This window comes from Curvibacter sp. GW821-FHT09D12 (genome assembly GCF_059416245.1).
The window spans coordinates 56,824-143,721 of the sequence record NZ_JBWKOU010000016.1; the positions used below are offsets into that span (position 1 = coordinate 56,824).

Here is an 86,898-nt window from a genome sequence, read left to right on the forward strand (position 1 = left end):
ACCGTTTCTCTTGCCTGCTTGAATCCGTCTTCGATAGCTCTTTCAATGGCAGTCTTGAGGACATCTTCCGCCAACTCAACATAATCTGCACGGCAGGCGACAGGATGTTCAGAAGCCACGGCCACATTCACCTCGTAGACAGGCTTGATGGCTCCGTCCACTCCTTCTATCAGGAATGAAACACACGCGTAATACCAGACAGCGCCCTCAATATCGCTTTTAGCTGCTGCGCGTGCAAGCGTGTCCAGAGCGCGCCCCGAAGTTGGTTTATTTTCATTCATACGCAAACCCAATTTCAAATCAAATACTTTGTGATCTACAGCCGTTGACAGTAGTCGGCGCCAATTGCACTGGCCGACCAAGTTTCAGGATTTGGCGCCAGAAGCGGCCATTCCACCGAGGATCTGTGCGGTGTGAGCGCGCATCTGGGCCAAGAAGGCCCGGAAGTCAGCCTCGTCAGGAAACCGGGTCTTGAACAAGGCGACAAACTCGTCGCGGCTCATCCCGGTAGCAGCCCCGGACATCGAGGCGACCATGAGGTCAGCCATTTCCTCGTACACACGACTCATTGCGCCTTCTCCTCTGAAAACTGCCCATGCGCCAGCATCTGCGCCTGTCCCTGCAAGGCCTTCACGTGAGCGCTGCTGAGGCCCCCCAGAGGCTGCGCGCCATCAACCAAGCCCTTGGCCACGAGATGTGCCCAAAGCAAAGCCTCACGCTCCTGCGGCAAACCGCATTCAGCGGCGAATTCCGCCTGGCGCCCGGACATGTACTGAATCGCGGTCACCGCAGACCACCTTTGGCCGAGACCCGCTTTCAACGCGGCCAGGGCTACAACCAGATCCGCTCCGCCCAAGGCCCCAGGATCCTCTGCCAGGGTGGCCAGCACCACGCGGGCACAGAGGCGGGCCTTGGGCAACTCCAAAGGGGCTGCAGCCCTCTGCTGGTCGATCTTGTGCCGTAGGGCTGCACTCACCATCTCTGTTCTCCCATTGCAAGCCGTGCGAGGGTCAAGCTGACACCATGGTCAGCAAGCCCACGTCCACCTGAATTCCGAAATGCTCACGCATGAGGTGACAGAAGAGCACCCAGTCAGCGTGGTTGGGTGGCTCATGGGTGCAGTGCAAGCATTGGGATGCGCCCTGCAGCTGCTCCGTCACCGTCCGATGCACGTCGAGGCCGAACCGCTTTGAAAAGCGCCCCACGGTGCTTCCATCGGCGCTGTGGACCCACACCGTTTGTCCGTCCTGGCTCACCTGAACTTGATCAGGATGCTGATCCATGGTGGGCCTCCTTTGACTCATCAAGGCTCTCCAGTCCAACCCCCAATGACTGGGGGTCAATCACCATGGCTGCGGAAGCCTCAATGTCGTTCTGAGTGATGACGCCATACACCAAGCCCAGCCGAGCGATCACCGGCAGGCGCCCAGCCTTGCTCATGACGCCCACGGCGCCAGCACAGGTCATGCGTTCCGAATCCAATGTCTTGTGACACACGAATGTCTGAGTGTCATCAGCCAGAAGGCCTGTGACGATGTTCAGGAGTCGGCCCTCGCGCAACTCGACGCCGGCACCGTCATTGCGGAACGGGCAGTTGGAACAGGGGCGCTTGGTAATAGGCATTCAGAATTCCTGATTCACAACCAATCACAAACCGAAACTATTCAATTGAAAATAAAAATCAATACCCACCAACATAAAATTAACTCATCAATGCGCCATCAATGGTGCTGCCAAACATCTTGGTCTCATATATTAACACATGATCTTGCGAATAGTAATAATGCCTCAAGAGATCAACATACTCTCCATCCCCAGAAAATCTATATGGAGAAATCACATACTTCTGCAAAGACAACGAAAGCGGCAACAAATGAAGATGGCGACTTATATCACGAAACACGTAAAGAACCGAGCAAAATATCATTGATTTGAATCGATCAGTAAATTTATCACTCATCAAGACATGCTTCACAACCCGTCCTATAGCCTCTGAAGCTTCGAAGCAGATGTAAATATTAGAAGACCCCACTGCCCTCCCCCTTGAGACCATATCACCAGGCTCAGTCAAAGCCTCGGCATCCCGGATCCAATCGCCGGTTATGGAGGTGATCTCATAGAGCAGATATGCCAGGGGCGTTGGAAACTCGTAAAACTCATCTCCGGGTCGAACTGCACGAGCGCGATCCACAAGGCGCTCAGCAAAATGCGGCATGTAATGAAGCCACAAATGGTCATTCGCTCGCTGGTGCAGACCTTCCAAGACCATTATCCGGAAAAAATAAATACCAACATAGACCGGATCGTGCTTCTTGCCGGCATCAACAAAAGTCAGCAATCTTCCATTGAGCTTTTTTTCGAGCAAATCATCCTCATCGATTCGCTTCAATACCGCCTCACCAACAGACCTGTAAACCCTAAGATTCCCTGCTACGGCAACATCAGCACAATAAAAACGAACGAGCCTATTTCCCTCTGGCAACCTCAGCCGCTGACCTTGACCTCCAGCAAAGTTATCATTATTCATCACCTCACCGTAAAAAATACTCGAATCATTGGCGAGGAGTTCTTCGAAAAAATTATCCTGAAATGCATCAAAAACCTGAATTGCCCGGTCCATGATTCGCAAACAAAGGTAGGGTTGCGAAATAGCCAACCGGGCTGTCAGCTTTCTTGAGGATAACAATCGATGCGCCACAATTCTTGCACGACGCTTGGCACGTTCAGAAGGACCAATCACATCCGCAAGCCAGTCACGTATCGCGAACAATCTCCGCGAATACCAACTCACTGGTTCATTCTTACCAAAAATGATCCGCCCATCATCTTCAAACGTGATGTGAAAATCACCATGAGAAGACCGAATTGCAGCAGCCAACCTGGAACGAACACCATCAGAGAGCGCCAAATTCAGCGCCGACTCAAGGTGTCGCTGAAGTAAATCAGCAAGGTCATCGTATTTCCCAGCATGCAAAAGCGAAGTCGTCAACTCATCAAAAACACCAATATTCCACTTCGTAATTTTTGAACTGCTATTTCTGCCATACACAAACAATGCCAAAACAAGGCACAGCAAATACAAAGTCGCATTCTTTTCTAAAGGCCACCAGACAGGCGTTATAGGAAAACTGCCAAAACACAAAAGCACCGGTTCAAAAACCACAAGATGGATTACCACCAGCATGACTGCAATGAAAATCCACTCGAACCACCCCAAACTCAATCTAAAGCCAAGTTTGGAATTGACAGGGATGACGGCCCAGACCGCAGCCAACAATCCCAGCATCGTCAGGAGAGAACTGGTATCTACGGGAACTGGTGAATTCATAGGAATCAGAAATTTGAAGCGACTGGCTAGAGTCTGAACGCTAGAGGGCAAAAAATCATCGTGCCTTCTTTCACTGAGTCAAAGATACCGCAGAGGTCAACACTCGTCGAAGCTATCGATACTGAACTTTCTGGGCCTGCGTGATCGGCACCGCAACAGGGTGCTGCAGGCCCCAGTGATTCGAGAGCCCACTCCCCAGGCGGAATCAGTTGACTGCCAATTCAGCATTTACCACATACCACCGCTCCACCCCCTCAGTGGGCTGTGGTGAATCGGGCAGGTCTCTGGCGTTCACGAGTCGAGCCTCCGGCCCAAACTCCTTCAGCGTGAGCGCCTCTCGGAACTCCCGCGCAGCTGCAGCGTGCACCGACGTTTCGTACGAGCTGCTCATGGAGCACCCCTCTGGGATACTGAGTCCACCAAAGCTCGGCATGGGGGTGCCCACCGTGGCCACATCAAAGCACCAATTCAGCTTGGGAGCGCCATCACCACGGATGCGAATGACCAGGGTCTCCATTGGGTCCAGGCCCTCGATCTGGCGGATCCCGAGCAGCTGATCAACGTCGAGCCGACCATCTGCCCCCAGCAGCGCTGGGGCGGTCAGGATCTTCGCGGAGCCCTCCAGTTTCTGCACCCCCAGCTCGTACCAATCAGCCAGCAAGGCGCTCACAGGGGGATCCACCACCCTCACCGCGTGATCCAGCTTTGCTGGCTTCACAAAGTTGCCCAACTCGGTCGAGAAAGCGTCGATCGGGCACTGCAGGATGCGCCAGTCGTTGCGAGCGTCCGGGGCCTGATTCCATCGCTTTTGAAACTGACGTTCGTTCGAAAACCAGCAGCGCATCGACTCGACCACCTGCTTTGCCCCCTTCAAATCCGGCGCCAGCGCTGCCAGAAATCGATACGGCCTGCGGGTACCCGCCACGCAATCACCGCTTGATGGACCAGTTCAGGACGCATTTCAGGGGTCGAGATGTGCCCCTCCTCCAGCGAGCGCAGCAGCGCCGCTCGTGCCGGCGCCTCCTGGGCCCGCTCCATCTCCACCAGCGCCAGCGCCTTCTTGAAAAACCGGATGTAGCTCAGATGCCCGCGCCGAGAGCCCCGGTGCTGGATGTACCAGCGCAAGTCCTCAGGTTCCACAGCATCGAGCACGAGGTAACCCATCTCGTCGTCACGACTGTCCCAGTAGCAGCGCTTGTAGGCGGTAAGGCGGACTTTCGCATTGAACAGGCGTTCACTGCGGTAACTGTCGAGCCGCACGGGTGCATCGACACAGAGCCCATCACCATCCTTGTAGGCCACAACGCATTGCATGGGTTCGAGGGGCTTGGCCCGGATATCGAAGCCCCGGCCATGCCGGGTGTATTCCTTCTTGGCCACCCCGGGCGACGTATCAGGATTGAACAGATCCAGCCACTTGCAGAGCACGCGCGAGCCCGAGCGCAAGTAGGCATTTTGCTGCTTGATCCAGTCCTCCACCGCAGGACGCTTGGTGTCGGTGTCCAACATCCAGGCCTCGTCGTCATCGTGGATGAACTGGCACCAGCGTTGCTGGAAGTCCAGACTCACAAATGCCAGCGTCTTGGGGCCATCGTAGAAGTCACCGAACAGCCCCAACCGGTGGTCCAGGCCTGCCGCAAGGATCAAGAAACGCTTGTAGTGCAGCGCCTGGCGCTGCTGAGCATTGAGCGCATCGGTGTACGCCACATCCTCAAAGCGGATTTTTGAGCCGTCCAGACCGCGAAACACGGCCTCGGTGTCGTCGTGGGTGGGGAACAGGCGATCGGCCCCTAGGTGGCTCTCTACGGGCGAGAACACCTGGTGGATGTTCTGGCCGTTGCGCACCAGCAAAAACACCTGCTTGTTCATCGCATTGCGCATCATGTTGACCATCGGCTCCCCGTAGTCGATGTAGCGCCGAGTCGTGGCCATCACCAGCACGCAACGCTGGGTGGGAAAGAGCTGGTCTACCAGGGCCGGGTGCTGGCGCAGGGCCTCGAAGAACTTGTCCACCTTCGAGAAATCGAACGTCCGATCCAGATCCGTGAAGACCGCCAATTCCTCATCCATGATGAGCTTGCGCATCATGAAGGTCAGCCGCTCCTCACGAGGCGCCCCCTCCCCTTCCATGATCGTGTTCACCTCCACATGGGTGCCGATGTACAGGTCCAATGATCCGATGCCATCCTGCAGCTGGGAGACATGGGTGCGCACCTCCTCGGTCAGCGCCAGCGCTGCGGCCCCCTTTTCCTCGAAGTAGGGAACCATCTTGGCCAACTCGCCGGAGATCTCGGACGTTTTGCCCTGGATCCATTGGGCCTGCCGCGTGGCGATCGCCAGCTCGTGCGATGCTGCTGACTTGAGCGCGGAGATCTTCTGCACCGTGATGCCAGAGTCGATCGCATCGGCAAGGCTTCCCATCGCAAGAGCTGCCGTCTGCTCATCCATGGCATCGGCCCCGATCACTGGCAATGTGCGATCCTGGGGCTCCACAACACCCTCCTGGCCTTCACCGGCTTCGGCCTTGACGCAGGCCTCGGCGTGAATCTCCTTTTGGACAAGCAACCGGAGCGCCTGCGGATCTGCCTGGGTTTCGATCAGTTCACTCTGCAGGCGAGCGATGTTGGCCTGGATCTGCTGGATCTCAGTCGCACGCACGGCATCCGCATCAGGCTCAAAGGAAAACCGCGACAGGAAGTCGTTGAGCAAAAACCGGTGCTCTTTGAAGTTGTGCCAGGTGCTTTTCTGGGCCCCCTCTTCATCCACCCACTTGACGCTGCGGGAGCGCCCGTAGCAACTCGGGTGGGACCGCAAAACGATCGTGTGTGCGGCATCGTCAACATAGCGAATCGACTCGATCAAGAGCACGGCCTGAGCCTCGATGCCCTCGTGGGGCACGGCCTCTTGGGCTCGCCAGTATTGGCCCGCCTGCAGGGATTGGAAGCGAGCGATTTGCTGGATCCGGGAATCGTGGTCCTCCTCGTGCTGGAGGGTTTGGAGATCCATGTGCAGGGCGCGATCCGGTGAGTTCAAGCGGTTCTCCAAGGTCAGTCAATCAAGGAAGCTGTCAGCAGCACCCGGGGCAGTCGAAGCCAAGACCTCGAATGAGCATGCGAGCCGTTCGGTGAGTTCTGTGCTTTCTGTCCGTTGGGCCCGTTCGACGGCCTCAGCCCGTGCCTTGCGAGGCTGAAGGTAGAAAACGTTGCTGGTGCGCACGATGCTGGGCCGAGCGATGTCTGAGCGGTCCAAGTGCTGGCGCAGGGCCGCATGAGGCCCCGGCATCAGCGCCCAGTCACCCTTGGGCGCCAGCATCGAGCGCACCGGACGCCATTGGCTGGGCCCCCCTGCCAAGTCCAAGGCCATCAAGAGGGCCGAGCCGTCGCGCGCCGCCAAGACCCGGTACCGCTTGTGCGTGACGCGATGGCGCCAGATCTGCCCACGCTCCACCTGGGGCGCATCTTGTTCTTGAATGTGAGAGGTTTTCATGGTCTTAGCTCCTTCTTGGTGGCATTCAGGCAGAGGGGTTGCAAAGTTGCGCAATCATGTGGTTCCACAGTTCGTTGAACTGGTCACGCTGGGCGCCCAGGGGATAGGGCGAGAGGGACGGCTCCGCTTGAGCGCTGGGCAGCGTCCCATGCACAAGCCAGGGGCTGATTTCCCCGGCCTGCCATAGGCGGTCCTCGACATAGGATTCGAAGCTGCGCGCCCAAAGCTCAACGCCCTTGGTCCAGTAGCGCTTTCGCGCCCCCTTCAAGCGCTCAATGGCAACGGCCTGATCCCGATAGGTGTTCTGCTCCATAGAAAAGAGCGCATGGCACAGCGCGATCGCTGCCGTCAGCGCATCCTTTCGAGAGGTCAGGCCCACCTCGGCCAGGAATTCGACCTCCGAGAAAAACGCCGTGGCGCCCGCGCCCCATTTGAAGGAATCGGCGAAGGTGCGGCACGCAAGGTGGCAGTCGTAGGCATGAGCCCATTCATGCGCCAGCGACCCGGCCCCACTTTCCCTTGTCAGGTTGATCACCCGCAGCGTGGGCTCGAAGTGCGCCGCGTGGTTGCTCTTGCCCCTGGCGCCGATGGCCAGCGCCAGCCGGGGCTCATCCCCGCCACCAAGCCCGATCCATGACGGTTTGAAGCCAAGAACCCTCGCCAGGTCATGCAGGGCGCCAAACGCCTCATTGAGCCAGCGCTGCTTTTCCGGCTCGGACAGCGACTCACCGAACTGAACACCCCTCAGCCGGAATGTGTTGATCAGCTCTTCTGGGGAGATGTCTCGCCCCTGCAGGTAGTCGGGCCCAATGCGCCCACCCAGATCCACAGCAGCTCGACGGGTGACCTTGCGACGCGTTTCCTTGGCGTTGGCATCCTGCTCAATGAAGGCCGCAATGGCCTCCTGGGCCCTGATCAACGCCTCTGCACGGGTCAGCTTCTCATGCCCATCGACCACGCGCGGGCGGGGCTGGGTGCAGACCACCATCCAGTCGAGGTCATCGGGCTTTGAGGAGCGCTTGGTCGCGATGACGCCGATACCGGACTTCATCACCGCGCCGTTGTCAGGCCAGCCCAGTTCGACCATGGAGTCCTTCAGCCACGCCATCTTTGGGCTGGCGCGAAAGGGTGGATACAACTTGCGCCCACCAAATCGTCCGACAGCGGCGATGGGCAAGACCTGTGACAGTGAAGATCTCTTGTCAGCACCAAGCAGGCCCATGGCGCGATCCCACATCTCTGGTAGCCGTTCAGTCCGGTGCGCGCCCTCTACAACCTGGCGGGCGATTGCAACGCCCTGCTCGTACAGCGCGGGCCAGTCCTGGGACTTGACCCCATAGAACTCTTGCTGGTGTGGGTTCGTGCTCAGGCTCCAGTAAGCGGTGGCCATGGCGCCCAACGTGGCCGGTGAAAATCGATTTTCACGCGCCAGCTGCGACCAGTCGGGCTCGGGCCAGAGTTGCGACAGCCAGGACTCTGCCGAGTTGGCATTGCCGGCACCCGCACGCGAAGACGAACCACCTCGTGCGCGGAGGTGCTTTTGGGCCCCCGGAATGAAGTCGCCCGTGTCGGAGATCTTGTCCATGGTCTGCCCCTACTCTCAAGCCGCGATCAGGCGCGGCACCTGCCACAGCAGCAATGCCACCAGCACATTGGCCGACACAGCGATCGCCAATTGCAATGAATCGTGGAGGGCATCGCTGTGCTCTCCAGCGCCAGCCATGCGCAGGAAGCGCTCCAAGCACGCGCCAGGCCACCCGCCCCCCAAATCCAGCGCCAGCAAGTACCACCGGCTCACACGCGAGCGAACCGCTGCAGAGCGCTGCCGTGCGATGAAGTGCGCACAAAAAGAGAGCATGCTGGCGCAGATGACGGCCTTGACCGCCAGGACTGGAACCACCCCAGCCAACCAGGCACAGCCCAGGGCTGTCAGACCAGAAGCACAGAGCAGCAATGGCCAAGCAGTTTTCATCGGTCGCCTCACTGCTGCAAATGGCGAAACATGATGCGGGCCCGGGAGGGCTCACCCTCGGGGTACTCCACGCTCACCAAGTCCTGAGGGGAGAGGCTGACTCCCCAGCGCTTCATCATCCGGTCCACAAAGCAGCTGAGCTGCAGGCCGTTTTCAACGAGCGTCACTTCCACGCTGCCGTCGTCGGCTACGGAGACAACCCGCGCCTTGTGCCGTTCAATGTCAGTTGCCATCGCGCGTCACTCCCCAGAGGTCGGTTGTTGCAAAGGGGTGGCGGCATCCCCGGCTTTTGTGCGCTTTTCCTTGAGCGCGAGCCTGCGGGTGGCGTTCTTGACGTGACGCCCCTTGACCTCCTCGGCGGCTGGCAAGCCATTGATGTCGAACCGGCGCCCGCCTTCAATCAGCTTGGCCAGGTAGTCGGGGTGCTGGCAGTAGCCCTCCAGAAACAACCGGATCTTGCGTTTGGAGAGCTGAGAACCATTGGCGCAGGCCTCCTTATGGAGATCCGCGGTGATCCCAACTTTCAGGGGAACGTGCAAGCCTGGGCCGAACAGATGCGGCCAGCGATCCTCCATCTCGGCCTGGACCGCTTCTCGGTCGAACGGCGGGGCATGGAGCGTGGATTGATCGAGGGACGGTGCTTGGGGTGCGTCTGCCATGATGGATTGAGGGTAGTGAAGGGTGGTTGAATGGTTCATTGCGCTTGGGCGCCGTCGCAGGCCTTTGATTTCCAGCACTGCTGGCGCCACTCCCAAGGCGCGATAGGTGCTTGCCCCTGGCCCAGGCCTGCCCAGAGACCCACGGCCTGAGACTTGGCCTGCTTCTCGTAGACATAGGTCTGGGGGTTGCGCACGTACCGAGCGTTGGCGTGGTTGGCCCAGGCCATGCCTCGGCGCACCTGCTCGGCGTTCAGATCCTGACCATTGACGAACACCGTGCACACCAGACGGTCATAGCGATCTCGCTCGTAGCACGTTGCGCTCGCCTGGGCGCCACGCGCCATCTCAGTGAGGGACTTGCGAGACTGATCGCTGAAGGGCTGTCCAGGCCTGCCCTGGCCGTGAGACACCTCAGGCGCATCGATGTCGCTGAGCCGGATCGACGCCTTGGACTTGTCCGCCTGCAGGAGGATCAGGGTATCGCCGTCATCGACATAGACGACCTTGCCCTCAATGGTCCAGGGCTGGGCCGCGCCAGCACCGCTCGCCCCCATGAACACAGACAGGACCAGCGCGAGAGCCCCTGCTACCGGGACTTTGGAAGAAGCTGTTTTCGTTTTCATAAGTTGTTGTCCTACTGCAATTGAAGAAATACAGACGAATTGAATTAATTGCAATTATCCATCAAACAATTGCAATTCACAAAGCAATTGATATACAATTGCAACATCAACTGGAGAAATCATGCGAATTTTTATTGCTGCCCTCATCGCCACTGCTACCTTGGTTTCTGGCTGCGCCAGTCGCCGTTACATGAGCGATGAAGAAGCCTCACAGGTCTATGTCGGCTCCCCATTTGTTGTTGAACACTGGGAGGGCACGTTGGTCAAGGCAGACACCATTGATCCCAACGCCAAGATCACCACCACCGATGCGGTCGGCACCGGCCTGGTTGCCAACAGTGGCGGTGTACTGAAGGGGGTCGGCGCGGCCATGAACGTCGCATCTTTCCTCGCCTCCTCGCCCGGCGATGAGACATACGTTCTGCATCTGAACGACAACGGCAAAGAAGTGCAAACCAAGGCCATCGGCCCCATCAAGCCTCGCAAGTTCGAGGTGGGCCACAAGTACCGTGTCTTCATCCTGAAAAATGGCGAGTTCCTCTTTTTGGATTTGACCAAGCTCCCCACCTGGGACGAGAAGACCCGGGCCCGCACAGTCAGTTCAGCAGCGCAGTAAGACGCAAGGCATGGGGCAGGCCGGTATCGAATCGACCAGCCCCGTGCTACGACTTTGCGCTGATGTGCTCGGCGGGCAGTCGGCTTGAGCCACCCAAGCTCAAAGATTGAGCCTGGAATTTGCGGTTTCGGAATCACGTGAATTGGCCGTGCAATTGAGGAGGTGTTGAACGCTTCTGATGCACCAAATTTTCGTTCTTGCACCTTCCTGAATTGCTTTGAATGGCAATCGAAAACGTAGCCATTCAAAGAAACAGGGCTAACCACTGGAGGATTCAAAATGATCCCTGGCATTGAACTCAAAGCGCTGCGCAAATCGCTGTTCTTCGGCACGCGCGAAGCCGCCTCCTTGATCGGAGTGACCAATGAAAGCCAGTGGCTGAAATGGGAGTCCGGTGCACAGGAGATGCCAGAGGCCATCGCGCAGGCGTTCTGCTATGTCCTTGACTGGCGAAACGAGATGCTTGAGAAGGCTCGCAAGCTGCTCAGAGACAACCCAGATCTCGTCCTTCACATGCCCTGGTATGACTCGCTGGACGACTGGATCTCCTGTGCGGACCACAACCCTCAACTGTGGCGGCCTGACCAATCCATTTGCTCCACCCTGCTGGTCGAATTCCCCAAGAGCGTCTATGTGGTGCGCTTCAACCTCCCCCAGTACGCTATTTGGCTGGGATCGCAGCAGGATGACCGCAACAAGCGGGTGCTCTGGGCCAGCATGCAGCTGGACAAGGCCCCGACGAATCAAAACCTCAAAAGTGAGTGAGCTGGCGCACCCCACCCAGGTGGGCCGTCATCTGCCTCTGCGTCTCCCGCAGTCACCGCCCTGCAAGGGTCAAGGCGGGCACCAGCCAGCTCGATCCATTCACAGCTGCTGCTGATGTGCTCAGGCCCACCTCAAGCTTGCTGAGCATCCTCGAAGTGCACCGCCCCGCCCACGCAGGCGCCAGCCCCTCCCCTGCCCCCTTCTTGTCATCCTCTGCCCACCTATGTCTCGTAGATCCAAACCGTCTCGCTGGCGCGTTCTCATTGGCGTCTTTGACCTCATCGCCCTGCTGCCCTGGTGGCTCTCCATCGCAGCCGCGATCGTTGGCTTTGGATGGCTGCGACACATGGCTCAATCCCAGGTGGCATCGCCCCATCCTGGCCTTCAGGAACTCCTTCTAGGGGCACTCGTTCAGGGTGGCCAATACGCTGTCGCCGTGCTCTTCCTGGCTGCGGGTGGCATTTCCTACATGGCACGTGCACATCGCAAGCAGCTGCTGATCAATACCCGGACTCGGGATCGGCTCGCTGCGATCAGCTGGCAGGACTTCGAGCTGCTTGTGGGCGAGGCCTACCGCCGAAAAGGCTTCGCCGTGCAGGAGCTGGGCGGCGAGGGACCCGATGGAGGCATTGACCTGGTGCTGCGCCGCGATGGGGAGAAGGTTTTCGTGCAATGCAAGCACTGGAAGGCAACCAGTGTGGGCGTCGATGTCGTGCGTCAGATCTTTGGTGTGATGGCCGCTCACGGGGCCACAGGATGCGTTGTCGTGACATCGGGGTCATACACCTCGGCCGCACTGAATTTCGCGCGCGGTCGCAACGTTGACCTGATCGATGGCCCCAAGCTCTTGAAGATGATGGAGCAGTCCGATCCAGCAACTGCTGGGGGGCATTCCACGCCACCCTCTGAGGAGCACCACGCTGAGCCAGGCCTCACCGAGACCTTTCACCGTTCGACACCCCAGCTCACCCCTAGGTGTCCGCTGTGCCAGAGCGCCATGGCCAAGCGCACTGCGCGCAAGGGTCCAAATGCTGGCCAAGAGTTCTGGGGGTGCACCAGGTACCCTGATTGCCGTGGGACTCGCTGAGTCCACATCAAACCGATCCTGAAAGCAAAAACGCAGGCTGGATTTCCAGGCCTGCGTTTGGGAGTTTGGCAGTTGAGGAAGCTGGCGCAGCTGTTCAGTCGTCGGTACCAGGAATAGATTGTTGCGACTTGCGCTGCTTAGCGACCGTCGCAGCCTCTTCCTTGGAACGCCGTGCTTCATCAGCGCTCGCCCAGGACCGGTACAGATCCAGAATCACACTGGCATCGACCTCGATCTTGCGGCCTTTGAGTTGGCGAGGATCCAGCTTCTCAAGCTCTGCCAGTTCGCGGCGCTTCTTCGCGTCGAAGGTGCTCACCACGCTGTTCACCGAGCTGTAGATCCCGCCAATGATCTTGCGAGGCGGAAACCACTCACGTACGGCCGAAGGCGTGATTTTGGTTTTGCCAGCTTTCTGGGCTTCATCCAACTTGGCGCGAAGGTACTCCCCGGCACCCTCTCCATACTGGCGAATGACCTCAATGGCCAGCGTAGCCCCCACCGAGTCGTCGTTGACCATCCTTTGCACGTCACTGCTCGCCTCGGCCAGCACCAGCATGTCGCGGATATGAACTGGGGATTTGTTGCGTTCAGCTGCAATCTCTTCTTCCGTCATCCCCATGCGAATCAGCTTCAAGTAATTGCGCGCGACCCCAACTGCAGTGAGCTTCAGACCATCCTGGCTGCTCAATTGAACCATCACCCGGTCGCGATCATTGCCCCGGAAGGGTACGCACACCAGATGAGGAAGGGTTGCGCCACGCGAGATGGCCAACAGTGCTCCACGTCGGCGTTGATGCCCCTCAACGATGATCAGATCGCCTGTCAGGGCATCGATTCGAATGACCAGCGGGGGCACGAATGCGCCTGATGCGTAGGCATGGGCAAAGTCCTCGATCTTCTGGATCACCCTCGGGTCAGAATAGTCCCGCTCATTGAACCCAGGTTCCTCCTTCAATTGCTCAGGAGGGACTTTGTAAATGTCATCCTTCTTCACCCCTGTCTCTTTCGAGTTGGCTGCGAGGCTTTTGAATGAATGGGCCATCTGCTTCTCCAAGATGCGTATAAAAACTTGCAATTCGCATGTTATAGGAATTGCTTAAAAAATCAATTGTGAATTGAAAAAATCAAATAGCAAAGTTACGCAATTCAGAATTGCATTTCTCACCGTGGCGCGATTGCCCATTGCACCCATGCCACCTTGACCCCGCATAACGCGTGTCGCTCGCTAGAGACATCCCAGTGTATTGCTAGTGATATCAAGTATTTCAGGGATGGCTGATCTCATTCAGTGGCCCACTTGTGTACCGCTAGTCGCCTTCCAGTGACATGACATCATCCGGGGGAAGTGTCAGGACTTGCTACCGGGAATTGCTTTGATCAGTCGCTCGTTTTGAGCCGTCAGAACCTCGACCTGGCCTTTCAGAACGCCCACCTGCTCAATCAGTGGATCACGTCTGGCGGCATCTTCTGTAGCCGAATTCTTGAGCGCTTCGTTCTCAATCCTCAAAGCGGAGTTTGCTTCCTTGAGTGATTCTTCGGACATCAATGCCCGGGTGAGTGCCGCCTCTACCTCGCTCAGCTTTTGCTGGGCTGCAAGCAGGCTGGACTTCAGGTCTGTCATCGAAGCCTCTTGGTCCTTGATAACACCTTGCTGGCGCTCCACCGTCTCTTCTAGGCGATCAGCGAGCGACTGCAGTTCCTCAGATTCTTTTCTGGCCTGCTCTGTCTGCTTGGTCATGCTCTCCCGCTCAAGATTCAGTCGTGCGTCCGCACTGGCGCAGGCCCGGATCCAGACATCGTTCAGCGCATTCGTGACGACCTGGTGAAGATCTTCCGGTGGCGGTGCTGTCTGAAGCTTCTTCGCTGCTTGGAGTTCGTTCCACTCGCGCAGCAATGGCGTCAACGTCGTGTAGCTACCTCCTGTTTCCAACCTGATCTTCTCGACGGTTGGCTTCTCGCCACGTTTGGCCATCTCATCAGCCGCTGCAAAAACGCTGTCTCGCTTGGACATGGTGTGTGCCCCATCTGTAATGGATGTAGTAATGGTCTGTAATGTAGTGTATTACTGCCAAAAATTACAGTGGACATGATCTATGGACGAAGTTTTCCAAGCCTGTGGATAACAAAAAGTCGGCATCGACTGTTTTCTGAAAGATTGTTAAATCTATGGATACAGAGGCGTCATCTTTGACAGGTGTTATGAGGCCTGCGCACGAGTTATCCACCGCTCCCGCACTCGCCCGCAATGGATCGAGTCGAGGAACTTCTCTGTCAGTTGGGCCACAGCGCGTCGGCCGTCTTTGAGGACCACCAGCAGCCCACCTTCAATGGCGTACCTGGTGGTGCCATCTGCATTGGTAAAAGTTCGGCCTTCCAAAATTTGCGCCTTTTCTCTCAAGAACTCGCTGGTTTGAGAACTTTCCTGCTCTTCCGACTTTTCTTTCAAGACCTGACCAAAATCCCGATCTTTGGTCAGAAGAGCCTTGATGTAGGCATACAGCTCTCGTCCATGGAGGGCCAACAGGTACTGCTTTGTTGCCTCGATCACTGTAGACAGGCGCTTGCCGGATTTGGAGGCAAGCCCCATGAGTTGAAGGACGGCCGATGGGCGCAATGCATGCCCCCTACAGAGCCATACCAGGTCGGCTGGGATGGTCATGCCTTCATGTCGGACGAAACGGCCTTGTGAGGGGGTGCCTGCTGCAGGTGTTCCCTCTGGGCTGCTCGATGTTCGGGCCGAGCTGGATGCGCCAGCATTGTTCGCTTGATGCTGCCCAGGCGTAAAACGCAGGCCTTCCGGATGCAACTCCACCGCTTCAAGGAAAAAGTCGGTAGGCGTAAGGGGCGAACGACTGCCACGCTGGCCAGGGTTGGCAATTTGCTGGCGTTCAAAGAAACCCTTGTCCTCAAGCCACTTGATGGCTCTTTGGACCGTTTCTACGGATTTTCCTGATTCCTCCGCAATGGTGGTGCGATTCGCAAAAATCGACTTGCGTGGCGAAGAAAGGTCAATCTTCTTGATGATGCTGATGACGATCCGAATAAATCCGTCCGGGAGGTCTTTGAACGAATCTGAGTCATGCAGGCGAAACACGGCGCGCGTGATGGGCGCAGGGAAATATTTAGGCGTGAGCGTACTCATCGCAGTCTCCGAAAAAGACACGAAAGCCTTGACGAAAACCACTCGAAAACCTAATATTCGCTCGTTGATCTGCGATTTTTCCGGTTGGCGCCGGTTAGGTCGTTTTGAGTGGATTCCTCAAGAATCCGGAAAAGCCCTCAGGTTTGGCGACCTGAGGGCTTTTTTGTTTTCTTATTGCTAGCTCATGGCTAACCTTTCTTGCGGCATGGCCGCTTGGTTAATACGGTTCTGATGTACAGATCTCTTGGGTCTCTCGCCCGCATTGGGACAGTGCATTTCTCCAGCCGAACAGGGCGCAGATCCCTGGGAGGCGGGAATCACTGGCACAAAGAGGATGACTGCTGCGAATGACATGCATTCGTTTGAGGCGGCGCCATCCACACTTTCCCGCCACCCTTGTTTACGCGTGTAAACACGATCAGCCACTGCTGCGTGAGTGCTCGTGTTTACACGCGTAAACACCCCTGAAGGATCGGGTGTAAATAAACCTAAGCCCTGGCTTCCGCATGCTTCTTGTTTACGCGCGTAAACACGCTGGGGCAGGACTCTCTGGGTGCCCGTGTTTACTCGTGTAAACACTGCATCCCTCACGTTGAATTCGAAGCCCCCAATCGATGATGTGCCTGTGATTCGGGTGCTGATACGACCCTTCTGAGTCGTGCTTGGCTTGCGTGAGGTGTTTACGCGTGTAAACGCCGTGGCCTTGGCGAATCGGTTTGGCCCTGAATTGGGCGTTCGATCGGTGATTGGCGGATTGGTGTCCGGCGATTGATGTGCGCATGGCATCGCTGCTTTGACGAATCCTGAGGCAGCGTGTTTACGCGTGTAAACAGTGGCGATGCCTGGTGTGTGTGGGGTGCTGTTTACTCGTGTAAACACGGCGCCAGTGTTTGGTTCTGCGGCTCGATGTTTACACGAGTAAACACCATCGTCCAATTTGGAGTGAATGGTGTTGGCTTGCGTCGATGAGGGCGCGGTTGATCTCGCGGGTGGTTTGGCGGTGTGTTTACTCGTGTAAACACCGTCGCTGAATTGGGAGTGGGCGGCGTTGGTGTGCGGAGATGCAGAGGTGTTGGGCTTGTTGAGGAGTCCGGGGATGTGTTTACTCGTGTAAACACTGGATGGACTCGGGACGGTTGGCTGGGTGTTTACGTGTGTAAACAGTGGGGATGCGATGACGTGTGTGGGATGCTGTTTACTCGTGTAAACACTATCGAAGTCGGAGGATGCGTTGTCTGCGCTGTTTTGTCTTTTGGGTGCAGAAAAATTGAAGTCGCCGAGATTGGGTTGATTGTTGGAAATGTGAGGGGCGGCGAAAGTTTTGGCGGGATTGAAGGAATTGGCGTCAAAAAGCACACTGTGGAGGGAGGTGATGAAAATGGGCGGCTGGCCAGAAAGTTGGCGAAAGTGGGGCCCAAATGTGCCAGTGCCCCTGTCGCTTTCGCGAATCAGGGGCACTGTTGCAGTCTGACGTGACGTGAAGGTCACGGGTTGTTCTCCTCGTTGGACTGGGGTTCTTTTCCCTGCTTGTCGTCAGCGACTTCTGCAGATGGCGGCGCTTCGATGGCGACGGTGCTCAAAAGCTTTTCAAGTTCGGATGCGAAAAGGTCGCGCTTCTCGGGGGGCACTTGCATTGAAACCTCAAATGTGTCGCCGCGTTGTTTGTAAACGCCGTTGGCATACCGGAGGTACTTTTGAGTTGCTGGCTGCGTGCTCTTTGTAGGATGAAGCACTGCCTGGGTCTGGTTGAGCAGCCACTTCAGAGGCAGATCCTCTGTTGCGAATTTGATCGCTATGGCCAGTGCTTTTCGAACGCCAGCCTTTTCGTAGATGCGACTGATCTCGTAAGTGGCCTTGTATGAAAACTTCCTCGGATTTTCCGTGATGATTGTGTGAACCTCATCGGGAAGCTTGTGGAAGGCCAGGAACATGGTCAGTGCTGACTTCGAAATTCCCACGCGCTCGGCCACGCTTGTCTGAGATTCACCCTCGGCAAGGAGCTTGGCGTAAAACATCCCTCGGTCATAGTCACTGGCCGCCTCACGACCCTCGTTGGACTCGTATCCGAACCAGCCAGCCTGAAGCGGGGTCATGTCCAGGTAGACCTGTGCACGAAGGCGCGGAAGCGCTTGGTAAAGTTGGCAGGACTGCACGCGCGTCCAGCCGTCAGCGATCATGAATCGACCAGCGTCAACAGGGTGCGGGATGACATGGATGGGATCATGTTGCCCCTGAGTCCGAAGTTCCTCGGCTCTTGTGAGCAACATCTGGGATGTGTAAATCTCTCGCGGTGCGAATGGATTCGCATCAATGAGCGACACATCAATCAGCTGTTCATAGAACTTGTGCGTGCCGACGCTGCGAAGATTTGCATCATTGTTTGAATGATTCTCAGTTGCATTGACTGGACTGAGAAACGGAGCGTGTGCACGTTGTGCGGGCAATGCCGAATCGGACTTGATCGGTTGAGTCGCGTCAGCCGACTCCGAAGTGGGAGGGGTCGCAAGTGGCGCAATAGCACCCTTGGAGATAAGTCCAGAAAGTTTGATAGGTTGACGAGCAGCCATAGTGATCCTTAGGCCATCCGAATGCCAAAGCTGGTGATGAGGCTCTTCGAGACTTCGAACATTGCGCTCGATCCAGAAGAGGAGGGTTCCAGCTCGACAAGAGGAGCCGGGAGCTTGTTGGTTGGGTTGATCTGCCTGGCAAAACCAGAGTATTGAGGGATGATCGTGTCGTTGAGCATCGACCCATACTTGGCGTACAGGAAACTCATTGAGTCCCGGACGTGTTTAAGTGACGGGTGATATTTGTTGATGACAACCTCCATGCCAACAATGGCATGGGTCAGAGCTTTGATCTCTTCAAGGTTGCTCGCCAACGAGTCCAGCGCACGCAAGCAGCTACCTTCGGGTTCGACTACGGTCAGCACTTTTCCGGCCTGGCGAGCTGCGTATGTGAACGCCAGGCCAATGGGTGTTGTGCCAGGTGCTGTATCAACAACGATGGCGTCGTAGCGTTGACCAAGAAACGAGGAATTTCGAGAGAAGAATAGTTCCGCACGGGAATGCGAACTCATCGCAGTGACCAGCGATGCGTCAGCTTCAGCCAGCGTGATGTCGGCAGGAATCAGGTCAAGGAAACCGCCTTCATAGATATGCTTGATAGCAGAAGGAAGGTTCTCGTCCGGGGTGTTTGTACTCAGCTTCAGAAAGTCACCAATGTGGGTGAGATTGCTGTCGTAAGCGGATGTCTCGATCCCGAGCAAATTACTAGCCGAGGCCTGCGGATCGGCGTCGATCACCAGGATGCGATAGCCCATCATCGCCAGACTAGCTGCGACGTTGACTGCAACGCTGGTTTTGCCAACGCCACCCTTTGTCATGCGGGTCACGATGACCGGCGGCAATTTGGCCGTGTCTGTGATCGAAATTTGATCACGGTCAGGAACAGGCAAGTCCTGTGAGCGGAACCACACTGCGCGCATGTCATTGGGGGTGTAGCGCATGTGATGCTGTCCAGCTGGCTTGTCACGTCCCACCAGTTCCAGCAACTTCTTTGGGGTCAGGTTGAGACCGCAAAGTTGCGTTGCGACGGAGGTTTTGAATTCGATAGGACGTGTCATGCTGAGGGCCGAGACTGTGGATAGCAGCGAAGATACAGCACGAATAGAACTTTGACAAGTTTTTTTGAAAAGTGCAGATAAAAAGTATCTGCAGCAAAGAAGACTTCAGAAGATTGCGGCCGGGTGTCCCGATTTCGACTTGCGAAGCTCTGTCCTCGCAGTGAGTTCGGGCAGCACCAGCTAGCAAATTGTAAAAATTGTGAAACCCAAGAATTAGGCGAGAAACCTCGTTCTAGTGAGGCATTCGCAGAAAAGTGCTCCCTACTGGTTGACACTGTAAATAAATACAGTTATTGGGAGTCGGATTCTCCGTTGACGTGCGTCGGGTCATCTCTGAACACGCTGGACCGCGACGGCATCGGTATACACAGAGCGAAATTGCAATCCTGGCAATGCTGAAGTGAAAGACATCTCGGCATGAAGATCAACGCAGAAGGCAGCAAAATTGCAATCAATTCAGTAATTGAAGTTTGCAAATCATGCACAATTGCGGCATTTGAGGAAGGCGACAATTCGATTGAGGCCACGAAACTGATTTGCCTATAATGTAGAAAGCATCAGTCAGGAATTGCAATGGAAGACTATCGAACCCTCAAAGAACAATACGATGCCTTGGGCGAAAAAGTTGCGGCTGCTCGACGTGCTCAGCTCGCCACCGTAATTGCTGAAATGCAAAGCAAAATTGAGGAATTCGATATTTCGCCCGAAGACCTGTTTCCTAGTCTGAAGCTGGGTCGCAAGGGCACAGGCGAGACATCACCTCGGCGGCCTCCGCGCAAAGATCGCGTCATGAAGTATCGAAACCCTGCAACAGGTGAGGAGTGGTCTGGCGGGCCAGGACGCAAGCCCAAATGGGTGTTGGAGATCGAGGCCAGGGGTGAGAGCATGGACACCTACCGGATCAAGCAAGCGCCATAAGTCACTTTCAAGCATCAAGGCCCCGAGGGGGCCTTTCTTGTTTGTGAACCCCATTGTTTGGAAATTTCTGCGAAATGCGACGTAAACACGAACTTTTACGGCAAATTTGCTGAAAGTCAGTTGCTATTCTCACTGCATCAAACGTGTTGTGAGGAGAGCAAAAAGTGTGGCTGTACGACGGAAAGCCGGAGGAAATGGAATTGGTTGTCAGGGACGCCAATTCAGACGAAGGGGGCTACGTTGTGCTGCTCCAACTGGCAAGTGGCGCGATTCGAATCCTTGGCACCAGATACCCGGTCAAGTACATCGGCAGTTGGAGGACAAGCACGCAACGGCACGATGGATCGGGTCTGACGAGGGTTCTGATCTCCAAGCCTCACCCTCGCTACGAAAAGATCAAGCGCTTGCTGGCCAACAGCATGGTGCCGGCATCTGAGAACGAGCAAGCTTGCGAAGTGACTGTTGAGTCCATCATGAGCAAGGCTGCGCATTTGTTCTCCATCGCGCCAGCTAGCAATTCCAATTTGGCCGCTGCATCAACCCAGATCAGCAAATAGCTATGGCCAAGGATCTGTTCGACTTCGACAACCCTTGGCGGCCCATCTACGAAGGGCGCCAAGCGGCCTCTTGGCTCATGGGTACTGTGGGATGCGTGGCTACCGCAACGTTGCTCCCACTGCCGACGAGTTTCGGCATGATCACGGCCTCTGCCTGCGGCCTGGTCGGTATGTGGCGGACCTACACAGCCTGGGAAAGGGCATCAGACAAGTGGCGCACAGGCTTGGCTGAAAAGGAGTTCACGACCATCCCCGAGATGCAGAAGATCACAGAGACCTTCAAGAAGAAGGGAGAGATGTGGCTTGGCAAGGGCTTTCATTGGACCGACATCGAAGCCAACAAGATGCACAACCTGATGGGGGCCGGCGTGGCGAAAGTCCTCGGAAAAGATGGGCTGCATGCCAATGGGAGCTTTTGGCTTCATGGCTTGGCCAAAGAGGAACACATAGGCGCCGCGTTGGAACTGCTCGAAGGTCACACCCTGATCGTTGGGTCTACCGGCGTGGGCAAGACACGACTCTTTGACTTGTTGATCGCTCAATGCATCCTGCGGGGAGAAGCCGTGTTCATCATCGATCCCAAAGGGGATCATGGCCTGGCCAACAACGCCCGTAGGGTATGCGAAGCCATGGGCCAACCAGAGCGATTCGTCTACTTCAATCCAGCCCACCCAACGAAGTCGGCCTGCATTGACCCCCTGCGCAACTTCAACCGCAAGACCGAACTCGCATCCCGTGTCTCTGCCTTGATCCCGTCTGAGACGGGGACCGATGCCTTCGTGGCGTTCGGCTGGAAGGTTCTGCAAGACATCTGCGGCGGCTTGCTCGCCACTGGCGAACGGCCCAACTTGGTTGCGCTGAGAAGGTACATCGAGGGCGGACCTGATGATCTGCTTGTGAAAGCCTTGCGTGTTCACTTCCGCAACCACGTGGACAACTGGGAGTCCAAGGTAGCGCCACACATCAAGGCCCAAGGCACCAAAGACCCACAGGCCGTGGTCAAGGGCTACATCCAGTTCTACAAGCAGGTCGTGATTCACGAAACCCCCAACGTAGACCTCTCAGGCCTGATTTCAACGTTCGAGCACAACCGTGACCACTTTTCGAAGATGGTGGCCTCACTCATTCCGATCTTGTCGATGCTCACGACAGAGCCGTTGGACCAGCTCCTGTCTCCAGACTTCGAGGCATCGGAAGGGAAGGTGGTGATGGATACGGCTCGAATTGTTCGCAACGACATGGTTTGCTACATGGGCCTGGACTCGCTGGCTGACGCGACAGTGGGTAGTGCCATTGGCTCAGTGATGCTTGCTGACATGACCGCGGTCGCTGGCGACCGGTACAACTACGGCCTTGACGAGAAGAAAGTGATCAACGTCTTCGTTGACGAGGCTGCAGAGGTCATCAACGGGCCGACGATCCAGCTGCTCAACAAAGGCCGTGGAGCTGGCTTCAAGTTGTATGTGGCGACCCAGACATTCGCTGACTTCGCCGCTCGTTTAGGCGACGAAAACAAGGCACGCCAGGTGCTTGCTAACACGAACAACAAGTTCATTTTGCGGGTTCTCGATGCTGAGACCCAACAGTACCTGGCCGAGGGGATACCGAAGATCAAGGCGCAGTCGATGTCCGTTCGATACGGCCACAGTCTGACCACCACCATCAGCGAAGAGTACGGAGCGGCCTACCAGGAGCAGTCAACGGCGGAAGAGGCTGACCTGATTCCTCCAGGGGTGCTCAGCGAGCTGCCCCCACTGCATTACTACGCGCGTATGTCTGGGGGGCGAACCTTCAAAGCGCGCATTCCAATCCTGCAGTGAGCAAGCATGGCAAGCAAATCTTCATCAGACGGCAATAAGCATTCGTTCGCTTCGCTATTGCTCGTCATCGTCCTCTTTGGATCTCTGGCGGTGATGGCCTTCGTTCCCGTCAAGACCTTTGATGAACTGCGCTCAAAGGAGCAGAGGCAAATCGTTGCATGGCTTGGAGAGGACACTGATCAGTGGATCATGGAGCGCATTCTGGATGCACTGACGGTCGTCAATCATGAGGCTGGAGACGCGATGGAGCAGGCCGCACAAAGCGGCAATAAGAAGATTGACACCTGGGTCGTTGAACGGGTCCATGCCGCAGCGATATGGACACACATCTTTCTCTACCGCGTAGGAATGATAGGTATGTGGTTCGTCTTCGCGTTGCCATGCTTGCTGGCTGCATTCATTGACGGCTACTACCAACGTGAGATTGCCAAGGCCTCCTTTACCTCCCAAAGCCCGCGCTTGCACAAGGCCGGGGTAGACCTGGCCAAGCTCGTGGCGATATGTCTGGTGGTGTGGCTGTTTGCGCCGATTTTCGTATCGACCATCGTGGCCCCTGTAGCGATCGCGGTGCTTTCTTTTTCGTGGTGGGTATGGATGGCGAATCTTCAAAAGCGCATCTGATGGAGTTACAGCAATGAAATCCCCAATCGACATCGCTATGCGCAACTTCCGTGCACAGCCAATTCTCTGTGCATCTACGAAGCAGGTGAGGGGGCTTGAATTGCTGGCGCGACATCGGCTTGATTTCAGTGATCCAAACGTCATGCTTGCGGCCGACATACACGCCATGGAGATGGCATCGCTACTGGCCAAGCACTACAAGGGAGAGATTCGGATCCATTGCAACGCTGAAATCCCCTCACTCCAATCTGCCGAATGGATGGAGGCAATGCTGGCCAACATCCAGCCGGGGGTGGTGGTGGAGCTGGTGGAGCGCAACGAGAACCTGGATGGAAAGTTCGTCATGGAGCGCTTCTCGATCTCGATGATGGTCCTGAAGCGGGTGGGGGCCCGAATCGCTCTGGACGACTGGACAGGAACAGAGATTGAATGCCGAATGCTGAAGGATCTGACGCCTGAGATAGTCAAGGTGAATGAGCCACAGGCCTTGCGCTTGCTGGCATCCCAAGGTATCCATCCAAGAACAGCGCTGGTCGTGGAGCAGATCGAAACACGCGAAGCCGCATCTATGGCCCAAACGTTTGGGGCGACAGAGCTGCAAGGCTATTGGTGCGACCTGCTGGTCGAGCACGACTTGCCTGCTGCCTTTACTCCTCCTGGCGTCATGGCTCGCGATGCGCTGGCTTTCATGCCGCAGGCGATGGTCGCCTAGCCGCTCTGCACCAGATAGCCGCTTCCTGAGAAGCGCCAGCACCGAGGGAGAGACCGAGATTCAAGGAAATCCTTGAACTCTTCTTTTTACGCGTGTCTTTCGGACCATTCTGAAGCGCTTGCATCCGTAGGATCGATGACCATGTGGAAGGTTCTCGTATCCCTGATTTTCATCATCGCCAGCAGTGCGTACGCATCCTGTTTTGAAGACGCGGCGCAGCGGTACAGCGTGCCCGTCGATGTGTTGAAAGCAATCTCGCAAGTCGAATCCGGTGGAGATGCAAAAGCGATCAACAAAGCGAACAGCGACGGAAGCTACGACATCGGCCACATGCAGATCAACAGCTCGTGGCTACCGCGATTGGCCAAGTACGGAATTGATGAACGCAAGCTCATGGACCCTTGCGTCAATACGCATATAGGGGCGTGGCTTCTTGCAGAAAACGTGTACCGCATGGGCATGACTTGGAACGCTGTAGGGGCCTACAACGCGCGATCTGAGTCCAAGCGGCTGCTCTATGCACGCAAGGTCGCGAGCGTGCTTGGCAAGATTCAAAACTGATATTTCACCCTGGAGAGGTAATGAGTTCAACACACAATTTGAGCAAGATCGCGACGGCGATCGCACTCATGACGGGATTGGCTCCTCTGTCGTACGCTACTCTCGTCTCCGGGGTTTGCGACGTGAATGGCATCACTGTTTGCGGTGGGGGCGGAGCCCCGACGATCACTCCCAAGGGTGTGCTGACGATCCGAGGCTTCGCCTTTGACTTGGCTACAAACGATCGACCGGTTGATCCTGCCAGTGGCTACATAACCGTGCGCAACGAAGACACCTTGGTGTCATATAAGCTTGCGATCCAACGCATTGAAGCCAGACCTGATGTATTGGCCGACAAGCTTGGGGCCAACTTCACTGCCGACCAGTACCCTGTACTCAATGCGGGCTTCATCGCTCAGGTCTTTGCCGCATCGTTGCCTCCTGGGCAGTATTCGATTCAAGAAGCGAAGGTGAGCATGAAGGTGGGGGGTATGACATCCCTGCCGATGACCACTGCTGACAGTCGAGGCAGCTTCATGCTGTCGGATGCGAGTAGCCCGTTCACCCTTGTCAAAGGCGATGGCTCCTCCGTGGCTCTGAAGATGACACGCGCCAGCGGGGGCAACATCACTGCCACGGGCTACCCTGCGCTGCGCAACGGAGGCTACACGATTCAAGCCTCACTGCCAGGCGTCGGTGGTGATGTGGTGAAGTCGGTCGCCTTCAACTACAAGCGGCCTGAACTGGCATTGCCGGTATCGCTTCCGATGGTCGATGGGTTTCCCGGGATGACGGTCAAGCTGGCGCCGACCAATCCACTGACAAACCGCTCGCTGGATCTGGCCTCGTTGCCTGTGGTCGTTGACTCCGCAGACGTAGCGGGCATGAAGCTCAACGGTTCCGACATCACGACTGGTGCCTCCATCACGCTCACCCGGCAGGCAAACCTGGCGGGGGTCTATCCTGCGTTGATCAACGATACGGGCACGGATGACCAAGCCCAGCCAGTGAAGCTCTGGGTGAATTTGCCTGATGCGCCGAACCTGACGCTCAATGCACAGCGCTGGGATCCGGGCGCGAAAATCCAGGTGGCGCCATCGAAAAGTACCGCTGCGATCAAGGTCGAAGATCTTGACATCAACGCAAAGCTCGACACGACTGCCAAGGATCTGTGCGGGGTTCTGACCATGATCCGAGAGGGCTTCATGCTCTCGCAAACTGCGGGCATCAATTGCGCGATCCGTTACGGGACCCTGCCAGATGGCATGAAGTACAACCCGTACGCGACAAACGCTCTGCGTGGCTCCATTCCTGTCGTCGGCGATAACGTTTTGACTTACACACCGGGGGTGGTCTATACCGACCCCGCGACCCGGCAGACTTCGTTCTATCCGTCGCGCAAAGGGGACTCGTCACTCACTCTCGCAGGAACAGAGCCAACTCCCATCGCACTGACCTTCAAGAACGACAAGCTCCTCGACACGTTCTATCAGAAGAACCAAAGCCAATACCCCGGCAAGATGTTCGCAACGGTGGATCTGACCCAGGCCAGGTCCTTGGGGGTCATGAACGTGAAGGGCGGCTACAGGGAGATCATGACTCGCGTGACCTACCCTGGCGACAACACCAAAGACACCTTCGGCTCGACGGCCGAAAACAACGTTCCCCTGATCATGCAGGCCGATGTGCCTTGGAAGTCGTACTCCGTCAAGGTTGAAGCGTGGTACCAGCGCGCTCCAGAGTTCAAAACCGAACAGACCATGGAGTTTGTTGGCGTCCCGTCTGGTCCGCTGGTCGATTTAGAAAAGTCATTTTCTTCACACGACAAGGCGGAGACGCTGATCCATGGCGTTGTGGGCGTGTCGAAAGGTCAGACCATTGTGTTTGACCCTGCCTCCATGGGCAAATGGCAGGTACGCATCATCGAAGACAAGACTGGCAACGTCTTGTCTGACTATGTGCCTGTGGCGGACGACGGTACATTCACGGCTAACATGGGGACGCTCACTGCCGGTACTCGCTACATCGTCGCCGAGGCCCGAATGGTTGATTCATCTGGGCTGATTTCCAATAGCTCGGTTGCTTCCAAATCACGGGCATTGGTCACCGCAGCTGGCACGATGATTGAGGCCTCGTTGAGCAGCAGAGCTGCCAGCGGCAAGGCCCCCTTCGTTCAAACGATCAACGTGAACCTGAAAAACTCGAAGTTGATTTCGAGTGTCAAGGCCGTGAACTGGGAGTACCTGAAGGACGACGGCACGTGGGCGCGTGTGATGCACGATGACACCGCAGAACAAACAGGCATCAACTACACAGCCAAAATTGACCAGGCTGGCAGTGCGACCTACCGGGCTGTGCTGACCAATAAGTATTCGGGCGCCGTCTTCACGACCGACCCATTGATGCTGACGGCGTTTGACGTTCCATCATTCCGGGTGAATGCACCCGGTGTCGTTCAGGTTGGTCACCCTGTGTCCCTGAGTGTCGAGGCGGATCCAGGATTCAATGCGGTCTACACGTGGCGACTGATCACCTCTGGTGGCTACCAGGATGTGAGCGGAGCAGATACCGCGACATTCACCTTCACACCGACAGAGATCAAGAACTACGCCATTGAGGTGAGCGGTAGATCTGCAACGGCGCCAGACAATCCGGCCGCCAATGTGACGAAGACCCTCGGCGTGAAGGCGGTCAATCCTCTTGCTGCCCGTGCATCCCTGAAGGGGCCCACCTACCTGGAATCAGGCAAGGCCTACACGTTCACAGCGCAGATCAACGATGTGGTGCCGACGACGGCAGGCAAGGCGTACAAGGTGCTTGGGTACTGGAGCCTGCCTGATGGCACTCGGGTAGATGGCACGGACTTGATTTACACGCCCCGGCCTGAAGACAAGCTGTTGAGCTTCTATACCTACGTGGAAGGGTACCCTGACGAAACTACGGTGGCGACGCTGCCTTTCAAGACCTGGACCTACACCTGGCCAAGCAACTGGAAGATCTCTCTGTCTGCCCAACAGACGGATGTGCCTGCCACGATCAAGTACCTGGTGGAGACGCCCGGGTTCGATATCAAGACCCTCAATGGTGAGCCCCTCACCTACACCTGGTCCCTCCCATCGGGTGTCCAGCGCGGAAGTGGCAATGATGTGGCCGGGACCTTCCTGGTTTCCGCCCAAGGCAGCTATCAGCTGGCGCTGCAGGTGTCCGATCAGCGCGGCAACGTGGTGAACGTGAATTCAGACGAGTTCACGATTCTGCCCCCCGCAACGGTGGTGACCGACGCGACGATGATCTCTAAGTATGGGACCAGCTATTACGCCCCGGGCACCTACTATGTCAGTCTGAAAATCTCGCAACTGCCTCGCGGCGACTCGTTCTTGAGAAATGATGTGCTGATCAACGGGACGAAGGTGGGTGAATTCACAGGGTCCGGTAACTACGTGTCATTTGCAGACCCTGGGAGTTACGATGTCTTGTTGCGCACAATCACCAAGGCGGGGAATTACGGTGAAAAACTGCTCAATGTGACTGTTCAGGATGCCCCTATGCCGCAGTGCGAAATGAAGACATCTTCCACGACAAGCGGTCTGCTGTTGTCGCCGTCGTGCACGGTTGCGGCTGGGTACATCAAGTCCCTGACCTGGAGCTACACGCTTGACGGAACCGACCAGAAGGTCACGGCAAAGACATTCCTCGTCAGCAAGGCGTGGATAACTGGTAATCGGATTTCCAATCTGAGGCTTGCGATTGAGACGGACCTGGGTGCCAAAACAGAGGAGTTGGTTCCAATTCAGTAAGAGACTGATGCCCCAGCGAGCGGGGCACGTCGGTATAACTTTTGGCGAAAGACTTCGAAATACGAGGTTTTTCGCCTGATTTTTTTGAGGCTCGCTCGTTACCATTTCATACATCAATTCAAGGACTTGTGTATGGAGATCCTCCTGTGAAATGGAACGCCTTGTCATCTGTTGTCGTGTGCTGCCTCATTGCGGGGTGCGCTCCTCAATATATTGATGTTCCATCTCCGGTAATTAAAAAATCCTGGGTTCAGCGTGATGCGATAGAAGCACATTCGACTATCGGTAGCACCGAGCGTCGTGAAGTTGTGCTTGCAGTTGAATCTAAAAATCAATTTTTGAGTCCTGATGAGCGAGTCATCTGGACTTCTGGAATCGATATTTCGAACAGTCGTCTGCAGCGCGGTCAGCAGCGTGGAGCCGCTGATTCCAAGTCCATTGACGGTGCTGAATCGAGAAAGAGCAATGGCGTCGTGGATATCTATGAGTTCGCTGTGGATGGCGCCGAAGTGAGCATCGACTCACTGTTGAAGGTAGAAAAATTCAAGGCCTTGCCCAAGGCGCGGTACTACGTTGAATTCCTGAACAAGGAAGAAATGTCGGAATCCGGCGTCGAAGAAATGATGAGCGCTTGGAGAGGACTGTCCAAGAAGCTGAAGGATCGTGGAATGGATATGTCCAACGTCGTCATGGGCGGTTCCAAGTACGGCCAAGGTGTGAATGAAATTGTCCTGATTCGCGTGGGTAAGTAAATGACCGAAAAGCCGATTCCAAATTACGTGGACGATCAACTCCAGATCTTCTTTTGGGAGGTGGACGAGTTCTTTCCTGCGCTTGTCATCTTCATTGTGATGTTTATGTGGGATCAACTCCTGCTCGGCATGGTTCTCACATTTGTGTTCGTGAAACTCTTTGGTCGTTTTAAGAACAACCGCATGCCCGGGGTTTTGTTTCACATGGTCTGGTGGGTAGGTTCGATGTCAATGAACAAGCGATTTGATAACGGTTCTATCCGGGAGGCAGTCAAATGAAGATGATCACGGCAATGCGCAATATGGGCCAACTTCAGGCCATGACGAAGGCATTGGTCATCTCGAATGTGATCATGTCCTTTGGGCTTATCTATTCAGTCGTCGCATTGAATGGTCAGCGCGACAGAGTGATTCTGGTTCCCCCATCCATGGACAAGAAGGCAGAGATCAGCTGGCGCAGTGCAGACAAGGAATACCTCAAGAGCTTTGGTCTGTACATCGCAACACTGGTCGGAAATATTCAGCCCAAATCATCCAGCGTGATCTTGGAGTCTGTTTCGGCATTCATGGATCCTGCAATCTTCAATGAATTTCGGCGTCAGCTCTTGACGCTGATTGAAGATCCGGGTTTCAAGGCCTCCAACTCGACCATTAGCTTTTTGCCAGGGTCGATTCAATACGAGCCGGAAACGGGTCGCGTCTTTGTCACAGGCTCATTGATCACCTCGAATTCTGGAAACCAGAAATACCAAAAGCAGGTTGTCTATGAAATCGGGGCAGATATCCGGGAAGGGCGCCCGTGGGTGACTCACTTCTTGTCTTACGAGGGCAGCGTCCCTCACACCGTGGGCTGGCATGTGAACAACAGCCAGCACACAGGCAAGCCCATCCCTGACTACGCCATGCCGCTCAACCAGCGCAAGTCCAAGGCGGCCACCGACACCGATACCCAGCCAGCGGACCTCTCCGTCATGCGTGACGCTGCCAAGCAAGGGCAGGCCTGGGAGGCCGTGCCTGCAGATCCAGGCAGTGCAGCGATGCCAGCCAATCGCGCTGAGGGCAAAGAAGAAGTCATTGAATCGAAGGAGTCCCGCTGATGTTTCGACGCAACCTGGTGCTCGCCGCTCTGGCAAGCACATTCACTTTCGGCACTGCCTTCGCCCAGGACAGCGCAGCTCAGGCACTGAAGGCAAAAGCCGAGGTCCTGAAGACCGAGGCTGCAATCAAAGCAGAGCTTTCCAAGCCGATTTCGGCTCCTCTGACGGCCAGCGGCCCCGCAAAGGCACCTGTTCAGGCGCCAGCACCTCAAGGTGCCACGGGCGCTGAAGGTGGGCAAGGCGCCGGCACAAACCGCTTCATCACGAGACCGGGTACAGGTGGCAGCAAACAGGTCCGCACGGCCCCCCTGGTGAACCTTCCAGAGGGGCCCCTTGGGAAAGCCCCCGCCGATGTGAACAAGCTGATTGGTGAGGCGCAGAAGGCTGGTGGCCAGCCCCTTGATGCGTTCCAGCGAGAAATCAATCTGCCAGGCCTGAAGAAGGACGATCCCTCCACGCGGCCATTCGTGCTTCACACCCGCAATGGTGTCAACGAAATCATTCGCCTGTCAGGCCGCCTCCCGAACCGTATCGCTACGCCGTTCGCAAAGCCTGTCGTGCTCGATGAGTCCTCCGACGACGAGGGCTCAGCCAAGGTGGTTGGAAGCGATGTCTACCTCCGGCCCCAAGGTGATGCGCCGATCGGGCTGTTCATCGTTGACAGTGCAAACACTGCGCAGTCCATCTCCCTGACGATCATTCCGGCCCAGGACATTCCTGGCCAGAACGTGATCATCAAGCTCGAAGATCTGCGCACGGTCGATTCGCTGGTGAAGACCCCTGCGTCAAGTGAAGAGCAAGACATCACCCAGCCTCGTTCGAACGACTACGTGAGCAACATTCGCTCCGTGCTGACCCAGGCCGTGCGTGGAAAGATCAAGGGATTCGCGACGGTTCCGATTGAGGGTGGTGTCGCCAAGATGGGCTCGATTCAGGTCACCCCTGAATACGCGTTCACCGGCTCCACGGTGGACATCTACCGCTATTCCATCAAGAACCTCAGTGGCGAGGTGGTTGACCTGGCCGAAACGGCCTTCTATCGCAAAGGGGTCAAGGCCGTCTCCTTCTTCCCGAACATCTCGCTCAAGCCGGGTGAAGGGAGTTACGTCTTCCTCTTGGCCGACAAGCCCAAGTCCGCTCAATACGACTCTGGGGTGGCGCAATGAGCTTTGCCGCGAAATTCAACAATCTGCAGCCCAATACCCGCCGACTGGTGATGGTTGGGGGTTCGATCTTCATCGTTCTGTCTGTGAGCTGGTTTCTCAGCTCCGCCACGCAGCGCAAATCGTCACGAGTGCCTCGCGCCGAGAAGCCGGAGGTCACCGTGGTTGCCCCTGTGCGCAGCACTGGGGTTGAACAGTTCAGCGGAAAGATGAATGCGATGGAGAAGCAGCAGGAGGAGCTGAAGAGTCGGATTGAGCATCTCATCACTGACTTGGACAAGCGCAAGGCCGAAAGACCAGAGGGGTCCCCTGCAGAGTTCAAGGAAAAGAAGGACGACTCTCCGCCTGAATTGACGGCTACGACGACTGTCTTTGACGCTCCGGCCGTCAAAGCTCCGTCGCTGCCACCGCCGCCGCCCATCGCATCTCCCGCAGCGGCTGGCGCAACCCCTGCCGCTCCCAAATTGGCTGGCTCAACTCAACCGGGAGACCCGGGTGTGAAGCCTGAAGTTGCTCCGGCCAAGAAGCGCGGAATTCGCATGATTTCCGAAGAAGGGCTCATGGGAAAGGACGACGCCAAGGAAAAGCTGAACAAGCCTGAGGAGGGCACCAAGAAGCCAGCTGGCCCCCAGTCGGCATTCATTCCTGCCGGGTCGATGTTCACGGGCGTGCTGCTCAATGGCTTGGATGCACCGACATCTGCTGTTGCTCAGAAGAACCCCATGCCCGTGGTCGTGCGGGTCAAGCGCGAGGCCGTGCTCCCTAACTATGCGTCGATCGACGTTCGCGAATGCTTTTTGATGGTCGCTGGCTGGGGCCAGCTCGCATCCGAGCGCGCCATGATGCGCAGCGAAGCCCTGTCTTGCGTGCGAAACGACGGCAACGTCATCGAGAGCAAGCTGGAGGCATACATCGTTGGCACCGATGGCAAGGTCGGTATCCCGGGCACGCTGGTCTCCAAGCAAGGCCAGATGATCGCTCGATCGCTGATGGCTGGCATGTTGGGTGGCATTGGCCAGACCTTGAACCGTACCCGTGTCCCTGCATTGAACATCAACCCAACGCAAGAGGGAACGCTCTACCAGTCTGAATCCATCGATCGGATTCTGCAATCCGGCGTTGCCGGTGGGGTTGGCTCTGCCACCAACATGATTGCCAAGTTCTACCTCGACATGGCCAAGGAAACATTCCCTGTGGTCGAGATCCCTGCCGGCGAGGCCGTCACTGTCGTGGTGACGCGCGGTGTGAGCCTGCCCTTGAAGGGCTCCACCAACCTGCAGCGCTACGTTGATCCCAGTGAGCGCCAGCGCGGCGCTCAGCACGTAGGGGCCAACACCCCCGGCGCAGCTCAGCACAGCACAGGCATTCCGCAGACAGCCGCCACCAAGCAGATGACCCAAGTCATGGATGCAGCTCGTGAAGCCACGACATCGGCGATCCACGGCGGCGGCGAAGCCCCCAACTTCTCAAACGGCCTCAACTGGTAAGCGCCATGAAATCAACTTTTCGTATCGCATCTCTCAGCCTCTCGCTGTTGGCAGTTGCCGCCTTGGGCGGGTGCGCCAGCTCACTCAACACTGCAGGCACTTCTGACTTTGCCTGCGACCGCAACAAGACCTGCCCGACGCCCCTTGAGGTGTATTCCGACACCCATTCAACGCCTGGATCGGTGATGGATGGCCGTACCCCGGAAAACTGGAAAACGGGCGATGGAAAGAAGGCAAACAAGCAGCTGCAGGCGCTTCGCGCGGATCTTCTCAATCTTGGCTCCGAGGGCGAATTCAATGTGGCCGGTGAGCCTGGTGCACGCCCTTTGCGCGAAGCATCCCAGGTCATGCGCATCTGGGTTGCCCCATGGGTTGATGGCCAGGACAACCTGAACTGGTCTGGCTATGTCTACACCGAAGTGACCCCCAAGCGCTGGAGCTATGGCGAGCAAGAGGTTCGTCACCAGAGTGCTTCCCCCGCATTTCTCCCCCGCTAATTTCATTTTCCTCAACCCTCCAAAGGAGTCTTTCCCATGAAATCCATGTTCTCTCGCTTCAAGAGCCAGCTGCGCGCCAACAAGGCTCAAGTGGCATCCAACCTCGTTCTCGCAGTCGCCCTGGTGGCCGCCGCCTCTGCGCCGATGACTGCCCTGGCCGGTGCGGGCGGCACCGAGTTCACCCAGGTCTACGACCAGCTCACCGGCTGGTCCAACGGCACGTTGGGCAAGGTGCTGGGCATTGCTGCATTGCTGGTCGGCCTCGGCGTTGGCGTGATCAAGCAAAGCGTGATCGCTGCTGTGGTCGGCATCGCCATGGCGCTCACTGCAGGTTTCGGGCCTGGCGTGATCGATGGCGTGATCTCTGCAGCCGTGGTCATCTCCAACCCCATCTGATCGTCGAAAACCAGCAGTAAGGGGGTTGAATGTCAGCCGTTCTAAAAGCGATGCAACAGGCGGGTCAACGCACTTCGCCTGATGAGTACATTCCGGTGATGGCCTACGAGGAGGAGAGGGGACTGTTCCTCTGTGATGATGGGTATCTCGGAGTTTGCTACTGGGGAAACCCCATCAACGGCGCGGATGACACGACGGTGGACATGCTCAAGGGAGCACTGTCCATGTCGCTCCCGGCTGGATCCTTTATCCAGGTGTCTCTGCTGGGGATGCCAGATATCGATCTGCCTTTGACCCTGTATCGATCCAGGCGAGAAGACGGTATCAACCGAATTGAAAGCCCCATTGCTCGTTCTGCCTTGACGGCCTACTACGAGCGACGGGCAGAATTTCTGTCGCAGTCACGGCATCAATCGAACCTGCCCAATATCGGCGTCAAGATGTTGGATCGAATCGTGATAGTGACGCTCAAAATTCCATTCAAAGGCAAGCTGCCATCTGAGATGGAATGCGACACCATTGCTGAGTCTGGTGCCAAGCTGTCCGAGTCGCTGCAAACGGTCGGCTTGGCGATGCGCCGCATGAACCAAGACGATTACCTGCGCGTGGCCCACCGCTTGACGCACCCGTTTGATCCGCCAAAAACGGATTCGGCGCGAGATGACGAGATGCTCAAGACACAGGTTTTTGTTCCTGGCGAGTCCATCACGGTCCACAAGGACGCCCTGGAATTTGGCGATGGCACGCACGCTCAAATTCTGAGCGTGGGCCGGTGGCCAAATGAGAATGCCTTCAGCACCATGGCCTACATCATCGGCGATCCGCTTGGGGCCAACAATCAGCTCAAGCTGCCGTACCACATCAACCTCACGCTGCACTACCCTGATCAGTTTGCGAAGACCAGCGCGACCAAGCAAAAGGCGGGGCTGATCAACTACCAGGCCTTCGGGCCGATGTTGCGCTTCGTGCCCAAGCTCGCCTTCAAAAAGAAGGGCATGGATGTACTGGTGAATGCAGTTGAGCGTGGAGCCACTGTCATCGAAGCGAGCCTGACGGTCACCGTTTACAGCAAGGAGCGCGAAGAAGGTTCTCGCCAGCTGGCGGCGCTGCGAACCTACTTGCAGTCCTTCGACTTTTCAACCGGTGAGGAGAAATTCGTGCTCCTTCCCGTGTTCTGGAATGCGTTCCCGCTGTTCCCTACTGTCGAGTCCATCAAAAACCTGTTTCGCTTCAAGACACTGGCGGTAGAGCAAGCCGTAACCTTCCTCCCAATGCTGGGTGAATGGAAAGGCACCTCCAGGCCTGGTCAGAAGGGCGGGTTCGGCTTCATGATGCAGTCCCGCCGTGGGCAACTCATGGGCTTTGACCTGTACGACAGTGCCACCAACATGAACGGCGTTGTCTTCGCAGAGTCTGGTGCTGGCAAGTCATTCTTCACCCAGTTTTTGGTTGCCGAGTATTTGTCCATGGGTGCCAAGGTTTTCGCGATCGACGTGGGCAAGTCCTACTACAAGCAGTGCAAATGGTTGGATGGGTCGTTCATCGAGTTTGGCCATGAATCGACTATGTGCCTGAACCCGTTTTCGACTGTTGAGGATCTGGACGATGAAGTCGGTCTCCTGCAGGCCATCATCGAGAAAATGGCCGCCCCTGAAGATGGCCTTGATGATTACCGCAGATCTCGAATTGAAGAGGCCATCAAGGCCGTTTGGGGGAGTCTGGCTCACTCGATGACGATCTCTGACGTGGCCGACTACATGATCAACCAGCCCGATGAGCGTGTGGTTGATATTGGCCACATGCTGTACCGGTTCACACGAAATGGTAGCGAAGGAGCGTGGTTTGATGGCCGCTCCAACTTGAACCTCAATAAGGACTTTGTGGTCTTGGAGCTTGAAGAGCTGAAGAGCAAGAAGACCCTGCAGCAGGTGGTCCTGATGCAACTGATCGCCGCAATCCAGCGCGAGATGTTCATGTCAAAGGATGGGCGCCCGAAGGTGCTCATCATTGACGAGGCATGGGACATGCTGGATGACCCCATGGTGGCCCGATTTTTGGAACACGCCTATCGTCGGTTCCGGAAGTACGGTGGGTCGGCCATCATCGTCACGCAGAGCATTGCCGACTTGTATGGCTCTACTTCAGGGAAGGCCATCGCAGCGAACAGTGCCTTCAAGTTCATTCTGCGGCAAACGCAGGAGACGATTGAGCAATGCGAGAAGGAGGGCTACCTGGCGATCGGCTCCTATGGCTATCACCAACTCAAGACGGTGCACTCCATTCCGGGCAAATACTCCGAGGTGATGGTGTACGCAAACCAGGGGGTGGGGATTGCTCGGCTTGTTCTCGATCGATGGTCGCAGGTGCTCTTTTCTACTTCTGGTACGGAGCGAACTGAGGTGATTGAATCGATTGCGGCCGGTGTTGATCCCGTGCGGGCGATTGACCACTACATCGCTCGCCATGGCTGAGAAAATTCAATTCAGGTGATGTTCTCACCGCACGAATGTGCGGGCTCGACCTGTCGTAAGCATGTTTCTCTCCACGGCACAACGAAGGGGAGGCGTCTGGAGACGCTTTCCATGCTGCTTGCGCAGGTTACTCGGCAGGGATTGGCCTGCGGACAAAATCCTGCAGCATGCCCAGCTCGATGACAGCTTCCTCTGCTGGAACAAGCACTGGCATGATGCGCAGCCGCAGGCCGAGGCTCAGGGGCTGGCCTTGGGCACAGCTCGCAACTTCTGTGACTGGATCCCATCAGCCATTGCACGCATTGAGATCGGGCGTAGTAGACCATCCTACGCGGTCGATTCTTGAGGCCGCCTTGCCTAGGCCAGTGATGCGCGTGGAGGGGGCGCCACTCGGTTGGTGATTGGTCCGGTGGTCGTGTGCCATGGAACCTAGCTACTCCGAGCCGACAATGTTTATAAATGCCAACAATTGCTCAAAAAGTTACAAAGTAGCACTTTAACTTTGCATACGTTTACATCACAATGCGCCCAAAAGGGAGGGGTGGCATAAAGTGATTGCTCTGCACCCCGTGGATTGAAAATTTCATTTCGTGTGGGGTCACGGTCAGGCAGCTGCCTTGAGCGCGATTCAACGCGCCATTTCCATGCGCCTGCACTTTTCTGAGCCGAGTGATAGCCCCAGCGACAGCACCACTGAGGCCGTCGTTGCCACAGGGCTGGTAACTGAAGATCTCAAACCTGCCTCCAGCCTGCAAGCCTGGGTTTGGCGCGCAAGCCGATACTTGGAATGGTGTCTACGGCTGATCTGGCGGCTTTTGACCTCGGGGCGTTGGGTCACTAGTGCATTGCTCTTGGCCTCGCTGGGCTGGTTCAGTGCCTCAGCCGATGTCGGCCAGGCCTTGGGCTGGCTTCAGAACCAGGTGCAGACCAGTGGCATAGTGCGCACCTTGTCGGCGGTGGCGGCTCCTGAACAAACCCAGTGCGAAGTTGCCCAGACACTCCTGACCTTGTCGGGCAATGGCCCGCAGGTGGCGTCACTGGTGGCGACCCTGCAAAACGACAGCCAGGCCGTTACCCAGACCGTCGCTTGCCGCCGCAGCCTCGAGCTTGCCGCCGGTGCAAGCCCTACGGGCACCTTGGCAGATCGCCAACAAAGTTCTGGTGGCTATTCCTCCTACTCGGATCAAGCCGGCCCCAGCCTGCTGGATACCGGGTGGGCGCTCCAGAGCGAAGTTGGCGCTTTGTCGGCATCCGATCAGTCATTGCTGATCGGTTGGCTCCAGGCCCAGCAAAATGCGGACGGCAGCTTTGGCAAAGGCAGCGGTGCGAGTTTGCTGGCCACTGCCAAGATCCTCAATGGCTTGAAAGGAGTCGTGAGCAACTCGTCAGCGGCGGCCCAGATCGCTCAAAAGGCCGTGACCTATTTACTGAGCGCGCGGGATGCTGCCGGTGGTTGGGCTAGCGACATCGGACTCACGGCCATCGTCTTTGAGGCGGTCCAACCCTACAGTGGCAGCGATGCCAGCATTGCCAGCACCGTGGCGGCCTCCCTGCTCAAGGCTCAAGCGGCCGACGGCTCATGGGGCGGCGACCCCTACGTCACAGCCCTGGCTCTCAGGGCTTTGTATCTGGCGGGTTTGACGCCCAACAATCCTATCCAGCCCGGCAATCAAACCACGGTGCTGGGCACGGTGAGCAATGGCGCAACAGGCCAGACTCTTTCGGGGGCGACGCTGACCATCACCCGCACTGGTAGCACTCCCCAAACGGTCTCCACCAACGCTTCTGGCGCGTATTCGATCAGTCTGCCCGCAGGCGCTGTGACAGTCACTGTCTCGGCCGCCGGATACAACAGTGTCTCCACTGGGCTGACCCTGGTGGCCGGAACACGACTGAACTTTTCGCCGGCCTTGCTGGTGGTGGGCAGCCCTGCCGCCACTCCGGGAGGAACGGTTCTGGGTACCGTTGTCGATGCTGCGACGCAGGCGCCCATCCCGGGGGCCCAGATTCTTGCCACGGCGTTGAGCACGTCGAGCACGACCTACCCCGCGCAGAGCGCAGCCGATGGCCAATTCAATCTGGCTCTGCCGGCAGGCAGTTATGCCCTCGCTGTCTCTGCCACCGGTTACAAGCCGCAGTCCTACCAATTGAGCCTGACGGATGGCTCCAAACTCCAATTGGGCAAGGTCCAATTGAGCGCGGCCCCCACCACGACCACCTTGAGCGGCAGCGTCAAAAACAGCACGGGTTCGGCCGTGTCCGGCGCGACGATCAGTGTGATCGCAGGTGGCATGACGGCCACGACCACCTCGGGCGCGAGTGGCTCCTACAGTTTGTCGAATCTGCCCATGGGGCCGTTGCAGATCACGGTCAGCGCGACCGGGTTTCGCAGCATCAGCATGACCCTGACACCCAGCCAACCGGGAAGCTACACGCAGGATTTCGTGCTGAACTCCTCCAGCAGCAGCACCGGGGCCTGGAGCCTGGGCAATCTGGTTTTCACACCGAGCAGCACGGGTGCCAATCAAACCGTTGCCTTGCAGGTCACGGCCACCAACAACGGCACCGCGGTGGATACCGCACAGGCTCGCATTGTGATCACCGACAGCAATGCAAAGGCTGTCGCGAGCTTTGGATCGCAGGATGCCCAGGGCGGTCCGGTTGGCGTGCTGACCGCTTCGCCCAATCAAAGCAAACAGTTGAATTTCAACTGGAACACCGGCACCTTTGCCGTTGGCTCCTATACCGTGGTGGCGCAGCTCTATGTACCAGGGTCGCCCACCTTGAGTCAGCCTCAGGGCCAACTCCTGGCCTCATTGACGTCGGGGACTCGCATCCAGATCACGGGCAGTCCCCATTTCAGTGGTGGGCTTGTCGCCGACCCTCCTGTATTGCAACTAGGGGCGTCGACCGTCGTCAAACTTTCCGCCGTTGTGCAAAACGACGGCAATCAGGCGCTGGCGTCCCAGGACTTCGTCTTGGTCGGAACCAACGCGCAAGGGGCAACGGTCTATTCGCAAACGGCCAACGCCTATGCGCTCAACCTGGCACAACTGGCCAACCTGAGCTTTCCGGCATGGACGCCCACGGCGCCTGGTGACTACCAATTCCAACTGAGCAGTGCGAGCACGCCTGGGCAACTGACCCAGACAGTCCACGTGGGTGACTATGGCCGAGGCCAGTTCAGCGTTGACCTTCCCACCGTCCCGCCTGGAACGCAAAAGGTGCGTGGCACGATCAACACCTTGGGTGTTGATGTGGCCAATGGCTCTAGCGCCGACCCACTCAGTAGCCTGGTGAAGACAGCGATCGGCAAGGCTGTCCAGCACGCCGACACCTTGGCGTACAACCATTTTGTCAATGACCTCCAGTGCTTTGCCTGTCATGTCCAGACACAGACCGTGGTGGGAGGCGAGCACAACCTGAAGTTCATTCAACCGCAGGACGCCCTGCGCCGTGCGGTGCTGGCCAATGCCATCAGCCAATATCAGGAACCTGACGGCGCCATCAGCTACGTCTATGGTGGGTACAAAGGCATCAACTCGACGTTGGCCTTGTGGGCGCTCAATCAATGGCATGCACCAGACTCCGTGGCCGCCTCCAAAAATGCCATGGCCCGATACTTGGCCTCGGTGCAAAACCCCGACGGAACCTGGCCAGTGGAGCACCCCTATTCATGGTGGCGATCGACGCCCCCGCTGACGGGATTGAACACCAGCAGCCTGGTGGAAGTGCGGGCCGCTGCGGCAGCGGGCGCCACCAATACCAAACCAAATTGGACACCTTTGTCTGTCCCAGGACTGCCTGGCGGCGACATGGCACTGGCGGCGGATGCGAGCGGCAATCTGTATGTCGGTGCGGTGGCGGCTCAGCAGATCTGGAAAATCGATCCGCAGGGACAAGGGCATCTGCTCGCATCCCAGATCCCAGTCACCAGCCTGTCTTACGTTGCCAGCGGCAAACTCCTGGTGACAGCGCAAACCGGTGTGTATTGGATGCAAGTCGACGGCAGCCTGTCGCAGATTGGGTCGTCGGCATCCTTGGACGCCAAGCCCTTGCCCAATTCGACGTCGATTGTGTTCGTAGGAGCCGATCACCAAGCCTACCAAATGGATGCTGCAGGGGCTGTCACGCCCTTCTCGGATGCGCTGAATGGCAGCGCCTATGGCGCTATCTTGCGCGGGGTTTCGATTGACAGCCAAGGGCGGGTACTGTTCGCAGGACAGCAGACCGTGATCGATACGAGCAATGTGGTGGTGCCCACTGGGGTGATTGTGCGCATGGACCCGACAACCCGCCAGATCCTCGATGTACCGTTACCGCGTGCCCACGGCCTGCCGCAATTCCTTGTTCCGTCTGGCAAGGGATTCTTGCTCGGTGGTAGCTATGGACTTTACCGGTTTGACAGTGAATGGGTGTCCGAACGCTGGGTCTACGATGGCGTATCGGGGGTGGCCCAATTGTCCAATGGACAAGTGGTCATCCATCGGCAGGACGGACTCTATGTCTCGCAGTCTGCAGGGGCCGACACCGGATTGCTAAGCATCCTGGATGCCTCGCTGCTCAAGTCCACCTCGGCCTTGACGGCGGGCGTCGGGGTGGATTCACAAAACAACCTCGAACTGGCCTTCCAATTGATGGGGTTGGGCAAACTGCGGTCGTATTTCCAGGCAGTTGAGCCCAACGGCGCAAACCTGAGCAGCGTCAACGCAGCCATCGCGTCTGTTTCTGGCACCTTGTCGTCGCGGCAGTTGTCGGACGGGGGCTGGAGTTGGCACCAGGCTTGGGTTGGCTGGGGTAGCGACTCCATGGTGACGGCCATGGTGGGTGTCGCGCTTGATGTGAACAACCCTTCGGCCCAATCCCCGCAGGTCAGAAACGCCGTGCAACTCCTGCTGTCACGTCAACAGCCCGATGGCGGCTGGCGAACAGAGAATGGTGCGACATTTGGACTGCTGGGCGACAACCCGAACCTCCAATTGATCCCCTCCACCTGGGTCGAAATCTGGCTGCCCGTGATGCTGGACCGCCTGGGGGGTATCGATGCCCAGCTCCAAGTCACGGTGCCCGCCAATGTGACCCTCAGCAACCCCGACCTGCCCCTGATTAGCAGCGTGGCCCAGCCCGATGGCAGCACTCTGCACACCTGGAACTTGGTGGGGGTCACGAGTGCCGGGCAGAAGGTCAACTTTGATCTGAGCCTGCAGAACATGCAGATTGGCGAAGTGCGCCCGGTGGCACTCTCTGCCAACCTGGTCATGAACAACAGCCTCACCGGTGGCACGGTCACGGCCCCCATCACCGTGCCCGTGGTCAGCGTGGACAATGGCTTGAGCCTGACTGTGGCTACCGACAAGGCCAGCTACACCGAATCGGATCAGGCCACTTTCACGGCCACGTTGACCAGCCACGCCACCACGCCCCAAACTGCGCAGGTGCGCATGAGCGTGCTGGATGCCAACCAGAAGTTGGTCACGACCTTGCCTCTGCCGGGCGTGAGCTCTGTCAATCCAGGCTCGACCGCAACCGCCAGCCTCAACTGGTCGGCAAGCACGGTCATCTCGGGCGGCTATCAGGTCAAGGCCGAGCTCATCAATGCTCAAGGTTTGGCCTATGCCAGCGCCACCGCGCCTTTCAAGGTGGTCGCCAGCCAAGGTGTCCAGGTGTCTGCCCATATCAGCACCGACCGCAGCACCTACAGCGCCGCGCAATCCATCCAGATCCAGGACCAGGTGCGCAACCTCACCAGCAACGCCTTGCTCAATGGCCTTGTGGTCCAGACCGATGTGATCGACAGCACGGGCCGCAGCGTAAATCAGCACAGCGAATCCTTGGCGCAGTTGGTGCCCGGTGGCTTGCAAAACTACGGTTACAGCCTGCCGGCCACGGGCCTGGCGGCCGGGAACTACAGAGCCCAGCTGACGGTCAGCGCTGCGAGCGACCCAGGCAATGCGCTTGCCCAGCATAGCGCGGCCTTCAGCATCCAGGACACCAGCCAAACCGGCGTGGGCTTGAGTGGCGCCTTGCAGGCCACGCCCGCCAGCGTGCCGATCGGCCAACCGGTGGCACTGGCATTCAAACTCAGCAACGCTGGTAATGCGGCCCTCAGCAATGCCACCGTCAGGGTGCGTGTGATCGATCCCGACACTGGCAACGTGTTGGGCACCTTCAGCCAGGCCAACGTGGCCTTGAATATGGGGGCGCAGCAAAGCTTCAACTGGACTTGGCCTGCTGCCGGCACCGCTGGCAAGACGGTGGTGGCCTCGGCCACAGTGCAGCTGACCACGCAGGAGCTGCCACTGGCCCAAGCCAATATCTCGCTCACTGCGGCCGCGCTCCAGCCGTTCACAGGCACCTTGAGTGCCAGCCCTACCGGAGTGCAGAGCGGCCAGGCTGTTCAGCTCACGTATTCGGCCCTTAACCCGAACAGCGTGCCACAGGACGCCACCCTCACGCTCAACATCCGCACCGCTGGAAGCACCACCGTGCTCCAAAAGTGGGACATGCCCCAGACCCTGGCCGCCAACAGCCGGTTTGCGGGCAACCAGGCCTGGGAGGTGCCAGGTGCTGTGGGAACCCAATACCAAGCGACCTGGACGGCCACTGTCGCCGCTGCGGGTGGGGCGAGCTCGCCCGTGTCCACCGTCCTGGCCACGGCCAATTTCAGCGTGACCACGCCTGCTGTGCAATTGCAGATCAACGCTCAGGCCGATGGCAGTACCTCGCCCCGCCTGCTGGTCTTGGTCAGCTGCACCAGTGCTGATGACGGCTTGGCGTCCAGCCCGGCCTGCGATGAGCCCAAGGCCCAGGCCTTGCGCGACTATTTCAACGCGGTGGGTTTGAGTGCCAAGGTGGTCACCACCCAGGCCGAGTTCGAAACCGAAATGCGCTGCGGCCTGTACAACCTGTACTGGGTCAGCGGCGGTGCAGGCAAGCTCTCCGACACAAGCATCAAAGAACTGCGCGAAGCGGCTGAGCGCGGGGCAGGCCTGGTGCTCGACGGCAGTCCCCATGCTCGCGATACCTTGATTCACCCGACCCTCGGTGTGGTGGCTCAAGGCAGCACCGGCTTGACCAAGCCCAGTGTGACCCTGGGCAATGGTGGTTTGTACGCATCGGCCACTTTCAACAGCCTGGGCAAGCCCACCAAGCTGGCCCTGCAGGGAAGCACAACGCAGGCTACCTACAGCAGCACGCAAGGGCCGGCTATTGTCAGCCGCAGCGTGGGCCAGGGGCGCAGCCTGGTCTTCGGCTTCAACCTGACCAGCTTGCTTGTGCAAGCCCAGGCGGCCTCTAACAGTGGCCTTCTCGACCTGCTGCAGCGCAGTGTGACCTATCTGGTGACGCCGGCGCGCAATACCGGCGCCGTGGGCAGCTTGCAAAACCTGGCTGCCCAGGTCAGCAACGCCGGCAATGTGGCCGCGACTGTCACCGTGCAGGCGACCTTGCCCTCGGGTGTGGCCTTGATCGGGACCCAGCCTGCTGTGCCGTCTTCCTCGCAAAGCGGTGGTGCGACCCAGGTGAGCTGGTCCCTCAATCTGGCACCCGGTCAGAGTGCGTTGGTGGCGTTGCAAGCAACAGCCTACCTGCCTGGCAGTTACAGCGTGCCCTTTGTGGTCCAGTCCAGTGCCAACGGAGCGACTTCTCAGTCGCAAACCTTGGCCCAAGGCTTCAGCCTGGTCGCCACCCAAGACCTGGGCACCACGGCCGCCCGTGCGCTCAACACCCTGGCCCCTGTGCAGGCCGCGGATGTGAGCGCCGCCAACCAAGCGCGCAACGCCGCGACCAATGCCAACACTTTGATGCAGCAAGGCAACTATGCCGACAGCCTGGCCGCCTGGGTCAGTGCGGCGGATTCCGTGCGTGCCATCACCACCTTGGACACCAGCACTGCGCGCCAGGCACTTGCCCAGGCGCTTCAAGGCGCTGAGCGGCAGTTGTGCCAGCAATGGGCCTGCATCACCGGCAAGTTGGACTTCAGCGTCAACAACCAGACGGCTCGTCAGGTGCCCTTGCTCGGTACCATCCAGGGTAGCCGCACGGTGTTCAATAACTGCCCGCCGCAGATCAAGGACATCCCGGTCACCTCTTCGTGGGTCAACCGTCGAAGTAGTGCTCAGGTTCAGAACCTGTGGGACAACCTGACCATCCCGGGCAACAGCAACAACGTGCGCCTCAATGGTTGGCAGGCCGACAGCCAGCAGCAGGCCAACGACATCATCGATGTGCTGCTGACTGCCAACTGGCAGAACCAGACGCTGTTCCTGGCGCGTGACCAATTCCAGGTCGTGGTGCTGCCCCCGGTGCTGACCGGCAGCGTCAGCATCAACCCCACGCATGCCAAGGCGGGCCAGAACGTGACCATTGCACGCACTGTCAAGAACAGCGGTGCCATGGGCAACAACATCCCCGTGAGCATCCGGGTCACCGACACCACCCAAGGCGGCAAGCTGCTGCAGCAGTTCGACCAGACCCTCACGCTCAACCCAGGTGAAACCAACAACGGCAACACCAACTGGCAGGTCAGCGGCACAGGCGGCGACCAGGTCAAGGTGGAACTCCTGGCCACTGTCAATGGCGTGGTCCAAGTGCTGGGCTCCACCAGCTTCACGATCGACAAGTAACCCAGTTTGAGACCTGACTCCATGAAGAAGTCCGTGATGTCCTGCATCTCCCCAATCAACACCCAAGCCGCCTGGCAACCCTGGTTGCGGCCCGTGGCCCGCGTGGTCATTGGGGCCCACCTGGCCCTGGCCCTCCAGCCCTTGAGCGCGCTGGCCCAGGAGCCCGGTGCGTCGGCCGACAACCCTGTGGCGCAGGCGCAGGTGCAGCGCCTGTTCCAATGGCAGCAAAAGCTCAACGTGGCGCAAGCCACCAAAGCCCAGGCCAGCCAGGCTGCCAGCAGCTCCAGTACCTCAACCGCAGCCAGCGATCGCACCGCACGCAACCTTGGCCGAGCCCAGGATCTGGTGCGCAGCCTGCGCCGCGCCAGTGGCGCCACTTCGGGGGGGACATCGACCGCCAAGGCGATGGCCACCCCCAGTCTGATCGCCAAGGCCGCCACCACTGTCGATGCTGAAACCCAAGCTCTGAGCAGCGCCCTCGACGCCATCGATGCCGACACCGACGCCGCGCTGGCCGAATTCCACCAGCTTCGCCAAGGCCTGATTCAGCAAGGCGTCTCCAACGACATCTTGCTGCGTCATGATCAGACCGAAGCCGAGCTGCAAAACCGGGCCACGACCTTGCGCTCGCTGATCCAGGCCTGGCGCACCGGGCCCAGCAGCACCAAGCTGGCGGCCATCAGCGACTACTTCGACCGCTACCCAGTTGGCAAAAAGCCGCTGGCCATCGATCCACAGAAGCTGCCCTGGAGCACGCCCAAGCCCAACACCCGTGCCCCCGCGACCACCAAAACCGCGTGGTTCCAAAACCTGTACGGCAAGGAAAGCGTTCGACTGGCCCAGGCCGGCGGCAGCGTCGGCCCCATCCAGTTCAACATCCCGCCCGCCCCTGGCGAGGCCCCCACGGCCGCCGACCTGGCACCCACCCCAGAGGTTCAGCTCACCGCCGCCATCCAGGCCCAAGCTCAGTCCTTGGGCAACAACCCGGTCAACATCCACAACTGGGTGCGCAACAATGTGGAATGGGTGCCCACCTGGGGCTCCATCCAAGGCGCGCAAGACACGCTGGACAAGAGACGAGGCAACGCCTTCGACATCGCCAGCCTGGAAATTGCCCTGCTGCGCGCGGCCAACATCCCGGCGCGTTTCCAGCTCGGCACGGTCGAGATCCCGGCCGCCCAGGCCATGAACTGGGTGGGCGGTGTTCAGAAGCCGGAGGCCGCTGTGGTGCTGCTCAACCAGGGGGGCATTGCGGCCACTGGCTTGAGCAACGGCGGCAGCATCCAGGCCATCCGCATGGAGCACGTCTGGGTGCAGGCCTATGTGAACTGGGCCCCGGGCCGGGGCAGCCAAAACGCCAGCGCGAATCAGCACGTCAACCCCAATGGTCCGTTGAATGCCTGGGTTCCGCTCGATGCGAGCTACAAGCAATACAGCTACGCACCCGGCATGGACCTTAAGACCGCCGTGCCGTTCGATGCCAATGCCTTGCTCCAGGCGGCCCAGCAAGGCGCCACGGTAAATCAAGCCCAAGGGTGGGTGCAAAACCTCAACCAAGCGGCGATCGCCAGCCAACTCAACAGCTACCAAACGCGGCTCAAGGCTTACATCGACAGTAGCCCGACCGGTACTGCCAGCATGGTGGGCGATGTGATCGGTAAAAAAATCATTGGGGAGACACTGCAAGCCTTGCTGCCAGAGGCAGCTCCCCTGAGTGTGGTCAGCCTTGGTAGCCAAGGGGCGCAGCTCCCGGCCCAACTGCAGCACCAGTTCACCTACAGCCTCAGCGACCCCAGCGGCAACCCCTTGCTGAGCTATACCGAAAAAACCAGCCAACTCACCGGCAAACGCCTGACCCTGAGCTACGTGCCTGCTGATCAGGCCAGCCTCGACCTCATCAACAGCTACCTGCCAAAGCCCCATGCCGATGGCTCACCCATCCAGCCCAGCGAGTTGCCAAGCAGCCTGCCGGGCTACCTGATCCGGCTCATTCCCCAAATCAATCTCGATGGCCAAGTGGTTGCCAAAAGCAGTCAAGCCATCGTGATGGGGACGGCTCTGCAAAGCACCGGCGGCTTTACTCAGCTGTACGACCCCACCCAATGGGACCTGAGCAGCGAAGAATCCAACCTGGCAGGCAACGCCACCGCCATCGGCATCAGTGCGGGTGGTGTCAGCGCAGCTCAACTCGATCACCTCAAGAGCCGGCTTACGCAGGCTCAGACCCAACTTCAAGCCCAAAACGTCTCAAACCTGACGGGCGAACAGATCAGCGGTGATCTGCTGAGCGCTGTCATTTGGAGCTGGTTCGCGGCCTCAGAAAGCCACAACCGCCAGAGCCAGAACCAAGGCGGTGTTGTGGAAAACCCCGGGTTGAGCTATGGCCTGTTCCACGCATCGGCCAGCCCGATCTACAGCTGGGGCGTGGCGCGCAAAGTGGTCTTCCCGGGGGTGAATATGGACATCGGGCATGTGCGCAACCTGACCTGGGCGAAAGACAGTGACAAAAGCAAGTGGGTGAACTACAACCGGATGCGGGGGCAGTACATGAGCACCCTTGAGCATGCAGTGCCTGAGAGGTTTTTCAATGATCCTAGTCAGTGCAATCTGCAGGGAGTCACAAACAAGGTTGCGGGCTTGCCGGACTGCCCGCAGGGAATCTCTGCAGTGAAGGCCTTGGGGATCGCAGCGGCCCAGGGGCAGAGAATTTACACGATCACGCAGAAGGTCTACAACGATAACCCTAACATCGTTAATACGGCCCTGTCCGCGCACAGTTTGGACACGCAGAGCCGGGTGCAGCAGGCGCTGGATGCAGGGTATGAGGTGACGGTTCATGATAGTCCGATTTCGGAAAGTGGCTGGACAGGGGCAGGGTACTCGGCGATTGATCCAGATACTGGGGCTGGTGGCTACAACATTGAGGGTGGGAGCAATGGTGGATATAAGGAGCATTTGGAGAGCGAGCCTGGTATGCGATTGCTTAATTTTTTCGGTGTAGGTGCCCCTCCAACGTCTTACGAAGCGCCCTTGTTGACTCCGATGTACAGCCAGATGGTTTTGGCAATCTATTCGGCGATAAATACAGTCTCTGAGATAGTCGACTGTTATAGATCGCAGATTGCAGATTCGATTTTGTTTATTATTCTTGCAATGGCTGTTGGGATTGTTGCCTCAGCTTTGACGGGAGGGACTTTGGGGCCGGCTGTTTTGGCCGCAACTAGCTTGCTTATTGCGACTGGTGCGAATGCATCTGTACCAAAAAAGCCGGAATGCGCCTTACCAGTTATGCGGCTGCAGCTTCAGGTTAGCCCTCGAGCCACAGGTACGCAAACCTTCGAAACATGGGGGCAGCCTATTGAAGGTGAGGTTGGCATTGGCGTGACAACTCGCCAAGTGAGAGATAAGATGGAAGAAATGTTTAACAATAGGCCTTCCTGGTTCCCTGGGGGGGTGGATTTGAGAGGAATGATTATATCTATGAGTATTTGTATAAAAAAGTATTCGATATTTGGAACGTCTGGTGCGCCACGAGAGCAGATATGCTCGCCTGAGCAGCGAAATTATAATGGACTGTATTATCGGCTTGATCTTGAGAACATCAATGGTGTTAATTTGAAGGAATGAGATGGATTGGCTTGGTCGATATGATTTTTTAATTGAAATGGCACGTCGAGGTGATTTTTATAAATTCAATATTTTCATAGATGAGCTCATGGATGCGGGGTTGTCGAGTCAAGAGCTTAAGGATTTTACTGCTCATATTGTCAAAAGCTACGATGGTGCCTCATGTCCAATAAGAGTGACAATATTATCCATGTTGCTTAAGTTGGATGAAGAAGTCGCCTACAAGGTAGCCAAGGATGGTTTGGAGGATGCATATGCATCATTTCGTTATCACGGGAGTTTGCTGCATCAGATAATATTCTGTATAGCGCGCCGCGATGATATAAAAATCGCTACATCTTCGATTGAGCATGATAAAAATATGAGAATTGCCTTTGCGTTGATGAATAATTTAAATGTTGAGGAGTTTGCTAGGCGCAATTGATGCAATGTGTTGCGCTTAATTGCGTAAGTGTTGATTTACATGCAAACTTGGGGGTGCGGGTAAAACTTGAGCTGATTTATGCCGCAAGTCCAAGGCATACACTGTACTCAACAGGGCTGAGAGAGCCAAGAGATATCTTGATTCGCTTCTTGTTGCACCAGCGGAGGTACGAGTCGACCACCGCAATGAATTTCTCAATGGTCGTTCCCTTCCAGTCCGGAGGATAGAACAATTCGTTCTTGAGGCGACCGAAGAACCCCTCGTTGGCGGCATTATTAGTCAACCCTGCCAAACCCTAGCAACCCGCATGAACATTGGCCCCGCAGGCCATTGCCTCAGCCCAGAACTCCCAATTTAATATTCACCACAGCCCAATTCCTAGGAGTTTTGCCTGAGGCCCGATCAACCATGACCGCTGACTTCTTCCGCAACCGCCTTGACCAGATGATTGATCTGCGCCACCCGTTGGCGGTGCTTGCCAACCGCATGCCCTGGCAAGAGGTGGAGGCCTCTTTGGCTCACCGGTTTGCACGCCAGGTGCGCGCCGGCAAGCGCATCGAGGACATGGATTTGTTCGGCCCCAAGGGCAACCTGATCGTCGGTGCCCGGGCCTTCCTCGGTAACCCGTATGACGGCCACACCCTCAACGAACAAATCGAGCAGGCCACCATCCTGATGCAGTCCACCGGCATCCAGCCCCAAACGGCCTTTGTGGACCTGGGCTATCGCGGGGTGGACAAAGACAACCCCGGCCTGAGCATCAAGCACCGGGGTCGATTCAAGAGCATGAGCGACAAGGACAAGACGTTGCTCAAGCGACGCCAGGCGATCGAGCCCATCATCGACCACCTCAAGGCCGATCACCGATTGAACCGCTGCCATCTCAAAGGGGCACAGGGAGACAGTCTGCACGCGGTGCTGTGCGCAGCGGGCTACAACCTGCGCTGGCTGTTGAGGATGATCGCAAAGAAGGGCATTGGCCCTTTTTTGCGCCTATCGGGGGCGGCTGAATGCACTCGGTTTATCTTGAACTGGCTGCGTCGTCTCTTCGATTTACGGACCAACCCCTTGCCTTTCGGTGGTGCTCAGGTTGAGGTTTGAATTTCTCAGGGACGACGAATTAAAGGCTATCGGCATGTGCATAAAATGCAAGGCTATCAAAGAAGCCGCACAACAGTGCGTTGCAAAGGGTGCGTAATGGTTGGTTTGTATAATGATGCAAATTTTATCGACTCATACGTCTTGTCTGTTCATGATGGCTTTTCGGCTAATGAGGGTATTGATCGAAATATTTGCCTGGCATATTCCACGGGTGATGCGTGGTCGGTGGAGAATATTGTAAAAACTCTTGATTATAGGCCGTGGATTGAAATTTCGGATGATGATCTTTTTTGTTGCGGATTTTCTGAGTTGGAGTCTTATTTAACAAAAGAAGCTTTTGTTTATTACATTCCCGCACTTCTGATATCAGCTGTGCGAAACATTGGGTCGGAATCAACTGGATTGCATGAAGTTCTTCTTCGTATGCTTCTTCCGTATGGCTATGAATTTTCGGATGTGTGGGATGCATTTGGCGATGGCCTTTTTGATCGGCCGTTAGATCTGGGTGCTTTAAATTCTATTGATCGATGTAAATATTTGCACGAGCATTTGAATGTTCATCGCCGTAAATGTGTTGGGTTTTTTGTTGAAAATATATTGAGTTACTATGGAATCTCTTCGAATTCGGATTTGATGCCACTCAAAAGTCGATTTCTTGGCTTTTGGTCTGGAGTAGATCGTTGATCGCGCGTTGGCCTGTTTGTTGTTTGTGATTCATTGGGGCGAAAGTGTGGCGTGGCAGCGGATATAGGAGCCTTGGCACGCTGGCCATCGATCCACAGAAACTGCCCTGGAGCACGCCCAAGCCCAACACCCGTGCCCCCGCGACCACCAAAACCGCATGGTTCCAAAACCTGTACGGCAAGGAAAGCGTTCGGCTGGCCCAGGCCAGCGGCAGCGTCGGCCCGATCCAGTTCAACATCTCGCCTGCCCCTGGCGAGGCCCCCACAGCTGCCGACCTGGCACCCACCCCAGAGGTTCAGCTCACCGCCGCCATCCAGGCCCAAGCTCAGTCCTTGGGCAACAACCCGGTCAATATCCGCAACTGGGTGCGAAACAATGTGGAATGGGTGCCCACCTGGGGTTCGATCCAAGGCGCCCAGGACACGCTCGACAAGAAACGAGGCAACGCCTTCGACATCGCAAGCCTGGAAATCGCTATGCTGCGCGCGGCCAACATTCTGGCTCGCTACCAGTTGGGCACGGTCGAGATCCCGGCCGCCCAGGCTATGAACTGGGTGGGCGGTGTTCAGAAGCCGGAGGCCGCTGTGATGCTGCTCAACCAGGGCGGCATTGCGGCCACTGGCTTGAGTAACGGGGGCAGCATCCAAGCCATCCGCATGGAGCACGTCTGGGTACAGGCCTACGTGAACTGGGCCCCGGGCCGAGGCAGTCAGAACGCCAGTGCCGGTCAGCACGTGAACCCCAACGGGCCGCTGAACGCCTGGGTGCCGCTGGATGCAAGCTATAAGCAGTACAGCTACGCGCCCGGCATGGACCTCAAGACCGCCGTGCCACTCGATGCAAACGCGTTGCTCCAGGCGGCCCAGCAAGGCGCCGCGGTGAACCCGGCCCAAGGCTGGGTGCAAAACCTCAACCAAGCGGCGATCGCCAGCCAACTCAACAGCTACCAGACGCGGCTCAAGTCATACATCGACAGTAGCTCGACCGGTACTGCCAGCACCGTGGGTGACGTGATCGGCAAAAAATTCATTGCGCAGACACTTCGCACCCTGCTGCCTGAGTCAGCTCCCCTGAGCGTGGTCAGCCTGGGTCGCCAAGGCGCGCAGCTTCCGGCCCAACTGCAGCACCAGTTCACCGACAGCCTCAGCGACCCTAGCGGCAACCCCTGGCTGAGCTATACCGAAAAAACCAGCCAACTGACCGGCAAACCCTGACCCTGAGCTACGAGCCCGCCGACTAGGCCAGCATTGGCCTCATTAACAGCTACCTGCCCAAGCCCCATGCCGATGGCTCGCCCATCCAACCCGGCGAGTTGCCAAGCAGTCCGGGGGTACCAGGGCTGGAGTGAATTGGAACTTGGCCATGCGTCCGGGCGAGCGCAGTGCGCTGGACAAGAACGGCCCAAGGTAATGCCTGGTCGACGAGATCGAGCGTATCAAGGCCCGCATCCGAGCCAGGGTGGAGCACCCGTTCACGGTCGTTAAGCGCCAGTTTGGGCACGTGAAGGCCCGTCACTGCGGGCTGGCAAGTGCACGGCGCAGTTGCACACGCTGTTTGCGCTGGCTAATTTGTGGATGGCCAAGGCCAAACTCATGGCAGTTGCGGCATGAGTGTTTCAGCTGCACGCCAAATCGGAGCGGGCGGCGCCGATTCCCGCTGGCAGTGGGCCTATCTGCGAAGTCAGATGGGGGTGACTCAGCGGCAATGCTCATGACCCGTCCACTGCCGCGTTCAACTCGTATTTGTTCAGGCCATCCCTAAAGCGTGCGCTTGTCTAAAGTAAATTGCTCCGATTTCCTTGAATGGAGACGGGAATCGAATTCTTTCGAGGGAATTCTTGAGGGTTGGATTCGTAATATTGATTCGTCATTTTGACCGTGATGCGGCTGGTTTCTCACGCTGCTGCGAGAGTGCTCGCCGCCCCTCAAATGCGATCGACCATGAACCCCAAACCTCACCAAAATTTGTCTCTCGATACACAAACAAACACTCCTGAAGCTCTGGCTGCAGCGCCTTCCAGTGCCGGTAGTGGCAAAGCCTTAAAAGCTACGGCGGCTGCTGCAGTTGGCAATTCCGGCACCAGCTTCTTTACTGACATTCTGGTCATGGGGGTGATCGCAGGTGTTGTTTCGTTAGGCGTGTCATACCTTTCGCCTAAATGGGTTGCGCCACCGAGCGACAGGTTGGCCATTGAAGACATTCTGGTGACGGTCAACTTCGACGCCATCGTCAAAGAGCAGATGCAGGCATTGACCGAGCGGGTGCGCAACGGTGACATCGAGGCCTCCGATATGCCGGCACGAACAGAGAAGTTCACGCTCGCGCTCATGGACAAGATCAACGCACAGGCAAGCGAGGGGAAGATCGTCATGCGGTCCGATCAGGTGCTTGCTGCACCAGCCAACATTCCAGACCTCACCGACAAGCTCCGCAAAGAGTTGCGCAGTGAAGGGGTCATGGAGCGCCGCAGCGAGGAATCATCCAAGTCCAAGGACGCAAAGTGACTTTTCCGGAGCCCACCGCGCCAGCAGTTCGACCCTGGCAAAGGTTCAAGCTGCTCCTGATCAATTGGGTCAAGTGGTTCATGGTCACCAACATCGTTTCCCTTGGATTCATCGTTTTGGGACTGTGGTTGCTTGGTGCTCATATCGGTCTCGATGTGCAACGCCTGATTGGTCAACCAGCTTGTATGCCCACCACGGTCTATCTGTGGCGCAACGGTATGCCAGGCCCTCCGAAGGTCGGTGAGTACGTCGTCGCTCGAATGCCGGATCGTGGCTACGCCATAGGGGCTAGGCCCGGGGATCGCATTGTCAAAAAGATCATGGCCGTCGCAGGTGACCAGGTGAAGGTCTCTGGCACCGAGTTGTTCATCAACGGCAAGCATGTCGATCGATTGTGGTTGGCCAAAAGCATCCCGGGTAAGGCACCAGGCGATTTCGATGTGGACATCACCTTGCAGGAGGGACAGCTGTTCCTCATGGGCACCACACAAGAGTCATTCGATTCCAGGTATTGGGGAGCAATTGAACGTGAACAAATCATCGGTAGCGCTATCCCTTTGTTTTAGCCTCATCGGGGCATTCGCGCATGCGGATCAGGCTTCCAACAAGGCCCCTTGGTTGAACAATGTGCCCAGCGAGGCCTCCATGAGCCGCGTAGAGCCCGCATTGAGGGAGCAGCAGGGGCAGGGCGCTGTAAGGGACATCCAGATGCTGGGCGGCGGTGAAAAGCCGTGGATGAAGGGCGTCACTGAGCGAGTGCAAAGCGTAGCCCCCAAGGGCGAGGCCGGTACAGGTGCAGACGACTTCGACATCCAGGTGTTCATCTCCACCGGGATGCCCGATGGTGTTTTGCGCGCCTTGTTCCAGCAGGCCCTCACCGAAAAGGATGTGAAACGTATTCGATTCGTGGTGCGTGGTTTTGAACCCCAGAAGGTTGGGGTTCTTCTGGGCAAGCTTCGCAAGCTGCTGCCCGATCCCTATCGGGATGACGTGCTTGTCGAGGTTGATCCCAATGCGTTTCGCACATACGCCATTGAGGCAGTCCCGGTCTTCCTGGTGAAGCAAGAGACCAAATGGTTCCAGGTCCGTGGCGTGGCCAGCCTTGATGGCGCCAGAGAAATTGCGCGCAAGCGTGGCAAGTACGTCCAGGGTGATCTCTTTCCGATCGCCGAGCCAGACATCCTGGCGGTCATCGAGGATCGCGCCAAAAAGTACGACTGGGAACCGGTGCTTCAACGTGCACGTGGGCGAATCGCACAGAACTTGCGACCCGGCTTCGACTTGCCCACGACCAACAAGGACTACACGACCCTGTTTACCCCCACATTCACGGCCCCTCACGACATCTCTGGTCCTGCACCGGGTGGTAAGGGGGAAGTTCTGATTGCTCGTGCTGGCCAGACCTTCGCGTTCCTCGACTACGCACGATTGCAGGTGCCTGTGATCATCTTCGACGCTGGCGACCCTCGTCAGATCAAGATGGTTGCGCAGTGGCTCAAGCGCGCTGAATACAAGGATGCAGATCTGTTTGTGGTGGGCAGAAGTGTCCAACCAAGCGATTCGCGAACCCCCATCACGCAAGACCTGAACAGGTACTTGAAGCGCCCCATCTACCCAATGCCCCAGCGCCTGAATGAGCGCTTTGGCGTAGAGGCAGTGCCAGCCATTGTTGAGCAGGAGGCGAGCAACCTGCGCATTCGCTATTTCAACCCGGAAGGGAAGGGGAAATGATCTTGTTCAAGCTCATCGTGCGGATCTGCGCCACGTGTCTGTTGTGCCTTGTCCTTTCATCACATGCGGCCCATGCCGATGATGGTTCAGTCACCAAGAACCTGTCCTGCAACAACTACAGCCCCTTGGAAACGATGTTCAAGGACGTGTGTTGGTCCGGGATGTTCCCATTTCGATTGATGGGCGCCACTTTCATGGACGGGAAGTCTGGTGTGCCAGAGGACGCGAATACCGACATTCTCTGCAAGTGCGGTGGCGATCTGAGCAAAGGGCAACTGCCTCGGATCGGCTTCACCCTGGGCTTTTGGGCTCCCTCGAAGATCATGGACGTGACTCGCAAGCCGTATTGCATGCCGTCTCTTGGTGGGGTCCAGCTCCCTTTCGGCGATGTCGAGTTTCTCAATGGGGGAACCAACTCTGGCCGGGGAGGGCGGGGAGACTATTTTGGCAACTGGGTGCTGTACTCCTTTCCCCTGATCTACATGCTGAGGTTGATTGACGATGGGGCGTGCCCGCCTGACGGCATGACTGAGTTCGACCTGCTGCAGGCCAGCCCCTCGTTTCCGAACTGGAACGATGTCCTCGGCCGCTACACGACATTCATCAACCCGGAGATGCTCCTATTCACCGGTGTGACATCGCTGGTTGCGCTGCCAATCGATGCTGTCAGCGCATCTGCGGGGAAGCCGATCAATGAGTTGTTCTGGACGGCTGGCGCCTGGGGCCCCATGTACCCCATCACGGGCTTCTACTACGGCAGTCAAAAGACGAAGCAAGACCCGGTGACGTTGAGCAGTCTGACCGCTGTGCGGGGCATCAGCTTGCTGCACCGGCTGGGCCTGCTCAACGAAACAATTGGCAAGTCGAACATGTGTGAGCGAAACCCGCGCTACGTCATCCGCAAGGATGCCTATCGATGGCAGTTCCTTGCACCTTCGCCTGAGACCAACGGCCCTATGCCAGGTGCTGCGCCACCAGCTGACACCACCTCTCAGGCGCGTGAGGTCAATCCGCCGTCTCGGTTTGGCTCTTGCAACCATGCCACGGGTGCCTCGTCAGCTGGCTGGGGCATGTGGCGAGATGTACCCGCGACCGGTGAAGACCATTCCTATCTGATTTTCCAATGGACTGATTGCTGCATTGGCATCACTCCCAACTGAAGCACCCAATGAAATCCAGCACAAGCACCGAGGGGCAGGGTTTTTCGCGTCACACTGCGCTCATCATTGGTGGACGCTTGATGGTGGCCTGGGCCATGTTTGGACTGCCCACCACTTCAATGTTCGCCTATGCGCAGGGCCTGCCGATTACGGCCTCAGATGACCAGCTCAAGGCTGCAGCGCAAGCTCGGACAGTGGACGACAACACTGCGGCCAAGCTCATGAACGATCGCGCAGCCAAGTTGATGAGAAGCCAGTACGACGCTGGTGCTGTGCGAACCCCCAAGCTGACAGAGGACACCACAACGTCGGTGCGTTTGCCCAAGATAGTCGATGACCCGGGTGACGCGGCTCGTGCTGCACAGGCGGCTGGGCGTATCCAGCAGCTCACTCGCCAGCAAATGGTGAACAGTGCCCAAAACGCAAACGGTATTGCTCAGGCGAATTACGGGCGCGTCGATGCTGCGAACAATCAACTCAATGACCAGCGCGTTGAGCCGGGTGTCAACCAAACATCTGGGACTCGGGTGAATATCACTGAGGTTATGCCTGGTTACTCCCCCAAGAAGGGGTACGAGCTGCGCCAACTCGGATCCACTCTGTATAGCAATCCGGAGCAAATGGAAGCCGTCGCGGCACAGAACCGCCGCAATCTTCGTCACGATGGATGCCGCAGAACCGATTTTGTGATGCAGTCGCGTCAGACCATCGAACTGGCGCCTGGATCTGCTGATCACCGCATTCTGAAAGTTGAGTTCTTTGACATCCAGAAGGTGGTCATTCCGAATACCAATCCGGTGCAGTATCAGACCATCACAGCACCAAGCACCTATAAGCGCGGGTCTGTGGATCTCCAGTATCAGACATTGGGCGGCACCAGCAATGTGATCTGGAAGCAGGTGGATGACACCTATGCCATTCGGTACACATACACGCCATTTACCCAGCCCAAGAGCCGAAATTACTTCACCTACAACCATGTCCTCGGGATATCGACTGGTGGAGCGATTCAGCGCATCCCCAATGCCATTGCCAGCTTCGGGACTCCGAGTGATGGGTGGAAGCCCGCGATCGGGTACTCGATCCCGTTGGGTGTGACTGCCGTCTACTTGTCTGCAGATCTTTATCAGACACAGGTCACGTATTCGGCACCGGCAGATGGTGTGCCCTGCGCGTCTGACCCTCCGCAGCAATGTGAGGTTTCTTCGATTGGCGGCGATCTGATCAGGTGGTGTCCAGGCAATCCTGGTGCGAACGTGGTCAACATGTACAACGACACAGCCAATCCCAGCCCTGACCGCTATGGCAAGGACGTTAACGACCAATCGGTAGCGAACGCTCAGCGAAAGGATTACTCAACAGATCTGGCAATTCGAGCTGGCGTGATCCGTGGCGTCAATGCGACCAACAGTGACAAGGCCAAAGAGTTGATCGGTTCATGCCGTCGAGACTCGGTATCGCACATCGAGCAAGTTCAGGGTGGGAGTTACGGCATCCCCGACATCCAGATGTGCTCGGAAACGTTGGTCAATCCGTTCCCGGATGGTTGCCAGGGGATCAAGCGAAGTTTCGGCCTCAGCTATGTCGGTGAGCAAAATTACATGACCGTCCAGGCCTTCAACAAGGTCAAGGTTGCGATCATGGACCCCAAGACCAACAAGCAGGTGGTGGATGCGCAGGGCTACCCCCTGTACACATACAGCAAGGTGCCGATCAACGTCTCGGGATCGCTGCGCACAGACTTTTCCATCATGGGCGCTGCTACCTGCCCTGCTGGTAGTAACTGCTCGACTGAGAAGCTGCCTGACGATCCGCGCGGCTCCTCGGAAGGAACTTACGTTGAGTATCAGCACATCCCCATGGGGGGCGACCCGAAGTTGTTTGTGGTCAACGGTGTGTACCCCCAAGGCGGCGCCACGGGCAATTTCACGGACTACGGAACCTCGGTGGGCTCTTGGACCCCTACAGGCACGCTTGTAGGAGATGGAACGCTCCACGAGGTCCGCCTGATGGCGAAGGTCTACAGCATCACGATCAACGAGTTCGCGGGGTGTCAACGTTACATGCAGTACGTAGCTGACGGGTACTGCCAGGGCGCCAAGTTGTCATGTACCGATACCGCAGCGACACGGACAGTTGGGGACGTAACATTCGGCCCAGGCCTGCCAAACCACGGCATTGTGGATTTGCTCAAGAAGTGGGGTACTGACGGCTCGGCCGTTGTCCCCACCGACTACCAAGATGGCGTGAGCGCTGATCCAAGTCCGAATGGTCCTCCGATCAGCATGTTGGATGACCAGATGTGCTGGCAGGCCGATGCGCAACCCTTCACGAGCTGCGCGACCATGGATGTCTCCTCAGGAGGCCTTCGTCAGTTCATGCGGGATGGCCAGAAGTGGGCGACAGATTGCAATGTGACGACAGACCAAAACGATGTTCCGCTTGAGACATCCCCGTCGTGCCGTCGTGATACCGCCCATGACGAATGCGATAACCGGTTCAAGGGTCTTTTCACCGGCCAGTGCTACAACCCTTCCATCGCATACGACTGCGGCATCACCAAGAACGTGCAGATCCCAGTTGTCGTGGAGGAGCAGGGGGACTCCTGTTCTGGTGCGATGAGATGCCTGGGCACTGAATGCCACAGACCGAATCTCTCTGGCACCGGCTCTGTCGATTTTGCAAAGTCAGCATCCGCAATGGAAGCCGTCAATCAGATGGTGAGCGAGATGGTCTGCGCCGAGACCGGTGAGGTGCCCACCAGTGTGGACCAAGCGTGCACGCCATACATCTTTGGCGGCAAGGCCATGTACTGCAAGATCCCCATTGGCTCCTCGATCGGGATTACCCCAAACTGCTGCAAGGAAGCCAGGAAGGGCGCAGCTGATGCGCCGAACTGGATGGACTACATGTCGGCCATGATCGGTCTGAACAAGCTGATCCGCTCAGGCCCAGTCCGCCAGGCCTTGGCTAACAGCGATGTCTATAACGGCCTATCCCACTCACTTGGGGAGATCTCAGCGCCGGTCACGGACCTCTACCAATCAGCCTCTGGTTGGGTGACCCAGAACATCACGTCCCCATTTCGAGCCGGTTTCGATGGTCTTTTCGGTTTGGATGCTCAATCGGATATCGCTCGGATTGGGTCTGACTCCGTTGTGAAGTCCGGTGCAATCGGAGACATGCTTAGAAGTTTCGAGCAAACGCTATATAGCGGTTTGAACGATGTCTTGCAGAAAATTGGCGGGGATCAGCTTTCTGGAATGATTTTCCAGCAAGTTCCTGGTGGAGCCGCAGGCCAACTCGAACTGACGCCCTTCCTTGAGGGTTTTCAAACAGTCATGATGGTCTATTCGATCGCGAAGATCATTGGCCACATCATCTTCGCTTGTAAACAAGAGGAGTTTGAGTGGGGTATGAATGACAAGTGGCGACTATGTACAGAAGTCGGTTCGTGTTGTTCAAAGAAGGTATTCTTGATTGGATGTGTTGAAAAACGCCAACTGTATTGCTGCTACAAGTCGATTGTTTCGAGAATTATTAGCACGCAAATCATGACCAAGAATTTGACAGGAAATCGGCCATTTGGATTCCGAACTGGACGAGGCCTCTTCGGTAACGTCACATCTATGGGTGGATGCGATGTGAATTGCGGTGGTTTCACGGCTTTGGAGTTGGCTGCTGTCGATTGGTCTAAAGTCGATTTGACAGAGTGGACTGATGTACTCGTAGAGGGGGGGATGCTGAATACAGCTGATCCGAGAACAAACTACGGAATCTCGAAGAACACAATTCAATCGTCCATGGCCATTACGAGAACGCCAGATGCCGCGAGTCAGTATGACAACAAAGTGCCAGCAGTCAAATCAGCGCAGGTGATGTCAGACAATATGGATAAGGTTATTGAATACAACCACGCGTTGAAGGATGATGTGTCAGAGCAGTGCTACGACCAGAACAAGAAGAAAATGCCTTTCACGTATCCTGGTTGCGATACAACCCCACCCTGATCGGGCTTCCATCAGCACGAGTTGGATGATTCGCTCATTTCCCCGAAAGGCCATCATTTAGGAAGTCTTTCGGGGGAAAAAATAAGGCCCTCATTCGTACCATAGGTCTTGCATTTCGCCCTCATTGAGGGCCCTTCTACGCAAGCCCTATGAACTACGCATTCAACCTCTGCCAATCCCTGGATTCCGTTGCAACGTGCCGGAAAGGGGAATGACATGGACCCGAGCTACCCACTGGTTGGTGGTGCACTCATCTGCACTGTCATCGCTGTCATCTTGGTTTCCTCCTCCAAGCCCGAGGGGCAAAGGCGCGAGGGTACGAAAGCACAGGGCACCTCACGACCCTCAGGATCCTCAGGTGGAGCTTCAATGGCCAGAAAAATGACTTTTGCTGGCTCCCCTGAAGATTTGGAAGAGCAGGCCCGCCTATCGAGCCTGCTGGTCCCGCCACCCGATGAGGTTCGTATCGAAGCAGTCGCACCCAAAAGTGACCCTGTGATTCGAGGTTAACGATATGCGGATGTCACGAGCGCTTACGGTCGTCCTGGGCGCAGTTGTTTGCATTTCAACTGCGGCTGCGGAGGATGGCGATCAGGTCGTCCAGGCGATCAAGGAATCGGTCCAAGACAACTCTCGCCTGAATGCATGCATCTTGCTGGCGCAGGCAAATGCCAGCAAGGATCGTGCTGCGCAGAAGAAGGCCATTGAAGCGGTCACAGGAAAGCTCAAGCATGAAGATGTGAACATGTTGAGAGCGCGCGCCGATGTCGCGCGGAAAGGCCTTTTTGGCTACCCCCAGGACACGAATCTGGCCTATCGGATGTACGCCAAAGCTGCCAAGTCTGCCGAGGCCGGATGGAATGCGGCGTTGATGCTGTATCAAAGGGATCCCAGTGGAGCCTCACAAACGGACGCCAAGGCCATCTTGGATGTGCTGCAGCAAAGTGGGGCATCAGCCATGAATTCACGGGGGATCATTGGCGGGTACTCGCACTACATCGCTGGTCGCTTGCTGGAATCTGGCCTGGTGGGCAAAGCAGACGAGAAGCAAGCATTCATCCACTATCGAGCTTCAGCAAGAAACGCCTACGTGCCAGGCGCGTACCACTACATGCGCCTGTTGATGCGCTCAGTGCCTAAACTGCCCGAAGCGGAGCGGGGCGTCGTTCTCCAAGAGATGAGGATGATGATCAATCGGTGGAAATGGCAGTCCCCCGAAATCATGCTGCTTGCCGGGGATGCCTATTCAGCGAGGTGGTATCCGGATACCCACGGGTTCATGGCCCAGTACCACTGGCGCATGGCCTCAAAGATGGGTTCGGCAGAAGAGATTGGCGATATCGCTGGCGCACTGAACACCCGCATCAAGAAACTGCCTCTAGAGATGGAAAAGCGCCTTGACGAATCCGTTGAGGCCGGGATGAGAAACACCATGCAGGTGAAGCACACACTTGAATATTCCGACCTTTGCGTTGAGTGAAATGAGAATCTCAAATTATCTATTCGGGGTATTCCTCCTCGGTTTGTCTTCTTTCGCTGGGGCGCAAGGGAATTCAATTAACTCGCCTGGAAGCTTTTTGAAGGGTAAAGAGGAAGGCTGGTTCTGGTATGAGGTAGAGCCCGAGCCTATCGAGCCAAAAGCGCCCGAACCAAAGAAGGTTGAGGCGGCAAAGGAAATGCCTACCATCATCAAGCTGGAGAAGCAAAAACCCAAGGCTTTGTCGGTTGAATGGTTCAATGCTGAGTATCCGAAAATATTGAATGCTGCGATTGACAATCCAACTGATGAAAACGTGAAGGCGTACCGGTACGCCACCAGGGTATTGCTCGATAAAGCGAGTAATTTCACGAGAACGTTTCAACGCCAGTCACTGCTAGATCCAATGCTGGACGAGTCCAATCGGATGCCATTTTCCAGCGCGATGCGCGGCGCTTTCATGCGAATGACGACCGAGCAGAAGAAGAAAGCCACTGATGTAGTCGCCAAAAAAGCGGGTCTTTGGGTCTTTCTGGATGACAAGTGCCCGTATTGCGCGATGCAGTACCCATTGGTGGCCCGTACAGCGAAGGAACGTGGCATCGAGGTGGTCTACATCACCCCTGATGGAAAACGGCCCTCGTGGATGCTCGGTGCCGACGAGGTTCGCAAAGACATGGGGCAGGGCCGCAACCTGAAGATCCAGGTGCGCCCAGCAGTAGCTCTGGTAATCCCGCCTGAGAAGGTCACCGTGCTCACCCAGGGGATGCTGTCACAGGATCTGCTTGAGGAACGAATTCTGGTCGCTGGGGATGCTGCCGGGTTGATCACTGGTGAAGTTCGCAAGCAAGCGTTTCCTGAAGAGCGGGGAATTCTTACACCCGAAGATATTAGAGAAATTGGGGAGTCCATACAGAAAGACCCCAAATCCATTGTTCCAGGTGCGCAAGAGCGGATTCAGAAGAGGTATTAATAATGACTGCCCAAATTCTTCGTCCCGTGTTGTCGAATGCCCGAATTCTAAGCCTCGTACTGTTTTCCACATTGTTTTTCATTCGGCCTAGTCCGGCTGAAGCGGGTCTGAAGGAGGCGATGAACTCAATGTTCATTTCAACCTCTACTGATCCACAGGTTTATAACTCTCAGAGATTGATGGGTGTATACGGCGGGGCAATATCACTCCGCAGTCCCGGCTCCAGCATCAGTGTCTTACAGTTTTCACCACCGAGAATCGATGCAGGATGTGGTGGGATTGACATGACCTTTGGCTCGTTCAGTTTCATCAACGGCGCTCAGTTTGAGCAGTTGATACGCTCGATCGCAGCAAACGCAACAGGCTTTGCAATCAAGGCGGCAATCAAGGGGATGTGTGCGCCCTGCGCTGAGATCATCGATAGCCTGTCCGATGCAATGAATTCGTTGAACGCAATGGCCAAAAATACCTGCGCAATTGCAACTGCGATGTACTCAGGAAATCTTGAGGATAAGTTGAAAGAGCAGGCCAGCCGATTTGGACAGGCTATGTCGAACGTTACCAATCGTGCCTCTGATTGGTATTCAAGCAATAGCAGGGCTCAGACTCAAACGTCAACCGAGACAGCAACAGGCGGTAGTCCGAATGGTAAGGATATGAATCCGATGTTGGGAAACATCGTCTACAAGGCAGCGAAGCAAACCATGCAGTCCGGTGCCAATACGTTGCGTGCATTCATGACAGAACGAGATGCAATCCAGATGGTGATGGGTTTGTTTGGCACCAATGTCATGCGCGCAAAGGATGACGGCGCTAAATGCGACGACGGAGCGTCTGATATCGGCTGTGACCTGCCTTCATTGCCATTCACAAAGACAATCACAGTGTGGGACCAAGTATTCAACCCACGCGGTACGACTGCTGGTGGACTCCAAGTCTACGAATGCCTCAATGAGTCCGATGGCTGCGACAAGATCCAGCCAAGAACGATTCCCTATTCTGAATGGGGGGGCGTCCAGGACACAATTAACAATGCGCTATATGGGACGACAACGCCAGAGACGCGATCGACGTGGACGGACAATTCAATTATTGGCTCATTTGCCAACAAACGTCCGTTGGGGAGCGGTAATCAGCTTGATGCCAGGTCGCAGCAGATTATTAATCTGTCGCCATTCCCCATCATGCCGTATTTGCTCGAAGTCCAGAAGATCCCCGGTGCTGCCGAACAGATTGGCGTAATTTTGGGGCAATTTCTGCCAAGGTACTTTTCATATCAGTTGGGAATTGAATTGTTGTCAACCGGCAATGCTGCATTCAATGCGCAGACAAAGGCAAACATGCCTGAGAGCTATGCGAATGAGTTGAACTCTAAAGCTCAAATGTTGATGAAATACAAGCCTGACCCTGCTGAAGCCAGCAATATGCTGAAGGGGATTTATGACTCTGTGGTTATCAATCAGAGAATAACGTCTTCGAAATTACGCGGAGCTACATCCCGCGAGCGCGATTAGAAGAGTCAGGTATTGAAATGAGCACATTTACCATCTACACAGTGTCCGATCCGATGGTGATCGGCAGTGCGATGACCTCTATGGCCATGTTTTTTGGCCAGGACTCTTGGGTTGCAGGAGCCATCAAGACAGGTCTAATCATCTCGCTAATTGTCATCTTGGCTCAGTCTGTTTCATCGCAGAAGCTTCGACTGGACGTGATGCTCCTGCAACTTTTGGTCGTATGGGTGATGTTCATTCCCAAAGCTACAGTGCAAATAGAGCAGTTCGATAACTCCGCTCCGCCGAGGGTGGTTGATGGCGTTCCATACGCCATAGCGCTTCCTGCGACGATGGCTGGTGCATTTGCGATGTACATGACACAAAAAATCGAAACGGTCATGGTCAACACGGATGGGAACTATTTGACAGTATCCGGAGATGTGAATCCATTTGCCCCAGCTCGCGTCCTGCTTTCCTTTACTGCCTGTGCTCAGACACCATTAGCTTGTCTCCCCCGAGATATAGTTGAAACATTGAGACTTGGTGTTCGTTATTGTGCTGGACCATCGCTTACCAGTTCTAACAATACGACCTTCGCGAAGTCGAATCATGTATTCTCTGATATTGCCGCCACCTTCACTCAACAAGGTAGCACTATCATCTACGACTCAACTAATCCCTACCTTTCGGGTGGCGGTGGTGGTCGTTCAGCATCCTGCGATGAAGCAAGAGCCTTCATTGCTGGCTATGAAGGTCAGGTGATTTCTGGAACACAGGCTGCAATCAATGATAATTTGACCGATCTCGCGCAGAGGGCAATGATCGTCAATAATAAAACGGCCACCCGTGCTTCTGGTCAGATTGATTTGAATCAGGCGTTGAACATGGTGAACATGTTGACTGATTCCTCAACTAGAGTTGATGAGTTGGCATTATTCAATGTGATGGCTTACTCTGTGGCCGATGCCTTCCAGGAGAATGCAGACTCGCCTATTGATACCTTGATCGCCGCGCGACGCGACACCAATCTCTTTGCATGGGCAAAGACCGAAGTAAACCAAGCCATGTTAATGAGTACGGCCGCCCCTAAATTCATGGATGTGCTCTTCTTTATTTTTGTTGCTTGTACACCGATCGTTATGTTCGTTGTAATTGCTAATCCATCAACAGGGCTCAAAGTCGCTGGGAGCTATGCGCTTTTTGGGTTGTGGACTCAAAGCTGGATTCCCATGATGGCAATCGTGACAGCTTGGTACCAGCGCGAATTACTTAGCATTGCCCCACCTGGTTTTGGCGTAATTCAAACTTCAAGTTCGATAACCTCTGAATACATGTCAACCATGATGCAACACGTTATGACAACGACGATTGCTGCGGGAAACATGATTCAGAATGCTCCATATCTGATGTTCGCAATATTGAGCGGTTCCATGTTTGCCATGAGCAACATGATTGGCAAGGCCATGCCGAGCGGTGGTGGGGCCGATCTTCAAGGGGGGGGATCTGGTTCCGGCAGTGGTGGCTTGAATGGAGGAAAGGGTGCTGCAGGTAGTCCAATCATGGCTCAACAAGCTGGGCTTATGTCAGCCTCAAATTTTCTTGCAGGAGGTATGGCAGACGGTAGTTCTGGACCACGTGCAGATGTTGGTGCGAATATTGGTGGTCTGGCTGACTTGAGTTCTGGTGGCGGGGTATCTATGGCCCAATCTGCTACACATGAAGCAAATGCGGCTACAAGAAATCAAATTGCCAAGTCTGCACAACAAAGCCTCTCCGACTTATCTAGCATGATTGAGTCGGGTGGCCTTTCAAAACACGGAGAGAAGCTCCAGTCGTATATGAGAAATCAGGGGTACGATGCGAGTTATAACGCCTCTGATAACTCCATCTCGATAAATGGGCAAAAGTTTTCTTTAGATTCAGCACAAGATAGAACGACCAAAGCATCTAAAGGTGGGCAAGCAGCAGTTAGTTTGCAAGCTGATGCATTGAAAGCTATTCCAAGTTTGAGTGGTGCGCTTGCTGGCGGCCTGGGCGCCGGGCCTGCTGCTGTAGCAGGTGGTTTTGCAGTAGGCCAAGCTGCAAGTGCAGTGGCTGCCGCAGCTGGTATCAAGTTGGGGGCAACTCTTTCAGGATTTCTTGCTACCGAAACTGCTGATTCTCAAAATGTAAAGCTTGCTGGTGGAATGAGCGCTGAGAAAAAGAATGCACAGCAACAAGGTGAAACATTCGCTTCTAAAGATGGTAAGACTGCGAGTGCAGGCTTTAGTGGCGGTGAGGGTGGCAATTACTCCAATATGGGGCAACGTGCTAAATCAATTTCGGATAATCTTACGAAACTTGCTTCACAGATGAAGAGCTTGGATGACTCGGACAAGATGTCAACATCCGCTTCAAACACTGCTTCTGGAGAAGCAGGCGTTAAAATTAAAGGTTCAGATGTAGTTCAGAACTGGAGTGATGCAACCCAAATGGCAAATGGTGGTCGTAACTCTGTCAATCAAAATGAAGCACAAGCTCGCGTGATGGATTCATTGGGTAACGCTATCGATCCAGCTAAACGGTCGCAGTTCGAATCTGCAATGTCTAATGAGTATCAAAAGCTTGCTCAGTCATTTGGATCTGGAGCTAGTAAAGATCAATTAGCTGCGGCTGCTGCTTGGCGAACATTGTCCCAACAAAGCGGTAGTGGAGATATGAATCAACGCATCGATGCTCTTAATGGAATGGCTCATATGGCTAAAGCAGCTGGTCTTGGTGATCTTACTCAGTCGTTGGGTGCGGCTGCTAAGGCAGCCACATTATCTGCTGCTGTCGGCAAGGCAATCATGGATCAGAAGGGTGAAGTCTCCTCTGCGGTAGGTAATGCCGTTTCACGCGTCGATTCAGGGCTTTCCGATACGAATGTTGCTGCGGTTCAGGGCGGAGTCGGAAAACTCATTGATAGTGGTGCTAACACTGCTCAAAGAAATATCGGATCGGCCGCCAGTGGTAATGCGGGAATGCCTGGAGAGCAGGCTGCAGCACGGTCCTCATTTGAGCGTGCCCATCCAGAAGGCAAGAATACGTATCCCGAGATGATCGAGGCTCAAAGAAGAGGGGTTGATGGCCAGGCTAAAATCAATCCTCAACCTGATGATGCACCCGCATATATTAAAAACACCACGGGTGCTGATGTGCCCATCGCTCGTTCAGAGGATGCGCGCGGTTCGAATAGCGTTCCACCTGCATCAAGCTCACATACCCCTTCAGCATCTACAGCGTCTGGTTCAAGTGTTTCTCCAGGCCTCATGCAAGGCGCTCTCAACGTCAGTGCCCCGGTAACTACCGAGTTAGCTCAAGTCCTGGGTAAGGCCAGCGATCTAGGGCTTGGTAGTGCAGGCAGCGTGGCTCAATTTGTCACAGTTCCATCATCTGGATCATCTGGCGATGGTCAACAGGCAACTCAGGTAGGAAAGCCGAATGCAATGTCGCCCTCATCGACTTCATCATCAAAACCAATAATACAGAAGCCCAACTAAATAACGGCCCCGAGGGGCCGTTATTTTATATGGGGCCAAAGCTGAAAAATAGATGTATTTCAGAGGTGTTCATCGTCAAACATATTTGCCTTGCCTTGTTCACTCGGGAGACCAGAGTAGAAGCGTACTTTTCTTATGTCGCTACTGTCGTTTGTGGAGGCATTTGATTTTGTGGCCTCCGCCTTTGATACTAATTCTGCGTAATGGCGAGAAAAGAAACCGGAAAGCTTATCGAGCCCGACCGATGCAATGAAAGCGGCTGTAATGAATCCGAATATCGAAAGTGCTTCAATCATAGTTTTCCCTTTGATTTATTATATTCTCTATCCTTTTTCTTTGCAATATTAATTTTCAAATTCTCGTGTTCCTGCAAATTAAAGTCGTAAACATCGAATCAATGTTCATGCGGGTTACAGCAGCTTACCGCCAAACGCTAATGAATCTAATGTTGTAAACATCTTTGATGTTTGCTGCCCGAGGCTTGCCGCGTCCCCTAACAGCTGAGGAACTATTTCCCGTTACATAAGGCATTGCCGAGATTCAACCACTGGTCTGCTTGAGCGCCGTAATGATCTCTTCTTTCAAAACCAAAAGACAAGGGCCAAACTCCTTGGCGACCTCCCGCATTGAGCTGGAGGTGGAGAGGCTCATGTTCAACACCAGTAACTGGTAATCCTCTACCACAAGGGGTGCTGCCACCGCCACCACCTCGGGTTGCCACGATGCGACACAAAAGCCATGCTTTTCGTGGTGCGTCAATGCCCGATCAACCCGCGGCCTAGCCTCTTGCCAGGACGAAGGTCGGAGCACGGAAATACGCTGATAAATGCCATCACGAGCGCCTTTGTCCAGCGAAGACAAGTAAGCGAATCCCAACGAGGTCAGTTCAACGGGGACCCGCTGGCCAGCGACCACGCTGCGCAAGGCGACCTTCCGGTTGTACCGAATGGACTCGAGATAAACCATCTCGTCTCGATCTGGCACCGCGAGACCGACATTGACCCGAAGGGCCTCCGCTGCCTTGCGCATCAAGGGTGCAGCCACCTGCATGACCTGCGAACCTGAGCGCATGGCATGGGCGAGGCTCAGTACCAGAGGGGCCAGGCGATAGGCCCGATGCGAACGATCGTGCTGCAACAGGCCACCCGACACCAGGGTCTGGGTCAGTCGGCTCACGGTCGCACGCGAGAGACCGGTGCGTTCAGCGATCTCACCGTTGCCGAGAAGATCCGCACCGGGGCGAAAAGCACGCAGGATCTCAATGCCCCGCTCCAACGACCGGTTGAGAACCGGGTCTTCATGGTGGCCCTTTCTTCCTTCAGCAGGGAGATCTGTCGTCATTTTGAAACCCTTTCATTTCCATTCAATGGAAATTAGTGGATGCAATTCTAAGCCCGGACGACTACGCTTCAAGGCCATCAGCCCACTTGCGTAAGCGCCCATCGGGACGCCAACGCAGAGGGCCAATAAGGAGACAAGAGACATGAAGAATCCCCATTTCTGCGACACCAAGCGACGCGGCCTGGCGCTGGCGCTCACGGCATCCGTGGCCTGCCTGGCGCCCTCTCTGGCCTGGGCCGGCTACCCGGAGCGCCCGATCCGCATCGTGGTCCCCTTCGCGCCCGGCGGCGGCACAGACCTGGTGGCACGCTCGATGTCCGTGCCCATGGGGCAGGACCTGGGTCAATCGGTGATCATCGACAACCGGCCTGGCGGCGCCACCATCATCGGAACCGATGCCGTGGCCAAGAGCGCCCCCGACGGCTACACCCTGGTCATGGCCACTCTGGCCCACGTGGTCAACCCCAGCATCCAGTCGAGGCTGCCGTATGTGTACGAGAAGGCGTTCACGCCGGTGATGCTGGTGGGAGTGTCACCCAATGTGCTGGTGGTCAACTCCAAGAGCCCCTTCAAGACCGTACAGGACATCATCAATGCGGCCAAAGCCAGCCCTGGCAAGCTGTCGTTTGCCTCACAAGGAGCGGGAACGTCGGCGCATCTGGCTGGTGAATTGTTCAAGAACCTCAGCAACACCCACATCCTGCACATCCCCTACCGCGGCGCCGGGCCTGCGCTCACGGATTTGATGGGCGGGCAGGTGGACATGATGTTTTCCACGGCCTCTGCTGTCGGCAACCTGGTCGAAAGCGGCAAGTTGCGCGCCATTGCAGTGACCACCGAAACACGGTCCAAGGCCCGCAACCTGGCCAATGTGCCCACCATTGCCGAGAGTGGCGTGCCGGGCTACGTGGCAGACAGCTGGTACGGCCTGTTTGCCCCGGCAGGCACACCCAAGGACGTTATCACCCGCCTGAATGCCGCCGCCAACAAGGCTGTCCAGACCGAATCCTTCAAAAAACAACTCGAAAACGAGGGCCTGGTCATCAAAGGCGGCCTGCCCCAGGACTTCGATGCCTACGCCAAACGCGAAGAGATCCGTTGGCGCAAGGTTGTGAAAGACAACAACATCACCGCAGATTGAGAACCAGCCACGAGGACTCCACCCATGAACTTCCAATACCTTGAACTGCAAGAATCCCAGGGCATTGCGACCCTGGCACTGAACCGCCCCGAAAAGCGCAACGCCATGAGCGACGATATGCGCTCCGAATTCATCGAGGCTCTGGAATACGTCAGCAACACACCGTCCATCCGCGCCTTGGTTCTGACCGGCAATGGCAAAGGATTTTGCGCCGGCGGCGATATCGCCGGCATGCAACGGCGCATGAATGCACTCGCGGGCGAAGTGGGCTTCAATGGCTGGAAGCGACAGCAGCGCGTGCACCATACCCAAGCACTGCTGCACACCATGCCCAAACCAACGATTGCAGCCGTCAATGGCGCAGCATCAGGCCTGGGAGCCGATACAGCGCTGGCCTGTGACTTCATCATCGCCAACGAGTGGGCCAACTTCAGCTGGTCCTACATCCACCGCGGCATCATCCCGGACGGGGGTGGCATGTACTTCCTGCCACGCCGCATCGGGCTGCCCAAGGCCAAGGAATTGATCTTCACCGGCCGCAAGGTGAACGTGGACGAGGCGCTAGCCCTGGGCATTGTCGATCGCAAGACAAGCGCTGAGCGTCTGCTGGAAGAAGCCCAGGCCTGGGCGACCGAACTGAGCCAGGGCTCGGCCACCGCACTGGCCCTTGGCAAGACCATTCTGAACCAGAGTTTCGAGATGACAGCGCAGCAGGTCTTCGCCCAGGGCAGCCAGGCCCAGGGTATCTGCTACACCAGCACCGAGCACCGGGCCTCTGTGGAGGCCTTCCTGGCCAAATCAGCCGTGAAGGAATGACCCATGAGCGCTATCGCACGACTCATTCGACCGCGCAGCGTGGCCATCATCGGCGCCTCGGCCGATGCCAGCAAGACCGCAGGCAGGCCGGTGTCCTACCTGCTCAAGCACGGATATGCCGGCCGCATCTTCCCCGTCAACCCGAAAGTCAGCCACATTGGTGAACTGAAGTGCTACCCCGATGTGGCTTCGCTGCCCGAAGTGCCCGATGTGGCCATCGTGCTGCTGGGCGCAGAGCGTGCCCATCTGGCTGTGCGTGACTTGTCGGCACGCGGCACCGCAGCGGCCATTGTGCTGGCCAGCGGCTACACCGAAACAGGGGACGTAGGTGCACGGCGTCAGCGAGAACTGCTGGAGGCTGCAGGCCCCATGCGCCTGCTCGGACCGAACACGATCGGGCTGGTGAATCTGACGGACAAGATCGTGCTGTCGGCCACCGGGGCCCTGGAAATGGACACCTTTCCCGTAGGCTCGATCGGTGTGGTGTCACAAAGCGGGGGCATCCTAGGGTCCCTGCTGTCGCGGGCCGCGGCACGGGGCATCGGCTTATCGAAATTGATTTCGACCAGCAACGAGGTGGACCTCGAATTGGCCGACTTCATCGACCACCTGGTTGACGACGAGGCCACCAAGGTGATCGCCCTGTACATCGAGACAGTGCGCAACCCGGCCAAGTTCCGGGCGGCTGCCTTGCGCGCCGCGGCGGCGGGTAAGCCCATCGTGGCTTTCAAGATCGGCCGCTCCGAAGCCGGCGCCCAGGCCGCGGTTTCGCACACCGGCGCCATGGCAGGCGCCGATCGCATGTACGACGCGCTGTTCAAGCAAGTGGGGGTGATCCGTGCCAACACCTTTGCTGACCTGCTCGACATCCCAGCAGCCTTGCAGACCGGACGCCGGCTGGCTGGCCGGCGGGTGGCCATTCTGACCTCCACAGGTGGCGCCGGGACCCTGGTATCCGACGATCTGGGCATGGCGGGTTTCGAGACACCGGCCCCCGATGCAGCCACCGCGCAAGCCCTGCGTGAGCTGCAAACAGGCGACCATGCGGTGCTGGACCGGAACCCGATCGATGTGACCCTGGCCGGACTGCGCCCCGATCTGCTGCGGGGTGCCATCAAGACACTGCTGGCCAGCCCGAGCTATGACGCCCTCGTGATCATCGTTGGCTCGTCCAGCCTGGCCATGCCCGAGCTGATGGCCGGCGCGATCCAGGACTGCCTGCCCCTGTCTGACAAGCCCATCGTGGCCTACGTCAGCCCCCATGCGCCAGACGTGGCGGCCCTGCTAACCCAGCGCGGAGTACCGGCCTTTGCCGCAGCAGAAAGCTGCACCTCGGCACTGACCGCCCTGCTCCACCGAGCCACCTGGCAGGCGTCAGATGCGAAAACAGTGGCCGCAGCGCCGGTGCACGTGGACGACCTGCCCGGCGGCTCACTGGATGAAGCGCAAGCCAAGGCCTTGTTCGCCCGGTTCCAGATCCCCTGCGCACCGGAAAGAGTGGTCAGCACAGCGGCACAGGCGCAAAGCGCTGCTTTGGAGCTGGGCGGCCGGGTGGTACTGAAGATTCTCTCCGCCGAAATCACCCACAAGAGCGACGTGGGCGGCGTGGCCGTCAACCTGAGCCCCGACACCATTGGTGAGCGCCTGGCGTCCATGACCCAGCAGGTCCAGTCCAACACCAGCAAGATGCCTGAGCGCTTTCTTGTCCAACAAATGGTCAGCGGGGGAACCGAGTTGATTCTGGGGACCAGCCGTGACGCCCTGGGCACCGCCATCCTGCTGGGGATGGGGGGAGTGACGGCGGAGTTGTTCAAGGACACCTGTCTGCGTCTTTTGCCCCCGCAAGGCGGCTTGAGCCGCAAAGAAGCCCTGAGCATGGCCCGTGAACTGAAGACCTGGCCGCTGCTCGATGGCTACCGCGGACGCCCCAAGGCAGACGTCGAAGCCCTGGTGGATGCGATTGTGGCTTTCTCGAACATGGCGGCCCAACTCGGCGGTCGCCTGCTGGAGGCCGAGATCAATCCCCTCTTCGTTCTGCCCCAGGGCCAGGGAGTGAGGGCGGCCGATGGCGTGGTCGTGCTTGCAGCATGACCTCCGAGGCCGCTGCCTGCCCGAGGCCACTTTGGCCTCTCTGGCGCCCACGGAGCCAGTTTTGCGCCAGCGGCACGGCGCTTGTCGTGCATTTCAAGCCATGACAGACGACGCACTCACGAGCCGGGCATGGCTAGATGCCCTGGCCGCCATCGGGCAACGCCATCGCGTCGAGCTGGATGGCCGCGCCATGATCTGGCGCCGCTGGGGCAGTGGCCCCCCTGTGGTTTTGCTGCACGGTGGCCACGGTTGCTGGATGCATTGGGCGCGCAATGTGATCGCGCTGGGCGCCCGGCACACGGTGTGGGTTCCCGACCTGCCGGGCTTTGGGGAATCCGATCTGCCCGCGCAACCCTCGCTGGAGGCGGTAGCACAGATGACCCGGCAGACTTTAGGCGCTCTGCTCCCCGAGTCCACGCCGATCACCTTGGTCGGGTTCTCGTTCGGTGGCCTGGTCGCGGCCCAGGTGGCGGCCCTGAGGCCTGCCGTCCCTCGGCTGGCCCTGCTGGGCCCTGCCGGCCACGGCGGCCCCAGGCGCCCCAAGGGCGACCTGTTGCCCTGGCGGCCAGCGCTCAAGACCCAGGACCACGAGGCCCTTCGCGCCGTGATGCGCCACAACCTGCTGATACACATGGTTCATCAAGCCTCGCAGGTCGACGATCTGGCATTGACGATTCACACCAACGCCTGTACCCACACACGCTTGCGCAGCAAGCCCTTGTCCCGAGCCGCTGGCTTGTCGGATCTGCTCGCCAGCTACAGCGGCCGGTTGCTGCTGGTCTGGGGCGAACACGATGTGACCGCCGATCCACTGACCGTCATGGAACGGCTCAACACCCGCCGCTCAGCCTGCACTGCACACACCCTGGAAGGGGTGGGCCACTGGGTTCAGTTCGAGGCTGCAGAACGATGCAACGGCTTGCTCAACGACTGGCTGCAGGCCCCCACCCTTCAGGAGAAATAAGATGTACGCAACCCAACGGCTTGCACAAGCAGCCGTGTCGCTGCACCAGCACCCACTACCCGCCCACGTGCTGCACCACGCCAAGCGGGCTGTGATTGACTGGTATGCCTCCCTGTACCCAGGCCTGAGCGTGGCGCCTGTTCCCCAGTTGGTCGATGTGCTCAGCGAAGACCTGGACCGAGGCTCATCCTGGGTGGGGGTCGGCCGCAGCGCCACCGCCAAAGCGGCAAGCCTTTTGAATGGCACAGCCGCCCATGCCGCCGAGGTCGACGACAGCTTCCGCGAAGCGATGTACCACCCCGGCGCGGCCACCATTGCAAGCGCTTTGGCGGCAGCGCATGAGTGCCATGCCACGGGCCTGCAGTTTCTGCGCGCGGTGGTCACGGGCTACGAGGTCTCGACACGGATCGGCGTTGCCATGGGCCGCCCCCACTACACCCACTGGCACAACACCGGGACCATCGGCACCTTCGGTGCCGCCGCTTCAGTGGGAACCCTGCTGCACCTCGACGAAGCCAGCATGGCCCATGCGCTGGCGACCGCGGCCACCTTTGCAGCCGGGCTGCAGCAGGCGTTCAGGATGGACTCGATGTCCAAACCCCTGCACGCCGGACGCGCCGCCGAGGCCGGCTTGCTGGCAGCACAGCTGACGGCCCGGGGCGTCACCGGATCGCTGGACGTGCTCGATGGCGAGGTCGGCCTGGGGGCCGCCATGAGCGAAGGGGTGGATTGGTCGCTGGTGGCCAGCACGCTGGGCCAAGACTTCCACATCACCCGGCTGACCTTCAAGAACCATATCGGCTGTGGGCACACCTTCGCGGCCATTGATGCGGCGCTGGAACTCAGGCAAAAGCACGCCTGCCGGCCCGACGAGATCGCCGAGGTCCATGTGGCCACCTACAAGCCAGCCTTGGACATTGCGTGCTACCTGCAGCCCACCACGCTCAACGAGGCCCGGTTCAGCCTGAGCTATGTCGTCGCCACTGCGCTCACCCATGGCAGCGTGCGTCTGGCGGCCTACGAGGCCGATCGGGTCGACCACCCCGAGACCCGGGCGTTGATGCAACGCACCATGGTCAGCGTGGACCCGGCCCTGGACACTGCATTTCCGGCCCAGCGTGCAGCCCGCATCACGCTGGTCATGCGGGACGGCACACGCCTTGAACACCTTCAAGCCAACCGCAAAGGTGACCCAGAACTGCCCTTGAGCGACCAGGAACTTAGCGACAAATACCTGGAACTGGCCAGCCCCGTCATTGGGCAGACCAGAGCACAGGCCCTGCTGACGCAACTTTGGCACCTGGAAGAGTTGGCCGCGCTGCCACGCTGAACCCCATGCCACCTGGCCCGCTCATGCGCACGAAGCATGGCTTTCAGGCGATCTGAGCGGCCGCCTCCCCATCACCTCTGCAACAGCCCACGACGCGATCTGCCTCGCCACGCCGGATCGCTTGCTTGCAACTCCCTCAATGCACCCAATGAACACGTCTTCAAATCCGGAAATGGCGCCTGCCGATACGTCTCGGCCTGCGAAGAGAATGCCGGCCGACAACGCCCGTCGGCAAGTACTGATCCGCCTGGGCGCGGGCCTGAGCAGCGCAAGCCCCCTGGCTTGGGCTGCCTTGCACAGCCCACCCGCCCGGGCCGTAGAGCCCTATCCGACAAGGGCTGTGCGCATCGTGGTGCCGTTTGCGCCGGGCGGTGGCACCGACGTCATTGGGCGTGCCTTGCTGGAGGGTATGCAGCAAGCCTTGGGACAGCCCGTCTTCATGGAGAACAAGCCGGGCGGCGGCACGGTAATTGGCACAGACCTGGTCGCCAAGGCGGCCGCGGATGGCCACACCTTGTTGATGACCACCTCGGCCGTGGCGATCAATGCCTCCCTGGTGCCCAGGTTGCCGTACAGCACCGAGCACGATTTGAAAGGCATCAGCCTCATCTGCCGCGGCCCCAATGTCGTGGTCACACACGCAAAGAGCTCATTCAAGACCTTGACTGATGTCATATCGGCCGCTCGATCTTCCCCTGGAAAGTTGAGCTACGCGTCGTCCGGCAACGGCTCGGCCGTCCACCTGGCTGCAGAGTTGTTCAAGAGCATGGCAGGCGTGGACATCACCCACGTGCCCTACCGAGGCGCAGGCCCGGCGTACACCGATCTCATGGGCGGCCAGGTCGACCTGTTGTTCGGCACTGCCGGAGGAGTCGCCAAGTTTGTCGAGGCGGGCAAGATGCGGGCCTTGGCGGTGACCTCGGCGCAACGCAGCACCACACCCCTCTACCAATCAGTCCCCACGGTCGCGGAGACCCTGCCAGGTTTCGAAGCAGAGGTGTGGTACGCCCTGCTGGCGCCGGCCGCCACCCCGGAGGCCACCCTCAACCGCGTGTACGAAGCATTGCAGAAGGCCGCTCAAACTCCAGCCTACGGGGCCAAGCTGGCCAAGGAAGGGCTTCGGCTTGCGATGGCCCCACCGGCGCAAACCCAGCGCTTTCTGGAAGCAGACATCGCCCGATGGCGGAAAGTGGTTGTCGAAGGCAAGGTCACATTGGATTGAATTGCGCCTATGCAAAGGCCGCCCAGCCCCTGGCAGCGGAGCCCAGAATCCGTTTTTCATTCACCCCAAAAATTTCCATCAAATGGAAATATGGCATGGTGCAGAAACAGACCAGCACCTAAGCTACCCAAGCCCTGAGCAGCCACTGCAAAGGGCTTGCGCCCCCGGCTCTGCACCCTGTGCCTGCGCCGGATTCGGTGCAATGCACAGCACCAACACGCCGTGACCGAACCAACCCCAAACCGAGATCGATGGATCCAAGGAGATAAACAGATGAAAAGCCCAAACAGCCTCAAAACAGCCTCGCTGCTGGCATGCCTGTTGGCCGCCCCGCACATTCACGCGCAGAGCTCGGTGACCCTTTACGGGATCATGGATGCAGGTGTTCGGACGGCTTCCGGCCTGGATCCATCCAACGTTCGCTCCGCCGGCAACGCCAACATGCTCAACAGCGGCGTCAACACCACCAGCCGCCTGGGCTTTCGCGGCACCGAAGACCTGGGGGGAGGGCTGTCCGCCCTGTTCTTTCTGGAGTCGGGCCTGAACATCAACAACGGCACCACCTCCAACACCAGCAAGTTCTTTGACCGGGGCTCGTTTGCGGGCCTGAAGGGTGACCTGGGAACATTGACTGTCGGTCGACAAAACACCTTGCTGTCCGATGCCATCTTCCCGGTCGACCCATTGGCCACCCGCTTTGCGGGCTTGAACCCCAACGTGGCGCTGTCGGCCTTGAGCTCGCATCAGTTGGGCGCCGAGTACGGCGCCTCGGGCTCCAGCACGGGCACCTATCGCCTCGACAACTCGGCGAAATACGCCTACAGCTTTGGCAATACCACGGCCCGCGTGATGCACGCCTTCGGCAACCAGGCCGACAGCAACAGCAAGCTGTCTTCCAATGGGGCCAGCTTGGACTACAAGAGCAATGTGCTTCAGGCCACAGTGGCTTACCACCAGTTCAAGACAGCCACCAACCTGACGCTCAACGGCTTTGTCAGCGGAGTTGCTGTGCCTGTGGCAGCCGGCAAGCTGAACATCACCTACAGCGGCCACACAGCTGACACATCGACCACCGCGAAGACGACCAACAAGATTCTGGGCCTGGGCGGCTCCTGGCCAATCACACCACAGTTGGACCTGCTGGTCAGCCATTACCGGGTGAACCGCTCGCGCACAGCGAATGCCGACGACGGCTACAACCGCACCATCGCGTTCCTCGAATACAAGTTGTCTGCCCGGTCTCTGGTCTATCTTGAAGCCGACAGCACGCAGTGGAAGAACGCCTACCAGGGCGCTGGCCTGAAGAGCAGCAGCACTGGTTTGTCTGCGGGTATCAAGCATGCGTTCTGAGACTTGAAATCGGCACATTACGGATGAAGAAGTAGCTCCTTCTCGTGAATCGCCCTGACGGCGATTCACACGCGCTAATTTCTGCAGGATATGGGCATTCCCACGGATGGGTTTTTATCTCGGAAGATCCACCTCCAAGAAAATAGCACTCTCCGTGCCTGCATTCTTCAGAGCATGTTGCCGTGTGCCGTGCGTTTCATAGGCTTGGCCTGTGACCAATTCATGCGGCTCGGAGCCGTCTTCAAAGGTTTCGAGAAGAGCCCCTTTGAGAACATAGGACACAGAGGGGCGGTCTGCATGACTATGCAGTGGAAGCATTCCGCCAGGCTCGATCGTCACTTTGCGCATTCGCAGCGCTCTGTCAATTCTCAGGCCAGCCAGATTGACACTGGCGATGACCTCGCCGGTCACGCCTTTACGTTCATTGCTGCTACTTTGTCCGATTGACACATCGGTATGCGTCAGGAAAGCCAACGCTATCAGCGCGAGGTTGGTGAGACGATGTTTCTGAGAATACATTTTCAGACACTTTCAATAGTTGCAATGGCTGGCAAAGCGGCGCTTTTCATTCAGTCGCCAACTGAATCCAGCCTTGAATTTCGTGGGCAATCTGCAAATTATTCTTTTCTTGCATCATCAGGTGCCCATTGCCGTGAATACCACGGTCTTCAAGACGCCAGAAGGTTGTGGGGACCCCTGCCTGCTTCAGAAATGCAGCACTGCAATGGTCGTAGGGCGCGTGGTACGAGGACTCACTGGTCACAACCAGCACCGGCGTCTTTTGCAGGTTGACCAATAGGCGCGCAGGCTCTTTCTGAAGCCAGCAAGCCGCCAGATTCGGCCCATCGGCTTGGGCTTGCTGTTCTATTTCAAGCTGCGCGGGGTCACTGATCGCTGGGGCGTAGGTCATGGGAATGTTGGTCAGGCCCCAGGGCAATTCGCGTACCGCCTGACTTGCATTCTGGAAGGGTGGTCCCGAAGGCTCCAACGCGACAATGGCCTTGACCAGCTTGGGCCTGGCATCAGCGACCGACCAACCGAACAGACCAGCCTGGGAATGGGTGACCAGAACAACCGGACCCAATTTATCCAATAAGGCAGTCATGGCCTTCTGGACAAGGCCTTCGCTGAGAGCATTGTCCGCCAGGGAGGGCACCAACGTGCGATAGAAATCGTCGAACACACCGCCTCCTGGGCCCTGCCCCTGGTTGCCACCGGGCCACTGCGTATGGCGCTGGGCTTGAGGCCATGCCTTGAATTGCTCTGAAGAGGTGAAAAGACGTTGGACCAAATTCACATCGCTGTGGCGCCAACGGGCGTTTCCGTCGGGCACCCACGGTGATCGTCCGCGGCTGGGTTGATCCACCATGTACACCACATAGCCCTGATCGACAAAGTAATCCGCCCAACCTTTTCTGCCGTCTGCTGTTGCCATCCAATTGGTCGCGGTCTGCCCGAGTCCGTGCAGAAACACCAGCGGATAGGGGTGGGTCACTTTCTCTGGCGCCCAGCCCTCTACGAACATCTGGCCCGTCATGATGCTTTTGCCCGACTTCTGTTCGTAGTCACCGCCCACATAGAAGACCGCATGCCGACGCACGCTGGTGGTCACAAACTGCTCAGGGCCGAAAGGCGCTGCGTCAGCGGCGCCCCCCATGCCGATCAAGGCCAGGGCCCAGATGCAAGTCAACCTCAATGTCATTTCAGAATCTCCACTTGAGTTCAATATTCCAGACCATCGCCAAGGCGCGTCACCAGGCCAAGTGAATCATCGGCCTGCATGGGCAGGTCAAAAGGCAATCTACCGGTTGGCGCGAATTGCCCCGTCAGCACATCCACCAGCGCGGGCGCGCCGATGCCGAAGTGCCCCACGATTGCGGCAGCCTGGGGGGCCAGCAGCGTCAGATCGGCAGGCCGGCTGAGGTACACCGAGACCACCGTCGGGACCTTGCTGGTAATGTCTCGGAAGGCCTCGTAGTCGGCCAGACCGGCTTTGAATGCAGTGCTGCCTTCGCGGTACCGTGAGCCAAAGAAGTACTGGCCGTGCAGCAGTTCGTTCGGCGTGTTCAGCGCCATGACGGCGACATCAGCATCCTCGGGTCGACCAACGACCTCGAATCCGCGCTGTTGCCACTCACCGGCTTCGATCTGGTACAAGTAGACCTTGCGAACCCGGTGTGTCAGCAACGGCAACACTCCCGATTTGTTCTTCAAAAGCACGACCGATCTGTGCTGAGCCTCCAGAGCCAGTGTCCGGAATGCCTGCATGCCCACCACATCGGCCGCGCGGTCCACATCCACATAGGGGTTCTCGAACAAACCCAGCTGGAATTTCTGCAACAACACCCGATAGACCGCACCATCCAGGGCAGCAGGTGCCAAGCGCCCGCTCTGGACCGCATGGATGAGATGTTCAGGGTCCTTGCTGCCGCCAAACTGGTCCACACCCGCATCGAGCGCCTTGACGAAGCGTTCTTCCTTCGTGAGACTTTCCACACCCCAAGGCATGGCGATGTCTTGCGGACTGGGCTTTTGCCTCTGCGCTGCGCCATCCCGGCATGCGGCGTTGCAATCGTCTGTGATCTGCCAGTCCGACAGCACCAGCCCCGTGAACCCGAAGCGCCCCCGCAAGAGCTCGGTCAACATCTGCTTGTTGAAGCCCACTCCCACGCTTTCAACTGGCTTTGCTATGCCTTTGATATGCAGGCCTGGCAGCGGCTGACCATAGGTCGGCATGACAGCACCTGCATTCGCGGCGAAGGCCCCCTCGAAGGGTCGCAAATGGTCCTCGATACTGTTCGAATCGACGCCCATGAATCGACCATAGAAGTTGTGCGAGTCGTAGCCCTCAGGACCGGTCGCGCCGTAGCCAACCCAATGCTTGACCACCGCCACCACACTGTCCCGATGCAAGCCACCGGAGCCGGCTTGCATGCCTTGCACATAGGCTTGAACCAGGTCTTTTGCTTTCTCTGGGTCACTCCCAAAGGTGCCATTGACCCGATGCCAGCGGGGGTTGCGGGTCAGATCGGCCTGGGGCGACAGCGCCATTCGGATGCCCACCGCCCGGTACTCCTGCCGCACGCTGTCTGCAAATGCCTGGAGAAGCGCCGGGTCACCCACGGCGGCCATGCCGACCGGGTCGGGCCATTGAGTGAATCGGCCTGAACTGACGCTGATGCCCTGCGAGGCCTGAAACTGGCTGCGCGGGTCTGTGCTGAGCATGACAGGGATGCCCAGCCGAGACATCTCTGCGATGGCCTGCAACGCATTGCTTTGCTCTGCCATGCTGGCCACATCGGTGTTGAGGCGATTGAGAAACGAGGTGATGTGCTGATCGATCAGCAGTCGCCGTATCCCCGCGGCCTCCCACGCCGTTCCTGCACCTGGTATGGTGGTGGAGGCCGTCGACGGTGGGTTGGCATGCATCAGAGTGCCGGCCTTCTCTGGCAGGTTCATTTTCCCTACCAGGTCTCTGGCGCGGGTCTCAGATGACAGACGCCAATCCTCATAGGGGTCGAGCACGCCGTTCCTGTTGTGGTCCTTGAATCGATGGCCGTCGACCAGCAGCAAAGGCAGGCTACGTACGCCCAGAGCCGGGTCATCCGCCTCAGGGGTCGCATACACACCGGCGCTCAACAACCCCAACATCACCGCAGCCAACCAAGGGCCGTGCAGCTTGCGAAGCAAGCTCGCTTCAATGATCGTCATGCATGCCCCCGATTCCAATGGTTTGCTTCGATGGATAGACATCAGAAACGATGGCTGATGCCAAACTCAGTGCCTCTTGAGGCTTGGCCACCGGCTACCGACGGGGGGGTTGCGACGGCGAAGTTGGCCTTGCCCTGATTGCGCAAGTTGACATAGGTTGCGTACAGCGTGGTGCGCTTGGACAGGTCATACACGTAACCCACAGCCAGCTGCGTGGCGTCATCCTGGCCGATGGAGCTGCCGTTGAGCGACCCCATGTTGTTGGCCCAGGTGTAGTTCATGCGGAACCTGCCTGGCCCGACGGGAACTATGCCGCCGATCTGCGTGACCCAGCGGGATGCCGTCAGGTACGTATTGCGTACGGCCGAGGCCATCAGGGTCACACCCGCACTGCTGTAAGAGCCCGCAATGGCAGTGCGCTTCAAATCGCCCGCCAGGCCATCAAACACGCTGTAGGCTGCCGTCACGTTGAGTGCCTGATTGGCGTAGCCGATGCGCGCGCCTGAGTACTTCTTGGCTGGAGTGGCATTGGCGGCGGCAACCGCCACGTTTGCGTAGAAGCCCCCCAGATCTGCAGGGGTGAAGTAACTCACCATGTTGTCTGCCCGCGCCCAGAGGCCGGTGGCTTCGATACCGCTGCCGAACGCTGTTGAATAAAACTTACCCTGGTCCGCCAGCCCGCTGACGCCGAAGACATCAAACTCGCCAAAAGAGGTATAGCCCGGCGTCAGATCATGCCCGATTCGCAGTTCACCAATCGATCCCAACAGGCTCACAGTCGAACGGCGGTTCCAGTACCTTGAGCTGTTGCCGCTACCGTCGTTGAAATTGACAGTGCCTTCAAGCCATGCCCCTGCAGCCAGGCCGCCGCCAAGGTCCTCTTGAGTGCGCAAGCCATACCGACTGGCGGCGTACCCGCCGCTGCCGATAGTCTGGGCTGAGGCGCCACCACTGGAGGTGCTGCGTACCGAGGTATCGGCCACGCCAAAAAGGGTAACGCTCGATTGAGCAAACGCTTGGGTCGTCAAGACGCAGCTGGCCAAAAGAACGGCAAGGGTCGAATATTTCATTCGTAGTTTCCATGTGGGGGTGGCTCCGCCGCTTGCACAAAAGCCCTGTCATCAGGTTTATGACGGATTAATTAAAATAATTACATTTACTCAATCTCTCATCAATCCTTGAATTCCAATCAGTGGAAATTTAATGACTTGACCTGGATCGTTGAGGCACAAGCGGACGCCAGACCGTTGGACACTGCTTGACCCACTTATGGCTGATGCTTTGAGTGCGCAAGGAAGACCCTGATGTGTGCCACCCACCCATTGCACTGACATGTGACCTGGTGTCTGCGCACCCGTGGGTTCGTACCCAGTGGCATCGAAGGGCTGTTCTGGGATCGGCGCATTTGTAGGTACAAAACTGACTCACATGTCGTGTCGGCGCCGTGATCTGCTGCTGAAGCGGCAGGCCCCTCCTAAGCTCCGGCAAGTACAACGGACGTTGGCAAATTTGGTGCGCCTCAACGGGGGTGGTGCCCACCACACGTAAGTTGCCGATACATCGCATCGCGCACGAAGTGCTTGCCTTGTGATCAACGCCTGCCCGGTGCAAGCCTCGCCCAGAGCGCTGAGCATGAACGCCCCGCACTAGGCACCCGAACTGCCCCTGATCGGTCACAACAGCATGATCGTGGGCCCTCTGGGTGTTGCGCTGACCGGGCCGCTCTATAACGAGGACGGCCTGATGGTGGCCCAGGCCAGCACCGCCAAACTCCCCCCCGGCCCGCGCCGACTTCGACGTAGTGGGCCACTACGCTTGGCCCGAGATGTTCTAGCTTCCGGTGGATGAGCACCGATGGCCTGTACGGCCCACAATCGTTGGCAGCACTCGAAGGCCTTTAAGTTCTGCCTGCCAGAGCCCATAGAGGTCGACTCCGGTATCGATCCGACGAGAATCAGTCGATCCAGTCGACTTTGCTGAGAGTCACTTTCCCGGGCATGCGGGGTGCATTTTGCAGATGCCACAAGGTGTACTGCTCCCCAAAGAGGCTCTCACCAGCGACAGCATCAACGGGTATCACCACCTTGAAGCCCCTGAAGACCGCTTCGCTGGCAGTGTGCAGAACCGCACCATGCGAGGCCGTGCCCAACGCGATCACAGTCTTGATCCCGTGAGCGCGCAGATTGTCCTCAAGGTCGGTTTCCAAGAACTTGTCAGGCCCAGAGCGAACCCAGGGTTCGGTGCCCAACATGGCTGCCTCTGGCAGGACGTCGACCGGGCTGCCCGGGACCGGCAGAACACCCAGGGCGTACACCACGTGCAGCCCCTTAGCCCGGGCGTGCTTCAGCATCTGCTGAACACGCGGGAGCATGCGCACGCAGCGTGGGCGCACGGCTTCATTGCAGGTGTGACTCGATACATCCAGCACTAGGAGAGCGGTGGTTCTGGGTTCCAGACTGACACGGCTCAGTTGAGGTGCGGGGGGCGGAGGTACCGAGGCCCACTCGTCCAGAATGCCCTGGGCATGGGCCCAGGGCCCGATGGCCCAGGCCAGCAAAAGCATCCACCGTGCCGATTGAATTGACATGCTTGTCTCCACCTGTTGATTTGGTTTTCATCATCACCCAGGCAGAGCGCAACAGCACGGGCATCATTCCACCTCATGGAAATGAAGGGCCGAACTGTCTGGATGCAGGATCAGCGGGTCTTTCCAAACACCTTCTTGGCAAAGTCGGCAATCGCGTCTGCCATGGCCTGAGGCTGCTCAGGTGCCAAGGCATGGCTGGCGTTCTTGATCACGACGATGGTCACCCGGTCGCCCAGCATGGACTTCAGGACGTTGGAAAACCGGCGCGGGGCCACGGGGTCGTACTCGGCCTGCAGATCCAGGATGGGGGCGGTGCCGGCAGCGAAGTAGTCGTCCACCGGGGTGACGTTGCGGGCATGCGATTGCGCCTCATGGGTGGCCTCATGCCAGCCGCCCAACCACACCCGAGGGTCGTTGCCAGGGGCGAAGAACGCGATCTTCAGGTATTCCAGACGCTGCTCTTCAGACAAGGCCGGGTTGCTGGGGCCGTCGATCGCCTTGCGCATCTCAGGGCCGATGGGCAGCTCTTTTGAGCCCGGCGGCACCTTGCCAGCGGAAGCTGCGGCCACCACCACCCCGGCCACCAGGTCGGGGCGGTCTGTGGCAAGCATGCGGGCCGCGAAGTTGCCCCATGCGTGACCGACCACCACCACCGGGGCCTTGACCTCGGCATCGATCACCATGGCGACGTCGGCGGCAAAGTCATGCACGGTCAAGCCGTGCATGGGGCCCTGGCTCTGGCCGACGCCGCGGGGCTCAGGCCGCAGCACGCGAAAGCCTTCGGAGGCCAGCCGTTCGGCCACCTTGTCATAGTCACGGCCCGAGCGGCCCAGCGAGGGCAGCATCACGATGGCAGGGCCTTGCCCTTGTTCGGTGACTTCGATGCGAACAGGGCCTTTCTCGATCACCTTGTGCTGCAAGGCAGTGGCCACCGCATCGGCGGCCATGCTGCAGGAGGACCAGGCGATCAAGCCGGAGAGAAGAATGAGCTTGGCAATTTTCATGGCGTGCTTTCAAGGGCCCGGGCCTCTTGAGGTGGGGCCGGGCAGGGATGGGAAGGGAAACAGGGCAGAAAGAGGTGGGTGTGCGCTCAACGCCTGGCGTTCAACTGGCGTGCGAAGCGGGCCACGGCCTCGGAGACCTGTGCGGGACGCTCGGGGAACATGGCGTGGCCTGCCCCTTTGACCACGTCGACCTGAACCCGCTCACCCAAATAGGCCTTCATCACATCCTTGACCACCACCGCATCGAATTCGCCCTGCAGATCCAGGATGGGGGCGGTGCTGCCGCCCGAAAAATAGCTGTCGATGGGCGTGACATTGCGTGCGTGGGCCTCGGCATGGTGGTTCGCCTCGTACCAGCCCTCCAGCCATTCGCTCGGATCATGGCCGGGGGCAAAGAAGGCCTGCTTCAGGTATTGCAGGCGCTGGGCCTGCGGCAGCGCCGGGTTGCCCGAGCCGTCAATGGCATCGCGCAGACGCCCATAGGGCTTCTCGGTGGAGCCCGGCAGGAGCTTGCCAGCCGAAGCCGCGGCCATGATCAGGCCTTTGACCAGGTCTGGCCGGTCAACCGCCAGCATGCGCGCCGGTTGGCTGCCCCAGGCATGCCCCAGAATGACGGCCGGACCTGTCTTCTCGGCATCGCACACCGCTGCCACATCGGCGGCAAAGTCGTGCAGGGTCAAGCCCTCCAGAGGCCCCTGGCTGGCACCGATGCCACGGGGCTCAGGCCGGATCACACGAAAACCCTGCGCGGCCAATCGTGCAGCCACCTGGTCAAAGTCGCGAACCGAGCGCCCCAGCGAAGGCAGCATCACGATCGCAGGCCCCTGCCCCTGGCTCAGCACCTCGATCTGCACCGGGCCGCTGCGGACCAGGCGGCGTTCGACCACGGTGGCAGGCACGTCAGGCAGGTCCAGGCCGCTGCGCTGGAAGGCCGCCACGGCAGCCGGCGAACCCAGGTACCGCAGAAAATCCAGGGCCTCGGCAGAGTAGGTGCTCTTGCCCGAGACGGCCGCGGTCAACACGGAGATCTTCTGAACCTCCTCCGGCAACGGGCCGACGTAGTGCACGCCTGGCACCACCCGCAACTCGCTGATCTGCTGCAGACCCAGTGCCGCGCCGCCCTCGGCCAGCACCTCACCGACCAACTGCTTGCCCGGCACCAGGCGGCGCTTGGCGGCCACCTCCTGCTCGACGCCCAGTCGCTTGAGCAGCACGTTCTGGATGTAGGTGCCGCTGGCCCCTTCCGAATAGGCCACCGAAGGTGCGGCAAGCAAGGCCTGGCGCAGCTTGTCGACATCCGAGATGTCGGGCACCGGACTGCCCGCCTTGACCCCGACACCCACCCCCGACTGGGCCACGTCGAGACGGGCCGACGCCGTGAACCGCTGCTCACGGATCAGGCGGTCCAGCTCGGTGGACACCATGATCAGTACGTCGGGCGCCTGACCGCTCCTGATTCGAACCGGAATCGCCTCATGCGACTGACCCAGCGAAGGGCCCCAGGACATCTTCAGGCGATGGCCCGACTGCTTTTCATAGTCGGCCACCACGGTCTTGAAGGCTCCGGACACGGCACCCGTTGCCAGCACCTCCAGTTCAGCCGCCTGGGCCGGATGGCCCATCGCGGCCAGGGCCAGCAAAGCGGGCCACACCAGGGACTTGAGTCTGTTGTCGTACCTTTTCATTCATGTCTCCTTTTTGTCAACCGAGTCACCGCGCCTGGCCCCGGGGCCTGGCTGCGGTGGAGCGAATCAAGCGGCGCGCCTGGCCGACGCCTTGGGCCCCAGCCAGCTGCGGCGCGCCACGCTGCCCGTGAGGGCGCGGTATTTGTCGGCATCGAACGAGCCTTCCCAGCGCGCAATGGCGAACACGGCGACG

At 57.7% G+C, this 86,898-nt stretch carries 67 protein-coding genes and 3 pseudogenes (1 of these 70 only partly in view); 41 read left to right on the forward strand and 29 right to left on the reverse strand.

What is annotated here, in order from left to right:
• The 14 genes from AC07PT_RS22105 to AC07PT_RS22170 form a co-directional block, all read right to left on the reverse strand.
• Positions 1-281, reverse strand: partial view of a hypothetical protein gene (locus tag AC07PT_RS22105; RefSeq protein ID WP_494658115.1) — the 5' portion only. It extends 31 nt beyond the left edge of the window; only the first 281 of its 312 coding nucleotides appear in the window; its start codon is at positions 279-281; its stop codon lies off the left edge, out of view.
• Between the two features lie 84 nt (positions 282-365).
• A complete protein-coding gene (locus tag AC07PT_RS22110) occupies positions 366-569 on the reverse strand; it encodes a hypothetical protein (RefSeq protein WP_494658116.1) in 204 nt (67 codons plus the stop codon).
• A complete protein-coding gene (locus AC07PT_RS22115; RefSeq protein ID WP_494658117.1) occupies positions 566-919 on the reverse strand; it encodes a hypothetical protein in 354 nt (117 codons plus the stop codon). The genes AC07PT_RS22110 and AC07PT_RS22115 overlap by 4 nt, the downstream gene beginning before the upstream one ends.
• A gap of 91 nt (positions 920-1,010) precedes the next feature.
• Positions 1,011-1,283 carry a hypothetical protein gene (locus AC07PT_RS22120; protein WP_494658118.1) on the reverse strand — a complete coding sequence of 91 codons (273 nt, stop codon included), beginning with the start codon at positions 1,281-1,283 and terminating at the stop codon, positions 1,011-1,013.
• The gene (locus tag AC07PT_RS22125; protein ID WP_494658119.1) at positions 1,267-1,623 is read right to left on the reverse strand and encodes a DUF6283 family protein; all 357 of its coding nucleotides are present in this window, start codon (positions 1,621-1,623) and stop codon (positions 1,267-1,269) included. Before AC07PT_RS22125 ends, AC07PT_RS22120 begins: the two co-directional genes overlap by 17 nt.
• A 79-nt stretch (positions 1,624-1,702) precedes the next feature.
• The gene (locus AC07PT_RS22130; protein WP_494658120.1) at positions 1,703-3,328 is read right to left on the reverse strand and encodes a hypothetical protein; all 1,626 of its coding nucleotides are present in this window, start codon (positions 3,326-3,328) and stop codon (positions 1,703-1,705) included.
• Positions 3,329-3,533: 205 nt separating this feature from the next.
• Positions 3,534-4,253 carry a hypothetical protein gene (locus AC07PT_RS22135; protein WP_494658121.1) on the reverse strand — a complete coding sequence of 240 codons (720 nt, stop codon included), beginning with the start codon at positions 4,251-4,253 and terminating at the stop codon, positions 3,534-3,536.
• The gene (locus AC07PT_RS22140) at positions 4,199-6,361 is read right to left on the reverse strand and encodes a hypothetical protein (RefSeq protein WP_494658122.1); all 2,163 of its coding nucleotides are present in this window, start codon (positions 6,359-6,361) and stop codon (positions 4,199-4,201) included. The genes AC07PT_RS22135 and AC07PT_RS22140 overlap by 55 nt, the downstream gene beginning before the upstream one ends.
• Before the next feature lie 18 nt (positions 6,362-6,379).
• Positions 6,380-6,814 carry a hypothetical protein gene (locus tag AC07PT_RS22145; RefSeq protein WP_494658123.1) on the reverse strand — a complete coding sequence of 145 codons (435 nt, stop codon included), beginning with the start codon at positions 6,812-6,814 and terminating at the stop codon, positions 6,380-6,382.
• 25 nt (positions 6,815-6,839) lie between these two features.
• Entirely contained in the window at positions 6,840-8,399 is a 1,560-nt protein-coding gene (locus AC07PT_RS22150; protein ID WP_494658124.1) for an LPD1 domain-containing protein, read from the reverse strand.
• 15 nt (positions 8,400-8,414) lie between these two features.
• Complete coding sequence (locus AC07PT_RS22155; protein ID WP_494658125.1) at positions 8,415-8,537, reverse strand: hypothetical protein; 123 nt, start codon at positions 8,535-8,537, stop codon at positions 8,415-8,417.
• Positions 8,538-8,794: 257 nt separating this feature from the next.
• Entirely contained in the window at positions 8,795-9,019 is a 225-nt protein-coding gene (locus tag AC07PT_RS22160; protein WP_027476823.1) for a hypothetical protein, read from the reverse strand.
• Between the two features lie 6 nt (positions 9,020-9,025).
• Positions 9,026-9,484, reverse strand: coding sequence for a ProQ/FINO family protein (locus tag AC07PT_RS22165; RefSeq protein ID WP_494658126.1), 459 nt, complete (start codon positions 9,482-9,484; stop codon positions 9,026-9,028).
• The gene (locus AC07PT_RS22170; protein WP_494658127.1) at positions 9,481-10,068 is read right to left on the reverse strand and encodes a thermonuclease family protein; all 588 of its coding nucleotides are present in this window, start codon (positions 10,066-10,068) and stop codon (positions 9,481-9,483) included. The genes AC07PT_RS22165 and AC07PT_RS22170 overlap by 4 nt, the downstream gene beginning before the upstream one ends.
• A gap of 121 nt (positions 10,069-10,189) precedes the next feature.
• On the opposite strand from AC07PT_RS22170, the gene AC07PT_RS22175 reads away from it, so the two are divergent.
• The 3 genes from AC07PT_RS22175 (at position 10,190) to AC07PT_RS22185 (ending at position 12,536) form a co-directional block, all read left to right on the forward strand.
• Positions 10,190-10,684, forward strand: a complete 495-nt coding sequence (locus AC07PT_RS22175) for a hypothetical protein (RefSeq protein ID WP_494658128.1) — start codon at positions 10,190-10,192, stop codon at positions 10,682-10,684.
• 279 nt (positions 10,685-10,963) lie between these two features.
• Entirely contained in the window at positions 10,964-11,449 is a 486-nt protein-coding gene (locus tag AC07PT_RS22180; protein WP_494658129.1) for an Aca2/YdiL-like domain-containing protein, read from the forward strand.
• A gap of 346 nt (positions 11,450-11,795) precedes the next feature.
• Positions 11,796-12,536 (forward strand): restriction endonuclease, encoded by a 741-nt coding sequence (locus AC07PT_RS22185; protein ID WP_494658130.1) that lies wholly within the window; start codon positions 11,796-11,798, stop codon positions 12,534-12,536.
• A gap of 94 nt (positions 12,537-12,630) precedes the next feature.
• On the opposite strand, the gene AC07PT_RS22190 is transcribed toward AC07PT_RS22185, so the two are convergent.
• The 5 genes from AC07PT_RS22190 to AC07PT_RS22210 form a co-directional block, all read right to left on the reverse strand.
• Positions 12,631-13,578 carry a ParB/RepB/Spo0J family partition protein gene (locus tag AC07PT_RS22190; protein ID WP_494658131.1) on the reverse strand — a complete coding sequence of 316 codons (948 nt, stop codon included), beginning with the start codon at positions 13,576-13,578 and terminating at the stop codon, positions 12,631-12,633.
• Positions 13,579-13,884: 306 nt separating this feature from the next.
• Positions 13,885-14,547 (reverse strand): DNA-binding protein, encoded by a 663-nt coding sequence (locus tag AC07PT_RS22195; protein WP_494658132.1) that lies wholly within the window; start codon positions 14,545-14,547, stop codon positions 13,885-13,887.
• Positions 14,548-14,733: 186 nt separating this feature from the next.
• The gene (locus AC07PT_RS22200) at positions 14,734-15,678 is read right to left on the reverse strand and encodes a hypothetical protein (protein ID WP_494658133.1); all 945 of its coding nucleotides are present in this window, start codon (positions 15,676-15,678) and stop codon (positions 14,734-14,736) included.
• A gap of 1,484 nt (positions 15,679-17,162) precedes the next feature.
• Positions 17,163-18,245 carry a ParB/RepB/Spo0J family partition protein gene (locus AC07PT_RS22205; RefSeq protein ID WP_494658134.1) on the reverse strand — a complete coding sequence of 361 codons (1,083 nt, stop codon included), beginning with the start codon at positions 18,243-18,245 and terminating at the stop codon, positions 17,163-17,165.
• An 8-nt stretch (positions 18,246-18,253) separates the two neighbouring features.
• Entirely contained in the window at positions 18,254-19,303 is a 1,050-nt protein-coding gene (locus AC07PT_RS22210) for a ParA family protein (protein ID WP_494658135.1), read from the reverse strand.
• A gap of 573 nt (positions 19,304-19,876) precedes the next feature.
• Here AC07PT_RS22210 and AC07PT_RS22215 point away from each other — a divergent pair.
• The 18 genes from AC07PT_RS22215 (at position 19,877) to AC07PT_RS22300 (ending at position 48,806) form a co-directional block, all read left to right on the forward strand.
• On the forward strand, positions 19,877-20,221 hold the full coding sequence (locus tag AC07PT_RS22215; protein WP_494658136.1) for an H-NS histone family protein: 345 nt from the start codon (positions 19,877-19,879) through the stop codon (positions 20,219-20,221).
• A 164-nt stretch (positions 20,222-20,385) separates the two neighbouring features.
• Positions 20,386-20,778 carry a hypothetical protein gene (locus AC07PT_RS22220; RefSeq protein WP_494658137.1) on the forward strand — a complete coding sequence of 131 codons (393 nt, stop codon included), beginning with the start codon at positions 20,386-20,388 and terminating at the stop codon, positions 20,776-20,778.
• A 2-nt stretch (positions 20,779-20,780) separates the two neighbouring features.
• The gene (gene traD, locus AC07PT_RS22225; protein ID WP_494658138.1) at positions 20,781-22,598 is read left to right on the forward strand and encodes a conjugative transfer system coupling protein TraD; all 1,818 of its coding nucleotides are present in this window, start codon (positions 20,781-20,783) and stop codon (positions 22,596-22,598) included.
• A 6-nt stretch (positions 22,599-22,604) separates the two neighbouring features.
• A complete protein-coding gene (locus AC07PT_RS22230; RefSeq protein ID WP_494658139.1) occupies positions 22,605-23,219 on the forward strand; it encodes an IncC plasmid conjugative DNA transfer DtrJ family protein in 615 nt (204 codons plus the stop codon).
• A 13-nt stretch (positions 23,220-23,232) separates the two neighbouring features.
• Positions 23,233-23,931, forward strand: a complete 699-nt coding sequence (locus AC07PT_RS22235; RefSeq protein WP_494658140.1) for an EAL domain-containing protein — start codon at positions 23,233-23,235, stop codon at positions 23,929-23,931.
• 141 nt (positions 23,932-24,072) lie between these two features.
• Positions 24,073-24,492, forward strand: coding sequence for a lytic transglycosylase domain-containing protein (locus AC07PT_RS22240; protein ID WP_494658141.1), 420 nt, complete (start codon positions 24,073-24,075; stop codon positions 24,490-24,492).
• Between the two features lie 20 nt (positions 24,493-24,512).
• Complete coding sequence (locus tag AC07PT_RS22245) at positions 24,513-28,268, forward strand: hypothetical protein (protein ID WP_494658142.1); 3,756 nt, start codon at positions 24,513-24,515, stop codon at positions 28,266-28,268.
• Positions 28,269-28,414: 146 nt separating this feature from the next.
• Entirely contained in the window at positions 28,415-29,020 is a 606-nt protein-coding gene (locus AC07PT_RS22250; RefSeq protein ID WP_494658143.1) for a hypothetical protein, read from the forward strand.
• Complete coding sequence (gene traL, locus AC07PT_RS22255) at positions 29,021-29,299, forward strand: type IV conjugative transfer system protein TraL (RefSeq protein WP_019576702.1); 279 nt, start codon at positions 29,021-29,023, stop codon at positions 29,297-29,299. It abuts the gene before it with no gap.
• Entirely contained in the window at positions 29,296-30,117 is an 822-nt protein-coding gene (locus tag AC07PT_RS22260) for a TraE/TraK family type IV conjugative transfer system protein (protein ID WP_494658144.1), read from the forward strand. The genes traL and AC07PT_RS22260 overlap by 4 nt, the downstream gene beginning before the upstream one ends.
• Positions 30,117-31,283, forward strand: coding sequence for a hypothetical protein (locus AC07PT_RS22265; protein WP_494658145.1), 1,167 nt, complete (start codon positions 30,117-30,119; stop codon positions 31,281-31,283). The genes AC07PT_RS22260 and AC07PT_RS22265 overlap by 1 nt, the downstream gene beginning before the upstream one ends.
• Complete coding sequence (locus AC07PT_RS22270) at positions 31,280-32,767, forward strand: TraB/VirB10 family protein (RefSeq protein WP_494658146.1); 1,488 nt, start codon at positions 31,280-31,282, stop codon at positions 32,765-32,767. The genes AC07PT_RS22265 and AC07PT_RS22270 overlap by 4 nt, the downstream gene beginning before the upstream one ends.
• Positions 32,768-32,772: 5 nt before the next feature.
• Positions 32,773-33,264 carry a type IV conjugative transfer system lipoprotein TraV gene (gene traV, locus AC07PT_RS22275; RefSeq protein WP_494658147.1) on the forward strand — a complete coding sequence of 164 codons (492 nt, stop codon included), beginning with the start codon at positions 32,773-32,775 and terminating at the stop codon, positions 33,262-33,264.
• 36 nt (positions 33,265-33,300) lie between these two features.
• Positions 33,301-33,660, forward strand: a complete 360-nt coding sequence (gene traA, locus AC07PT_RS22280) for a TraA family conjugative transfer protein (protein WP_494658148.1) — start codon at positions 33,301-33,303, stop codon at positions 33,658-33,660.
• 29 nt (positions 33,661-33,689) lie between these two features.
• A complete protein-coding gene (gene traC, locus AC07PT_RS22285; protein ID WP_494658149.1) occupies positions 33,690-36,131 on the forward strand; it encodes a type IV secretion system protein TraC in 2,442 nt (813 codons plus the stop codon).
• An 851-nt stretch (positions 36,132-36,982) separates the two neighbouring features.
• Positions 36,983-44,755 carry a carboxypeptidase regulatory-like domain-containing protein gene (locus AC07PT_RS22290; RefSeq protein WP_494658150.1) on the forward strand — a complete coding sequence of 2,591 codons (7,773 nt, stop codon included), beginning with the start codon at positions 36,983-36,985 and terminating at the stop codon, positions 44,753-44,755.
• Between the two features lie 21 nt (positions 44,756-44,776).
• Positions 44,777-48,382: a transglutaminase-like domain-containing protein gene (locus tag AC07PT_RS22295; protein ID WP_494658151.1), complete on the forward strand. Its 3,606-nt coding sequence runs from the start codon at positions 44,777-44,779 to the stop codon at positions 48,380-48,382.
• A gap of 1 nt (position 48,383) precedes the next feature.
• Positions 48,384-48,806 carry a hypothetical protein gene (locus AC07PT_RS22300; RefSeq protein ID WP_494658152.1) on the forward strand — a complete coding sequence of 141 codons (423 nt, stop codon included), beginning with the start codon at positions 48,384-48,386 and terminating at the stop codon, positions 48,804-48,806.
• Positions 48,807-48,882: 76 nt separating this feature from the next.
• Here the strand turns inward: AC07PT_RS22300 and AC07PT_RS22305 are convergent.
• Positions 48,883-49,083: pseudogene (locus tag AC07PT_RS22305) on the reverse strand (IS3 family transposase); the annotation flags it as partial.
• Positions 49,084-49,397: 314 nt separating this feature from the next.
• Between AC07PT_RS22305 and AC07PT_RS22310 the strand changes: the two are divergent.
• From AC07PT_RS22310 to AC07PT_RS22370, 13 genes and pseudogenes are all read left to right on the forward strand, one after another.
• Positions 49,398-49,907, forward strand: a pseudogene (locus AC07PT_RS22310) (transposase); the annotation flags it as partial.
• A 45-nt stretch (positions 49,908-49,952) separates the two neighbouring features.
• On the forward strand, positions 49,953-50,591 hold the full coding sequence (locus AC07PT_RS22315) for a hypothetical protein (protein WP_494658153.1): 639 nt from the start codon (positions 49,953-49,955) through the stop codon (positions 50,589-50,591).
• A gap of 44 nt (positions 50,592-50,635) precedes the next feature.
• Positions 50,636-51,805 (forward strand): transglutaminase-like domain-containing protein, encoded by a 1,170-nt coding sequence (locus AC07PT_RS22320; RefSeq protein WP_494658154.1) that lies wholly within the window; start codon positions 50,636-50,638, stop codon positions 51,803-51,805.
• Positions 51,806-51,935: 130 nt separating this feature from the next.
• A pseudogene (locus AC07PT_RS22325) lies at positions 51,936-52,201 on the forward strand (transposase); the annotation flags it as partial.
• 330 nt (positions 52,202-52,531) lie between these two features.
• Complete coding sequence (locus AC07PT_RS22330) at positions 52,532-53,095, forward strand: TrbI F-type domain-containing protein (protein WP_494658155.1); 564 nt, start codon at positions 52,532-52,534, stop codon at positions 53,093-53,095.
• An 80-nt stretch (positions 53,096-53,175) separates the two neighbouring features.
• A complete protein-coding gene (lepB, locus tag AC07PT_RS22335; protein WP_494658156.1) occupies positions 53,176-53,661 on the forward strand; it encodes a signal peptidase I in 486 nt (161 codons plus the stop codon).
• The gene (locus AC07PT_RS22340) at positions 53,624-54,826 is read left to right on the forward strand and encodes a TrbC family F-type conjugative pilus assembly protein (protein WP_494658157.1); all 1,203 of its coding nucleotides are present in this window, start codon (positions 53,624-53,626) and stop codon (positions 54,824-54,826) included. The genes lepB and AC07PT_RS22340 overlap by 38 nt, the downstream gene beginning before the upstream one ends.
• Positions 54,823-55,986, forward strand: coding sequence for a TraU family protein (locus AC07PT_RS22345; protein WP_494658158.1), 1,164 nt, complete (start codon positions 54,823-54,825; stop codon positions 55,984-55,986). Before AC07PT_RS22340 ends, AC07PT_RS22345 begins: the two co-directional genes overlap by 4 nt.
• An 8-nt stretch (positions 55,987-55,994) precedes the next feature.
• Positions 55,995-59,996 carry a conjugal transfer protein TraN gene (traN, locus tag AC07PT_RS22350; RefSeq protein WP_494658159.1) on the forward strand — a complete coding sequence of 1,334 codons (4,002 nt, stop codon included), beginning with the start codon at positions 55,995-55,997 and terminating at the stop codon, positions 59,994-59,996.
• A 520-nt stretch (positions 59,997-60,516) separates the two neighbouring features.
• The gene (locus AC07PT_RS22355) at positions 60,517-61,476 is read left to right on the forward strand and encodes a hypothetical protein (protein WP_494658160.1); all 960 of its coding nucleotides are present in this window, start codon (positions 60,517-60,519) and stop codon (positions 61,474-61,476) included.
• A complete protein-coding gene (gene traF / locus AC07PT_RS22360) occupies positions 61,448-62,446 on the forward strand; it encodes a conjugal transfer protein TraF (RefSeq protein WP_494658161.1) in 999 nt (332 codons plus the stop codon). Before AC07PT_RS22355 ends, traF begins: the two co-directional genes overlap by 29 nt.
• 2 nt (positions 62,447-62,448) lie before the next feature.
• Positions 62,449-63,960 carry a conjugal transfer protein TraH gene (locus tag AC07PT_RS22365; protein ID WP_494658162.1) on the forward strand — a complete coding sequence of 504 codons (1,512 nt, stop codon included), beginning with the start codon at positions 62,449-62,451 and terminating at the stop codon, positions 63,958-63,960.
• A 17-nt stretch (positions 63,961-63,977) separates the two neighbouring features.
• Positions 63,978-67,463 carry a conjugal transfer protein TraG N-terminal domain-containing protein gene (locus AC07PT_RS22370; RefSeq protein WP_494658163.1) on the forward strand — a complete coding sequence of 1,162 codons (3,486 nt, stop codon included), beginning with the start codon at positions 63,978-63,980 and terminating at the stop codon, positions 67,461-67,463.
• 59 nt (positions 67,464-67,522) lie between these two features.
• Here the strand turns inward: AC07PT_RS22370 and AC07PT_RS22375 are convergent, their stop codons facing one another.
• Both AC07PT_RS22375 and AC07PT_RS22380 read right to left on the reverse strand, forming a co-directional pair.
• Positions 67,523-67,759 carry a hypothetical protein gene (locus AC07PT_RS22375; RefSeq protein WP_494658164.1) on the reverse strand — a complete coding sequence of 79 codons (237 nt, stop codon included), beginning with the start codon at positions 67,757-67,759 and terminating at the stop codon, positions 67,523-67,525.
• Positions 67,760-68,003: 244 nt separating this feature from the next.
• Positions 68,004-68,804, reverse strand: coding sequence for an IclR family transcriptional regulator (locus AC07PT_RS22380; RefSeq protein ID WP_494658165.1), 801 nt, complete (start codon positions 68,802-68,804; stop codon positions 68,004-68,006).
• 142 nt (positions 68,805-68,946) lie between these two features.
• Between AC07PT_RS22380 and AC07PT_RS22385 the strand changes: the two genes are divergently transcribed.
• From AC07PT_RS22385 to AC07PT_RS22415, 7 genes are all read left to right on the forward strand, one after another.
• Positions 68,947-69,945 carry a Bug family tripartite tricarboxylate transporter substrate binding protein gene (locus tag AC07PT_RS22385; RefSeq protein WP_494658166.1) on the forward strand — a complete coding sequence of 333 codons (999 nt, stop codon included), beginning with the start codon at positions 68,947-68,949 and terminating at the stop codon, positions 69,943-69,945.
• Between the two features lie 24 nt (positions 69,946-69,969).
• Positions 69,970-70,761 (forward strand): enoyl-CoA hydratase/isomerase family protein, encoded by a 792-nt coding sequence (locus AC07PT_RS22390; protein ID WP_494658167.1) that lies wholly within the window; start codon positions 69,970-69,972, stop codon positions 70,759-70,761.
• 3 nt (positions 70,762-70,764) lie between these two features.
• Positions 70,765-72,852, forward strand: a complete 2,088-nt coding sequence (locus tag AC07PT_RS22395) for an acetate--CoA ligase family protein (RefSeq protein WP_494658168.1) — start codon at positions 70,765-70,767, stop codon at positions 72,850-72,852.
• Between the two features lie 100 nt (positions 72,853-72,952).
• On the forward strand, positions 72,953-73,816 hold the full coding sequence (locus AC07PT_RS22400; protein WP_494658169.1) for an alpha/beta fold hydrolase: 864 nt from the start codon (positions 72,953-72,955) through the stop codon (positions 73,814-73,816).
• A gap of 1 nt (position 73,817) precedes the next feature.
• On the forward strand, positions 73,818-75,146 hold the full coding sequence (locus AC07PT_RS22405) for an MmgE/PrpD family protein (protein ID WP_494658170.1): 1,329 nt from the start codon (positions 73,818-73,820) through the stop codon (positions 75,144-75,146).
• Between the two features lie 208 nt (positions 75,147-75,354).
• Positions 75,355-76,368, forward strand: a complete 1,014-nt coding sequence (locus AC07PT_RS22410; RefSeq protein WP_494658171.1) for a tripartite tricarboxylate transporter substrate binding protein — start codon at positions 75,355-75,357, stop codon at positions 76,366-76,368.
• Between the two features lie 273 nt (positions 76,369-76,641).
• Positions 76,642-77,718, forward strand: a complete 1,077-nt coding sequence (locus AC07PT_RS22415; RefSeq protein WP_494658172.1) for a porin — start codon at positions 76,642-76,644, stop codon at positions 77,716-77,718.
• Between the two features lie 114 nt (positions 77,719-77,832).
• On the opposite strand, the gene AC07PT_RS22420 is transcribed toward AC07PT_RS22415, so the two are convergent.
• The 7 genes from AC07PT_RS22420 to AC07PT_RS22450 all read right to left on the reverse strand — a co-directional run bounded on the left by AC07PT_RS22420 (position 77,833) and on the right by AC07PT_RS22450 (position 86,705).
• A complete protein-coding gene (locus AC07PT_RS22420) occupies positions 77,833-78,237 on the reverse strand; it encodes a cupin domain-containing protein (protein ID WP_494658173.1) in 405 nt (134 codons plus the stop codon).
• A gap of 46 nt (positions 78,238-78,283) precedes the next feature.
• Entirely contained in the window at positions 78,284-79,420 is a 1,137-nt protein-coding gene (locus AC07PT_RS22425) for an alpha/beta hydrolase (protein ID WP_494658174.1), read from the reverse strand.
• Positions 79,421-79,440: 20 nt separating this feature from the next.
• A complete protein-coding gene (locus AC07PT_RS22430) occupies positions 79,441-81,429 on the reverse strand; it encodes a glycoside hydrolase family 3 protein (RefSeq protein WP_494658175.1) in 1,989 nt (662 codons plus the stop codon).
• A gap of 41 nt (positions 81,430-81,470) precedes the next feature.
• Entirely contained in the window at positions 81,471-82,499 is a 1,029-nt protein-coding gene (locus tag AC07PT_RS22435) for a porin (RefSeq protein ID WP_494658176.1), read from the reverse strand.
• Between the two features lie 884 nt (positions 82,500-83,383).
• Positions 83,384-84,016, reverse strand: coding sequence for a cysteine hydrolase family protein (locus AC07PT_RS22440; RefSeq protein ID WP_494658177.1), 633 nt, complete (start codon positions 84,014-84,016; stop codon positions 83,384-83,386).
• A 110-nt stretch (positions 84,017-84,126) separates the two neighbouring features.
• Complete coding sequence (locus AC07PT_RS22445) at positions 84,127-85,020, reverse strand: alpha/beta fold hydrolase (RefSeq protein WP_494658178.1); 894 nt, start codon at positions 85,018-85,020, stop codon at positions 84,127-84,129.
• Between the two features lie 86 nt (positions 85,021-85,106).
• Positions 85,107-86,705: an alpha/beta fold hydrolase gene (locus AC07PT_RS22450; protein WP_494658179.1), complete on the reverse strand. Its 1,599-nt coding sequence runs from the start codon at positions 86,703-86,705 to the stop codon at positions 85,107-85,109.
• Positions 86,706-86,898 lie beyond the last annotated feature (193 nt).

Bases quoted from the DNA above. Each gene is read 5' to 3' on its own strand.
- AC07PT_RS22405 (WP_494658170.1), top strand. From the start codon at position 73,818: ATGTACGCAACCCAACGGCTTGCACAAGCAGCCGTGTCGCTGCACCAG.
- AC07PT_RS22435 (WP_494658176.1), bottom strand. From the start codon at position 82,499: ATGAAATATTCGACCCTTGCCGTTCTTTTGGCCAGCTGCGTCTTGACG.
- traA (WP_494658148.1), top strand. From the start codon at position 33,301: ATGAAATCCATGTTCTCTCGCTTCAAGAGCCAGCTGCGCGCCAACAAG.
- AC07PT_RS22260 (WP_494658144.1), top strand. From the start codon at position 29,296: ATGAAGATGATCACGGCAATGCGCAATATGGGCCAACTTCAGGCCATG.
- AC07PT_RS22160 (WP_027476823.1), bottom strand. From the start codon at position 9,019: ATGGCAACTGACATTGAACGGCACAAGGCGCGGGTTGTCTCCGTAGCC.
- AC07PT_RS22300 (WP_494658152.1), top strand. From the start codon at position 48,384: ATGGATTGGCTTGGTCGATATGATTTTTTAATTGAAATGGCACGTCGA.
- AC07PT_RS22440 (WP_494658177.1), bottom strand. From the start codon at position 84,016: ATGTCAATTCAATCGGCACGGTGGATGCTTTTGCTGGCCTGGGCCATC.
- AC07PT_RS22180 (WP_494658129.1), top strand. From the start codon at position 10,964: ATGATCCCTGGCATTGAACTCAAAGCGCTGCGCAAATCGCTGTTCTTC.
- AC07PT_RS22240 (WP_494658141.1), top strand. From the start codon at position 24,073: ATGTGGAAGGTTCTCGTATCCCTGATTTTCATCATCGCCAGCAGTGCG.
- AC07PT_RS22330 (WP_494658155.1), top strand. From the start codon at position 52,532: ATGAACCCCAAACCTCACCAAAATTTGTCTCTCGATACACAAACAAAC.
- traN (WP_494658159.1), top strand. From the start codon at position 55,995: ATGAAATCCAGCACAAGCACCGAGGGGCAGGGTTTTTCGCGTCACACT.
- traV (WP_494658147.1), top strand. From the start codon at position 32,773: ATGAAATCAACTTTTCGTATCGCATCTCTCAGCCTCTCGCTGTTGGCA.
- AC07PT_RS22215 (WP_494658136.1), top strand. From the start codon at position 19,877: ATGGAAGACTATCGAACCCTCAAAGAACAATACGATGCCTTGGGCGAA.
- AC07PT_RS22270 (WP_494658146.1), top strand. From the start codon at position 31,280: ATGAGCTTTGCCGCGAAATTCAACAATCTGCAGCCCAATACCCGCCGA.
- traC (WP_494658149.1), top strand. From the start codon at position 33,690: ATGTCAGCCGTTCTAAAAGCGATGCAACAGGCGGGTCAACGCACTTCG.
- traL (WP_019576702.1), top strand. From the start codon at position 29,021: ATGACCGAAAAGCCGATTCCAAATTACGTGGACGATCAACTCCAGATC.
- AC07PT_RS22230 (WP_494658139.1), top strand. From the start codon at position 22,605: ATGGCAAGCAAATCTTCATCAGACGGCAATAAGCATTCGTTCGCTTCG.
- AC07PT_RS22130 (WP_494658120.1), bottom strand. From the start codon at position 3,328: ATGAATTCACCAGTTCCCGTAGATACCAGTTCTCTCCTGACGATGCTG.
- AC07PT_RS22345 (WP_494658158.1), top strand. From the start codon at position 54,823: ATGATCTTGTTCAAGCTCATCGTGCGGATCTGCGCCACGTGTCTGTTG.
- AC07PT_RS22355 (WP_494658160.1), top strand. From the start codon at position 60,517: ATGTCACGAGCGCTTACGGTCGTCCTGGGCGCAGTTGTTTGCATTTCA.
- AC07PT_RS22145 (WP_494658123.1), bottom strand. From the start codon at position 6,814: ATGAAAACCTCTCACATTCAAGAACAAGATGCGCCCCAGGTGGAGCGT.
- AC07PT_RS22315 (WP_494658153.1), top strand. From the start codon at position 49,953: ATGCAAGGCTATCAAAGAAGCCGCACAACAGTGCGTTGCAAAGGGTGC.
- AC07PT_RS22155 (WP_494658125.1), bottom strand. From the start codon at position 8,537: ATGGCTGGCGCTGGAGAGCACAGCGATGCCCTCCACGATTCATTGCAA.
- AC07PT_RS22120 (WP_494658118.1), bottom strand. From the start codon at position 1,283: ATGGATCAGCATCCTGATCAAGTTCAGGTGAGCCAGGACGGACAAACG.
- AC07PT_RS22420 (WP_494658173.1), bottom strand. From the start codon at position 78,237: ATGTATTCTCAGAAACATCGTCTCACCAACCTCGCGCTGATAGCGTTG.
- AC07PT_RS22375 (WP_494658164.1), bottom strand. From the start codon at position 67,759: ATGATTGAAGCACTTTCGATATTCGGATTCATTACAGCCGCTTTCATT.
- AC07PT_RS22170 (WP_494658127.1), bottom strand. From the start codon at position 10,068: ATGAAAACGAAAACAGCTTCTTCCAAAGTCCCGGTAGCAGGGGCTCTC.
- lepB (WP_494658156.1), top strand. From the start codon at position 53,176: ATGGTCACCAACATCGTTTCCCTTGGATTCATCGTTTTGGGACTGTGG.
- AC07PT_RS22430 (WP_494658175.1), bottom strand. From the start codon at position 81,429: ATGACGATCATTGAAGCGAGCTTGCTTCGCAAGCTGCACGGCCCTTGG.
- AC07PT_RS22400 (WP_494658169.1), top strand. From the start codon at position 72,953: ATGACAGACGACGCACTCACGAGCCGGGCATGGCTAGATGCCCTGGCC.
- AC07PT_RS22415 (WP_494658172.1), top strand. From the start codon at position 76,642: ATGAAAAGCCCAAACAGCCTCAAAACAGCCTCGCTGCTGGCATGCCTG.
- AC07PT_RS22235 (WP_494658140.1), top strand. From the start codon at position 23,233: ATGAAATCCCCAATCGACATCGCTATGCGCAACTTCCGTGCACAGCCA.
- AC07PT_RS22200 (WP_494658133.1), bottom strand. From the start codon at position 15,678: ATGAGTACGCTCACGCCTAAATATTTCCCTGCGCCCATCACGCGCGCC.
- AC07PT_RS22175 (WP_494658128.1), top strand. From the start codon at position 10,190: ATGCGAATTTTTATTGCTGCCCTCATCGCCACTGCTACCTTGGTTTCT.
- AC07PT_RS22165 (WP_494658126.1), bottom strand. From the start codon at position 9,484: ATGAACCATTCAACCACCCTTCACTACCCTCAATCCATCATGGCAGAC.
- AC07PT_RS22110 (WP_494658116.1), bottom strand. From the start codon at position 569: ATGAGTCGTGTGTACGAGGAAATGGCTGACCTCATGGTCGCCTCGATG.
- AC07PT_RS22380 (WP_494658165.1), bottom strand. From the start codon at position 68,804: ATGACGACAGATCTCCCTGCTGAAGGAAGAAAGGGCCACCATGAAGAC.
- AC07PT_RS22195 (WP_494658132.1), bottom strand. From the start codon at position 14,547: ATGTCCAAGCGAGACAGCGTTTTTGCAGCGGCTGATGAGATGGCCAAA.
- AC07PT_RS22445 (WP_494658178.1), bottom strand. From the start codon at position 85,020: ATGAAAATTGCCAAGCTCATTCTTCTCTCCGGCTTGATCGCCTGGTCC.
- AC07PT_RS22295 (WP_494658151.1), top strand. From the start codon at position 44,777: ATGAAGAAGTCCGTGATGTCCTGCATCTCCCCAATCAACACCCAAGCC.
- AC07PT_RS22390 (WP_494658167.1), top strand. From the start codon at position 69,970: ATGAACTTCCAATACCTTGAACTGCAAGAATCCCAGGGCATTGCGACC.
- AC07PT_RS22150 (WP_494658124.1), bottom strand. From the start codon at position 8,399: ATGGACAAGATCTCCGACACGGGCGACTTCATTCCGGGGGCCCAAAAG.
- AC07PT_RS22205 (WP_494658134.1), bottom strand. From the start codon at position 18,245: ATGGCTGCTCGTCAACCTATCAAACTTTCTGGACTTATCTCCAAGGGT.
- AC07PT_RS22185 (WP_494658130.1), top strand. From the start codon at position 11,796: ATGGCTCAATCCCAGGTGGCATCGCCCCATCCTGGCCTTCAGGAACTC.
- AC07PT_RS22410 (WP_494658171.1), top strand. From the start codon at position 75,355: ATGCCGGCCGACAACGCCCGTCGGCAAGTACTGATCCGCCTGGGCGCG.
- AC07PT_RS22125 (WP_494658119.1), bottom strand. From the start codon at position 1,623: ATGCCTATTACCAAGCGCCCCTGTTCCAACTGCCCGTTCCGCAATGAC.
- AC07PT_RS22210 (WP_494658135.1), bottom strand. From the start codon at position 19,303: ATGACACGTCCTATCGAATTCAAAACCTCCGTCGCAACGCAACTTTGC.
- AC07PT_RS22245 (WP_494658142.1), top strand. From the start codon at position 24,513: ATGAGTTCAACACACAATTTGAGCAAGATCGCGACGGCGATCGCACTC.
- AC07PT_RS22395 (WP_494658168.1), top strand. From the start codon at position 70,765: ATGAGCGCTATCGCACGACTCATTCGACCGCGCAGCGTGGCCATCATC.
- AC07PT_RS22370 (WP_494658163.1), top strand. From the start codon at position 63,978: ATGAGCACATTTACCATCTACACAGTGTCCGATCCGATGGTGATCGGC.
- AC07PT_RS22425 (WP_494658174.1), bottom strand. From the start codon at position 79,420: ATGACATTGAGGTTGACTTGCATCTGGGCCCTGGCCTTGATCGGCATG.
- AC07PT_RS22365 (WP_494658162.1), top strand. From the start codon at position 62,449: ATGACTGCCCAAATTCTTCGTCCCGTGTTGTCGAATGCCCGAATTCTA.
- AC07PT_RS22265 (WP_494658145.1), top strand. From the start codon at position 30,117: ATGTTTCGACGCAACCTGGTGCTCGCCGCTCTGGCAAGCACATTCACT.
- AC07PT_RS22190 (WP_494658131.1), bottom strand. From the start codon at position 13,578: ATGGCCCATTCATTCAAAAGCCTCGCAGCCAACTCGAAAGAGACAGGG.
- traD (WP_494658138.1), top strand. From the start codon at position 20,781: ATGGCCAAGGATCTGTTCGACTTCGACAACCCTTGGCGGCCCATCTAC.
- AC07PT_RS22450 (WP_494658179.1), bottom strand. From the start codon at position 86,705: ATGAAAAGGTACGACAACAGACTCAAGTCCCTGGTGTGGCCCGCTTTG.
- AC07PT_RS22385 (WP_494658166.1), top strand. From the start codon at position 68,947: ATGAAGAATCCCCATTTCTGCGACACCAAGCGACGCGGCCTGGCGCTG.